We start from the raw sequence: 115,343 nt of genomic DNA, 5'->3' as shown, positions 1-115,343 counted from the left end.
GATGGCCTTGTCGACGCCCGGTTTGGTGAGTGCGGCTCCCCGGGGGCGCGGACGGGCGCGGTCCGTGAGATCCCAGAGCGTGATGCCGCCGTCGTCGGGGCCGGTGGCGGCGAGCAGGTGTCCGGCGTCGCCGGACTGGATGGTGCCTCCCACGCGCCCGGGCAGTTGGGCCGAACTGCGCACCCGGCCTCCGTCGGCGGAGTGCACCGTGAGCCGTCCGCCGTCCAGTTCGCCCATGGTCGCGGTCACGACCCCCGAGTTGGAGACGGTGAACCCCCGCGGCTTCCCGTCGCCCAGGGCGGAGGCGCCGGTCCGGACCGGCTGCGAAGGATCGGTGATGTCCCACCAGACGAGCGCGGACGACTCGATGACGACGGCCGTCCGGGCGTCGACGACGGCGGTCGTGTCGTGGGCCGGATCGGCGAGCGGGAGCGAGCCCAGTTCACGGGTCGTGGCCGCGTCCGAGACCGAGAGCACGTGGAGGCGCCCCCCGTACTGGACCCCCAGCAGCGGCCTTCGGGGATCCGTGTCCACGATGCTGACCCCGGCGGAGATGATGGAGTCGCCGATGTCCGTGTGGTAGGTGGGGAACTGGGCCCTGCCCGGCGAGGTGGCCGCCGGATGCTCCCGGTCCCGCAGGTCCCAGAGCGTGACCGTGCCGTCGTGGGCGACGGTCAGCAGGACGGTCGCGGTGACGAAGGCGACGTACTGCGGGGTGTCCGTGAGGTCGAGCGTCGCGACCGGCCCCTGGGCGTCGGGCCGGTCGAGGGCCCAGACACCGAGGACCTTGCCGATGTCCGTCGACGACCGGGGCGACGCCATCGACGCGACCAGCAGCCGGTCGTCCCGGCTCAGGGCCCAGCCCGCGGACTGGTAGGTGTCCATCGGGCCGAAGCGGCGCAGCGGCTGGCGCCAGAGCCTGACCCCGCCGTCCGAGTCGCCGCTCACGATCGCGCCGGAGGCCGTGTACGTCAGCGTGCCGGTGTCGAAGGAGGCGTGGGTGCACCTGCGGGACATCGGCTGCGTCGCGTTCCAGTCCGGCTGCGCGACGCTCGCCAGGCACAGCGCGCCCTTCGGCCTGGCGCTGTCGACCCCGCCGATCGCCAACTCCCGTCCGTCGGGGCTGAAGGAGACGGCCAGGGGGTTGGTGAGGTCGATCCACGGCTGGCCGACCTCGACGGACGCGGGGGTTCCCGGGCCGGTCAGCCGCCACAGCTTCACCGCGCCGGAACCGGCGGTGGCGAGGACGGTGCCGTCGGGGCTGAAGGCCGCCGCGTCGAAGCCGTCCGGGATCTCGAGCGTCCGCCTGGGCGGGCCGGCGGAGATGTCCCAGACGGTCGTCGAACCGCCGGAGGCCGTCTGGGCGAGCCGGCGGCCGTCCGGGGCGAGCGCCACCGAGGCCAGCGGGTCCCGCTCCTTGCTCGGGTTGGCCAGGACCGTGATCAGCTGCGGGTGCGCCTGGTCGGCCACCGACCACAGCGTGGTGTATCCGGCCCTGTCGGTGGCGGCCAGGAGGCGGCCTTGCGCGTCGGTGGTCAGTGCGGTGGTGGTCATGTCGCCGGTCGGTGCCCGGTCGGGGTTGGGCAGCGCGGCCGTGGTGACGGGCCTGCGGGGATCGGCCAGGTCCCACAGGCACAGGCCGCGCCCCTCGGCGCACCGGGCGGCCAGCAGCGGGCGGTGCGGGAGGAAGGCGATCGCGGAGGCCCGGTCCAGCTGGAGGGCCGCGTCGAGGACCGGGGCGCCGGGGTCGCCGAGGTCCCACAGGCGCAGCTCCCCGGTCGCGTCGGTGGCCGCCGCGAGCGGCCCGTCCTTCTGGGCCGCGACGCGTCTGATCGCGTGCCCGGTGTCCGCGAGGACCCGGTCCAGGGGCGTCTGGAGCGTGGCGTACAGCTGGCTCGCGGCCTCCTTCGTCGGCGACAACCGGTACGCGGCGACGGCCAGTTGGGCCGCCACTCCCGGGTCGCTGTGCACCAGTGCAGCCGCATCGTTGGCGAGGCTCGCGGAGTGCACGACGGCCGTGCGCCGGGCCGCCTCGTCCCGCAGCTGCCAGGACACGACGCTGACCGCCCCCGCCACCAGCGTCAGCACGCACAGCACCGCCGCCACCGCCGTACGGCGCCTGCGGCGCGAGCGGCGGTGGCGCAGGCCCCGTCGCAGGAAGTCCCGCTCCTCCTGCGTCAGGTACCCCTTGCGCTCCTCGTCCCAGCGCTGCGAGGCGGCCAGGGTGACGTCGGTGGGCAGGAGTTCGGCGGGCCTGCCCGCCGCCTTCCAGCGGTCGCGATCGTGCCGCAGCGACTCCCGCCAGTCCAGGAACGCGCGGTCCCGCGCCACCCAGTCGGCCAGCCGGGGCCAGTGGGTGATCAGGGCGTCGTGGGCGAGTTCGACGGTCTCCGTGCCCTCGGCGAGGCTTCCGGTGACCAACAGCCGGGTGGTGGCGAGCTGTTGGGCGATGCGCCACTCCTCCTCGCCCAGGTCCGTGCGGGGGACGGTGCGCCGGGTGGCGCCGGCCGAGCCGAGGGGCACGCGGACGAGCTGGGTGAACAGCCGGCGGGCGGCGTCCTGGTCGGCGGGGCGGACGTTCTCCTGCCACGCCTGCTCGGCGTAGGCGCTCAACGCCCCGCCGACGCCGCCGAGTTCCCCGTACGCCTCCAGGCTCATCACGCCGCCGCGCTGGCCCTGCCACAGCTGCTCCAGGGTGAAGCCGAGCAGCGGCAGCGCACCCGCCTCGGCGGTGGCGTCGTCGAGGATGCTCTCGACGAGGTGCGGCTGGTAGGCGACGGAGCCGACGGCGGCGACCGGCGCGGTGACCACCTCGCGCAGCTGCCCCCGGCTCATCGGGCCCAGGAGGAGGCTCTCGTGGTCCTCCTCGCCGCTGCCGGGGTCGGCGTGGAAGAGCTGCCCGAGGCGGCGGTGCTGGAGGAAGGACTCCAGGAAGTCGGCCCGCAGGGTGGTCAGTACCCGTACCTCGTACGGGAGTTCGGCGCCGAACAGCACCCCGGCCAGCTCGTCCACGGCCCCCTCGCCGCGCGCGAACAGCTCCTCGAACTGGTCGACGACCACGAGCAGCCTGCGCCGCCGTCCGTGCAGCTGGGCCAACTGGCCCAGCACCTCGGCGAGTCCGCCCGGCGCGGCGAGGAAGGCGGTGAACGGGCCGAGCCGTTCGAGCCGGCCGGTCGGCGAGAGGTCCGGCTCCAGCAGCGGCAGCAGCGCACCGGCGAGCGCGGACAGCGGGCTGCTGCCCCCGCCGGGGCGCAGCACCACGGCCAGGCCGTCGGCGGAGCGCCAGCGCGGCACGACCCCGGCGAGGGCCAGGGAGGACTTTCCGGAGCCGGAGGCGCCGACGACCGTCACCCACCGGGAGCGGCGCAGCGCCCGGACGAGCTTCCCGGCCTCCTCGTCGCGGCCGAAGAACAGGCCGGCGTCGTCCTCCTGGAAGGCGCGCAGGCTGCGGAAGGGGGAGGGCGGCAGGGCGAGGTCGCGCAAGTCGGGCCAGGCGCGCAGGAGTTCGGCGGTCGGGATGAGGAAGCTCGCGGCCGTGGCACCGGATTCGGCGGCCGCCATCATGCCGACCACGCCGACCAGCCGCTCGTCCCAGACCGGGCCCCCGCTGAACCCGGGGGCGACCTGGTAGCCGCCGCCGCGGTCGATGTCCAGCTGCACCAGCCCGTCCGCCTGGCGGCCCCGGAGCCTCCCGGCGTGCCACACCCCGCTGCCGTGGTGGGCGGGGAAGCCGAAGGCGCGGGCCTCGTGGTCCCAGACGTCGGAGGCTTCCACCAGCCGTACGGGCCGTGCGCCCGCCGGGGGCCGGGTCAGGCGCAGCAGGGCCGCGTCCCGCTCCGGCGCCCACCGTTCGACGGTGGCGGTGTGCGCGCCGCCGGGCAGCAGCGGCAGGTCGAGGCCGAGGCGCGCGTCCGGGCCGGGCGCCTCGTCGGGGGCGAGCGCGAGCGCGGTGGCGACCACATGGGCGCAGGTCAGCGCCAACTCCCCGGTGACCAGGAACCCGACGCCCACCGGGTGCCCGGCCCGGCCGCGGACCCGCAGGATGGCCGCGTCGAGCGCCCGGGGCCCGACCTCTCCCGACGCCGTCACGCCACCACCCCTCCGGAGCGCCTGGATCGGCCGCGGACCGGACCGTCGGTCAAGCGTCACGGGGGATTTCGGGGCATGTCAATGACAACCGGCCGACGCCCGGGTGAACTCGGGATCGTCCGTGGTCGCGAGGGGGGCGCACACGGGGCGCTCGGCGGTAGCGCGCCCGGCGCCCCCTCCTGCGTGATCCCTGCGAGCTTCCTGCGGGCGTCCTGCGGGCTTCCTACGAGGCCACGTGCAGCGGCGCGAGGTTCGCCGGGAGGCCCGCGCGGTGCGCGAGCGCGGCGGCCTCGCCCCGGGTGGAGACGCCCAACTTGCCCAGGATGTTGGCCACATGGAACTTCACAGTCGACTCGCTGATGTGCAGCGCCTCGGCGATGTCCCGGTTGCGCCGCCCCCGGGCCAGCTCCTGCAGGACCTCCCGCTCGCGCGGGTGCAGGCCCTCCAACGGGTCGGCGGCGGCCGCCGGTTCGGGCAGGGACAGGGGAAGGTCGACGGTGACGGTGCTGCCCCAGCCCGGGACGGCCTCGACGGCGCAGTGGCCGCCCAGGGCGGTGATCCGGTCGGCCGTGCGGTGGACGGCGAGGGCGTCGGCGGGCAGCAGCCCCGGCCCGTCGTCGCGGACCACCGCGCGCAGGGCGTCGCCGGCGAACCGCCAGCTCACGTGCACCCGGGTGAGCTCCTCCTGCTCGAGCATGACCAGCACCGCCGCCCGCACGGCCTCCCGGGCGGTGTGGGCGACCTCGGCGGGCACGGAACGGCCCGTCTCCGCCGCCGGAGCCACGTCGAGGCGCACCCGGGTGTGGCGCAGCAGCGGGCGCAGCTCCTCGGTGAGGCGGGCGAACGCGGCGTCGGCCGGCTCCTCGCTGAGGGAACGGTCCAGATCGGCGGTGCGGCGCAGGTCCAGCAGGGCGGTGACGGCGAGATCGGTGGCCGCGCGGCGGGCCGCCGCGTCGTCGAGGCCCGCCGAGCGCAGCGGGGCGAGGATCGCGGTGAGCGCCGCGCTGTGGGCGCCGGTGAGCTCGGCGATCGCCCGGGCCCGGGCCGTGGCCGCCGCGCGCGACTTCGCCGACTGGTCGGGCGTGGCGTCGGTGGCGCGGTGGTCGAAGTGGGCGACGAGCACCGCCCACAGGCCCTGCAGGAGCGTGAGCGCCTCGGGCGGGACGGGCCGGGCGTCGGCCAGCACCAGCACCAGCAGCGCGCCGGCGCCGCTGCCCGGGGTGGCGGCGACCACCAGCACCGGCCGCAGCCGTCCGACCAGCAGGGCCTCGCCCTGCCAGGGCCGCCCGGCGGCGGTCTCCTCGGCGGCGAGCTCGCCCAGCTGGGCCAGCTCCAGGCCGCTGACGGCGTCGGTCAGCGCGGAGGGGCCGTGGGCGGCCGTGGGGGAGTAGCTGCACACATGGCTCACCTGCGCGAGGGCCACGTGCGGGACGAGGGTGCCCAGCACGTCGGACAGCCGGGGCAGCAGGCCCGGCCGGGGCGTGTTCAGCACGTCCAGCGCACGGTCCAGCACGTCCTCGGGCCGGCCCCAGTACCGGCGCCGGGTCTCGTCGAGGTCCGCGTCGGCGGTCACGGTGGCGGTCGCGTTGGCGGTCGCGTTGGCGGTCGCGCCCTGGGGCTGCTGCCGGGTCTCGTCCATGGCGTCGAGCCTATCCCGCGGGCCCGGCCACCCGCCTGGCCGTTCGGACAGGTGGAACCGTCCGAAAGACGGGCCGGTCCGCCTGCCCCGGCGGACCAGGATGGAACTCGACGAAGACGGCAACCACCCCAACTTCCTTACACACCGAGGAGTTCCCATGACCAAGGCGATCGCCTTCCCCGAGTACGGCGGCCCGGACGTGCTGCGCCCCCTCGACCTCGACCTGCCCGCCCCCGGCCCCGGCCAGGTGCGGGTGGAGGTCCGCGCCGTGGGCGTCAACCCGCTGGACCACAAGCTGCGCAGCGGCGAGCTCGACGGCTTCTTCCCGGTCACCTTCCCCGCCGTGCCCGGCTACGAGCTGTCCGGCGTGGTCGCCGAGGTCGGCGAGGGCGTGACCGAATTCGCCCCCGGCGACGAGGTGTTCGGCGCGCTGATGGGCGGCGGCTACGCCCAGCACGCGCTGGTCGAGGCGTCCTGGCTGGCCCCCAAGCCCGCCACGCTCAGCTGGGAGGAGGCCGCGGGCATCCCGGTGGCGGGCGAGACCGCCGAGCGGGTCCTCGGCATCCTCGGCGCGAAGGCCGGCGAGACGCTGCTGGTGCACGGCGCCTCCGGCGGCGTCGGCACGCTGCTGCTGCAGTTCGCCCGGGCGCGCGGGATCACCGTCGTCGGCACGGCGAGCGAGGCCAACCACGCCTACCTGCGCGAACTGGGCGCGATCCCGGTGACGTACGGGGAGGGCCTGGCGGAGCGCGTGCGGGCGGCGGCCCCGGGCGGACGGGTCGACCGCGCGCTGGACGCGTCCGGCCGGGGCGGGGAACTGGCCCTGTCCGTCGAGCTGACGGGCGACGCCCAGCGGGTCGTCAGCATCGCCAACCCGGCGGCGCCCGCCGAGGGCGTGCGCTTCTCCGGCGCGGAGGACGAGCCGCAGCACCGTCGGGCGTACGCCGCCGCGCTGGCGCTGCACGAGGCGGGCACGCTGCGCCTGCCGCTGCACCGGGTGCTGCCGCTGGCCGAGGCGGCCGAGGCGCACCGGATCAGCGAGGAGGGGCACGTGCGCGGCAAGATCGTCCTCACCGTCTGAAATACGGTGGCCCGCGCCGCGGCACCCGTGCTGAACTGGCCGGATGGACCAAGACACCGTACTCGCCCTCTTCGACCGCCGCCTCCGCCTGGAGGCCCGGCCGGACAGCGACAGCAGCCGCATCGAGCGGGCCGGCGCCGTCATCCGGCAGGTCGGCGCCCCCCACGACTGGAACGGCGTCCTCTGGTCGGACCTCGACGAGGCGGGCGCGGACGCCGTGATCGCGGCGCAGGTCGGCCACTTCGCCTCCCTGGGGCTGGACTTCGAGTGGAAGACCTACACCCACGACCGGCCCGCCGACCTGGGCGAACGGCTGCTCGCCGCCGGGTTCACCCCCGAGGACGAGGAGGCGGTGATGGTGGCCGACGTCCACGAACTGCCCACCGACGCCGCCCTGCCCGAGGGTGTCCGGCTGCGGCCGGTGACGGACGAGGCGGGCCTGGACCTGCTGATCCAGGCCGCCGAGGAGGCGTTCGGCGTTCCCAAGCTCCAGCTGCGCCGGCGGCTGCTGGACCAACTGGAGCAGGGTTCCGAGACGGTCAGCATGGTCGTCGCCATGGCGGGCGAGCGGCCGGTGTGCTCGGCCCGGATGGAGTTCGTCCCGGGCACCGAGTTCGCCGGGCTCTGGGGCGGCGGCACGGTGCCCGAGTGGCGGGGGCGGGGCATCTACCGCGCCCTGGTCGCCCACCGGGCACGGCAGGCGGCCGAACTGGGCTACCGCTACCTCCAGGTGGACGCGAGCGACCAGAGCCGGCCGATCCTCCAGCGCCTCGGCTTCGCGCGGCTGACGTCGACGACGCCGTACCTGTGGAGCGCCGCCTCCGCCTGACGGGCTGTCGCTCCCTGTGTGCCCCCTGCCACCTGTGCCCCCTGCCGCCTGTGCCCCCTGCCGATCGGCAGGGGGCACAGGCGTTTTCGCTGCTCAGGACGGGCTGAACGGCACATGTGCGATGGGGTGTTCGGGGTTCATCGTTGGGGCAGCTCAGAAGGGAGCCCACCATGTACCCCCGCCACCTCCGAGGGCTCGCCCCGGAACACCACCTCACCCCGGTGCAGCCCGTAGACCACCGCCGCGTCCGCCAGTGTGCGCGGCACCGCCTGTGCGGCCAGCACCACCGTCCGCCCGGCCGCCGCCCACGCCAGCAGACACCCGTGCAGCCGCGCGGCCACGGCCGGTGCCAGGCCGCGCTCCGGCTCGTCCAGCAGCAGAAGCCGCGGCCGCGCCGCCAACGCCCGCCCCACCGCCACCAGTTGCTGCTGCCCGCCCGACAACTCCCCGGCCCTGCGCCCCCACAACGGCACCAGCTCCGGAAACAGCTCCAGCACCTCGCCCCGCCCGTTCCCCCGCCCGTCCCCCCGCCCGTCCCCGCCCCCGGCCAGCCCCAGGTTCTCCGCCACCGTCAGCCCCGCGAACACCCCGCCCTCCGCCGGCACCAACCCCATCCCCAACCTCACCCGCCGGTGCACCGCCACCCCACCCATCTCCCGCCCCCGCCACACCACCCGCCCCGCCGCCGGCCGCACCACCCCCGCCACGGCATGCAGCACACTCGTCCGCCCGGCCCCGTTCCGCCCCACCAGCACCGTCACCGCCCCCGCAGGAAACGCGAGGTCCACCCCGTGCAGCGCCTCCAACGCCCCGTACCGCACCCGCAGGGAGCGAACCTCCACCTCGACCGCCATCCCGGACTCCACCTCCTCCCTCCCACCCTCGGGCAGTCCCTCCGGCGGTGCCACCTCGACGGCCGCGGAAACCGCTTGGCGGACCGGGACGACCACTGCTACCTTTCCGGAGGCCGTGCAGAAGAACGAGGAGGTGGTACCCGTGAACGCAGTAACGACATGGGTGCTCCCCTCCGGGGTCACGGTCGGGCGATAGGTCGTCGTCCGGGAGCGCCGTCTCTGAGCACTCCCGAAAGGCACGACCCATGCACATCACCTCTGAGCAGCGTCTCGACGACGACATCGTCGAGCGCGCGTTCACCCTCGGCGAGATCCCCGGCATCCTGTGGACGCCCGCCTCCGCGACCCCGTCCGCACCGGCCCCGCTGATCCTGATGGGCCCCCCGCCGCTCGGACTGGGCAGGGTCTACCCCCGACTGCTGGCACGGGCCCGGCGGGCCGCGGCGGATGGCTTCGCCACGGCCACCATCGAACTCCCCGGCAGCGGCGACCGCCCCCGCTGGCCCGCCGCCGAGCAGGCCCGCGCCGAGCTGTGCCGGGCGATGCGGGCCGGCGAACCGGTCACCGACGAGATCATCGACGCCGTCATCCTCCCGCTGGTCGACAAGGCGGTCCCGGAATGGCGGGCCGCCCTGGACGCCCTCCTCGCACTGCCCGAGATCGGTGGCCCGGTCGGCTGCTCGGGAGGAGTCATCTCCATCGGGGTCCGGCTGGCGGTGGTCGAACCGCGCATCGTGGCCGCCGGCCTCTTCGCCGGGAGTGTCATACCCCGCACCATGTTCGAGGAGGCCCGCCGGGTCACCATCCCGCTCCACGTCCTCCTGCAGTGGGACGACGAGGGGAACGACCGGCAGGCGGCCCTGGACCTGTTCGACGCCTTCGGCTCCCAGGAGAAGACCCTGCACGCCAACATGGGCGGCCACACCGGCGTCCCCCAGTCCGCCGGGGACGCCGCGGCCCAGTTCTTCACCCGGCACCTGAGGTGAGCCGGGTCAGGCGGACCGGCACCGGACAGGGCCTGGCCGGCCGCCGCTGACCGGGTACGGGCCCCTGCCACCTCGGCAGGGGCCCGGCTGCCCCGAAGCGCATTCCCGCCCCGTCGGCTCAAGGCCGGACCAGGATGCGCGTGGCCCCGGCGACCAGCGTCGTGGCCAGCGTCCAGCCACTGACGATCAGCGCATAGGACATTGCCCCCTCGACACGCGCCCCGGAGGCGTCGAGCACGCCCAGCCGCGCACCGCTCAGCGTCAACGGCCCGACGACGCGGGCCGAGTCGAGCTGGACCGCGCCCGAAGCCCTGACACCCGCCAGGTCGACCCCGCCCTCGACCGAGATGTGGTCCGCGCGCAGCGCCGCTGCGCCGCGGTCGTCCACCAACCGGGCGCCGGGCAGCATGAGCCCGCCCTTGACCGTGGCGCCGCTGAGGTCCACGCTGCCGGTGCTCAGTCCTCCACAGGATCGGCCGAGGGCGTGATCACCCGCTTCGTCCCGGTCGGCTGCCCCCTCTTTCCGCCCGTGGCGTGCCGGTGCGCGCGCACGATGGTGGAGTCGACCGACACCAGCCAGTCGATGTCCCCGGCCGCGTCCTTCTCCGCCTGGATCGCCCGGAGCATCCGGGAGAACGTCCCGTCCAGCGCCCACCTGCGAAAACGCGTGTACAGGGTCTGCCAGGAGCCGTAGCGCTCCGGCACGTCCCGCCAGGACGTGCCGGTCCGCAGCTTCCACACGATCCCGTTCAGCACCAGCCGGTCGTCCGACCGCGGACGACCCGCCACCCCCGAAGCGGGCAGGAACCGCGACAACACCGCCCACGGGGCATCCGACAACTCATGACGACGCACCATGACCCACATGATCCACCATCACTTGATCAGCTTTGAAGACGACTCCTGGTGGGCGGGGTCTGCCGCCCTTGCAGGGACGGTGAGTTGGGCGCAGCCGTCCGGGGGTGGCCCGTAGGTGCCCCGGGAGCCCGCTCTGTTCGTGGGGCCCGCCCGCCGGCTCGGGGGGCGCGGGGGAGACCGGGGGCTGCTCGCCGGTCAGGGTGGGGTGCCCCAGGAGTGGGTGATGCGGGGGTCGGTGAGGACGGTGTGGGTGGGGCCGGAGGTGAGGAGGTGGCCTTGGGCCATGGCGTAGACGGTGTCGGCGAGTTCGGCGACCAGGTCGGGGTCGTGTTCGACGAGGAGGAGGGCGAGGCCGCGGGTGGCGAGGTCGTGGAGGACGGTGACGAGGCGGGTGGTCTGGGCGGTGTCGAGGCCGGCGGCGGGTTCGTCGAGGAGGAGGACGCGGGGGGCGCCGGCGAGGGCGCGGGCGAGTTCGACCAGGCGGAGGACACCGGTGGGCTGGGCGTCGGCGGGTTCGGCGGCGAGGTCGGTGAGGCCGAGGAGGGCGAGGGCGCGGGCGGTCCGCTCGGTGACGGTCCGGGGGTCGGCGCGGCCGTGGCGGTGTTCGGCGGCGACGCGGACGTTGTCGGCGACGGAGAGGGTGGGGAAGACGGCGATCTGCTGGAAGGTGCGGGCCAGGCCGAGCCGGACGCGGCGGTGGGTGGGGAGGCGGGTGATGTCGCGGCCGCCGAGGAGCACCCGGCCGGCGTCGGGTCGGGCGGTGCCGGCGAGGCAGTCGAAGAGGGTGCTCTTCCCGGCCCCGTTCGGCCCGATGAGCGCGGTGATCCGCCCGGGCGGTGCGACGAGGTCGACCCCGCCGACCGCCTCGATGCCGCCGTAGCGCCGGACGATGCCCCGCGCGGTCAGGCGCGCGGTGCTCACGGTCGTCGCTCCTGGGCGAGGCGCCCCGCCACGACGCCCCGCAGCCGCCGCCCCACCGGGGTGAGCCGGGTCGCCGGCGAGGGCAGGGACGCGGGCGGGGCGCGGCGGAGGGCGGCCAGGCCGCCGGGGAGGCGGCCGATGGCGGCGGCCAGCACGCCCACCGCGACGGCGGAGACGCCCGGGACGGTCCCGGCGTCGAGGCCGATGAGGAGCGCGGCGGCGAGGACGGCGCCGAGCGCGCTGTCGGCGCCGACGACGACCACCGCCGCGAACCAGAGCAGGCCGCGGACGGGGTCGAAGGAGGCGGAGTCGAAGGCGCGTCCGGCGAGCCCCATCAGCCCGCCGCCGAGCGCGGCGAGGGCCGCGCCGACGACGAAGGCGAACAGCTTCAGCCCCGGCACGTCCACGCCCGCCGCGAGCGCCCCGGCCTCGTGGTCGCGCATGGCGGTCAGCGCGCGGCCGAGCCGCCCGCGGTGCAGGCCGCGTACGGCGAGGAGGCCGAGACCGAGGAGCAGCAGCTCGGCGAAGTAGAAGGCGCGGTCGCCGTCGAGGAAGGAGGGGCGTTCGAGGGTGAGCCCGGTGGTGGCGTACGGCTGCTGGAAGACGAAGCGGCTCATGGCCGTGCCGACGGCGAAGGTGACCAGGGCCAGGGCGAGTCCGCGCCGGCGGATGGCGGGCCGTCCGGTGAGGAGCCCGAGCGGGGCGGTGGCGAGGACGGAGAGGAGCAGCGCGGGCGCGGCGGGCAGCGCGGGGACGCCGGGGATGCGGCCGGACATCAGCAGCGCGGTGCCGAGCGCGCCGAGGCCCGCGTACCCGGCCTGCCCGAGGGAGATCTGCCCGCCGTAGCCGGTGACGACGACGATGGAGAGCAGCACGAGTGCCAGCGCGGGCACCAGCAGCGCGCTGCGCAGATCGTTGCCCCGGAACCCGAAGGGGAGGAGGAGCAGCACCAGGCAGACCACGCCGCCGATCTTCCCGGTGCCCCGGTCCCGGCCGCCGCCCTCACCCCGGTTCCCGCCCTGGCCCCGGCCCCCGCCCCGCCGCACGGCGAGCGGCGCGCCCCGCTCCGCCCCGGTGATGCGCGGCCCGGCCAGCAGCGCGGTGGCGAGCAGCGCGACCACGAACAGGTTGGACTGCACCGCCTCCACCAGCGGCAGCAGCTGCCCGGACGGGCGCAGCCGGGTGAGTTCGGCCTGGGCGACGCCGAGCCCGAGGCCGGTCGCGACGGCGACCGGGATGCTGCGCAGCCGGGCCGCGACGGCGACGGCGATGGTCTCCATCACCAGCAGCGGCAGCCCGTACGGGTCGAGCAGCAGGTACGGGGCGAGGGCGACGCCGACGAGCCCGGCCGTGAAGGTGCCGAAGGCCCAGCCGGCGGCGGAGACGCGGTCGGCGTCGACCCCGGAGAGGGCGGCGAGGCGGCGGTCGTCGACGACGGCGCGCAGCCGAAGTCCGAAGGTGGTCCAGCGGGTGACGGCGGCGACGGTCAGGCCGAGGACGAGGACGACGGCGAGCTGGGCGACGGTGTCGGGCCGCAGGGTGTGCCCGCCGGGCAGCCGGATCGGGGCGCCGCCCAGCGGCGAGGGGGCGCCCGCCAGCGGCGCCGCGCCCCACAGCAGCACGGCCACGCCGATCAGCAGCACGAACACCCCGAGCCCGGCGACCATCGTCTCGGCCGGTCCGGCGCCGCGCCGTTGCAGCGGCCGGTACACCAGCACGTCCAGCAGCACGCCCAGCGCCGGGGCGACGAGGAGCAGGCACACCGCCACCGCCGGCCAGACCGGCCAGTGCCGCACCACCACGAGGTCGCGCAGCAGGTAGGCGACGGCCATCGCCTGGGCGCCCTGGGCGATGTTGAGCACGCCGGTGGCGCGGTGGCACACCACCAGGCCGATGCCGCTGAGGGCCGCGGCGCTGCCGACGGTGAGCCCGGCGAGCGCGAGGTCGACGGTGAGGGGGAGGCTGCTCATCGGACACCCACCGGCTCAGCCGTCCGCCGGATCGGCTTCGCCCGGACGGACGCCGGGCCCTTCGCCGGGCTCGACCCCGGGCCCCGCCCCGGAACCGTCGCCGGGCCCCGGGTCGCAGAGCGGGCAGGGCGTCAGCCCCCGCTCCCGTACGGCCTCGTCGTCCACGGGGACGGCCCGGGCCTTGCCGGCGATCAGCGGGCAGTCCGGCCGGTGGTAGCGGGTGCCCTCCGGTAGGGCGAGCGGGCCCGTCGTCACTGCGGGCGTGGCGCTGCCCGGCGCGTCAGGGGAGTCAGGGGCGTCCACCGGTTCGACGAGCAGCTCGTACAGCCGCTCCACCCGCCGGTCGGTCGCCTCGCGGCACCCGTCCCCGCCCGCGCCCCCGTTCCCGTCCCCGAAACCCCCGGACGGCCGCAGGGCGAGCAGCAGCGCCCCGGAGACGATCAGCGCCGCCCCCGGCACGGTGGAGGAGGCCAGGTAGGGCACCTGCTGTTCGACGAACCGCTCGCCGGAGACCCCGTACCAGCCGAGGACGCACAGCACCGCGCCGACGGCGAGCAGCACCCACCCCGCCCACTCCCGTCCGCCCCGGACCGCGCCCCGGATCCCGCCCCGAACCCCGCCCCGCATTCCACTTCCGCCCCTGGCGGGGGAGGTCTCCGCCGCATTCGGCGGAATTCCTCCGCCGGATTGCGATTCGTCCATGTATCCGCCTTCATGGTGTCACCTGAGACGTTTCCAGGATCGGCCCGGAACAGCATCCGGGGCGCGCAGCCGAGAGGGCACAGACACCATGCACGTGACGCGAAGCGGCACCCCGAGAGGCGCCCGGGCCCTGCGGACGGCGAGCGCGCTGCTCGCCCTGATGCTGGCGGGCACGGCGGCCGCGTGCAGCAGCAGCAAGTCCACCTCCTCGGCGTCCTCCTCCCCGGCGGCCCCGAGCACGGCCGCCACCGCGACGGCGACCGCCACCGCGAGCGGCACCGCCCCCGCCGACCCGGCCGCCGCGAAGGCCGAGATCACCGCCAACTGGGAGAAGTTCTTCGACCCCGCCACCCCCATCCCCGACAAGGCCAAGCTGCTCCAGGGCGGCGACATGCTGCTCCCCGTCCTCCAGGGCTTCTCGCAGGACCCGAGGGTGGGTCAGGTGCAGGCGAAGGTCTCGGATGTGGCGTTCACCGACGCCTCCGACGCCACGGTCACCTACGCGCTCTCCCTCCAGGGCCAGGTCGTCCAGCCGAGCGCGACCGGCCAGTCCGTCCTCGAGAACGGCACTTGGAAGGTCTCCCGCTCCACCCTGTGCGGCCTGCTCACCCAGGCCGGCGGCGCCGGCGCCACCCCGATCCCCGGATGCAGCTGACCGGTTCCCGGCACCCCCGGGCCGCCGACGCCCGCGCGCGTCGGCGGCCCGCCCGCGTCCGCGCCCCGGCGCCCACGATCGCGCTCACGATCGTGCTCGCGACGGCACTCGCCCTCACCGGCTGCGGCACCCGGTTGCCGGACACCGCCTTCAGCGCCCGCCCCCGCCCCACCGCGTCGCAGACGGCGGGCGGGGGCAACCCCGCCTCGGACACCGGCGTCGCCCCAGGCGAGATCCGCATCGGCATCGTCACCTCCCTCACCAGCCCGGTCGGCAGCGAGGTGTTCAGCGGCCCGCGCTACGGCGCGCAGGCGTTCTTCCAGGCCCTCAACGACCGCGGCGGCCTGCACGGACGCACCGTCAGGCTCGTCACCTGCGACGACGGCGGCAGCGGCATCGGCAACCAGGACTGCGTGCACCGCCTGATCGACCAGGCGCACGTCTTCGCCTTCGTCAGCGGCAGCGTCCTCGACTACGCGGGAGCGGCGTACGTGAGCGCGAAGGCGGTGCCGGACGTCGGCGGCCAGCCGATCGGCACGGCGTACGACCGCTGGCCGCACCTCTACGGGATCTACGGCAGCGCCGCCCCGCGCGACGGACGGGCGGTCGGCTGGAACGGCACGCTCTACCAGAGCACCGAGGTGTTCCGTTTCTTCAAGCAGCGCCTGGGCGCGACCAGCGCCGCCGTGGTCGCCTACAACCAGGCCGACTCGGCCCGTTACGCCGGTCAGGTGAAGGCCGGCCTGGAGGCGGAGGGCTACCGGGTGCTGCTCCAGACGGTGGACTTCGCGCTGCCGAACTTCCAGGCGGTGGCCGCCGCCGTCCGGGCGGACGGCTCGCAGCTGCTGTTCGACGCGATGGACACCCGGGGCAACGCCGCGCTGTGCCGGGCGCTGGACGAGTCGGGGGTGCGGGTGGCGGCGAAGGTGACCAACGTGCAGAACTGGTCGGAGTCGGTGCGCACCGACTACGCGGCCTCTCCGGACTGCCGCAACGCGCTCTGGGCGACCTCCGCCAGCCTGAACTACGAGGACGAGCGCTACCCGGCCGTGCACGAGTTCCGCGCCGCGATGTCCCGCTACTTCCCGGACCGCACGGACCGTACGGACCGCACGGACCGGCTGTCCGCCTGGGAGCTGGAGGGCTGGGCGGGCGCGCAGTGGCTCACCGACGCCATGGACTCCTGCGGCACCGCGCTGACCCGCGCCTGCGTGGAGGGCTTCATGAACCGCGCCGAGCCCTACGACGCGCACGGCCTGATCCTGCCCGCCTCCTTCACCCCGCAGCCCCCGCCCACCGGCCCGACCCGCGCCTGCCTCGACGCGGCCCGCTGGCAGGACTCGGCCCAGGACGGCAGGGGCGGCTGGGTCACCCAGGTGCCGTCCATGACGACCACCTGCTTCGACGTCCCCCAGCTGCCGTACCGTCCCTGAACCCTACGGACGGCGGTCCACCACGACCATCGCCGCGTCGTCGTCCAGGTGCCCGCCGACGTGGTCGAGCAGGTCGCCGCGCAGGTGGCGCAGGAGGGCGGCGGGCGGTTCGCCGCACCAGGCGGCGATGCGCTCGGTCAGGGGGTAGAAGCGGCGCTGGGCGTCGCGGGCCTCGATGACGCCGTCCGTGTAGATCAGCAGCCGGTCGCCGGGGCCGAACGGGTAGGCCTCCACCTCGTAGCGCGCCGGGGCGAGTTCGCCCAGGCCCAGGGGCGGGGCCGGGCGGCGGGCGGTCAGTGCCACGGGCCCGCCGGGGCGCAGCAGCAGCGGGGGAGGGTGGCCGCAGTCGATCAGGCGGACCTCGGTGCCGTCGTCGGGGATGTCGAGCAGGACGGCGGTGATGAACGACTCGCCCGCCTCCTCGCCGCCCCCCGAGGAGATACGTTTCTGCTCCGCGAGCTGGGCGAGGTCCCAGCTGACGCTGCCGTCCAGGTAGGCGGCCAAGTCGGGCAGCTCGGCGTGCAGGTGCGCGGCGGCGCGGAAGGCGCCGAGCAGCAGCGCCGCGTCGCCGAGGGAGGACAGGCCCTTGCCGCGCACGTCGCCGACCAGCAGCCGGGTGCCGGTGGCCGTCCGGGCGGCCGCGTACAGGTCCCCGCCGACCTGCGCCTCCGCCTCGGCGGCCAGGTACACCGCGGCCAGGTGCAGCGGCCCGATCCGCTCCGGCAGCGGGCGCAGCAGGACGCGCTGTGCGGCCTCGGAGACCGTACGGACCCGGGCCAGCTCGCGCTCGTGGCGGTCGCGCAGCACCCGCAGGCCCACGATCAGCGCCGAGACGACGGCCTGCGCGCCCAGCTGGGTCTGGTGGTTGGCGGTGGTGAGCCCGTCGCGGGCCAGGCCGATCACGGTCAGCGCGGCGATGGCCAGCAGGGCGACGGCGGCGGTGGCGCGAGCCCCGGCGAAGGAGGCGGTGAGCGCGGGGGCGACGATCAGCAGCGGGCCGAGGTGGATGTGCGGCGGGGCGAGGATGTCCACGGCGGTGATCAGCACGATCAGCAGCAGGACGAGCGCCGTCAGCACGTGGCGGTCGGGGAGCCAGGTGCGGCGGGGGAGGTGGGCGCCGGGGCGCTGCCGGTGGGGCACCTCTCCTCTGTACACCGTGTCCGTACGCCGTGCGAGTGGTGCCGGACCTCGGGGGAGGCCCGGCCCGGTGGCTCGGCTCCGCAGCTCAGTCCGCCGGCCCGGCTCGGCGGCTCCGTCCGGTCCGGCCCGGCAGCTCGGCCCGGTGGCTCGGCTCGGCCCGCCGGCTCAGCCCTCGGCCCTTCGGCTCAGCCCTCGGCGCCGTACCGGGCCAGGTAGCCGGCGAAGCGGGCCACGTCCTCGTCGGACCAGTCGTTGAAGCGGGTGGTGAAGGCTTGGCGGCGCTGCTCGTTGGCGTCGCGCAGCAGGGTCAGCCCGGCCTCGGTGGCGCGCAGGATCTGGCCGCGCTGGTCGTCCGGGTCGGCCTCGCGGGCCAGCAGCCCGAGCTTCTCCAGGGCGCCGACCTGCCGGCTGACCGTCGACTTGTCGAGCATGAAGTGCGCGGCGACGTCGGCGGCCCGGCAGCCGCCGCGCTCGGTGATCAGGTCGAGGACGCTGTACGTGACCAGGGAGAGGTCGGGGTGCAGCTGGGAGGCCTTGTGCCGGGCGCGACGGGCGAAGGCGGTCAGCTCGCGCTGGATGGTGTCGATGGACGACTGACGGCCGGGCACGGTGCTCCTACGTCCTCGGGATTTGTTGCACTATACAACGGAATCCCGCGCGATCCGCCACGCGCGGGCGGCGGCGATCCGGCGGGTGGCACTCGGATGAGTGGCGAACAGTAGCTCAAGCACCCTGGGCGGGTCGACATCGGCCACGTTCGCCACCGCCAGTCTGCGCTGCATCGCCACGAACTGCTCGGCGTCTCCCGTCAGTTCGAGCGCGTGCCGGTCCGCTCGCGCCTCGATCCGTCGGCTCACGGCGCACTGCGCCGGGCCCGAGAGCGCCCCCAGCACGCTCGCGAGCGCCGCCAGCAGCGGCAGCGCGCGGGGGTCCGCCGCGTCCGCCGCCCCGGCGGCCTCCAGCAGGGGGTGCCAGGTGCCGAGCAGGCCGAGGAGCGCGACCGCCACGGCCGCGCCCAGCGCCCCGAGGGCGGTGCCCACCGGCACGTCCCGGTGCTTGACGTGCCCCAGCTCGTGCGCGACCACCAGCTCCACCTCGCGCGGAGTGGCCGTCGACAGCAGCGTGTCGTAGGCGACGATCCGGCGGGTCGCGCCGAAACCGGAGACGTACGCGTTCAGTGCCGTCGTACGGCGGGAGGCGTCGGCCACCAGGACGTCCCGGACACGGACGCCGTCGCGCTCGGCCAGCGCCAGGAGCGCGCTGCGCAGCTCGCCCCCGGGCATGGGGGAGAAGCGGTTGAACACCGGCTCGATCAGCAGCGGGTGGAGGAAGGAGAGGGCGACGGTCAGCAGCGCGGCCGCGCCCGCCGCCGGGAGCCACCACCGCTGCGGGGAGCGCCCGGTGAGCGCGAACAGGGCCAGGGCGAGCGGCAGGGCAAGCGCGAGGGTGAGCCCCAGGCTCCGCAGGGCGTCCACGGCCCAGCCGCCCCAGCCCTGCGTCACCAGGCCGAACCGGGCCCGGACCGTCCGCGTCCCCGCCGCGAACGGCAGCCGCACCGCCTGGCCGAGCAGGACGAGCGCGGCGGCCCCGCCCAATACCTCGGCGGCCCAGGAACCCCCGAACCAGCCGCCGACGGCGCTCACCAGCCCCGCCCCGGCGGGGGTGAGGCCGAGCAGCAGCGTCAGGGCCAGCCCCACCACCCGGGCGGCGAGCGCCCAGGGCACCTGCGCCCGGCGCAGCGCCCGGCCCCGGGCGCGCTCGTCGGGGGTGAAGTCGTCGGGGGTGAAGTCGTCGGCGGGCACGTCCAAGGTCTCGTCCATCGGTCCCCCGTCGTGGTCGGGTGCGTCGCTCGTGGCGCGTGGTGCGGTGTGCGTGCTGCGTCGCGTGTCGCGCGTGGGACCCCAGCATGGCGTACCGGCCCCTCGCGGGCCGCCACCGTTACCGCTTGACGGAGTGCGTAATACTGTAACGCGCTCAGGAGGCCCGCCCTCGGCCCCTCTTCCCGCAGCTCGGAGCCCGCATGCACCCCTTCCTCGACCACCCCGGGCCGCTCGCCTTCGCACACCGGGGTGGTGATCTCGGTCACCCCGAGAACTCGCTCGCCGCCTTCGAGGCCGCCGTCGCGCTCGGGTACCGCTACCTGGAGACCGACGTCCACGCCACCGCCGACGGCGTGCTCGTCGCCTTCCACGACACCCGGCTCGACCGGGTCACCGACCGCTCCGGCGCGGTGGCCGAACTGCCCTGGGAGACGGTGCGCGCGGCCCGGATCGGCGGCACCGAGCCGGTGCCGCTGCTGGAGGACCTCCTCGGGGCTTTCCCCGACGCCCGGTTCAACATCGACGTCAAGGCGGAACCCGCGATCGGGCCCCTGGTGGAGGCGATCCGCCGCACCGACGCCTGGGACCGGGTCTGCGTCGGCGGCTTCTCCGACTCCCGCCTCGCCGCCGTCCGCGCCGCCGCCGGACCCCGCCTGGCGACCTCGCTGGGCCCGCGTGAGGTGGCCCGCCTGCGACTGGGTTCACTGGCGGGTGGCCTGCTCGGCGGACTGCTGGGCGGCCGCGCCCCGTACACCGGGATCTGCGCCCAGGTGCCCGAGCGGCACAAGGGCGTGCGGGTGGTCGACCGGGCCTTCGTGCGGGCCGCCCACCGGCTGGGCCTGCAGGTTCACGTGTGGACTGTGGACGATCCCACACGCATCCGGGCTCTCCTCGACCTCGGTGTGGATGGCATCATGGCGGATCGCATCGACGTCCTGCGCGACGTCCTCGGCGAGCGCGGCTGCTGGGCAGCCGGCAGCGCATAGGAGCCCCATGAGCACCACGGACCACGTGCCCGACCACCTGCCGGAGGCGAGTCAGGCGACCGCCCCCGACGACGGCCGCGCCCTGCGCCGGATGCAGTTCGGGTGGTACATCAACGACTGGGCCAACGCCGCCTTCTCGGCGACGGTCCTCACCGTCTTCCTCGGGCCGTACCTGACGGAGGTCGCCAAGCGGGCGGCCGACGCCAACGGGGACGTCCACCCGCTGGGCCTGGCGATCCGCGCAGGATCGTTCTTTCCGTACACGGTCTCCTTCTCCGTCCTGATCTCGGTCGCGGCCATGCTGTTCACCGGCACGGTCGCCGACCGCACCGGGCGGCACAAGGAACTGATGTGCGGCTTCGCGTACGTCGGCGCCCTCGCCACCATGGGGATGTTCTTCCTCGACGGCGACCGCTACCTCCTCGGCGGCGGCCTGCTGGTCGTCGCCAACATCTCGTACGCCGTCTCGGTGGCCCTGTCCTACGCCTACCTGCCGGGCCTGGCCTCCCCCGACCAGCGCGACGCCGTCTCCTCCAAGGGCTGGGCGTACGGCTACGCCGGCGGCGGGCTGCTGCTGATCGCCAACCTGGCGCTGTTCCAGGGCCACGAGGCCCTCGGCCTCTCCTCCGGCACCGCCGTGCGGATCTGCCTCGCCTCGGCGGGCCTGTGGTGGGCGCTGTTCACCCTCGTCCCGCTGATGCGGCTGCCCTCGCGCGCCGGTGTCGCCCGCACCCCGGACGAGACCGGCGAGCGGCCCGCCGCCGGCAGCAGCCTGCGCGAGCTCGGCCGCACCCTGCGCAGCATGCGCAAGCACCCGCTGACGCTGCTCTACCTGGGCGCCTTCCTCTGCTACAACGACGGCATCCAGACCGTGGTCTCCCAGGCGTCGCTGTACGGCAGCGAGGAACTGGGCATGGACCAGACCTCGCTGGTCACCGCCGTGCTGCTGGTGCAGGTCGTGGCGATCGGCGGCGCACTGCTGCTCGGCCGGATCGCCCACCGCTACGGCGCCAAGCGGACCATCCTCGGCTCGCTGGTCGGCTGGGTGGTCACCCTGGCCCTCGGGTACTTCATGCCCGCCCACCAGCCGGCCTGGTTCTACGCCCTCGCCTGCATGATCGGCCTGGTGCTCGGCGGCAGCCAGGCGCTGTCCCGCTCGCTGTTCTCGCACCTCATCCCGGCGGGCCGCGAGGCCGAGTACTTCAGCCTCTACAAGATCAGCGACCGGGGCACCAGCTGGATGGGGCCGCTGGTCTTCGGCCTGGCCTACCAGCTCACCGGCAGCTACCGCTCGGCGATCATCTCGCTGCTGGTGTTCTTCGTGATCGGCTTCGCTGTCCTGGCCCGGGTGCCGGTGCGGCGCGCCATCGAGGCCGTGGGTAACCCGGTGCCCGAGCGGCTGTAGCGGCACTACTTCCGTAGTCCCACTACTTCCGTAGTGCCGCTACTCGCGTAGTGACCCACTGCTCGCGCCGGGGAACTACGGCAGTAGTGGCACTACTTCCGTAGTTCCCCGGCGCCCGCGGTCACTCCCCGGAGGGGCCGGTGGCCTCGTGCACACCGGCCCTCAGGAGCTGGTGGCCGAGGTCGACCAGCGCGCGGCCGACCGCGAACTCGTCCCCGACCCGCGGGGCGGGGGCGTCACGGGGGTTGCGGCGGGCGAGGGCGTCGCTGTGCAGCACGTCGCCGTCCGCGTCGAGGACGGCGTGCACCCGGGTGGTGTCCTGCTCCTCGACGACGTGCAGGGTAAGCCGCCAGTCCTTCGTCCGGACGGCGGCTTCCTCGCGTTCGGGGGCCGGGGGAGGGGCGGCGGCCACGGCCGTCCCGTCCGCGCGGACGATCACCACCGGGCAGACCCCGTGCACCGCGCAGCGGGTGCTGACCGAGCCCAGCAGGGTGCGGGCGAAGGTGCCCCGGCCCCGGCTGCCGAGCACCAGCAGGTCCGCGCCCTCCGACGCCTCCAGCAGCACCTCGGCGGCGTGCCCGAGCACCAGGTCCGTCCGTACGGGCACCGGGCTCTCCCGGCCGACGACGGTCTCGACCTCGGTGGTCAGGGTGCGGCGGGCGGTGTCCTCGAAGCCGTCGTCGACCATCGGCGCGAACCAGCCGTACAGCGACGGGTACTCCCAGGCCGCCACCGCGTGGACGGTGGCCCCGGTGAGCACGGCCTGGCCGACCGCCCAGCGCAGCGCCGCCTTCGAGGGGGCGGAGCCGTCGATGCCGACCACGATCCGGCGCGGCAGGCCGGGGGAGGGTCGTCCGGTGTCCATCGCGCCGGTGTCCATCGCGCACCACCTCCGGGTGGCCGTCTTCTGGGGCTCCCCCTCCACGCTGCGCGCCCCCGCGGCTCCCGCGCCAGGGACCCCGTGGCCAGGAGGCGGGGCGAACCGGGACGCCCGGTCCGGTTTCGCTCCGCCTCCCTCCGCCTCCCTCCGCCTCCCTCCGCCTCCCTCTGCTTCCCTCTGCTTTCCTCCGCTTCCTCCGTGCACGATTCCGGCACCTTGTGTCCGGACCGTTGCGGGGCCAGGCCCGGGAAGTGTCGAAACGGTGGCGTAGGCTGACCGCCTTGCATCGAATTCGGGGGGAAGCACTCATGCGCCGTGCCGCGGCCGCCGTCGCGCTGTTCGTCGGGCTGACGACCGTCGCCGCCTGCGGGCCGGACGACCCCTCCCCGGCGCCCACCTCCCAGCAGGCCGCGCCCGAGGCGGCCGGCTCCACCGCCCCCGGTTCGGCGGACCCCTCCGGTGCGGCCCCGGCCCCGATGCCCACCAAGGGCGGCGCGCCCCGGCCCGACGGCAGCATCACCGTCGCCTTCGCCGGGGACGTGCACTTCGAGGGCCGCACCGAGCCGCGCCTGTCCGTCAAGGCCCCCGACACGGCGCTCGGCCCGATCGCCCGCACCCTCGGCGAGGCCGACCTGTCCGTGCTCAACCTGGAGACCGCGATCACCGGGCGCGGCGCGCCGGAGGCGAAGACGTACACCTTCCGCACCTCGCCCAAGGCGCTGTCGGTGCTCAAGGACTCGGGCGTGGACGTGGTCTCGATGGCCAACAACCACGCCGTGGACTTCGGTCCGGACGGCCTGACGGACACCCTCGCCGCCAAGGACTCCTCGCCGATCCCGGTGGTCGGCGTCGGCCACAACGCCAAGGAGGCTTACGCCCCGTACGTGACGACGGTGCGCGGGGTGAAGGTGGCGGTCGTCGCGGCCAGCCAGGTCGAGGACATCACCAACCAGAAGTGGCGGGCCGGTGCCGACAAGCCCGGCATCGCCTCGGCCCTGGACGTGCCCGCGCTGACCAAGGCGGTGGAGACCGCCAAGCAGCAGGCGCCGGTGGTGATCGTGTACATGCACTGGGGCGAGGAGGGCAAGGCCTGCCCGACGGCCGCTCAGCAGGCGATCGCCAAGAAGCTCGCGGGTGTCGGCGCCACCGCCGTGGTCGGCACCCACGCGCACACCATGGTCGGCTCCGGGATGCTCGGCAACACCTACGTCGGGTACGGCTTCGGCAACTTCCTCTGGTACGGCACCTCCAACTACGCCAACTCCAACGAGACCGGTGTCACCACGCTGACCCTCACCAAGGACGGCAAGGTCGCCGGCGAGACGTTCACCCCCGCGACGATCGACGACAAGGGGATACCCCAGCCGGTCAGCGGCGCCATGGCCGCCAACGCCCTCAAGCGGCGCGACGGGCTGCGCGGCTGTACGGGGCTCTCGCCGGCTCCGGCTGCCCCTGCTGCGAGGTGAGTCGGTAGCCGACGGTCGGTCGGTGGGCGAGGCGGATGCGCCTCGCCCTTTTTGCTGTCCTCTTCCGGTGTTCCGGCTCTCGCGGAGGAGTTGACGCCCGCACAGGCTTCACACAGGTCCCGCGCGGGGGTCGCACGCGGGTCACACGTGGGCCGCACGGAAGATCGGCGTAGGCGAACAGATGTGTTAGGTTAGCCTTACCTAATCGTGCTGGTCGGAGGGGATGTCCCGTGCACAGATCCGAATTCGCCGGTGCCGTCGCGATGGTCACCGGCGCCGGACAGGGCATCGGAGCGGCCGTCGCCCGGGCGCTGGCCGCCGAGGGCGCCGTGGTCGCCGCCGTCGACCGCAACGACGGCCCGCTCGGCGCCGTCGCCGACGAGCACGAGAACGTGCACCCGTACGTCCTGGACGTCTCCGACTCCCAGGCGGTCGACAGCACGGTCGAGTTGATCGAACGTCAACTCGGGCCCATCGCCGTGCTGGTGAACGTCGCCGGTATTCTTCGCACCGCCCCGGTCATCGAACTCACCGACGAGGACTGGGCGCAGACCTTCGCCGTCAACGCCACCGGCGTCTTCCACACCGGCCGCGCGGTCGGCCGGAGGATGGCCGCCCGAGGGCGGGGCAGCATCGTCACCGTCGGCTCCAACGCCGCCGGGGTGCCGCGCGCCGGAATGGCCGCCTACGCCGCCTCCAAGGCCGCCGCCACCATGCTCACCCGCTGCCTCGGGCTGGAGCTGGCCCGCTCGGGCGTGCGCTGCAACATCGTCTCGCCCGGCTCCACCGACACCGAGATGCAGCGCGCCCTCTGGGGCGTCGACGCCGAGGCTTCCGAACGGCGGGTCATCGACGGCGACTTGGCCGCCTGGCGGGTCGGCATCCCGCTGGGGCGCATCGCCGCGCCCGCCGACATCGCCGAGGCCGTCGTCTTCCTCGCCTCCGACCGGGCCCGGCACATCACCATGCACGACCTGTACGTCGACGGCGGCGCCACCCTGCGCGCCTGACCGGGCGACACCCCCGTACCGCTTCGTATCGCCCGGTACTGCCGCACGACCCCGGATCCGCCCAGACCCGTCCCAGACAGTCCCAGACTGGAGAGACCACCGTGACCACGGTGCACCACGCCCCGGCGGGGACGCCCGCCCATGCCGGCCCCGGCTATCCCGGCTCCGGCCATCCCGACCCCGGCCATCCCGACCCCACGGCGTCCGAGCACGCCGTCATCGGCGCCGCCAGCGGACTGCTCGGCCAGTACCGCGCCGCCCCCGACGAAGCCTTCCTCGCCACCCCGACCCGCACCCTCCTCGCCTCCGGCGTGCGCGCCCGGGTGCCGCAGGACGGGCGTCCGCTGCCCCGGCGGGTCGCCGAGACCCTCGCCGAGGCCTCCCGCGCCGGTGCCGAACTCCCGCTGGTCGTCGGCGCGGTGGCCTTCGACCACGACAGCCGGGCCGAACTCGCCGTCCCCGCCCGGGTCCGTACCGCCGGCGCGCTGCGCGACGACCCGCTGATCGCCCTGCCCGCCCCCGCCGCCGACCAGGTGGACTGGCAGGTGCGCCCCGTCCCCGCGCCCGAGGCGTACGGCGCCGGTGTCGCCCGGGCCGTCGAGCGGCTGCGCGCAGGGGAGTTGAGCAAGGTCGTGCTCGCCCGCACCCTCGAGCTCACCGCCGACCGCCCGCTCGACCTGCCCGCCGTCCTCCAGCGGTTGGCCCGCCGCGACCCCGGCGGCTACACCTTCGCCCTCCCCGCCGGCGAGGGCCGGACCCTGATCGGCGCCAGCCCCGAACTGTTGCTCTCCCGGCGCGGCACCGCCGTGCTCGCCAACCCGCTCGCCGGCTCGGTGCCGCGCAGCGCCGACCTCGGCGAGGACGTCCGCCGCGCCGCCGCGCTGCTCGAGTCGCCCAAGGACCTGCACGAGCACGCCGTCGTCGTCGACGCCATCCGCACCGCGCTCGCGCCGTACTGCCGCACCCTCGACGTGCCCGCGCGGCCCACCCTGGTGCGCACCGCCGCGATGTGGCACCTGGCCACCACCATCAGTGGCGAGCTGGCCGAACCGGCCGTCGGAGCCCTCGAGTTGGCCACCGCCCTGCACCCCACCCCGGCCGTCTGCGGCACGCCCACGGGCCTCGCCCGCCGGGTCATCGGCGAGGTCGAGCCCTTCGACCGGGGCCTGTACGCCGGCATGGTCGGCTGGCAGGACGCGAGCGGCGACGGCGAGTGGGTGGTGACCATCCGTTGCGCCGAGGCCGAGGGCCGCACCCTGCGGGTCTACGCCGGCGCGGGCGTCGTCGACCGATCCCGGCCGGAGGACGAACTCGCCGAGACCAGCGCCAAGTTCCGTACCTTCCTCGACGCGGCGGGAGTGCCCCGGTGACGAACCCGACCACCTCCCCGACGGCCCCTGTGAACCCGACGGCCCCTGCGACCCCTGCGGCCCCGACGAGCGCCATGCAGACCGTTCTGGACGGATTCACCCCCTACCCCGCCGAGTTCGCCGAGCGCTACCGCGCCGCCGGGTACTGGCGCGGCGAGACCTTCGGCCGGATGCTGCGCGAGCGCGCCGCCGCCCACGGCGAGCGGATCGCCGTCGTCGACCCCGGCGGCCACTCCGCCTCCCGGCAGGAGAGCCGCTGGTCCTACGCCGAACTCGACCGCCGCGCCGACCGGATGGCCGCCGGGCTGCTCGCCCGGGGCATCGGCAGCGGCGACCGCGTGGTGGTCCAACTGCCCAACGTGGCCGAGTTCTTCGAGGTCGTCTTCGCGCTGTTCCGCATCGGCGCGCTGCCCGTCTTCGCCCTGCCCGCCCACCGTCGCACCGAGATCGGCCACTTCTGCGCCTTCACCGGCGCCGCCGGGTACATCGTTCCCGAGACGGCGGGCGGCTTCGACTACCGCGAACTCGCCTCCCAGGTACGGGAGCAGAGCCCGTCGCTGCGCCTGGTGCTGGTCGCCGGGGAGGACCCGGGCGAGCACGAGCGGCTGGCCGACGTGCCCTGCGACGGCCCGGGCCCCGAGCGCGAACCCGAGCCGCAGGACGTCGCGTTCCTCCAGCTCTCCGGCGGCAGCACGGGCGTGCCGAAGCTGATCCCGCGCACCCACGACGACTACATCTACTCGCTGCGCGGCTCCGTCGAGCTGTGCGGCCTGGACGAGCACGGCGTCTACCTGTGCGTACTGCCCGCCGCGCACAACTTCCCGCTCAGCTCGCCCGGTTCGCTGGGCACGCTGTACGCGGGCGGCCGGGTCGTGCTCTGCCCGCAGCCCGGACCGGAGACGGCCTTCCCGCTGATCGAGCGCGAGGGCGTGACGATCACCGGGCTCGTGCCGCCGCTGGCCCTGCTCTGGCTGGACGCCGCCGGGCGCGGCGCGCGCGGTTACGAGAGCCTGGACGTGCTGCTCGTCGGCGGCGCCAAGTTCAGCGAGGAGGCCGCCCGCCGGGTGGGCCCGGTGCTGGGCTGCACGCTCCAGCAGGTCTTCGGGATGGCGGAGGGACTGGTCAACTACACCCGCCTGGACGACTCCCAGGAGCTGATCACCACCACCCAGGGCCGGCCGATCTCGCCGGACGACGAGGTGCGGGTGGTCGACGACCGGGGCGCGGACCTGCCGGACGGCGTCACCGGGCATCTGCTCACCCGCGGCCCGTACACCATCCGCGGCTACTGGAACGCGCCCGAGCACAACGCGAACTCCTTCACCCCGGACGGGTTCTACCGCACCGGCGACCTCGTACGCCGACTGCCGAGCGGCCACCTGGTCGTCGAGGGCCGGGCCAAGGACCAGATCAACCGGGGCGGCGAGAAGGTCGCCGCCGAGGAGATCGAGAACCACCTGCTGGCCCACCCCGCCGTGCACGACGCGGCGGTGGTCTCGATGCCCGACCCGTACCTGGGCGAACGCACCTGCGCCTACGTCGTGCTGCGCGGTGAGCACAGCGAACGGCCGCCGAAGGCCGTCGAGTTGAAGCGCTTCGTGCGCGGGCGCGGGCTGGCGGACTACAAGGTGCCGGACCGGGTCGAGTTCGTCGAGGAGTTCCCCGCCACCGGCATCGGCAAGGTCAGCAAGAAGGACCTGCGGGCCGCCATCGCGGCCGCTGCCGCCGACACCGCTGCCGCCGACGCCGTCGACACCACCGCCACCACCACCGTCTGACGCCACACACCCTAAGGAATCACCGCCGTGGGCCTGCCCCGCATCCCCTCCTATCCCCTGCCCACCGTCGAGGAACTGCCCGAGAACCGGGTCTCCTGGACGGTGGACCCGGCGCGGGCCGTGCTGCTCGTGCACGACCTGCAGAACCACTTCCTGGACGCGTTCGCCGCCGAGGCGGCTCCCGTACCCGAACTCCTGGGCAACGTCGCCGAGTTGGCGCGGGCCGCGCGCGCCGCCGGGGTGCCCGTGGTGTACTCGGCACAGGTGGGCGGGCAGAGCCCCGCCGAGCGCGGGCTCCAACAGAACTTCTGGGGCCCGGGCCTCCCGGACGACCCGCGCGCCGTGGCCGTCGCGGCGGCCGTGGCCCCCGAGCCGGGCGACACCCTGCTCACCAAGTGGAAGTACAGCGCCTTCGTGCGCACCGAGTTGGCGCGGCTGCTGGAGGAGCAGGGCCGCGACCAGCTGGTGATCACCGGGGTGTACGCGAACATCGGCGTGCAGGCCACCGCCTGCGACGCCTGGATGCGCGACCTGCCGGCCTTCGTGGTGGCGGACGCCGTCGCCGACTTCGGGCCGCAGGAACACCGGGCGGCGCTCGCCTGGGTGGCCGGGCGCTGCGGCGTGGTCACCACGACGGCGCGGGTGCTCGGAGAACTCGCGGGGGAGGAGCGGTGAGCGGGTTCACGGTGGAGCGCATCCGGGCCGAGGTCGCCGACCTGCTCGGCGAGGACCCGGCGGACATCCCCCTGGACGAGAACCTCGTCGACTGGGGCCTGGACTCGATCCGGCTGATGACGCTCGCCGAGCGCTGGCGGGCGGAGGGCGCCGAGGTGGCGTTCGTCCAGCTCGCGGAGCGCCCGGCCGTCGAAGCCTGGGCCGAACTCCTGGGCGCGTCCTGATGACCGCCCTCGCCCCGGAGGCGGCCGTGGCGCAGGCCCCCGCGCGGCGCCGGTACCCGCCGACCACCATGATCGGCCCCGTCGAGGCGCAGGCGGCCCGCACGCCGTCGGCGTCCGCACTGGTGCTCGCGGGCGGTGGGGTCGTCACCTACGGGGAGCTGAACGCCTCGGCCAACCGGCTCGCCCGCGCCCTGACGGCGCGCGGCGCCCGGCCCGGGGCGGTGGTCGGCCTCACGGGCGGCCGGGCCCCGGCCGAGCTGGTCACGGCCCTGCTGGCGGTCGCCAAGTCGGGCGCGGCCTACCTGCCGCTGGACCCGACGGACGCGCCCGGACGCCTGGAGCGGCTGCTCGCGGAGCACGCGCCGGTGTTCGTCCTGGGGGAGGAGGGACTGGACGGCCTCCCGGCGGACAGCCCGCTCGCCACCGACCCGCCCCGGGCGCTCACCCCGCAGCACCCGTTCGGCGTGGGCCTCGGCCCGGGCGGGCGCCCGCAGGCCGTCCGGCTCACCCACGCGGAGGCGGACCGGCGGGTGCGCGACCTCCAGGCGGCCCACCCACTGGGCCCGGGGGACCGGGTGCTGCAACTGGGCCTGCCGCTGTGGGAGTTCCTGTGGCCGCTGCGGACGGGCGCCGCCGTGGCGCTGGCCGACCCGCAGCGGCCGGGGGAGGTGGGGGCGCTGGTACGGGAGCTGGGCGTGACGGCGATCCGGGTGGCGCCCGGGGTGCTGCTGGACGGCTGACGGTCGACGGAGTTCAATGGACGGATTTCAGCGAACAGATGTCAGCGGGCGTTCGCTGACATCTGTTCGCTGAAATCCGTCAGCCGACAGCCGTCACGTGCCAGCCGTCACCTGCCGGCCGTCCGCCGCCGCCGCCAGGTCCACCGCCGTCCACGCCATCCCCACCGCCCCGTCCAGCAGCGCCTGCTCCGCCCGGGGCCCCACCGCCGCCTCGGCGAAGTCGGCCTCGTGCGGCGCGCAGGCACCGCCCGTGATGTCCAGCACCGGATGGATCGACGGCACCAGGTGCGACACGTTCCCCATGTCCGTACAGGCGAAGGGCCCGCTCTCCACCGGCTCCGGCCGGCCGAGCGCGGCCGCGTTGGCCCGCCACAGGGCGAGCAGCCGGGCGTCGGAGCGCATGTCGAGGTAGTCCGGCTCGGGCCGGGCGAGCGTCACCTCGCAGCCGGTGGCCAGCGCCCCGGCGCGGAAGCAGTCCTCGACCCTGGCCCGCAGTTCGGCGAGGTCCTCGGCGGCCGAGGCACGGATCTCGTACTCCGCGCTCGCGCTGTCGGGGATCACGTTCGGCGCCGTCCCCGCCGCCGTGGTGATGCCGTGCACCCGCCACTGCGGCGGGAGTTGCTGGCGCAGCAGCCCGATCGCCACCTGGGCGACGGTGAGCGCGTCGGCCGCGTTGCGCCCTTCGTGCGGGTTGAGGCTGGGGTGGGCGGCGCGCCCGGTGTAGCGGACGGACAGCGTGCCGAGCGCGAAGGACCGGAAGTCCGCGACCTCCACCGGGCAGGGGTGGACCATCATCGCCGCGTCCACCCCGTCGAAGGACCCCGCCTCCAGCAGCAGCGCCTTGCCCGCCCCGCGCTCCTCGGCCGGCGCGCCGATCACCCGGACGGTCAGCCCGAGTCGATCGGCGTGCGGGGCCAGCCCCAGCGCGGCGCCGATCCCGGCGGCGGCGATGAGGTTGTGCCCGCAGGCGTGGCCGAGGCCGGGCAGCGCGTCGTACTCGCAGACCAGGGCGACGGTCAGCGGCCCGTCCCCGAGGCGGGCGTCGAAGGCCGTCGCCAGCCCGTAGGCGGGCGCGGTGACGGTGAATCCGTGCCCGCGCAGGGCTTCGGTGCACCAGGCGGCCGCCCGGTGCTCCTCGAAGGCCGTCTCGGGGTGGTCGTGGAGGCGGCGGCTGAGGGCGAGCAGCTCGTCCCGGTGGGCGAGGACGCGGTCGCGGACGGCCTGCTTGAGAGTGTCCGCGATCGAGGGAGCGGTCATGGGCGGCGGTCTCCGGAGTGTCAGGGCCAGGCCGTCGGCAGGCCGTTGACCAGATCAAATGAAGTTAGATTAGGCTAACCTAAGTCACCTCGGACCCCCTTGAGGAGCACCCCGAACCATGCCCGCCGTCGACACCCAGGCCGCCGACGTTCCGCTGCTGTCCGCCCAGGCCGCCATCTGGTACGCCCAGGCCCTCGACCCCGCCAGCCCGGTCTACAACACCGGCGACGCCGTCGAGATCACCGGTCCGCTCGACGAGGAGCAGTTCGAACGCGCCCTGCGCCGGGCCGTCGACGAGGCCGAGGCCCTCGGCGTCGCCGTCGTCACCGGCCCCGACGGCACCCCGCGCCAGCGCCCCCGCCCCGGCCTGCGCTGGCCCCTGCACCACCTCGACCTGCGCGCCGCCGCCGACCCCGACGCCGAGGCCGAGACCTGGATGCGCGCCGACCTCGCCCGCCCCGCCGCCCTCACCGAGGCGAACGAGGCGAACGAGGCCGACGAGGCCCCGCTGTTCACCCACGCGCTCATCCGCCTCGGCGAGGACCGCCGCCTCTGGTACCGGCGCATCCACCACCTCGCCGTCGACGCCTACGCCCTCAACCTGCTCGGCGAACGCGTCGCCGCCCTCTACACCGCCCACGCCACCGGCACCGAACCCGCGCCCACCCCCTTCGCGAGCCTCGCCGAGACCGCCGCCGAGGAAGCCGCCTACCGCGCCGGCGAGGAGTACGAGGCCGACCGCGCCCACTGGTCCCGCCACACCGACGCCGCCGAGGCCCCCGCCACCCTGCCCGGCACCCCGTCGGCCGGCAACCGCCCCGACCACCGCCCCGGCACCTGGAACCCCAGCACCCGGAGCCCCGGCACCCGGAGCCCCGGCACCCCCCTGCGCCTGAGCGCCCACCTGCCCGCCGGCACCCGCGAACGCCTCCAGGACGCCGCCACCGCCGCCCGCGCCACCTGGGCCGAGCTCCTCCTCGCCGCCACCGCCGGTTACCTCCACCGCCTCACCGGCACCGAGACCCCCGTCCTCGGCCTCCCGCTCGCCAACCGCCGCGGCCCCGCCGCCCTGCGCACCCCCGTCGCCCTCGCCAACGTCCTGCCGCTGCGCCTGAACGTGCGCCCCGCCGACACCGCCGAAGCCCTGCTGCGCCACGTCGTGCGCGAACTGCGCGCCGCCCGCCGCCACCAGCGCTACCCGCTGGAGGACCTGCGCCGCGACCTCGGCCTCACCGGCGAACGCCGCGCCCTGTTCGGCCCGATGGTCAACATCAAGGCGTTCGAGACCGACCTCGACCTGGCGGGCCTGCCCGGCGTCGTCCGCAACCTCGCCGCCGGCCCCGTCGACGACCTCGCCCTCAACGTCTCACCCGGCCCCGACGGCGCCCTGCGCCTGGCCCTCGACGCCGACCCCGCCCGCCACGGCGCCGACTCCCTGGCCGCCCACCGCGACGGCCTGCTGCGCTACCTCGACGCCCTCGCCGAACTGCTGCTCACCGCCCCCGACACCCCGATCGGCCGGATCGACCTGCTCGACGCCGACGCCCTGCACCGCGCCGTCCGGGGCCGCGAGGAGCCGCCCGTCACCCGCACCCTGCCCGAGCTGTTCGCCGACCAGGCCGCCCGCACCCCGCAGGCCGTCGCCGTCCGCAGCGGCGCCACCGCCCTCACCTTCGCCGAACTCGACGCCGCCGCCGACCGCCTGGCCGCCGTCCTCGCCGGCCACGGCGTGCGCGCCGGAGCGCCCGTCGCCGTCGCCCTGCCGCGCGGCACCGACACCCTCGTCGCCATGCTCGGCGTCCTCAAGGCCGGCGGCGCCTGCGTCAGCCTCGACCTCGCCCACCCGCCGCAGCGCCTGGCCGCCGTCCTCGCCGACGCCCGCCCGGTCTGCGTCATCGGCACCGACGAGGCCCTCGCCGCTCTCCGGCTGCCCGAGGGCGCCGCGATCGTACGGCCCGGGGACGCCGCCGACCGTACCGCCGCCGACCGTACCGCCGCCGACCGTACCGCCGTCGAGCTGCCCGCCGTCGAGCTGCCCTCCCCGCGCCCGGGCGACGCCGCGTACATCCTGCACACCTCCGGCTCCACCGGCCGTCCCAAGGGCGTCGTCGTCACCCACGCCTCCCTCGCCAACCTGCACGCCGGCCACGGCGAGGACCACATCGCCCCCGCCGTCGCCCGAGCCGGCCGCGAACGCCTGCGCGTCGCCCACAGCGCCTCCTTCGCCTTCGACGCCTCCTGGGACCCGGTGCTGTGGATGGTCCACGGCCACGAACTGCACCTCCTCGACGACGCCACCTACCGCGACCCGGCCGCCCTCGCCGAGCACCTGCGCCGCGAACGCGTCGACTACCTCGACCTCACCCCCTCCTACCTCGAAGTCCTCCTCGCCGAGGGCCTGTTGGAGGAGGGCCGCCACCACCCCCCGGTCATCGCGATCGGCGGCGAAGCCACCTCGCCCGCCCTGTGGCGCCGCCTCGCCGCCACCCCCGGCCTGCACCCGATCGACCTGTACGGCCCCACCGAGGCCACCGTCGACGCCTACGCCTGGACGAAGGGGGCCGACGGCGCGCCCGAGGGCCGCGTCGTGCGCGGCTCGCGCGCCTACGTCCTCGACACCTCCCTGCGCCCCGCGCCCGAGGGTGTCACCGGCGAACTGTACGTCGCCGGCGCCTGCCTGGCCCTCGGTTACCTGGGCCGCCCCGACCTCACCGCCGAACGCTTCCTCGCCGACCCGTACGGCCCGCCCGGAGCCCGGATGTACCGCACCGGCGACCTCGCCCGCAGGGCGGCCGACGGCACCCTCGAGTTCCTGGGCCGCGCCGACGACCAGGTCAAGATCCGCGGCTTCCGCGTCGAACCCGCCGAGGTCACCGCCGCGCTCGCCCAACTGCCCGGCGTCGCCCAGGCCGTGGTGATCGCCCGCCCCGGCCCGCACGGCAAGCGGCTGCTCGGCTACGCCGTCCCCGCCCTCGGCGCCACACTCGACGTCGATGCCCTGCGCGCCGCCCTCGCCGAGCGGCTGCCCGCCCATCTCGTGCCCGCCGCCGTCACGCTGCTCGGTGAACTCCCGCGCACGGCCCACGACAAGCTCGACCACCGCGCTCTGCCCGAGCCCGCCGCCGAACCCCGGGGCGAGGCCGCCGCCACCGAGCAGGAGCAGGCGGTCTGCGCCCTGTACGCCGAACTGCTCGTCCTGCCCGAACTCCCCGGCCGCGACGCCTCGTTCTTCGACCTCGGCGGCCACTCCCTGCTCGCCGGCCGCCTCGCCGCCCGCCTGCGCGACGCCTTCGCCACGCCCGTCGGCTTCGCCGACGTCTTCCGCCACCCCACCCCGGCCGCGCTCGCCGCCCACCTCGGCTCCGCGACCCCCACCGCCGACGAGGCCCGGCCCGCGCTGGTGCCCGTGCCCCGCACCGAACGCATGCCGCTGTCACCCGCCCAGCGGGGCCTGTGGTTCCTGCACCGCCTCGAAGGCCCCAGCCCCACCTACAACATCCCCCTCGCCCTCACCCTCACCGGCCCGCTCGACCGCTGGGCACTCACCCTCGCCCTCGGCGACCTCGCCGCACGGCACGAGATCCTGCGCACCGTCTACGGCGAGCAGCCCGACGGCACGCCGTACCAGCGGATCCTGCGCCCCGCGCCCGTCGAACTCCACCTGGGCCACGGCGAGTTGGGCGAGGCCGTCCGCCACGCCTTCGACCTGACGGCCGAACCGCCGCTGCGCGCCACCCTGTTCGCGCACGGGCCCGAGCACCACACCCTGCTCCTGCTGCTCCACCACATCGCCGGCGACGGCGCCTCCACCACACCGCTCAGCCAGGACCTCGCCGCCGCCTACGCCGCCCGCCTCGACGGACGCGCCCCCGAACTGCCGCCACTGGACGTCCAGTTCGCCGACCACGCCGCCCGCCAGCACGCCCTGCTCGGCACCACCGAACAGCCCACCCCCCTCGCCGCCCGGCAGAGCGCCCACTGGCGCGAAACCCTCGCGGGCCTGCCCGACCAGCTCGAACTGCCCACCGACCGCCCCCGGCCGGCCGTCGCCGCCCACCACGGCGCCACCGTACCCTTCACCCTCGACGCCCCCGCCCATGCGGCCCTCGCCGACCTCGCCCGCGCGACCGGCACCACCGTCTTCACAGCCGTCCAGGCGGGCCTCGCCGCCCTGCTCACCCGGCACGGCTGCGGCACCGACATCCCCGTCGGCACCCCCGTCGCCGGCCGCGAGGACGAACGAACGGCCTCCCTCGTCGGCTACTTCGTCAACTCCGTCGTCCTGCGCACCGACACCTCAGGCAACCCGGCCTTCCGCGAACTCCTGGCCCGGGCGCGCACCGCCGTCCTCGCCGCCCACGACCACGCCGACCTGCCCTTCGACCGCCTCGTCGAGGAGCTCAACCCGGCCCGCTCCCTCGCCCGCCACCCCCTCTTCCAGGTGATGCTCGCCTGGCAGAGCCGCCCCGACGAGCCCCTCGACCTCGGCGGCGGACTCACCGCCGAGATCACCGCCGTCCCCAGCGGCACCGCCAAGTTCGACCTCACCCTCAACGCCGGCGAACGGCCCGGCGGGGGCCTCGGCGGCTTCCTCGAGTACCGCACCGACCTCTTCGACGCCGAGACCGCCACCGCCCTGTCGGACCGCCTCACCCGGCTGCTCACCGCCGCCGCGGCCGCCCCCGACACCGCCATCGGCCGCCTGCCGATCATGGGGGAGGAGGAACGCCACCGCGCCCTGGTCGAGTTCAACGGCGCCCCCGTCCACTCCGAGCCCTCCGCCACCCTGCCCGAGCCCTTCGCCACCCTGCCCGAGCTCTTCGACGCCGCGGCCGCCGCCAACCCGGCCTCCGTGGCCGTCAGTTGCGGTGACGACCGGCTCACCTACGCCGAACTCTCCGCCCGCGCCGACCGGTTGGCCCGCCGGCTCGCGGGCAACGGCATCGGCCCCGGCACCATCGTCGCCCTCGCCCTGCCGCGCTCCGTCCAACTCGTCGTCGCGCTCCTCGCGGTGGCCAAGTCCGGCGCCGCCTACCTGCCCCTCGACCCCGACTACCCGGCCGACCGCCTCGCCTACATGCTGGCCGACGCCACCCCCGCCGCCCTGCTCACCGACGCCGTCACCGCACCCCGGCTGCCCACGCATGAGGGCCTCCTCACCCTCCTCGTCGACCGGCCCGACACCGGAACACGGGAGGCACCCTTCGCCGCCCACGAACGCACCCGCGAACTGCGCCCCGAGGACACCGCGTACGTCATCTACACCTCCGGCTCCACCGGCCGCCCCAAGGGCGTGCCCGTCACCCACCGCAACGTCGTCCGGCTGTTCACCGCCACCGACCACTGGTTCCACTTCGACGCCCACGACGTCTGGACGCTCTTCCACTCCTACGCCTTCGACTTCTCCGTCTGGGAACTCTGGGGCGCCCTCCTCCACGGCGGCCGCCTCGTCGTCGTCCCCCACTTGATCAGCCGCGACCCGGTCGCCTTCCTCGACCTGCTCGCCCGCGAACGCGTCACCGTCCTCAACCAGACCCCGTCCGCCTTCTACCAGCTCGCCGCCGCCGACCGCGACCGCCCCGGCACCGAACTCGCCCTGCGCTACGTCGTGTTCGGCGGCGAGGCCCTCGAACTCGCCCGCCTCGACGACTGGTACAGCCGCCACGACGAGAACGCGCCCACCCTCGTCAACATGTACGGCATCACCGAGACCACCGTGCACGTCACCCACCTCGCCCTCGACCGGGCGAGCGCCGCCGCCACCGGCACCAGCACCATCGGCGTCAACATCCCCGACCTGCGCGTCTACGTCCTCGACGAACACCTCCAGCCCCTCCCGCCCGGCGTCACCGGCGAGATGTACGTCGCCGGCGCGGGCCTGGCCCGCGGCTACCTCGGCCGCCCCGAACTCACCTCCACCCGCTTCGTCGCCGACCCCCACGCCCACCTCTTCGGCGAGAGCGGCACCCGGATGTACCGCTCCGGCGACCTCGCCCGCCGCCGCCGCGACGGCGTCCTGGAGTACTTCGGCCGCGCCGACCAGCAGGTCAAACTGCGCGGCTTCCGCATCGAACTCGGCGAGATCGAGGCCGTCCTGGCCGCCCACCCGGCCGTCGCCGACGCCGCCGTCGTCGTCCGCGAGGACACCCCGGGCGACAGGCGCCTCATCGGCTACGCCGTCACGACCGCCACCCCCGGCGAGCTGCGCGCCCACGCCGCCGCCGAACTGCCCGGCCACATGGTGCCCTCCGCCGTCGTCCCCCTGGACCGCCTGCCGCTCACCGCCAACGGCAAGCTCGACCGCCGCGCCCTGCCCGCACCCACCGCGCCGGCCTCCACCGCACCGGCCTCCACCGCACTGGCCCCCACCGGCGCGGGCCGCCTGCCCCGCAGCCCCCGCGAACAGCAGCTCTGCGAACTCTTCGCCGAAACCCTCGGCCACAGCGCCGTCGGCGTCGACGACGACTTCTTCGCCCTCGGCGGCCACTCCCTGCTCGCCGTCCGCCTCGCCGGGCGCATCCGCGAGATCCTCGGGATCGAGATCGGCATCGGCACCCTCTTCCAGGCCCCCACCCCCGCCGGACTCGAGAGCGCCCTGTCCACCGAGGCCGACGCCGTCGACGCCCTCGACGTGCTGCTGCCGCTGCGCCCCACCGCCCCCGGCCGGCAGCGCCCGCTGTTCGCCGTCCACCCGGCCGGCGGCCTGAGCTGGTGCTACACCGGTCTCATCCGCCACCTGGGCGCCGACGTGCCGATCTACGGCCTCCAGGCCCGGGGCGTCGGCGCCGCCACCGCCGAACTCCCGCTGCCCGCAACGCTGGAGGAGCTCGCCGCGCACTACGCCGACCGGCTGCGCGAGGTCCAGCCCGAGGGCCCGTACCGGCTGCTCGGCTGGTCCACCGGCGGGATCATCGCCCACGCGCTCGCCGTCCGGCTCCAGGACCTGGGCCAGCAGGTCGAGTTGCTCGCCGTCCTCGACGCCTACCCCGCCGAGGGCTTCCGCGAGCTGCCCGTCCCCGACCAGGCCGAAGCCCTGGAGGCGCTGCTCACCATGGGCGGATTCGGCCCCGAGGACCTCGACGGCCGGCCGCTCGAACTCGCCGCCGTCAGCGAGCTGTTGCGCGGCGCGGGCAGCCCGCTCGCCGGGCTCGACGAGGCCACCGTCCGCGCCCTCAACCGCATCTACCTGCACACCGACCACCTCGTGCGCGGCCACGACCACCGGCCCTTCGACGGCGACGTGCAGTTCTTCCGCGCCACCGTCGACACCATCGACGACACCCTGGTGCCCGAACTCTGGGCGCCCTACGTCACCGGGCGGATCGACAACACCGACGTCGCCTGCTCGCACAAGGACATGACCCTGCCCGAGCCGATCGCGCACATCGCGAGCGTGATCGCCGACCACCTGGAGCGCACCCGATGAGCGACGCCCCGACCAACCCCTTCGACGCGGACGGCGAGTTCCTCGCCCTCGTCAACTCCCAGGGCCAGCACTCCCTCTGGCCGGTCTTCGCCGCCGTCCCCGCCGGCTGGGGCGTCGCCCACGGCCCCTGCGGGCGCGCCGACGCCCTCGCCTGGATCACCGCCCACTGGACCGACCTGTGACCCAGCCCGTCGCGGGCACCGCGGCGCGCCCCCTGCTCGCGGGGCGCGCCGCGGTGGTCGTCGTCTACACCGCCGCGATGTGCATGAACGGCCTGGACTCGACGATCGTCAACCCCGCCCTGTTCAGCATCGCCGAGGACTTCGGCCGCCCCCTGTCCGCCGCCAACGCCGTCGAGACCGCCTTCCTGGTCGGCCTCGCCCTGGGCCTGCCGGTGGCCGGCTGGCTCGGCGACCGGTACGGCGCCAAACGCGTCTTCCTCGCCGCCCTCGCCGGGTTCACCCTCGCCTCCGCCCTCAGCGCCGCCGCCCCCGGCCTCGGCTGGCTCGCCTCGGCCCGTGCCCTCCAGGGCGTGGCCGGGGGCCTGCTCACCCCGGTCGGCATGACGCTGCTGTTCCGCGCCTTCGCCCCGCACGAACGCGCCGGGCTCGGCCGCGTCCTCATCGTGCCGACCGCCCTGATGCCCGCCCTCGGCCCGCCGCTCGGCGGCTTCCTCGCCGAACACCTCAGCTGGCACTGGCTGTTCCTCGTGAACGTGCCGATCGGCGTCGCGGCCGTCCTGCTCGGCGCGGCCGCCCTGCGCTCCGAGGAGGAGCCGCCCGCCGGGCGCTTCGACACCACCGGCTTCCTGCTCGCCACCCCCGGCCTGGGCCTGCTCACCTACGCCCTCGGCTTCGGCCCGGCCCACGGCTGGTCCTCCCCGGGCGTCGCGGCCTCCGGGCTGCTCGGCCCGGTGCTGCTCGCCCTCGCCGTACGGCACCAACTGCGCGCCCCCGAACCGCTGGTGGACCTGCGCCTGCTCGCCGACCGGACCTTCGGCGCCGCCACCTGGCTCGCCCTGCTCACCTCCGCCGGGCTGATGGGCGCGCTGTTCGTCATCCCGCTGCTGCACCAGGCCGCCTTCGGCGCCACCGCGCTCGACGCGGGGCTGAGCGTCTTCCCGGAGGCGATCGGCCTGATGGGCGCCTCCCAGGTCGTCGACCGGCTGCTGCCGCGCCTCGGCCCGCGCCGCCTCGCCCTGCCCGCGCTGCTGCTGGCCGCCGGGGTGCTCGGCGGGCTCGCCTTCGCCGAAAACCCCTGGGCCGTGCGGGGGTTGATGTTCGCGGTCGGGCTGGTGCTGGGCACCGCCGTACTGACCGTCCAGATCGCCGGCTTCGCGGACGTGCCGCCGCCCGGGATGAGCCGGGCCATGGGCCTGTTCACCATCGTGCGCACCCTCGGCGGCGCGCTCGGCATCGCCGGCGCGGCCGCGCTGATCGGGGCGGCCGGGGAGAGCGCGAGCGCCGGTCCGTACCGGGCGGCGCTCGGCCTGACGGCCGCACTCGTCGCGGCGGGCGCCCTGCTCGCGGCGCGGATGCCGGCCGCTCCTCCGAGCCCCCCGGGGGACTGAGCCCAGGACCTCAGGACGGCCTCAGGGCACCAGGACCTCAGGATCTCAGGACGACCGCAGGACCCCGGGGCGTCAGGTGGTGATCACCCGACGAACCGGGGGTGACCTGCGGCTTCGTGCAGCAACTCGGCCGCCCCGTAGTACGGCTGATACCCCAGCACGGCGCTCGCCCGCTCGGAGACGTACACCCGGTCGATCACCGGCGGAAGCTCCCACCCGCACCGCTCGAACCCGGCCGCCACCTCCGGCAGCCGCTCCGCCACCAGCGTCTCCGACTCCCGCCACAACCGCTCCCGGTCCGCCTCCCGCCACGGGTACGGACCGGCGACGTTCATCACCCCGTCGGCCTCCGTGGTCTCCACCGCCAGCTCGTGCGCCCGCGCCACGTCCGCCACGTCCACGCCCCGGTGCAGCCGGTGCCGGGCTGCGGCCTCCGGGGGCTCGTTCACGCACCGCCCGACGCGCAGACAGACCGTGCCCATCTGTCCGGCCGCGTTCAGGACATGTCTCTCGGTGGCGAGCTTCGCCTCGTCGTACACCAGCCTCGGCCGGCAGACCGTCTCCTCTGTCACCCACACCGCCGCCCCGTCCTGCGGCACCAGCGCGTGCCCGTAGACGGAGGTCGAGGAGGTGTAGACGAACCGCTGCACCCCGGCCTCCTCCGCCGCCTCCAGCAGCACCCGCGTCGCCTCCACGTTCTCCCCGACCGGCCGCACCTCCACATGCGCCGCGTGCACCACCGCCACCGCCCCCACCAGCGGCCGCCGCCACTCCCGCTCGTCCCGCAGCGTCGCCACCACCCCCACCTCCGGCCCCGGGTCCCGGTCCACCCCCACCACCCCCCACCCGGCCACCTTCAACCGCCGCACCACGGCCGCACCGACCCGCCCCGCCGCCCCGGTCACCACCACATGCCCCACCATGGGAACCCCTCCCCGTCCGCACCAGCGCCCCGCCGAGCCTACGGCGCCTCCCGCTGTACCGTGTGGCAAGCGACAGAGGAGACCCGGTGAACCCTGAGCGTTACCACCTCCTGGAGGAGGCCAGGCGCAGCCTTCCGGATGGCTACAAGGTCGAGTTGTCCGGTGATTTGATTGTCATGCAAGCGTCACCATCCTCGACGCACCAGTTGAATCTGTCCATCGTGCAACGCCAGTTCGACGCCCACTGCCCGCCCGGCTAGACCGTCACCCTCTTCTCCGAGCCCGACCGCGACCGCTACCACACCCGAACGGAACGCGAGTTCGGCGAGACGATCCACCTCCCGGCGCCGTTCGACTTCGACCTGGACCTGTCCCGGCTGGTCCCGTACCGCGACTGAGCGCCGGCTACGGGTTGGGGTGGAGGATCAGGTCGTCCAGCGGGAAGTGCCTTGGCTCGTCGCCGAGTTCGGCGACGGCGGCGCGGATGCGGTGCAGGTGGGCGACGGTGAGCTGGAGCGGGGGCTCCTCGGGCTGGTAGGTGGTGCGGATGGGATAGTCTACGCCCGGGGTGCGGGTCATCTCGATGTGGCAGCCGAGGACGTACGTGACCGGGCGGCTCCCCGCGAAGGCGATCAGCCGGTCGATCGTGCGGCCGAACGCGGGCCAGTCGTCGATGTACAGCCGCCCGGGGTAGACCGTGTCGCCCGTGAGCAGGAACCCCGTCCACGGGTCGTAGTACGTCACCGCCGCCTCATGGTGCCCCGGCGTGGCCAGGCACTCCAGCACGCGCCCGCCCCCCAGGTCCACCCGGGCCACCGCCTCCGCATCACGGTCGAACCCGAAGTACGGCCAGGCGAACGCGAGTTCCGCTCCCACCACCCTCGTCCCGGCCCGCCCGGCGAACTGCCCGTCCCCCGCGACATGGTCCCCGTGCGGATGGGTGTGCAGCACCAGTAGCCCGTAGTCCCCCTTCACCACCTGCGGATTACGCCCCAACCACCGCTTCACCAGCGCGTCCACCGTCCCGCGCAACGGAAAGTACGCGGCCTCCGCCGTCGCCCCCGTGTCGATCAGCACCGCCCGCTCCACCCCGAACAACAGGAACAGGAACGGCGCCTCGTAGTTGACCGCCTTGTTCTGCCGGAGGATGACGGTGTTCTCGTCGTACTCATGGATCTGAATGTCCGGATCGGTGTTGTGCTTCGCCGACCCCGACCCGTGAATCCACCTCACATCGAGCGGACGAGCCACCGGTGCATCAACCACGACGTCTCCCACGTGCGTCGTCTTGGCAGACCGGGTACGGCGCACATCTCGTCCGGGGCGAACACCAGTGCGCCGCCACGGCGACGCTAGCACGGGGCCCGCCCTCGCCGGCGGACTCTCGTGACCGTCGTAGATCCCGGCCGTAGGTCGGCGCGCTGCCTACCTGCGGGCGTAGCGGAGCGCGGCGATGATGACCGTGATCGCGATGGACACGAGGAAGATCGTCACGGCGGGCGCCAGTGGGTCGCCGTCGGTGATCGCCCTGAAGAGCGCGCGGACGCCGGCGCCGATGAAGCTCATGGGCGTACGGTAGCGTCCTCGCAGGTCAGGCGGCGAAACAGGGGGGGCGATGGAGCCGGACGAGCATGTGCGGTTCGCGCGCTATCGGGCGGAGTTCGCGGCGGTGGAGCCGCAGGATGCGCCCGGGCTGGTCGTGCGGGTGCTCACGGATCCGGATGGGGCGATGGCGAACTCCGCGGTGTGCGGGTACCTCGACCGGCGCGGGGCCGAGCTGCTCACCGAGCCGGGATTCCCCGACTGGCACGGGCAGATGGCGGGGCCCGTCGCGACGGACGCGTTCTCCGCGCGGCGGCTGCGTGAGTGGGCGCTGATGCGGGCGGTGGAACTGGGCGAGCCGTGGCGGTCCGAGGACCTGCTCGCCGCCTCGAACTGGTGCCAGTCGTACATCGTCGAGACATCCAGCGCCCCCGCCGCCCTGGCAGAGCTCGCCGAGGGCGGCCGGACGCGGCGGGTGCGCGACATCGCGAAGGACCGCCTCCGCTAGGCCAGCGGGCCCAGCAGGTGGGCGAGGCCGTCGGCGAGGCCGCCGCGCCAGCAGGCGTAGTCGTGGCCGCCGTTGAACTCGCGGTAGGAGACGTCGTAGCCGCGGGCGAGCAGGACGTCGCGGAGGTGGCGGTTCTGGGGGAGCAGCATCCATTCCTGGAGGCCGACTTCCAGGTGGAAGCGGGCCTGGCGGCGGTCGGTGGTCGCGAATCGGCGGGTGAGCCATTCGCTGCCGGTGTCGAACTCGGTGCCGTCCGGCCACCAGAAGGAGCCGGACTGGCTGAGCGCGTTGCCGAAGCGGTCGGGGCGGTGGAAGGCGGCGAAGGCGGCGGCGAGGCCGCCGGCGCTCTGGCCGGCGATGGCTGTGCGTGAGGGGTCGAGGGGGGCGCCGAACTCGTGGTGGGCCCAGGGGAGGAGGTGGTCGGCGAGGAGGTCGACGAAGGCGGGGTTGCAGCTGAGGTCGTCAGGGCGGGTGGGGCCCATGGTGTGGACGAGCAGGGTGGCGGTGCGGGGGATGGCGGCGTCGGCGGTCAGGTTGTCGAGGGTGTCGGCGACGGACAGCACCTGGCCCCACATCTCCCCGTCGAGCAGTACGGCCACGGCCCCCAACGGGCCTTCGCCGCCCGGGAGATGGGCGTCGACGCGCCGCCCCGCCACCTCGTGGGCGGTCAGTCGTCCGCGCGGGACGCCCTCGCGGCGCCGTACGTACGGCTGCGCGGGCGCGTCGGGCAGGCTGAGCACCGAGGAGGGGTGGCGGCCGTCGCGGGAGGGGAGTCGGTCGCCGTCGGTGTCGGGGACGGCGTGGTCGAGGACGTGCAGCCAGTCGGCGCGGGTGGTGCCGGGGACGGGGCCCCGGAAGGGGTGGAGCTGGTAGGAGGCCCGGTGGTCGGCGCGCAGCCGGTAGGTGATGAACCAGGTGCCGTCGGTCTGACGGGTCATCAGGTGGGGTGTCAGGTCGCCGGAGTGGCGGTCCTTGTCGGTGACGGTGTGCAGCAGTGCGAGCACTCCGTCGTGGGCGCCGTCGTCGCGGCCGTCGTATCCGAAGGTGACGAGCCGGTAGGCCGGGTCGTCCGGATCGGGGGCGACGATCGGGAAGGTGGTGTTCAAGGGCAGGACTCCTCAGGTCAGTTGATGCTGTTGCGCCCGCGCCCGAGCAGCACCCACAGCAGGAAGGGGCCGCCGAGCACCGTGGTGACGATGCCGACGGGGATCTCGACGCCGCCGATGAGCACCCGTCCGAGGGTGTCGGCGAGGACGACGAGCAGGGCGCCGGTGAGGGCGGAGCCGAGGATCGGCACCCGGGTGGGCCCGGCGAGGCGGCCGGCGATCACGGGTGCGGCGAGCGCGACGAAGCCGACCGGGCCGCAGACGCCGACGGCCAGTCCGGCCAGGGCCACGGACAGCAGCAGGCAGGCGAGGCGCACCCGTCCGGGGTCGACGCCGAGGGAGGAGGCCACGCTGTCGTCGAAGCGCAGCACGGCGAGGCGCCGGGCCGCGACGAGTGCGAGCGGCACCAGGACGGCGAGCCCGATGAGGACGGGCGTGGCGACCTCGTAGTTCCGGCCGTTGAGGCTGCCGGAGGTCCAGATGTACAGCGAGCCCGCCGAGTCGAGCGAGCGGCGGGCCATGGCGACCTGGATGACGGCGGAGGCGAGCGCGGACATCGCGAGTCCGACGACGAGCACCCGGTAGCCGCGCGCGCCGAGCCCGCCGGAGGCGAGGGCGACGACCGAGGCGGCGGCGAGCGCGCCCAGCGGCCCGGCCCACCAGGCGCCGAAGGTGCCGGCGGTGCCGACGGAGATGAGCACGGCGGCGGTGGCGCCGTCGTTGACGCCGAGGAGTTCGGGGGTGGCGAGGCGGTTGCGGGCGAGGGTCTGGGTGAGGCAGCCGGCCAGGCCCAGGGCCGCGCCCGCGGCGAGTCCGGCGACGATCCGGCCGAGGCGGAACTTCTGCACCAGCAGGACGTCGAGCCGGTCGCCGTAGCCGAACACGGCCTGGAAGGTGTGGCCGAGGTCGAGTTCGCTCTGCCCGGCGTGGGCGGAGACGACGACGGCGGCGAGCAGGGCGCCGGCCAGGCCGAGGGAGGCGAGCAGGGCGCGGCGGGGGAGCAGCAGCGACCAGGCGCCGCCGCGCAGCAGCAGGTCGGGCCCGGGGGCGGCGGGTTCGGAGCGCTGGGCGGGCGGCGAGGCGTCGGCCGCCGGGTCGCTGAGGGCGAGGGCGGCGGAGCGGCGGGAGCGGACGATGGCGATGAGCGCCGGGGCGCCGATCAGCGCGACGATCACGGACACCGGCGCCTCGAACGGCCGGGCCACGACCCGGGCCAGCACGTCGGAGGCGGTGAGGACGGCGGCGCCGAACAGGGCGGCGAGCAGGGTGAGCCGGCCGACCCGGTGCCCGGCGACGGTGCGGGCGAGGAAGCCGGAGAGCAGGCCGAGGAAGGCGACGGGCCCGGCGAGGGCGACGGCGGAGGCGGTCAGCAGGGTGACGGCGAACGCGACGGTGGCGCGGGTGGCGCCGGGCCGGTGGCCGAGGCCCCGGGCGAGGTCGTCGCCGAGGGCGAGGGCGGTGAGCGGCCGGACGGTCAGGGCGGCGAGCAGGAACCCGGCGCCGAGGACGGGCACGAGCTGGCGCAGCGTCGTCCAGCCCTCGACCCCGGCGAGGGAGCCGAGTACCCAGACGCGGTAGCGCTCGTACGCCTCGGGGGAGTTGACGACCAGGACGTCGGTGAGGCCGCGGAAGATCGCGGCGACGGCGGAGCCGCCGAGCACCAGGCGCATCGGCGAGCCGGCGCCGCGGCTGTTGGCGACGAGCATCACCAGGGCGCTGGCGAGGACGGCGCCGCCGAAGGCGAAGGCGAGGTAGCCGTAGGAGGTCTGCACGCCGAGGACGGCGATGCCGAGGACGACGCCGAGGGAGGCGCCGGCGTTGACGCCGAGCAGGCCCGTCTCGGCGAGCGGGTTGCGGGTGACGGTCTGCAACTGGGCGCCGGCGACGCCGAGTGCGGCGCCGACGAGCAGGGCGGTGACGGTGCGCGGCAGGCGCAGGTCGCCGACGACGAGGGCGAGGCGGCTGTCGGAGCGGGCGCCGCCGCGGTCGAGCAGGTAGTCCAGGACGCGGCCGGGGCCGATCTCGCCGGCGCCGACGGACAGGGACAGCGCGGCCAGGGCCAGCAGGAGGAGCACCGCGCCGAGGGCGAGCGGCCAGCCGGTCCACCGGCGGTGGGCGGCCGGGCGTGGCGTCGTTCCGTCAGCCGTTCCGTCAGGTGCGCCGGACGGTGCGCCGGACGGGGCGTCCGGAGGCGGCGGTGCGGACGGTGCGTGGACGCCCGGTTGCGACAATGTCATAAGGTAAGGCTAACCTAATGATCGGGGCGCCCCGGTGGGGCCTTCTCCCCGTGCCGCGGCCCGGACCTTCCCCGGCGTGCCGCTCAACACCCGTACCACCGTTGCCCGGAGGCACCCATGCCGTTCGCCCGTCGCCCGCTCAGCCCCGCCCGCCGTCGCGCGGCCCAGGCGCTGGCCGCCACCGGGGCGGTCGCCCTGCTGCTCACGGGCTGCGGCTCCTCGGGCTCCTCCTCGTCGTCCTCGGGCTCGGGCTCGGGCTCCTCCGCCTCCGGCTCCCCGGCGGCCGGCGGCGGCAAGCGGACCGTCAAGGACGCCACCGGCAAGGCCGTCGAGATCCCCGCCGAGCCCAAGCGCATCGTCACCCTCACCCAGGAGGACCTCGACGCGGTGCTCGCCCTCGGCCTCAAGCCGGTCGGCATCACCAACGGCCAGGGCCTGGCCGAGCCGCCCGCCTACCTCAAGGACAAGGTCCAGGGCGTCCCGGTGGTCGGCAACCTGCTGCAGCCGGTGATGGACAAGGTCATCGCCGCCAAGCCCGACCTGATCCTGGCCGGCGACATGCAGGACGAGCAGATGCTCAAGCAGCTGCGCGAGATCACCCCCGCCACGCTCGTCACCATGGCGCCCACCGACGACTGGAAGCTCGCCTTCCGGGGCATCGGCAACGCCGTCAACAAGCTCGACCAGGCCAACAAGGTCATCACCGAGTACGAGGGCAAGGCCACCAAGGCCGGCGGCGAGCTGGGCAAGAACAAGGGCGCCGCCGTCTCCATCGTCCGCTGGAACCCGACCGGCCCCAGCTGGATGGAGAAGAAGCAGTTCGCCGGCGGCGTCGCCCTCGACATGGGCCTGACCCGCCCGGCAGCCCAGGACAAGGACGGCAACGCGCACAGCCCGGCGCTCAGCCTGGAGAAGCTCAACGAGATCGACGGGGACTGGCTGTTCCTGTCCACCCTCACCGACGACGGCAAGTCCGCGCTGAAGGACGTCCAGTCCAAGCCCGCGTACCAGGAACTGGGCGCCGTGAAGAACAACCACGCCGTCACGGTCGACGGCTCCGTGTGGTCCACCCGCGGCGGCCCGCTCGCCGCGGAGGCCGTGATCGGCGACATCGGCAAGGCGCTCGGCTCGGCCTCCTGACGCCCCGGTACTGCTTCCGTAGTGCCACTACTTCCGTAGTCGCGCGTGGTCGCACTACGGAAGTAGTGGCACTACGGCCCCTTTTCCACCGCACGACGACGACCCCCGGGGGACGGCATGGAGTTGACGATCGAAGGGCTCACCGCCGGCTACGGCCCGGGGCGCCCGGTGCTCGCCGGGGTGGACCTCACCGTCCCCGCCGGGCAGGTGGTGGCCGTGGTCGGCCCCAACGGCTGCGGCAAGTCCACGATGCTGCGGGCCGTCGCCCGGCTGCACAGGCCCGAGGGCGGGCGGGTCCTGGTCGGGGGCGAGGACGTGTGGCGGCTGCGCCCGCGCCAGGCCGCGCACCGCATCGCGCTGCTGCCGCAGAGCCCGCAGGCGCCCGAGGCCGTCACCGTCGCCGCCCTGGTGCGCTACGGCCGCCACCCCCATCAGGGGCTGTTCCGGCAGTGGTCGCCCGAGGATGAGCGGCTCACCTCCGAGGCCCTGCGCGCCACCGGCGTCGAGGACCTGGCCGACCGGCGCCTGGACCGGCTCTCCGGCGGTCAGCGCCAGCGCTGCTGGCTGGCCATGGTGCTCGCCCAGGACACGCCCGTGGTCCTGCTCGACGAGCCGACCAGCGCGCTCGACCTCGGGCACGCCGTCGAGGTGCTGGAGCTGGTGCGGCAGGTCGCGGCGGGCGGGCGCACCGTCGTCATGGTGCTGCACGACCTCGCGGCGGCGGCCCGGTACGCGGACCTGGTGGTCGCGCTGCGCGACGGCGCGGTGGTGGCCTGCGGCCCGCCGCGCGAGGTCGTGGACGCGGCGCTGGTGCGGGCGCTGTACGACATCGACAGCCAGGTGCTGGCCGCGCCGGACGACGGGGCGCCGGTGATCGTGCCCCGGGCGCCCGTGGCCTGACACCCCCTGTCCCCACCACCTTCCACCAACCGCCGGGCCCCGTCGGATCGTTGGTCCTCGTTCACTCGTGCGAGCGGTTTGAACTCCGCAGGTCAAGGACTAGGGGGGACCCGCCCGTCCGGTTGTCAGTGGGCCTCGCTACGTTCCTCGCATCGCCGATCACCTTCGGATCAAAGGCGACCAGTATCCCGTTTTCCGGGTGGGAGGAGTACGGCCGTGGCATGGGTGGAGACGGGCGCGGGAGGGTACCGCGTCACGCTTGACGCGGAGGGAAGGGTGCTGTGCCGCAACGCGGCCGGGCGTGACCTGAAGTCCCTCCCGTCGAAGCTCAACGACGACCCGGTGGTCACTCAGCTCAAGCAGCTCGCCGAGTGGCTCTCGGGCCACGAGCGGCGCTGCCTGGAGGACGCCGAGCGCTGGATGGTCCGGTCGCTGCCGGTGCCCGCCGCCGTGCTCACCGCCGTCTGGGCCGACGAAGCCTGGCAGGCCGTCCTGCGCGACCTCGTGGTCACCGGCGCCGACGGCTCCGTCACCGGCTTCCTGCGCGGGGCCGACGCCGAGCGCGGCCTCGGCCTCGTCGACCTCGACGGGGACACCGTGCGGCTCACCGACGCCGAGGTCCTCATACCCCACCCCGTCCTGCTGCCCGACCTGGAGGAGCTGCGCGAGTTCGCCGTCGAACTCGGCGTCTCCCAGCGCGTCCAGCAGCTCTACCGCGAGGTCTGGCACAAGCCCGCCGACCTGCGGGCCGACACCTCCGCCGGCACCTCCGTCGACGATTACGCCGGCGGCCGCTACCGGGAGCTGCGCGAACTGGTCGGCCGCTGCAACCGGCTGGGCTGCCGGGTGCGCGGCGGCTACGCCGTGCAGTCCGTCACCGAGGGCGGCCGCACCGTCGAGGCCCGCGTCTGGGTCGGCGACTACTACGAGTACGACGCCTGCGAGACCGGCACACTCAGCTGGGCGGGCCCGGACGGCCGCTCCCTGCCGCTGTCCGAGGTCGGCCCCGTCGCCTGGTCCGAGGGCATGCGCATGGCCGCCGCACTGTACGCGGGCCGCACGATCACCGGGGAGGAAGCCGAATGACCGCCACCGTCCTGACCACCACCACTGTTCTGGCCGACACCAACCAGGCCGGCACCGTCCTGGCCGGCACCGACCGGAGCGCCGTCTCGGCGGCCGCCCTGCTCGACGCCGGTGCCGTGCTGCCCGCCGGCACCCTGCCCGACGCCGGCCGCCCCGACTCCGCCGCCGACGTGCTCACCGCCCGCACCTACGCCCACCCCGCGCTGGACGGCCGCCGCATCGTCCGGCTCGTCCCCGGCGCGCTCGGCCAGGCCGAGGACGCCGCCCTCGACTTCCTGGGCCTGACCCCCGACCACGCCCCCGCCGAGGTCGGCCAGGTCCGCCAGGAGGCCCTCGGCTTCCCCGCCTGGGCACTCGTCAACGACCCGGCCAACGGCCACCACGCCCTCGCCCTGGTCAAGGAGATGGAGCGCCTCGCCCGCCAGGTGAAGTCCAAGCCCGGCGCCGCCAAGGACGGCTTCAGCGCGCTCGCCACCCGCCTGGGCCGCGCCGTGCCGCACTTCCTGCCCACCTACTGCGAGGAGGTCGGCCGGATCTTCCTCGCCCAGGGCAACCAGACCTACGCCGCCGCCTGGTTCGGCAAGGCCCGCGAGGCCGAGCGCACCCACGGCCTCGCCGTCGACGAGGAGCGGCTGCGCACCGTCTTCCTCGAGTTCGCCCTCGCCGGCGCCCTCACCGTCAAGGCCCTGCGCCAGTACGTCAAGGAGCTCTCCAAGCGCCTCGACCCGCTGACCGCCTGGCACCGCTTCCGCCAGCTGTGCACCGAGCGCTCGGCCGCCGGCATGGCCCCCTACGCCGGGGTCGCCGAGGACGCCCGCTCCCTGATCCGCGCCGCCGGGATCGACCGCACCGAGAACGAACAGGCCCTGCTCGCCGAACTGCTGGACTCCCCGGCCGTCAACCGGGCGCCCGCCGCGTTCTGGAAGTCCTGGCACGACCGGCTCGTCGAACTCGGCCTGCGCGAACCGGCCGTACGCGCCCGCCTGCTGGAGCTGCTGCCCGAGTCCGACGGCGGCGACGCCGCCGAGCGCGACGCCGCCTGGCTCGCCCTGCTCGCCGAGACCGGCGCCGAGGCCCAGCTCACCGGTCCCCGTGCCGAGGGCGCCGAGCCCGCCGCCGCCTGGCTCGCCACCTGGTGCCGCCACGTGCGCCGCGGCTGGCCGACGCGCACCAACTGCCCCGCCACCCTCGCCCTCGTCGGCCGGATGACGCAGCGCCTGATCGACGACGCCACCCCCGTCGACCTGTTCCTCGGCCTGCGCGTCGACTTCCACCACCTCGACCTGCTCGACGCCCTGCTGGCCGCGGGCGTGCCCGTCGCCGACCCGCCCGCCGACCTCGGCCTGGGCGTCAAGTACTGGGCGGAGAAGGGCGACGACACCGGCGCGCCCCTCACCGCCATCGCGGCCGACCCGCGCTACCGGCCGCTGCTGCGCGCCGCCGCCCCGGCCGCCTGGGAGATCGCCGTCGTGCGCGAGTCGCCCGCCGTGCCGCTGCTGCGCGAGCTGTTCGTCGAATGGGCCGAGGAGCGCGCCGACGAACTCGACGCCACCCGGGGCCTGGCCGCAGCCGCCGACCTCGTCCGCTCCCTCGACGCCCACCGCACCACCATCCGCACCATCGCCCCGGCCGCCGGCGAGCGGATCGCCTCCCTCGACGTCGCCGGGCTGCTCGCCGGCGCCCTCACCGCCGGCATCCTCGACGAACTCGGCTGGCCCGCCCTCGAAGAGGCCCTGGCCACCCTCGCCGACCCGGCCGAACCCACCACGGAAGACACCGCGGAACCCACCACGGAACCCGCCGCGGAATCCACCGCCACCGGCGCCGCCAAGACCCCCGGCTTCGGCGGCCTCCTCCTCAACGGCCTGAACATCGAGGACGCCTGGCCCCACCTCGTCCTCAGCCGCAAGGGCCGCGCCCTGGTCGTCGGCCCCCAGGGCCTCGTCCTCGACCACACCCTGCGCGTGCCCAAGCTCGACGCGCACTGGAACCGCCCCCGGATGCGCTTCGTCGACGGCGAACTCCTCGTCGCCTGGCAGGAGGACGACAAGCAGGTCGGCTACTGGTCCAGCCGCCCCGACGAGCGGATCGAGATCGGCGGCGCCACCATCGCCGGCTACCACTACGGCGACGTGCACCCCGAGAGGACCTCCCTCCCGCTGCCCGGCGGCGGCCGCAGCTTCGGCGAACGCCCCCTGCACCCGGGCGACACCCGCCTGCCCGAGGAGCACCGCCTCCTCGGCGACGGCACCGGCCACTGGACGCTGCGCCACCACAACGGCGCCTACGGCCTGTACGAACTCGACGCCAGGACCGGCGCCGTGGGCCGCGCCAGCGAACCGCCCGCCTTCGCCGCCAACGCCCAGGACGGCCGGCTCGCCGGGGAGAGCACCCGGCTACTGCCCCTGCAGCCCGGTCTGGAAGGCACCCCGCTCGGCACCGACGGCACCGTCCTCGGCCACTGGGTCCGCATCGCCGCCGGCCGCGCCGCCACCACCGTCACCGCCGCCGGGCAGCGCATCGCCCTGCCGATCACCGGCGAACGCCCCGACAACGTCGCCGTCGGCCGACTCGCCCTGCCCGGCGAGGCCAGCCCCGTCGTCCTCGGCACCAGCGGCCTGAACACCTGCGACACGCTCGCCCTCACCCTGCCCGACCTCGCCGCGCCGGGCGACCGCACCGCCGACCTCCAGCCCTGCCGGGTCGGACACCTCTTCGCCGCCGGTACGGCCCTCGTCCCGCCGCTGGACCACTGGCACAGCCTGCGCCCCCGCGACGAGGCCGGCTCCCGCGCCCTGCGCGGCGTCGACACGGTGCTCGCCGCCGAACTGATCGACACCGCCTGGCCCGTCGACACCCGGCCCGTCCCCGAGGACGAGCAGCGCTGGCTCACCGTCCAGGGCGTGCGCCGCCGCATCGCCCACCAGGGCGAGCCCAGCCGCCACACCCTGCCCGTCACCGCCGTCGGCGCCCTGCTGCCCGCGATCGGCCACCCCCTGCTGCTCGCCGGAGTCGCGGGCCTCGCCCGCCACGCCGCGACCCTGCTCGACCGCGTCGCCCGGTACGTGGCCCAGCCCGAGGCGAGCAAGCCCACCAAGGCCCAGGCCGCCGAGTACCGGCCCGACCACGGCGACGACCAGCAGCTGAGCGAGGCCGTCACCTCCGTACTGCCGAACGTCGGAGGCTTCGGCGGCGGTCGGGACACCTCCGGCCGCTGGTGGACGCTCAACAACCTGCGCACCGTCACCGCCGTCCTCGCCGACCCGCCGCCCGCCCAGGGCGAGGGCTGGTCCACCCCCGCCACCGTCGACCTGCTCGGCGGCGTCCACCACCACGGCTGGCTGCACGTCCTCGGCCGCCTGCACGTGCTCGCCCAGGGCATCGCCAACCCGCTCACCGTGCCCGCCCGACGCTCCTCGCTCGTCCAGCTCCTCGGCCACCTCGACAAGGGCGTGCTCGCCGACCGCGGAGCCACCCTGCGTGAGATCACCCTGCGCGAGACCGGGCCGCGCTCCACCGGCGCCGACCCGGCCACCCAGCGCCAGGGCCAGGTGCTGCGCCACGGCGACCGCACCGTCGTCATCCTCGGCCTGCGCAACCACCACCAGCAGCACGGCACCGTCGAATGGCTGGCCGTCGACCACGACCCCAGCGGCGTCTTCGGCCCCGTCGCCCACTTCACCACCACCGCCGAGCGCGACACCCGCGAGCGCGTCAGCACCGCCTGGACCGAGAAGTTCTGGCGCCTCGCCGCCCTGTACCACAGCATCCCCTTCGACCGGGCCCGGGCCGAAGCCTTCGCCGAACTCACCGGCATCGGCCGCGCCCGCGCCACCCTGCTGCTCTGCCCGCCGCCCGCCCTCCTCCACTGGAGCGGCCTCAACCTGCCCGACGAGCGGATCGCCGAACTCGGCCTCAAGTCCGCCGAGGCCGTGGCCGCCAAGGAATGGCTGCGCCGCCACGACCACGAGGCGATCATGGACGTCTGGGCCGCCCTCCTGCCGGAGGACCCCAAGGTCCTGTGGACGCAGGGCCCCGACCTCGCCGCCGCGGCCGAGGCCTGGATCGGCCACTTCGGACGGCTCGTCACCCTCCCCGAGGAGGTCCACCCCACCGTCAAGGGCACCTCCATCGAGCACATCAAGGTCGTCCTCAACCCCGGCCACACCCCCTGGATCACCGGCACCACCCGCTACCGGCTCACCACCGACGGCCACTCCCGCCTCGCACCCGAGGACTCCTCCGCCGTCCCCGGCCACGGCGACCTCCACCAGGCCGTCCAGGCCCTGCGCTGGCTCGCCTACCACCTGCCCGCCGACAGCCCGCTGCGGCCCCTGCTGCCCCCGGCGGCCGAGGCGCTGCGCACCCGCCTCGCCGACCCGGAGCTGCTGCTCGACCTGCACCTCCTCTACACCGCCAAGGGCGGCCCGATGGCCCCCGTCCTGCGCGCCCACCACGGCCTGCCGGCCGAGGGCGGGGCCGACAAGGACGGTCTGGTGCGCTGCGGGCCGGCCATCGTCCTCAGCCCGTACAGCAACGAGGTCGAGTGGGTGTGGGTGCGCCCCTCCGGGCTCACCGGCGCGGACGACCCGCTGCTCGCCCTGATCGACGGCCTGCGCGGCTCCCACTGGTACGGCAGCGACCAGCTCGCCGTCGCCGCGGTGCTCGGCGGCGAGCTCGAGCGCCTGGCGGCCGCCGCTTCGGGCACCGTCTCGGCCGCCGCCTCGGGCACCTCGCCGCAGGCGGGCGCCGAGAACGCCCCCGGGGCGCTGTGGCTGCAGAACCCGCAGCACTCCGTGCCCGAGCTGGTCGCCGAGGCGGCCCGCACCCACGGCCTCGGCGAGGACGCCGCCGCCCTCTACCTCCAGCTCCTCGCCCTGCCCGACCCCACGGACCGCAACGTCGCCCGCTGGACGGGCTGGAAGCCCGCCCGGCTCAAGAAGGCCCGCGCCGAACTCGCCGCCACCAGCCTGGTGCTGGAGGCCAAGCGCTCCCGGGCCGGGCGCAGCCTCTTCCTGCCCTGCGGCTGGCAGGAGGCCAGGAGCCCCGCCCTGCCCGTCGAGACCTGGAAGTCCGCCCTGTACCCCACCAGCACCCACCAGCCGGCGCTGCCGCACCGGTCCGTCCCCGAGCTGTTCGCCCTCGCCTGGCAGCGCACCCTCGACGGCGACGTCCCCGGCTACGAAGAGCTCCAGACCGGCAAGCGCAGGAAGGCCACCCGATGACCGCCACCACCTCCACGACCCCCGTGACCACGACCCCCGTGACCACGACCGCCGTGACCACGACCGCCGCCACGCTCGGGCGGCCCGACTCGGTCGAGCGGCAGATCGTCCCGCCCGAGGAGAAGCACGCCGCCGAACTGGAGTTCCTCGCTGCCCACGACGCCGGCCCCCGCCCGCCCGGCTGGCGGCTCACCCCGCGCGCCGTCGTCACCTTCGTCATGGGCAGCGACGGCGAGAAGCTCAAGGCCGGACGCAGGAGCCTCGCCATCGAGCAGAAGTTCGTCGGCGAGCGCGCCCTCGTCGAACGCTGCGTCGTCACCCTCGCCGGGGAGCGCGGCCTGCTGCTCGTCGGCGAGCCCGGCACGGCCAAGTCCATGCTCTCCGAGCTGCTCGCCGCCGCCGTCTGCGGCACCAGCGCGCTCACCGTCCAGGGCACCGCCGGCACCACCGAGGACCAGCTCAAGTACGGCTGGAACTACGCCCTGCTGCTCGCCAAGGGCCCCAGCCGCGAGGCCCTCGTCCCCTCCCCGGTGCTCGCCGCCATGACCACCGGGGCCGTCGCCCGCGTCGAGGAGGTCACCCGCTGCCTGCCCGAGGTGCAGGACGCGCTCGTCTCCCTGCTCTCCGAACGGCGCATCGCCGTCCCCGAGTTGGCCGGCACCCCGGACGGGCAGCTGCACGCCGCCGCCGGCTTCACCCTGATCGCCACCGCCAACCTGCGCGACAAGGGCGTCAGCGAGATGTCCGCCGCCCTCAAGCGGCGCTTCAACTTCGAGACGGTCGGCCCCATCGGCAGCCTCGCCGCCGAGGTCGAGCTGGTGCGTCGCCAGTCCACCACCGCCGTCGCCCGCGCCGGCGCCGCCTACGCGGTGGACGACGCCGTCCTCGAAGCCCTCGTCACCGCCTTCCGGGACCTGCGCACCGGTCGCTCCACCGAAGGCTGGGACGTCGAACGCCCCTCCACCGTGATGAGCACCGCCGAAGCCGTCTCCGTGGCCACCGCCCTCGGCGTCACCGCCGCCTACCTGCCCGACGGCGGCGACCTCCTCGGCCGCCTGCCCGGCCAACTCCTCGGCGTCGTCCGCAAGGACGACCCGGCCGACGCCGCCCGGCTCCTCGGCTACTGGGACGGCCCGGTGCGCCGCCGCGCCGAACAGGGCGCCGCCACCTGGCGCACGCTGTGGGACCTTCGTTCGGCACTGGAGGCGTGAGCAGATGACGGTCTCGAGCAGCGCGGTGACGCCCGCACCCACGCCCCCGCCCGCTCCGACGGGCGGGGCCGCCCCGACGGGCGGGACCGAGGGAGCCGACCAGGCCGCCGTCACGGCGGCCACCGACCGGCTGGCCGCCTCCGGCTCCGGCCGGCCCGGCCCCTACCTGATCGGCGTGCGCCACCACGCGCCGTCCCTCAGCGCGGTCCTGCCCGCGCTGCTCGAGGCCGCCCGGCCCGAGACGGTGCTGATCGAGCTCCCCGCCGAGTTCCAGCCCTGGCTCGACCACCTGGCCGACGAACGCACCACCGCCCCCGTCGCCCTCGCCGCCGCCCCGGCCTCCGGGGACGAGACGGCCGGGCCCGCCTTCTACCCGTTCGCCGACTTCTCCCCGGAACTGGTCGCCCTGCGCTGGGCCCGGCGCAACGGCGTCCCCGCCGTCGCCTGCGACCTGCCCCTCGCCCACCGCGCCGCGCGCACCCCCGGGCCCGGCCCCGGCCCCCGCCCCGGCCTGGGCGACGCGCTGCGCCGCCGCCTCACCGGCCGCGCCTCCGACGAGGATCTGTGGGACCGCCTCGTCGAGACCGCCGCCCCCGGCTCCACCCCCGAGGCCGTGCGCCGCGCGGCCCTGCTCGTCGGCTGGGCCCTGCGCCACGACGCCGAGAACGGCCCCGGCGTCGACCCGTACGACGAACAGCGCGAAGCCTGGATGCGCGCCCGCATCCAGGAGGCCACCGCGGGCGGGCGCCGCGCCGCCGTCGTCATCGGCGCCTTCCACGCCCCGGCCCTCCTCGAGGGCCCCGTCGCGAAGGAACAGGCCCCCGAGACCTCCGACGTGCCCGAGACCCCCGACGCCCGCGACGCCGCCGACCAGGGCGAGCCGAGCCACGTCCTGTCCCTGATCCCGTACACCTACCCGCTCCTCGACGCCCGCTCCGGCTACCCGGCCGGCATCCGCGACCCCGAATGGCAGCACACCGTCCTGGACGCCGCCGCCGACCCCCGGCGCCTCCACGACGCCCTCACCGACACCGCCGTCCGCATCTGCGCCGCCCTGCGCGCCGACGACCACCCCAGCGGCCCCGCCGACGCCCGCGAGATCGTCCGCCTCACCGGCGACCTCGCCCGCCTGCGCGGCCACGCCGCCCCCGGGCGCGGCGAACTCATCGAAGCCGTCCAGACCGTCCTCGCCCAGGGCGAACCCCTCGGCCGGGGCCGGGCCGTCGCCCGCGCCCTCGAACGCGTCCTCATCGGCACCCGCACCGGCCGCCCCACCCCGGCCGCCCCGCGCAGCGGACTCGCCCCCGCCGTCGAAGCCCGCCTCGCCGAACTCGGCCTCCCCGGTCCCGAGGACCCCGGCCCCCGCGAACTGCGCCTGGACTCCCAGCGCAGCGCCCTCGACCGCCGCCGCGAGATCCTCTTCCACCGCCTCACCGCCTGCGCCGTCCCCTACGCGGACCCCGTCCCGAGCACCGGCGCCGGGGGCCTCGAAACCCTCGGCACCCGCTGGCGCCTCCACTGGACCCCGGCCACCGCCGCCATGCTCACCGTCGCCTCCACCCGCGGCGTCACCCCCGCCCAAGCCGCCGAAGGCGCCCTGCGCGCCCGCCTCACCGACCAGCCCACCCCGGGCGAGATCATCGAGGGCCTCACCGCCGCCGCCTCCTGCGCCCTCCCCGCCCTCGCCACCACCCGCCTCACCCAGCTCACCACCGCCCTGCCCACCACCGCGACCCTCCCCGACCTCCTCGCCGCCCTCACCCTCCTCGACCGCCTCACCGCCTCCCACCTGCCCCTGGACCCCGCCGCCTTCACCCCGCCCGACACCGCGCCCGGCACGGCGCCGGACACCTCCGCCCCCGGCGGACCGCTGGCCGCCGCCGTCGAGGTGCTGACGGTCGCCGCCGTGCGGCAGGTGGAGGGCGTGGCCGGGTCGGACGAGCCCGGGGACGCGCGGGCGCTGGTGGAGCTGGCGCGCCGGGCCGACCTGCGCGGTGGGGTGCGGCTGGCGCACCTGTTGGCCGAACTCGCCGACCGGGGCAGCCCGTTGGTGCGGGGCGCGGCCGGTGCCGTGCGGGTCCTGCTCGGGCAGGAGCGGGCGGAGGTGCTCGGCGGGCGGGCCGCGTCCTGGGTCGACGGGGCGGCGGGGCCGGAGGCCCGCCGCGTGCTCGGTCGCAGCCTGGTCGGCCTGCTCACCGCCGCCGAGGGCCTCTTCGACAGCGCGCCCGAGGCGCTGGAGCCGCTGCTGGAGCGCGTCGGCTCGCTGGCCGACGACGCCTTCCTGGCACGCCTGCCCGCCCTGCGCGGCGGCTTCGACACGCTCAGCCCCGCCGCCCGGGACCGGCTGCTGACCCTGGTGGAGGAGCGGCTGGGCACCCGGCTCACCGACCTGCCCGAGGAGGTCGGCCCGGCCGTGGTCGCCGGCTGGGTCCGCGCCGACCTGGCCGCCCGCGCCGCCCTCGCCCGCCAGGGCCTCCTCCCGCAGCGGGAAGACACCGCGCCCGAGACCCGGACCGCGCAGCCCCCGAGGCCGAACACCCCGATCCCGATCCCGACCCCGACCGCGCCCGCGGCCACGCCCCACGACGCCGCCCACGCCCTCGCCCCCGCCGAACGCTGGCGCCTGCTGCTCGGCCGCCCCGGCGGCGCCGCCCCGCAGGGCCGGGGCGCCCGACTCGCCGCCGCGCTCGACGAGTTGTACGGCTCCGGCCACGGCGAGGGCTCCGGCCCGGGCCTGGACAGCCGAGGCGGCAACCGAGGAGGCAACCGCGGGGGCCGCGAGGCGCCCTACCCCGGAGTCCGCGAGTGGGCCGAGGAGTTGGAGTCGCTGTTCGGCCCGGGCGTACGCGAGGAGGTGCTCGCCGCCGCCGTCGAGCGGGGCCGCACCGACGTCATCGAGGCCATCGACCCGGCCTCCGTACAGCCCTCCGTCGACCTGCTGCGCACGGTGCTCGACCACGCCGGGGGCATGCCGGAGGCACGCCTGGCCAATCTGCGCCCGCTGGTGCGCCGCCTGGTGGACGAGCTGAGCCGCGAACTGGCGACCAGGCTGCGCCCGGCCCTGACCGGGATCGCGGTGCCGCGCCCGTCCCGCAGGCCGGGCGGCGGGCTGGACCTCGACCGCACCATCCGCGCCAACCTCGCCACCGCCCGCCCCGGCCCGGACGGCGGCACCCTGATCGTGCCCGAGCGCCCGGTGTTCCGGACCAGGGCGCGGCAGGCCAACGACTGGCGGCTGGTCCTCGTCGTCGACGTCTCCGGCTCGATGGAGGCCTCGACGGTCTGGGCGGCGCTGACGGCCGCCATCCTGGCCGGGGTGCCCTCACTGAGCACCCACTTCGTGGCGTTCTCCACCGAGGTCGTCGACCTGACCGAGCGTGTGGCCGACCCGCTCAGCCTCCTCCTCGAGGTGCGGGTCGGCGGCGGCACCAGCATCGCGACCGGCCTGCGCTACGCCCGCGAACTGGTGACGGTGCCCTCGCGCACGCTGGTCGCCGTGATCAGCGACTTCGAGGAGGGCGGCCCGCTGGGCCCCCTGCTGACCCAGACCCGGGCGCTGGTGGACTCCGGCGTGCAGCTGCTCGGCTGCGCCTCGCTGGACGACACCGGCACGGCCCGCTATTCGAAGGCGGTCGCGGGCCAACTGGTCGCGGCCGGCATGCCCGTGGCGGCGCTGAGCCCGCTGGAACTGGCCCGCTGGGTGGGGGAGAAGGTGCGATGAGCGAGACGACGAACGCCGCCGGCTGGCCGGCGGTGCGGCCCGAGGTGGTCGCCGAGGTGGTGTCCGGGCTGAGCGCCCGGCTGCAGAAGCGGCTGGACGGCGCGGCGGCGAAGCTGGCGCAGTGCCCGGTGGCGAAGGCCGACGGGCAGTGGCGGGTCGAGGTCGACGAGGAGACGCTCCTCGTCCTGCACGCCCCCGGCGGGGTGGTCGCCACCGCGGGCGACGTGCGCTGCGGCTGCCTGCTCGCCCCGGCCTGCGTACACCGCGCCGCGGCCGTCACCCTCTGCCCGCTCGCGGACGAGGCCCCGGAGCCGCCGGAGCCGTCACCGCTCGCCGGGACCCCGGCCGAGGCCCCGGCTCAGGCCGCGGCTCAGGTCCAGGCCCAGGCCGCAGACCATCCGCTGGAGGAGCCCACCCTCACCCCGTCCGAACTCGCCGCCGCCCGCCACCTCCACCGCGCCGCCGGCGCCGTGCTGGCCGCCGGGGTCAGCGCGGCCGGGGCCGTCGCCCAGGCCGAGCTGCTGCGCGCCGCCCACGTCGCCCGGCTGGCGGGCCTGTACCGCCCGGGTGCGGCGGCGGTCGCCGTGGTCGGCCGGCTGCGCGCCGCCCGCTCCGGCGCGCCGGAGCACCGGTTGGCCGATCTCGTCGCCGCCCTACGGGAGTTGCTCGGCCTCACCAAGGCCCTGACCTCCGAGGCCCCCCACACCCCGCTCGCCGACCTGCGCGGCACCGCCCGCCAGACGTACGAGCCGGAGGGCGGGCTGCGCCTGCACGGCCTGTTCGTCGAACCGGTGCTGACCGCCACCCACGCCGGAGTCGTCAGCTGGGCCGTGGACGCGGACGGCCGGCTGAGCACCATCGCCGAGGTCATGCCGCACACCGACGCGGCCGCCGCCCCCGGCCAGGCGGTCGGCGCGGGCAACCGGCCGGTGCGCCTCGGCGACGCCTCGCTCAGCCACCGCGAGTTCAGCCGCGCGGGCCTGTCCGTGCAGGGCGCGACCAGGTCCGCCGCCGGCCGCCTCGGCGCGGGCGCCTCCGTCCGGGCGGTGCGCGCCTCGGGCGCCGCGTGGACGGCCGAACCGGCGGCCCGGCTCTGGTCCGTACCCGTCGCCGAACAGGTCGCCCGGGCCCTCGATGCGCAGGAGGCGCCGTACGAGACCCGCCCGGCCGGCTCCGACCTGCTCTTCCTGGACGTCACCCTGCTCGGCGCGGCCCCCACCGGCCCGGACGGCGCCCCGCAACTGCTCGCCCGCTGCGACGCACCGGGCGAGCACGGGCCGACCGAGTACGGACGGGCCGAGTACGGGCCGGGCGAGCACGGACGGGCCGAGCACGGGCCGGGCGAGCACGGACGGGCCGAGCACGGGCCGGGCGAGCACGGGCCGACCGAGCACGAAGCAGGCGGGGACGCCCTGGTGGTGGCGCTGACCGCCGGTCACGAACACCCGGGCCTGCCGTACCGGGAGAACCTCGCCCTGCTCGCCACCGCACCCGGCCTGCGGCTGCGGGTCATCGGCCGCCTGGAGCGCTCCGACCGCCCCGAGCTGCGCCTGCTCGCCCTCGGCGCACCCCCGGACGGGCAGGGCGAAGGCCCCACCCTGCCCGCCGACCGGGCCGGACGGATGAGCCTGGGCCTCGAACGCCTCCAGACCGCCGACCTGCCCGCCGGCCTGCCCGCCGACCTGCCCGTCCCCGCCTCCGCCGTGACACCGGCGACCGCCGCAGCGCCCGAGGAGCTCCGACCCGCCCCCGCCTCACCGCCCGTGCACGTGCTCGCCCGCCGGGTCGCGCAGACGGTCACCACCGGCCGCCACGCCCTCGCCCCGGGCGAGGCCGGAGCGGCGGCCGACCGCCGCCTGCTGGGCACCGCCGGGCTGGCCACGGCCGCCGAACTGCTCGACGGCCTGCGGGCCGAGTCGGCGAACCAGCGCCGCGACGTGTTCGGCCGGGTGATCCCCGACGACCACGACGGCTTCGCCACCGCCTGGCTGGCGGCCGCCTGCTACACCGAGGCGCTCGCCACGGCCCTGTGCACCGCCGCCTGGGCGGGGCCGGGGGAGGGCTGAGGCGGGGGCTGAGGCGCGCGGAGGGCCCGGACCCCCGGCGGCACCCGGGCGGGTGAACCACCCGCCCCACCGGACCCGCCCCGCCCCGGCCGCGCCCCCCGCACCGCCCGCCGGTGGTAGGCATGGGCCGCATGGACTGGTCCGACTGGTTCGCGTGGTTCGCCTCCCCCGACTACTGGCTGAGCCGCCTGCTCGTCCAACGCCTGCTCGCCGCCCTCTACCTGATCGGATTCCTCGCCGCCGCCACCCAGTTCCGCGCCCTCATCGGCGCGGACGGCATGCTCCCCGTGCCGCGCTTCACCGCCCGCGTCCCCTTCCGGCAGTCGCCGAGCCTCTTCCACGCCCACTACAGCGACCGCTTCTTCGCCGCCGTCTCCTGGGGAGGCGCCGCGCTCTCCGCCGCCGTCGCCGCCGGACTCGGCGACGCCGTCCCCCTCGGGGCCTCCATCGCCCTGTGGGCCGTGCTGTGGGCGCTCTACCTCTCCGTCGTCAACGTCGGACAGACCTGGTACTCCTTCGGCTGGGAGTCCCTGCTGCTCGAGGCCGGCTTCCTCGCCGCCTTCCTCGGCAACGCCGGCACCGCCCCGCCCGCCCTCGTGCTGTGGCTGATGCGCTGGCTGGTCTTCCGCGTCGAGTTCGGCGCCGGACTGATCAAACTGCGCGGCGACCGCTGCTGGCGCGACCTGACCTGCCTGCGCTACCACCACGAGACCCAGCCCATGCCCGGCCCGCTGAGCTGGTTCTTCCACCATCTGCCCGCCCCGCTGCACCGCGTCGAGGCCGCCGCCAACCACGTCGTGCAACTCCTCGTCCCGATCGGCCTGTTCCTGCCCCAGCCGGTCGCGAGCTGGGCCGCCTGCGCGATCGTCGCCACCCAGCTGTGGCTCATCGCCTCCGGCAACTTCGCCTGGCTCAACTGGCTGACCGTCGTCCTCGCCCTCGCCGCCGTCGACCCCGCCCGCCTCGGCCTGCCCGTGCACCCCCGCAGCTATCCGCCCGCCCCGCCCTGGTACGAGGTGCTGGTGCTCGCCCTCACGGCCGCCGTCGCCGTCCTCAGTTACCAGCCCGCCCGCAACCTCCTCTCCCGCCGCCAGGTCATGAACCGCTCCTTCAACCGGTTCCACCTCGTCAACACCTACGGCGCCTTCGGCAGCGTCAACCGCCTGCGCCAGGAGATCCTCGTCGAGGGCACCGACGAGGCCGTCCTCACCCCGCACACCGTCTGGCGCGCCTACGAGTTCAAGGGCAAACCCGGCGACGTGCGCCGCCTGCCCCGCCAGTACGCCCCCTACCACCTGCGGCTGGACTGGCTCATGTGGTTCGCCGGCATCTCGCCCGCCTACGCCCGCCCCTGGTTCCTGCCCTTCGTCGCCCGCCTGCTCGCCGGCGACCGGGACACCCTGCGGCTGCTGCGCCACAACCCCTTCCCCGACGCCCCGCCGACCCACGTCCGGGCGACCCTCCACCTCTACCGGTTCACCACATGGCGCGAACTGCGCGAAACCGGCGCCTGGTGGCACCGCACGGCGCTGCACGAGTACCTCGCGCCCGTCGACCTGCACGCCCTCGGCCGCGCCGGGTACCGCCCACCCCTCGGCAGGCCCGTGCGGCCCGTACGGCCTGTACGCAGAGTGCCGCTCGACGGACTGCGGCACCACCCGGACGGACCCGCCGGCCACCCGCACGGACCAGCGCCCCACCACCCGGACGGACCTCCCGGGTAGCGGCCAGGCGGGCGGTACGGCACGCCACACCGGCCCCCATGGCGGGTGGGTGCGTGCAAGGCTCGAACGGGCACCCGTATTCTGGGCGTCCACACCCGGCGGCCCGACCGCGCACCCCCCGGCCCCGCCCAGGGGCAGCCCGCGCAACCGGTCCGCCGCCCCCTCGCCGCCAGCCCCGCCGTCGTCGCCCAGAACCGGACCTCACATGACAGTGCTTCACTCGCGCAACGCCGACGCAGCCTCCCCGGCGGACGTCGCCGCCGCCGACGCCGCCGCAGACGTCAAGGACCCCCAGGACGCCGCCGAGCCCGACCTCCGCGAGGACCTCGGCCGCTACGCCGAACTCGGAGCCTTCACGCTCAGCGCCGACACCCACGCCTGGTACGCGGCCGTCGACACCGTCGCCACCCCCGAGGACGCTCGCGCCGCCTCCACCGTCCTCGCCGAACTGCGCGGCCGCGACCTCCAGCAGCTCTGGGAGACCGTCACCGCCCTCGTCGCCGAGGTCAAGATCGACGAGCCGGCCACCGTCGCCACCACCGCGGCCCTCGTCGAGACCCTCCAGCGGGTGCGCGTCACCTCCGCCACCCTCACCCCCGCCGCGTACGACACCGACCTGGGCCCCCTGGTCGCCGCCACCGCCGACAGCGCCTGGCGCAAGGAGCGGGACGTCAAGCTCTCCTGGCTGCGCGGCCGTTCGCTGCGCAAGCAGGCCGCCGCACTCGCCCACGACCGCCGCATCCGCCGCGAGGACCTGCACGAGGCCCTCGCCTCCGCCCTCGTCGAGCGCCGCGCCTGGTCCCTCCTCGCCCCCGCGGGCACCCTCCCCGCGGTGCCCGCCGACGGCGCCCTGGTCGACACCACCGCCCAGGCCTTCGAGGCCCTCGGCACGGGCATCGCCGAACTCGCCCGCCTCCTGCCCGGCCACGACCTCGACGGGATCGCCTTCGCCGAGCTCATCGAGCTCGTCGAGCGCCTCGCCGCCGACGAGGGCACCCTCTACCGCCTGCCCACCATCCGCGGCCTGCGCGCCACCCTGGAGGAGGCGGGCCTCGGCGACCTCCTCACCGAACTCACCGCCGCCCGCGCCGACCGCCGCGCCGCCGAAGCCGCGTACGCGGCGCGGCAGGCGCTCGCGGGCGGGCAGCGGGACGGGCTGGCCGAGGTTGAGGTTGAGGCTGAGCCGGCGGCCGAGGTCGAGGTTGAGGCCGAGGTCGAGGTCGAGGTTGAGGCCGAGGTTGCCGCCCACACCGACGTCGAGCTGACGGAGGAGACTCCGGCAGAGCCCGAGGCTGCGGACACTGAGGCTGAGGCCGTCGACACCGTCGACACCGTCGAGGTCGAGGAGACCCCGGCCGCTTCGGTCTCCCTCCCGGCGCCGTCCCCGGCGGCCGACGACCTGGTGGCAGCCGCCCCGGCGGAGACCGTCGTGGTGGACGAGGAGCCCACCGCTCCGGTTGAGACCGAGGCTGAGGTCGAGGTCGAGGTCGAAACCGAGCCGGAGGCCGTCGAGGCTGAGGCCGAGGCCCTTGCCGAGGTCGTGGCGGAGGAGCCGCAGGCACCTGCCGTCGTCGAGACCGAGCCGGAGACTGTCGAGGCCGAGGTGGAGCTGGAGGCCGTCGAGGAGTCGACGGCTGCGCCGGAGGCGGTTGTTGAGGCCGAGCCGGTGTCCGAGGTCGAGGCTGTTGTCGAGGAGCCCGAGGCCGAGGAGTCGACCGCTGCGCCGGAGCCGGTCGTCGAGACCGAGACCGAGACCGAGGCCGTAGTCAAGGTCGAGCCGGTGGCCGAGGTCGAGGTTGTCGTCGAGCCGGTGGCCGAGGAGCCCGAGGCTGTTGTCGAGGCCGAGGAGCCGACCGTCGAGGCCGAGTCGGTGGCCGCCGAGGTCGAGGTTCCCGTCGAGGAGGCCCCCGCCGCCGAGGCGACGCCCGCCGAGGACGCCGAGGCCCCGTCCGCGAAGCCGGACTTCACCCCCGGTCGCCCCGTGACCGCCTACTCCGCCGAGGAACTGCTCGCCATCGTCCGCTGGATCGACGGCGACGGCGTCGGGCGCACCGACGAGGAGCTGCTGCGCGCCGCCATGAAGGAGCTGGGCTTCGCCCGGCTGGGCCCGCGCATCAAGGAGGCGCTGGGCGCCGCCGTCACCGCCGCGCGCGGCTGACGGCAGTCAGGCGGCGGCGGAGACGCCGAGGGGCCCGGGACGCGAGCATCGCGTCCCGGGCCCCGTCGCATCCGCGGGCAGCCGCCTCAGCCGGCCTTGTTCCACGGCTGGCTGGACATCAGCGCCTTCACGTTGGCCACGTACGACGGGTTCGGGATGACCAGGCTGCCGACGACCTGGCCCGAGGTCGGGTCGGTCACCGTGTTGTAGTGCACGTTGCCCGCGCCCGCGTTGTACGCGGAGATGACGAGGTCGAGCAGCGGCGTCTTGCCGGACGCGTCGGCGGAGAGGTCGTACGTGCCGCCGAAGGAGGAGTCGCCGTAGTAGGCGACCAGCCAGTCCAGCAGCTGGCTGCCGAGCTGGACGTTCCCGGAGAGGGTCTTCGGGTCGGACTTCGTCGCGAACTTGGTGTTCATCCAGTCGACGGTGTTCGGCATGATCTGCATCGTGCCGATCCCGCCGTCGCAGGCGAGGATGCCGGACTGCCAGCCGCTCTCCTGCCAGGCGATGGCCTTGACGAGGTTGGCGGGCAGCGCCGGGAGCTTGTCGGTGCCGCCGTTGCTGAGGTTGAGCGTACGGGACTGTCCGGCGGCCGAGGTGAGTGCCGCCCCCACGGCCTCCTTCGGCTCGTCGGGCTGCGGGTGGCTGGGCTTGCAGCTGCTCTGCAGCGGCGGCACGTGCGGGGTGGCCGGTGCGGGCGGCGGCGGGGGTGCGACCGGGCCGGGCTTGGCGACGGGGACGGGCGCCGCGATGGCGGGCTTGGCGACGGGCGGCTGGGTGGCCGGGGCGCCGGGCTTGGCGTTGCCGGGCTGGGCGCTCGCGGTGGCCTTCGCGGCGGTGCCGGTGCTCGCGCTCGGGGTGGGTGTGGCGCTCGGCGTGGCCGAGGCGGTGGCACTCGCCGTCGCGCTCGGGCTGACGGTCGGCGAGGCCGTCCCGGCGGCGGTGGTGGCGCTCGACGCGGCGTCCTGGTACGTGTCCGCGCCCTTGCTGCCGCAGCCGGTCAGGACGGCCGTCGACACGGCCACGGCCGACACCAGGACGAGGGCGCGTCTGGCGGTGGTGCTCGTGTTCACGTTCAACTGCTCGTCCCCCCACTCGTTCACCGGCGTGCCCGGTGAATGGCGGTCATCCTACGATGTGCCCGAACCACCCTGTGCGGACGGGTGGCCGGTCGCCCCCACGATCGGCCCCACGGTCGCCCCCACGATCGGCGCCGCGATCGCCTGGGCCAGCACCTCCGGAGCGGACACCAGGGACGGCCCGTACCAGGTCAGGTGCCGTCCGCTGACCAGAGCCACCGGCGTCCCGGGGAAGGCCTCCGGCCCGTCCTCGGCGGTGAAGCGGTACGGCTCGTCCGGCAGCACCACCAACTCCGGCCCGTCCAGCTTCAGTTGCGGCAGCGGGATGGTCGGGTAGCGCTCGGCGTGGCCTGCGTGGACCAGGTGCAGGCCCAGACGGCGCAGCAGGTCCCCGGCGAAGGTGTCGCGGCCGATCACCATCCACGGGCGGCGCCAGATCGGCACGACGGTCCGCAGGGCTCGTGGCAGGGGGGCGACCGCCCGCCACGACGCCTCGGCCTCGTCGAGCCAGGACGGGCGCGGCAGGGCGCAGGCGAGGGTCAGCATCCGGTCCAGCGAGCGGAACGCGCCGTCCAGGGTGCGCACGTCGGTGACCCAGACCGGAACCCCGGCCGTGCGCAGCGCCTCCAGGTCCGGGCGGCGGTTCTCCTCGTCGTTGGCGAGGACGAGGTCGGGTTCGAGGGCGAGGATCGCGGGCACGTCCGGGTTCTTCGTGCCGCCGATCCGGGTGACGGCCAGGTCGGCGGGGTGACTGCACCAGTTCGTGGCGCCGACCAGCAGGCCGGGGGCGGTGGCGGCGAGCGCCTCGGTGAGGGAGGGGACCAGCGAGACCACCCGGCGCGGCGGGCGCGGCCCGAGCGGGACGGGCAGGTCGAGGTCGTCGCGCGGCACGGTGAGGTCGGGCATCCGGCCACCCTACGCGCACCGCCCACCGGGGCCCGGGGATTCCCGAAGGTCCCCGGGAACCCGCCCGCCACCGCGCCCGACTACCTGGTCCGGGTCCGCAGCACGGGCCCCGTACCGACACCGACCAGGAGAGCCGCCATGCGCCCCCGCGTTCGCCGTCCACTCGCCCGCCCGAGCGCCCGTCAGGCGGTCGCCTCCGGCCTGGCGGCCGCCGTCGCCCTGCTCGCCACCGCCTGCGGAAGCGGCGGCGGCACGAGCGGCGGTGGCACGAGCGGCGGCGCCGGGTCGGGCGCGAGCCTCACCGCCGTCGCCGCCGGCTTCCCCGTCAAGGTCGCCGACTGCGTGGGCAAGGAGACCACCGTCGCCAAGGCGCCGACGAGGATCGTCACCAGCAACGCCTCCAGCCTCGAGATGCTGCTGCGCCTCGGCGCCGGCGACCGGGTGATCGGCACCGGCTTCCCGCCCGGCAAGGGCACCCTGCCCTCCGAGGTCGCCGAACAGGGCGCCAAGGTGCCGGTGTTGGGCGACAAGGCCATCCCCAAGGAGAAGCTGCTCGGCTCCGGCGCCGACCTCTACGTCGACACCTTCGGCGCCATGCCGATGATGGGCGGCGCCGCCGGGCCCAGCGAGGAGGAGTACGCGGCGGCCGGCATCCAGCACGTCTACCTGCTCTCCACCGCCTGCGCCGGCACCCCGAAGGCCGCCAAGGGGCCCCGGACCGACCTCTCCGGCGTCGAGGAGGACATCCGCCGCCTCGGCGCCGTCACCGGCACCTCCGCCCGCGCCGAGGAACTCGTCACCGGCATGGAACGGCGCACCGGCGAGGTCCGCAGCGCGCTCGCCGGCGTGCCCGCCGAGCAGCGGCCCACCTACTTCCTCTTCGACTTCGACGGCGGCACCAAGCAGCCCGTCGCGGTCTGCGGGCGCCAGGTCGCCAACGCCGTCATCACCCTGGCCGGCGCGCGCAACGTGTTCGCCGACTGCGACGCCGACTTCAAGCCCGGCAGCTGGGAGGACGTCGTCGCCAAGAACCCGGAGTGGATACAGCTCGCCGTCCGCGACCGGGGCGGCGAGGAGGCCACCCGTAAGGCGTACGACGAGGCCGAGGCGTTCCTGCGCGGCTTCCCCGCCACCCAGGGCCTGAAGGCCGTCCAGCAGGGCCACTTCATCCGGCTCGGCTCCGAGGCCACCACCATCGCGGGCGTGCGCAACGCCGACGCCGTCCGGCAGATCGCCGCCGCCGTGCACCACGACCTCGTCAAGAGCGGTCAGTAGCAGGTGACTTCGACCTCCGACCCGTCCCTCGACCCGTCCCTCGACCCGTCCGCCGACCCATCCTCCGATCCGTCCTCCGATCCGTCCTCAGTCCCGCCGGCGCGGGACACCGCCCGCCCGGCCCGCACCCTGCGGGCCGGGCCGCTGGCCCTCGCGCTCGCCGCAGCCCTGCTGCTCGCCCTCACCGCCGCCGTCTGCCTCGGCGCCGTCGACATCCCGCCCGCCGAGGTGTGGTCGGTCATCGCCCGCCGCCTCACCGGACAGGCCCCCGAACCCGGCACCCGCGACCTCATCGTCTGGCAACTGCGCGTCCCCCGCGCCCTGTTGGCCGCCCTCGTCGGCGCCGGACTCGGCCTCGTCGGCACCGCCGTCCAGGCGCTCGTCCGCAACCCGCTCGCCGACCCCTACCTCCTCGGCGTCTCCTCCGGCGCCTCCCTCGGCGCCGTCGCCGCGATCGTCCTCGGCACCACCCTCGGCCTGGAGCTCTCCTTCGGCAGCGCCCTCGGCCTCACCGTCTCCCTCGCCGCCTTCGCCGGCGCCCTCGGCGCGTTCACCCTCGTCTGGCTGGTCGCCCGGCGCGGCGGCGGCTTCAGCCCGCTGCGCCTGGTCCTCGCCGGCATCGGCATCGCCCAGTTCCTCGGCGGCCTCACCAGCTACCTCGTCCTCCAGACCCGCGACGAACAGCAGACCAGGGGCGTCCTGTTCTGGCTCATGGGCAGCCTCGGCGGCGCCGTCTGGGCCCAACTCGCCGTACCCGCCGTCGCGGTGGCCCTCGGACTCGGCCTCCTCCAGGCCCGCGCCCGGGGCCTCAACGCCGCCCTCATGGGCGACGAGACCGCCGCCGGCCTCGGCGTGGACGTCACCCGGCTGCGCCGCGAGGTCTTCGTCGTCACCAGCGTCCTCACCGGCGTGCTCGTCGCCGTCTCCGGGGCGATCGGCTTCGTCGGCCTGATGGTGCCGCACGTGTGCCGGCTGCTCGTCGGCGGCGACCACCGGCGCCTGCTGCCCCTGTCCGCGCTCACCGGCGCCCTGCTGCTCGTCGTCGTCGACACGGCCGCCCGCACCGTCCTCGACGGCCAGGAACTGCCCATCGGCGTCGTCACCGCCGTCCTCGGCGCCCCCACCCTGCTCTACCTGCTCGACCGACGACTGGAGCGCACGTGAGGATCGCCGTCGAGAACCTGAGCGTCACCCTGGCCGGGCGCCGGGTCGTGGCCGGAGTGCACCTCGTCGCCGAGGAGGGCGAGATCGCCGGCCTCGTCGGACCCAACGGCAGCGGCAAGTCCAGCCTGCTGCGCACCGTCTACCGGCACCTGCGGCCCAGCGCCGGACGCGTCCTGCTCGACGGGCGCGACCTCGCCGGGCTGCGCCCCGCGCAGTCCGCCCGGCACATCGCCGCGCTGCCCCAGGAACGCGGCGGGGACTTCGAGTTGAGCGTGCGCGAGGTCGTCGCGATGGGACGCACCCCCTACAAGGGCGCCTTCGCCGCCGACGACGCCGAGGACCGCGCCGTTACCGCCGAGGCACTCGAACGCGTCGGCCTGACGGCGGCCGCCGACCGCCGCTTCGCCCGGCTCTCCGGCGGCGAACGGCAACGGGCCCTGCTGGCCCGGGCCCTCGCCCAGCAGCCGGACGTGCTCGTCCTGGACGAGCCGACCAACCACCTCGACGTCCGTCACCAGGTCGAACTCCTCGCCCTGCTGCGGCAGCAGCGCCGCACCACCCTGGTCGCCCTGCACGACCTCAACGCGGCCGCCTCCGTCTGCGACCGCCTCCACGTGCTGCACGAGGGGGCGCTGGTCGCCTCCGGGGCGCCGCGCGAGGTGCTGACGGCCGAGCTGCTCGCCGAGGTCTTCGGCGTCCGGGCGGCCGTGGTCGAACACCCGCTCACGGGTGACCCGTTGATCGCCTTCGACCACCGCACCCCGGCCACCGCCCTCGTCCGGCAGGGCGGCGGCGGGCCCTGACGCGGTGCTTCCGCTCCTGGTGGGGCGTCGGGTGAACGGGATCCCGTTCACCCGACGCCCCTTTCCGGTGCGGCCGTCCCGCGGTCAGTGGGCCTCGAAGTGGCTCGGGCGGCCCCCGCGCACCACCGGTCGGCCGAGCCGGGCCGCCGTCTCGCTGCGCAGCAACTCCCACCTGCCGTCCGGGTGATGGAGGGCGGACGCGTGCCACGGGGTGGTCCAGGCGTCGGCCGCCGCGAGCAGGCGGATGCCGAACTTCGGGGCGCCCACCGGCTGCGGGTGGATCGACAGCCGTACGGCCTCCGGGTGCTGCTCGGCGATCAACTCACCCCAGGCGCGGCTGCGTTGGATCACGCCGTAGGCGCGACGGCGGCAGTCGCGCTGGAGGGCGGAGCGGGTGCCGGTGAAGCCGGCGGTGTCCTCGACGAGGAAGCGGGTGATGCCGAGGTAGAGCCGCCTGGTCTCCTCGTCGCCCACCACCTGCTCGCGCAGCCGCTCCAGGCTCGGGGCGTAACGGGCGTGCACCCGGGCGCGCTTGTCCTCGTGGGGGAGGTCGCCGAGGACCTCGCGCAGGTCGAAGGTGGCGAGGTGGCCGAGCCCCTCGCGGCGGATCATGGCGGCCAACTCGTCGGAGTAGGCGTCGATGTGGTCGTCCGGGACGCCGATCAGGTCGCCGAAGACGTGGCCGTCTGCGCAGATCAGCAGCCGGGCGCCGGGGGAGTGGAGGCGGCCGATCGCGGCGCAGAGCCCGTCCAGGAAGGTCAGCGACAGGCGTTCGCCCTCGTCGGGCAGATGGCCGAGGACCTTGGCCGGGTTCGGGGACTTGCAGGGGAAGCCGGGCAGGGTGAGGAGAATCGGCTCGCCGGCGCGGACGAAGGCGGCGATCCGGGCGAGTTGCCGCGGGAAGTGCTCGGGGAGGGCCTGCGCGGCGGGGTCGCTGGCGCGCCGGTGGGGCAGCAGCAGGGCGAGCACGCGGGCGGCGAGGCGCATCGGCTCGTCGGGGTGGTCGGGCTCGTCGGGTTCGTCGGGGTGGTCGGGGTGCTCGGGGCGGTCGGCGTGCTCGGGTATCGCGTCGGGGCGGATCGGGGCGGTCGCGAGGGGCATGGCGTGGGTCCTTGAGGGGTGGTGGGTTTCAGCGGCGCAGGTCGTAGGCGACGGGCAGCCGGTCGACGCCGCGCGCCAGGACGGCGGGGATCCAGCTGAGCTCGTCCAGCCCGTCACCGGGCTCGGCCGAGGGGCGCAGCCCCGGCAGGCGGGTGAGCAGGGTGGCGACGGCGATCTGGAGTTCGGCCCGGGCGAGGGCCGCGCCCGGGCAGTAGTGGATGCCGTGGCCGAAGGCCAGATGGGCGTTGGGGGTGCGGTCGAGGTCCAGCCGGTCGGCGTCGGGGAACCGGGCCCCGTCGCGGTTGGCGGCGCAGAGCGAGACGATCACCGAGTCCCCGGCGGGGACGGTGGTGCCGAAGAGGTCGGAGTCCTCGGCGAAGAACCGCCAGGTGGTGAGCTCGAACGCGGCGTCGTGGCGCAGCAGTTCCTCCACCGCCCGGGCGAGCGCCTCCGGATCCTCCGCCAACCGCTCGCGCAGGCTCGCGAGTTGGGCGGGGTGGCGCAGCAGGGTGACCAGCATGGTGGTGATCTGGTTGGTGACCGGCTCCTGGCCCGCGACCAGCAGCTGGAAGACCATCGACTCGAGCTCGGCCCGGCTCAACCCGCCCTCGTCATGGGCCTCGACGAGCCGGTCGAGCAGATCCTCGGCCGCCGTCCAGCCGGGCTCGGCGCGGTCGGCGCGCTTGCGGGCGACCACGTCGGCGATGTACGTCTGCAAGCCCCGCAGCCGCGCCTCGTACGCGGGCCGGGCGGGGTCGTTCGGGCCGACCGGCTGGACGACCTTGCCCCAGTCGCGGTCGAAGCGCGCGGCCGATTCGGCGGGCAGGCCGATGACTTCGGCGAGCACCCGGAACGGATAGTGCGCGGCGAACCCGGCCACCAGGTCGGCGCCGCCGTCGGCGGGCAGGGCGTCCACCAGCTCGTCCGCGAGGTGTTGCAGGCGCGGGCGCAGGGACTCCACCCGGCGCGGGGCGAAGGCGTCCAGCACGAGTCGGCGCATCGAGGTGTGCTCGGGCGGGTCCTGGTGCAGGAGGTGGACCTGCAGTTCGGAGTGCTGCGGCTCGGGCATGATCGACGCCAGCGCGCGCCAGTTCGCGTTCCCCAGCGCGTGGTTCTTGCCCAGGCGCGGGTCGTTGAGGGCGGCGTGGGCGGCCTGGTGGCCGGTGACGAGCCAGGCGTGGATACCGCTGGGGAACTCCACCCGGTGCACGGGACCGGCCTCGCGCAGCCGCCGGTAGAGCGGGTACGGGTCGCGCTTGTACTCCGGACCGTACAGCGGCACGGGGTCGGCGCCGTCGCCGGTGTACGGGCAGCGCGGGGCCTGGGCGGGGTGGTCGTGCACGGTTGGTGCTCCTCCGGTACGCGGGGGTCGGGACGGGCGAGGGCGGTTCAGGTGGTGACGGGCGGGCGCCGGGCGAGCAGCGCGACGGCCGTGGCCGCCAGCAGGGCGGCGAGGGCCAGGCCCGTTCGGGCGGTGGCGGCGGCCGCCGTCGCCGTGGCCAGGGCGGGGCCGAGGGCGAACCCGAGGCTGCGGCTCAGCTGGACGGCGGAACCGGCGGTGGCCAGGCGCCCCGGCGGTGCGGCGGACATCGCCAGCGCCTGGGTGGGGCCGCCGTTGAGGCCCATCCCGGCGCCGGCCAGGGCGAGCCGCCAGGCGATCTGCGGGCCGTCCCAGCCGGCGTCCAGCGGCACGAGCAGGGCCAGCCCGAGGGCGGTGACGGCGGCGCCGGTGAGGGCCGTCGGGCGGGCGCCCCAGCGGTCGGCCAGCCGCCCGCCGAACCGTCCGGCCAGCACCATGCCGAGGGGGAAGGCCAGCATGGTCAGGGCGGTGGCGGTGGCGCTCTCGCCGCGGGGGCCGCGCAGCTGCTGGGCCAGGAGGTAGTGGCAGGCGGCGAATCCGGCGGCGAGGCAGAGCACGGAGGCGTCGGTCGCGGCCGTCCCGCCGGTGCGCAGCAACCGCGCGAGCGGCCGGCCGCCGGGGCGGCGCAGCCACAGGAGGACCAGCGGCGCGGCGGGCAGCGCGAGCAGCAGCCACTGCGGCGCCCTCGGGGCGAGGGTGAGGCCGAGCAGCACGGCGGCGACGGCGGCGCCGATCAGCGCCGCGTCGCCGAGCGAGTCCCGCCCCGGCGGGCGCAGCCGTCCTTTCCTGGGGGCGTGACGGCGGACGATCAGGGCGGCGGCCAGGCAGACGGGCAGCTTGACGAGGAAGACCGCCCGCCAGCCGAAGTGGTCCAGCAGCAGCCCGCCGACGACGGGCCCGGTGACGGCGCCGAGCGGCCCGAGCGTGGCGGGCACGCTCATCGCTCGGCCGCGCAGCTCGGGCCGGACGGAGGTGGCGGCGAGCACCGGCATCAGGACGAACAGCACGGCGGCGAAGGCCCCTTGGGTCAGCCGGGCGGCTATCAGCCACCAGGCCCACGGGGCGAGCGCGGCGAGTGCGCTGCACGCGGCGAATCCGGTCACGGCCAGCAGCAGCGCGGGCCTGGTGCCCACCCGGTCGAGCCACCGCCCGGCGGGCAGCAGCAGGGCGACGAGGGGGAGTTGGTAGCCGAGCGCGGCCCACTGGGCGATCCCGGCGGGGACGTGCAGGCCGGTGGCGATGTCGGTGAGCGCGAGGTTGACCACGTTCATGTCGAGCATCGCGACGAAGGAGAGCAGGCCGGCGGCGACGACCAGGATCCAGCGGTCCGGCTCGGGGGCGATCTGACGGACCATCAGATCGGTGGGTATCGGATGCTGCGGAGCCGTCATGGAGCCCTCCGTTCGGATGCCGCTTCGGACCGGGGCGCCGCCTCGGCGGCGGGGTCCGGTACAGCAGTCGGGGGAGAGGCGGCCGGGGTTCCGAACAGGTGAGGGATTTCTGTCGGGGGCCGGCGGCGGACGGATGTCGGCGAACGCCTTTCAGATGACGGCGAACAGATGACGGCTGGCATCAACTGTCATCTGTTCGCTGAAATCCGTCCGCCGCCATCCGTCTGCCGCCATCTGTTCACTGCCGCCCGGCCCGGCCCGGCCCGGCGCTCGCTCTCGGCCCGGCCGCCCGGCCCGGCCCGGCTCAGCAGGCCGCCGCGAACTCCCCGTGCTCGGCGGCGCGCAGCCGGGCGATCAGCTCCTCCCGTGCCCGCGCCACCCGGGAGCGGACGGTCCCGACCGGGCACCCGGCCACGGCGGCGGCCTCCGCGTAGCTGAGGCCGAGCACCTGGGTGAGCACGAACGCCTCCCGGCGCTGGGCTGGCACCCGGTCGAGCAGGTCGTCGAGCGCGACCCCGTCCTCGAACCCGGCGGCCGGCGCGGCCCCCGCACCCTGGCGCTCCGCCGCCTCCTGCCAGTCCGGCAGCACGGCGAGCCGCGGCCGGGCCGCGGCCATGCGGTAGCGATCGATGACCGTGCGCCGCGCGATCGACAGCAGCCAGGTGCGCGCCGAGGAGCGGCCCGCGAACGAGGGCAGGCCCCGCAGCGCGCGCAGGAAGGTCTCCTGGGCGAGGTCGTCGGCGGACTGGACGTCGGTGAGATGGGCGACGAACCGCCACACGTCCCGCTGGGTGGCGCGGACGAACGCCTCGACGTCGGCCGCCCGTCCGCCGCGGGCGCTCAGCGCGAGCGCGGTGAGCTGGTCGTCATCCACGGTCGCCTCCCACCCGGCCGGTCCGGACCCGGCCGCCGTGCGGGACGATGGTCAGATGAGATGCGCGCAGTTCCGTACCGCCCTGTCCGCCCGCCTCGACGGCGAGCCGACCGGTCTGCCGGAGCCCCGGCTGGACAAGCACCTCGCGCGCTGCCCCGGCTGCCGCGCCTGGCAGGAGGAGGCCGAGCGGCTGCGCGTCCGTACGGCCGCCGCCGGTGCGGACACGGCCGCCGGTCCGGACGAGCGGTGGACGGCCGGACTGCTGGCCCGGCTGGCCGACGAGCCGACAGAAGAGGGCAGGGAGAAGTAGGGCGCCGGCCGGAGCCGGTGCGCCGTGGTGGTCAGGCATGTGAAGGTCCCCAGGGGAGGGCTGGCTGCGGCGCCGCCATGCGGCGGCACCGTCGGTGTCCAGGGGCACGCGCCACCGCGCCGCCCGCGAAGGGACGGCCGACGGCGGAGCCCGGGCCCGGTCACCACGGCGGCGCGAGAACGGCGCGGCCGGGCGACGGGGCGACCTGCCCGCCACGGGTGAAGGCTCGAAGGCGAAGGAGCGGCGGCGGGCGCGTCAGCAGGCGAGGGCGAGCGCCGGCGGCCCGCGCCGGACCACGGCGTGCGTCAGCAGCACCGAACGCGGCGGCCGCGCCGACCGGTCGGCGGGCCGGGGCGCGGCCGGTGGCCGGTGGCCGAACGGGCGCAGGCACAGCGCCAGCAGCGGAAGCACCAGCGCCCCCGCGACCACGGCCCCGAGCGCGCCGAACAGCTCGAAGAGCCGCACCAGCGCGGCGTCCCCGCGCCACAGCAGCAGCGCACAGGCCAGCGCCGCCACCACGTGGGCGGTGAGCATCCCCGCCGACATCCCGTGCGCCGCGCCGCCTGACGCACCGCCCGACAGGCCGTGCGCCGACGGCATCCCATGCCGCATGCCCGACATTCCGGTCATGCCCGGCATCCCCGCCATATCCGCCATGCCCGTCATGCCCGCCATCGCGTGGTGCATCCCCGCAGCGCCGTGCGGGGCGACCGAGGCCGGCGGCGCGACGCCCGGGTCGAGCCCGGCCATCCGCGCCAGCTCGACGGGGGAGAGCCCGCCCGGCAGCCGGTCGGGGTTGCACAGCAGCAGCGCGGCCCAGTCGGTGCCGGTTCCCCCGCCCCCGCCCGCGCCGGAGGACCCGGCACGCTGGAACAGCAGGTGAAGGGCGCTCTGCGCCACGACCATCCAGGCGCTGATCACCGCGAGCCCCCGCCGCTTCCCGGCCAGCAGCCAGGTCGGCAGGAGGACGGCCCCGGCCGCACCGGCCAGCACCGGCGCCGTGACCCCGGCCCCGCCCATGGCGACGTGCGCGGCGGCGGCCAGCGCCACGCACAGCGCGGCGAAGACCACGGCGCGCAGCAGGCGTACTCGGTCGGTCATCACGATGGCACTCATCGTCGCACCCGCCCCGCCCGCCGCGTGGCGCACCCTCCGGTATCGGCCGGTTCCGCCCCGTGAGACCATGCCGCCCCCGGGCTGCCCGGCCGTCAGTGCGCCGGCTCCCACACCGCCTGGTCGTGCGCGAAGAGCACCCAGCGTGGCGCCGCCTCCGAGACCCGGTCCAGCCACGCCGGGTACCCGGGCAGCGGGGGCTCGACCCCGTCCAGCGCCGCCCGCCGGGCCATCACCGCATGCCCGTACTCGCTCGCGAAGTCGTACGCCTGACCCGCCAGCAGCACCGAGCGCCCGCCGGAGCGCTCGACCAGCAGCGACTGGTGCCCCTGGGAGTGCCCGGGGGTGGGCAGCACCCGCACGCCCGGCCAGATCTCCGTCTCGCCGTCGACCTCGCGGTACTCGGCGCCGGGGAAGTCGACCAGCGCCTCGATGGTGTACCCGCCGCGCCGGGCGACGGCCAGCTCCGTGCTCTGCACCACCACCGGGGTCCCGGCCAGCAGCGGGTTGGCGCCGCAGTGGTCGAAGTGCAGGTGGCAGTTGACGACCAGGTCGATGTCGGAGACCGCCACCCCGGCGGCCGCCAGCGCCTCCGGCAGCGGACGGCGGGAGGGCCGGTAGTGCGCCTCGGTCTCCGGCTCGCCCGCGCCGATGCCCGTGTCGAACAGCAGCAGGCCCTCGGGGCGCCGCACCAGGTACGCCAGCACCGGCTCCACCCGGGGCTCCGGCCCGCCCACTTCGATGGCCGGCCGGACGAAGTAGCCCAGATCGAGGCGGCGGATCGGGTGCATCGGCGTCATCCCCTGTTCGTGTCGCCCGGCACGGGCGGCACGGCACTGCGCATGCCCGCCCCCGTGCCGTCATGTCGTCACATCGTCACGTCGTCGTACGGTGTCGTACGTACGGTCCGGGGTGTTGCGGGTGACGTTCGTGCGCCCCCGCCGCGCTCCGGCCGCCCCGGGGTACCCCCGCTCCCCGTGGATGCGCCCCCACAGGGCCGCGTCCGCACCCTACCTGTCCGACCGGCGGGCCCCGGTCGGCCCGCACCCGATCGACCGTCACCCCGGGCGCCGCCGAGGCCTGTGTCGGGCGTCACGGCGACCGCCAGGACCCGAGGCGCACAATGCCGTCCATGATCGAACCCTCCGCACCCGCGACCGGTCCGTCGTCCACCGGCCAGCCCGAGCCCGCTCCCCCCGCGGCCTTCGACGGCCCGACCGCCGACGTCTGGACCGCCCTCGGGGGCCCGGCCGACCTGCTGCCGCTGGTCAGCTTCCACGGCCCGCAGGACGGCCTGCGCTCCGGCCTGCCGCTGCGCCGCCTCGCCCGGGCCACGGTGGCCGCCTGCTCCCTGGCCGCCGCCGAACTCGCCGCCCGCCGGGGCGCGGGGCGGGTCCCGGCGGTCCGGGTGGACGAGGGCGCCGTCGCCGCCTCCTTCACCAGCGAGCGCCACCTGACGATCGACGGCCGCAGCCCGGTCGGCTTCGCGCCGCTCTCCGGCTTCTGGCGCACCCGCGACGGCTGGGTCCGCACCCACGCCAACTACCCGCACCACCGCGCCCGGCTGCTCGACGTCCTCGGCCTGCCCTCCGACGCCGGGCCCGAACTCCTCGCCGAAACCCTCGCCGGGCTGCGCGCCGAGGACGTGCAGGAGCGCGCGTACGCGGCGGGGGCGCTCGCCGTGGCCGTCGCGCCGGTGAGCCCCGCCCGGCACCCCCTGGTCGACCACCTACCCGTCGCCGCCCCGGGCCTCGCTGCCTCGGGCCTCGCCGCCGCGCCCGTACGGCCGCTCGGCGCCGCGCCCGTCGACCGCCCCGCCGCCGGGGTCCGCGTCCTCGACCTCACCCGGGTCATCTCCGGACCGGTCGCCACCCGCATCCTCGCCCTCCTCGGCGCCGACGTCCTGCGGATCGACTCGCCCCGGCTGCCCGAGTCCGACGACGCCCACGCCGACACCGGCTTCGGCAAGCGCTCCGCCCGCCTCGACCTCGCCGAGCCCGCCGACCGCGCCGTCTTCGAGGACCTCCTCGCCACCGCCGACGTGGTCGTCAACGCCTACCGCCCCGGCTCCCTCGACGCCCACGGCCTCGCCCCCGAGGCGCTGTTCGCCCGCCGCCCCGACCTGATCCTCACCCAGATCGACGCCTGGGGCTGGAACGGTCCCTGGGCCGGGCGACGCGGCTTCGACAGCCTCGTCCAGGCCGGTGTCGGCATCGCCGCCCACGAGGCCGGCCCCGACGGCCGCCCCGGCGCCCTGCCCGCCCAGGCCCTCGACCACGGCACCGGCTACCTCGCCGCCGCCGGCATCCTGCGCGCCCTCGCCGACCGCGCCGCCGGACGCCCCGGCGGCCGCCACCTGCGCCACTCCTTCGCCGGCACCGCCTCCTGGCTGCTGCACGGCATCGCCCCCGAACACCCGAGCACCGGGGCTTCGGACGCGCAGCCGTACGACCCGCAGCCCTGGCTCACCGTCACCGACTCCGCGTACGGAAGGCTGCGCCACGCCCTCCCCCCGATCGCCTACGACGGCGCGCCCGCCAACTGGTCGCGCCCGCCCGGCCGTTGGGGCACGGATGAGGCCGTCTGGCTGGACTGAGAACCGGGCTGAGAACCGGGCTGAGAACCTGGGCTGAGAACCGGCGCGCGGTGTCGGCGACCTCTGGCGGCATCGCCCGTATGACCGCCCCTCGACCCGCCCACGCCACCGACTTCACCTGGTTCCGGCGGGGCCACCCCGGCCTGGCCGAGGCCGACTGCCTCACCCACGTCCAGGGCCTCACCGCCGAGGAACTGCAACGCGGCTTCGGCGCCGTGCCCGCCGGTGAGGTCACGGGCCTGCGCGAGATCGACGTGAAGGACCGGCCGTACGTCGCCGTCACCGAACTCGACGGCTGGGCCCTCGCGGTGGAGCCCAACGGCTACGACGCCCCGGGCCTCCCCGAACTGCTCACCGCCTGCGCCTTCCACCTCGCCGGCGAGGACTTCGGCCTCCACACCGAGGCCGCGTTCGCCCGCGCCGAGCGGCTCACGGGCGTCCGGCTCGCCCCGGAACGGCTGGCGGCCGCCACCTTCCGGCTCGGGTACGTGCCGGGGCCCTGGCCCCCTCTCGTCAGGGGGCCAGGGCCCGGGCACGCGCGGGTACGGCGCGGCGTCAGGCCCCGGACGGAATCCGCTTGGCCCGGCCCCGCACCTGGAGCGCCGTCACGATCTCCACCACCCCGAGGATCAGCAGCCAGCACCCGGCGAGCACGGTCAGCGCGGCGATCGAACCGACCGGCCAGACCATCAGCAGCACACCGGCCAGCGTGTTCGCCACACCCGCGAAGGCCTGCCAGCCGCGTGCCGGCATCATCGGGTCGGAGGCCGCGGCGGCGAGCTGGGTGATCCCCCGGAACAGCCACCCGATGCCGATCCACAGCGCGAGCAGCAGCAACGACTGCACGGCGCTGCGGAAGCAGAGCAGGCCCAGCATCACGCAGATCGCGCCACTGATGAAGGCCATCACCCGCAGCGCCGTACTCGCGTGAGTGCCGAACGCCGCGACCAGCTGCACGACCCCGGTCACCAGCAGGTAGAGGCCGAACAGCACACCCACCACCAGCAGGGTCTGCCGGGGCCAGGCGAAGACGACGACCCCCAGGGCGAGCGAGGCGACTCCGGCGGCCAGCAGCACCTGCCAGGCGGCCCTGGCGAGCTGCCCGAGCGGACCCTGGACCGGGGTGCCTTCGGGGGTGATGATCGGAGAGACCACGGCGGTGAACTCCTCGAGGTGGGAGCGGACAGAGGACGAAACCCAGCCTCATCGCGGCACCGCCCGGCCGCCCGCCGGACTGCTCCGTCCGGGTGACGGCATGTGTGTCGAGCGGCTCCTGAGGTGCCGCCATATCGCTCCGCATGGGCGGTAGGTCTTCTGAATGTCATGTTCCATCCACCGGCGATCGATACCATCCGGTATGACATCCGCAGGGTGGGGGACCCCGCCGGTCGAACCGATCAGCCAGCACTACATCGTGTGCGGGGGCAACGCCCTCGCCCATCGCCTCGTACTGGAACTCGTCGAGCACTACGAAGTCCCGGTCGTCGTCCTCGTCGCCGACCGCACCCGGGACCACGCGCCCCAGATCGAGCAACTGCCGGGCGTCTCGGCCGTCGTGGAGTACGCCAGCATCACCGAGGAGGCGCTGCGCGCCGTCTCCGTCACCACCGCCCGGGGCCTGGCCCTCGTCGAGGGCGGCGACCAGGAGAACATCCACGCGGCGCTCAGCGCCCAGGGCCACAACCCGGACCTGCGGATCGTCCTGCGGATGTTCAACCAGCGCCTCGGCGAGAACATCGAACGGCTCCTCAAGAACGGCGCCGCGCTCTCCGGTTCGGCCACCGCCGCCCCGGCCTTCGCGGCCGCCGCGCTCGGGCGGCCCAACTCGGTCGAGATCGAGGGGCAGTTCCTCTACGTCGCCTTCGACGAGGCCATCACCTCGGACCGGATCTGCGTGGTCGCCGACCAGATCGACCGCCAGGACCTCAGCAGGATCCGCCTCATGCCGGAGGAACAGGGCGCCTTCAAGGAGTTCCTGGAACTGGCCACCGAGTTCGGGGACGACGGGCCGGTCCGGCGCCCCGGCGGCGGCGCCGGACGGGTGCCGCCGCCACGCGCGGAGGAGGAGCCCGAGGAGGAGCCCGAGGCGGTCGCCGAGGGCGGTTCCGGCGGTGATGCGGGGCGTGCCGCCGAGACCGAGGAGAGCGCCGGCGGTGTGGCCGCGCTCCAGGCGCTGCCGATGGAACCGCACGAGGCGATCAGCTGGGTGCAGCGGGTGAGGTGGCGGGCCTTCGACACGCTGCGCTTCCTCACCAGTGCCCGGCTGCGGGTGGTGCTGCTCATCGCCCTCGCGGCCGTGATGATGTCCTTCGGCCTGCTCTGGTACCTCAACCGGGACTTCGGCTGGACGGTGTACGTCTCGCTGCTCGACCTGGCGGGCGCGGCCCAGCCCGACCAGCTCGCCGACGTCGCCAACGGGACGGGCACCGGCGGGCTCCGCCAGCGGATCGCCCAGGTGGTGATCACGCTGTGCGGGATCACCTTCGCACCGGTCGCCACCGCCATCGCGGTCGAGGTGCTCGGCTCGACGCGGCGCGGACTGCCGCGCAACCCGGGGGCCGGCACCCGCGACCACGTGATCGTCGTGGGCCTCGGCAACCTCGGCACCCGCATCGCCGAACAGCTGCACGGGCTGGGCGTTCCCGTGGTCGGCGTGGAGCGCGACCCCCAGGCACGCGGCATCGCGGCCCTGCGCTCGCTGGGCCTTCCGGTCGTGGTCGGCGACGGGCCCTTCGAGGACCAGTTGGGCCGGGCCCGGCTGCGGTACAGCCGGGCGGTGGTCGCCGTCAGCGGCGACGACGCCACCAACGTCGAGGCGGCGCTGGAGGCCCGGCACGGCAACCCGTCCGTACGGGTCGTGGTGCGGCTGTTCGACGACGACTTCGCCCGGCACTTCTACGCCACGCTGGACGACGCGGCCTCCCGCTCGGTCTCCTACCTGGCCGCGCCCGCCTTCGCCGCCGCCCTGATGGGACGTGAGGTGCGCGGGACGCTCTCGGTGTTCCGGCACGCGCTGCTGATCGCCGAACTGACGGTGGAGGACGGCAGCGGGCTGATCGGCATGAACCGCCACGACCTGGAGGACCCGGGCGGCGTCCGGGTGATCGCCGTCGGCTTCGCCCGCAACCCCAGGCTGAACTGGAAGTTCGCCGACCGCACCCGCCGCCTCGGCCCGGGCGACCGGCTCGTGGTCGCCGCCACCCGCAGCGGGCTCGCGCGGATCAACACCGCGCTGGTGGAGGAGGCCGACGGTCCGGCGCCGGTGACGAGCGACGAGTGACGGGGAACAGCTGACAACTGACAACTGACAACTGACAACTGACAAGTGACAGCTGACGGCGAACGAAAAACAGCGAACGGATCACAGAGTTCAGATGGTGAAATCTGTGATCCGTTCGCTGTGCTCTGTTCGTTGACCTCTGTTCTTTGACCTCTGTTCGCCGTCAGCGGTTCTCGAACTTCGGCGCCCGCTTCTCCGCGAACGCCGTCATGCCTTCCTTCTGGTCCGCCGTGGCGAACGCCGCGTGGAAGAGGCGGCGCTCGAAGCGCACACCCTCGGCGAGCGTGGTCTCGAAGGCGCGGTTGACGCTCTCCTTCATCATGATCGCGGCCGGGGCCGACATCGCCGCGACGGTCTCGGCGGTGGTCATCGCCTCCTCCAGCAGCTGATCGGCCGGGACGACCCGCGACACCAGGCCGGCCCGCTCGGCCTCCTCGGCGCCCATCATCCGGCCCGTCAGGCACAGCTCCATCGCCTTGGCCTTGCCGATCGCCCGGGTCAGACGCTGCGAGCCGCCGATGCCCGGGATGACACCGAGCTTGATCTCCGGCTGGCCGAACTTCGCGGTGTCCGCCGCCAGCAGGATGTCGCACAGCATGGCCAGCTCGCAGCCGCCGCCCAGGGCGAACCCGGCCACGGCCGCCACCACGGGCTTGCGCAGCGCGCCGAGCCGGTCCCAGGGGCCCAGCCAGTCGTCCAGGTAGACGTCGGGGAACGCGTTGCCCTGCATCTCCTTGATGTCGGCGCCGGCGGCGAACGCCTTCTCCGAACCGGTGATCACCAGACAGCCGATCTCCGGGTCCCGGTCGAACGCGGTCGCCGCGGCGACGACCTCGTTCATCAGCTGCGTGTTCAGCGCGTTCAGCGCCTTCGGGCGGTTGAGCGTGATCACGCCCACCCGGCCCCTGCGCTCGACCAGGATCGTCTCGTAGGTCTCGGTCTCGGTCATCGCCGTCGACTCCCATTCCGCTGCTCGGCGCCGCACGGGCGCGCCCTGACCACCCGAGGATCCACGACGTGCCCCGCCTCGCGCCAGTCTTGGCATGCGAGACGACGATCACCAGATCACCAGATCACCAGATCACCGGATCACCGGATCACCGGGGCCGGCGGGCGAGGGCCCCCACCGGACCTCAGGGCCGGGAGCCCTCCAGGCCCAGCTCGTCGTCCGGGCGGGGCGCGAAGAAGCGCTCGACGTCCGCGTCCGTCACCTCGGCGAGCGAACCGGGCGACCAGTGCGGGTCGCGGTCCTTGTCGATCACCTGGGCGCGGATGCCCTCGACCAGGTCGTGACCGTCGAGGGCGGCGCAGGAGATCCGGTACTCCTGGTCGAGCACAGCCTCCAGCGAGGGGAGCGTACGGGCCCGGCGCAGCGCGGCCAGGGCGGCCTTGACGGCGATGGGCGAGTTCCCGAGCAGCTGTCCGGCGGCCTCCTTCGCCTCCGCCACGCCGGAGTCGAGCAGTCGCTCGATGATCTCCTCGACGGTGTCGGCCGCGTAGCAGACGTCGATCCAGGCGCGCTTGGCGGCCAGCGGGGCCTCGGGCGCGGGCTCGGCGTGCGCGGCGACGGTCTCCCGGACGGCGGCGGCCGGGTCGGCGGCGCCCGCGCGGCCGGGCTCCAGGGCGCGGGCCAGGGCGTCGAGTAGCCCGGGCACCCGGGCGGAGGGCACGAAGTGGTCGGCGAAGCCGCACAGCAGCGCGTCGCCGGGGCCCATCGAGGCGGAGGCGAGTCCGAGGTGGGTGCCCAACTCGCCGGGGGCGAGGGCGAGCAGGCGGCTGCCGCCGACGTCCGGGACGAGGCCGATGCGGGTCTCGGGCATGGCGACGGTGGAGCGCTCGGTGACGATCCGCACCGCGCCGTGGGCGGACAGGCCGACGCCGCCGCCCATGGTGATGCCGTCCATGACCGCCAGGTACGGCTTCGGGTAGTGCGCGATCAGGGAGTCGAGCCGGTACTCGTCGCGGAAGAACGCCCGCATGCCGGCCCCGCCGGCCTTGGCGTCCTCGTGCATGGCGCGGATGTCGGCGCCCGCGCAGAGGCCGCGCTCGCCCGCACCGGTGAGCGCGACGGCGCGCACCCGGTCGTCCTCGGCCCAGGCGTCGAGGGCGGCGCGAACGGCCGTGATCATGCCGTGGGTCAGGGAGTTGAGCGCGCGGGGGCGGTTCAGCACGATCCGTCCGAGCCCGCCGTCCAGGTGGGTCAGGACCTCCGGCGCTTGCTCCGGCTGTGCGCTCATCCGTCCGCTCCCGTCCCTCGGTGGCGGCGGCCGGGCGGCCGCCGCGCTCCACCGTACCGGGGGCGCCGGGCGGAGGTGATCACGGGGACGGCCAGACCTGGAGGGCCAGTTCGGCGGTGCGGGCGAGCTCGTCGACGGTGGCGCCGTCGCGGGCCTGCTGGGACATGCCCTGGATCACCGTGGCGAAGTAGCGGGCGAGGGCGGACGGGTCGGCGTCCGGGGGGAGTTCGCCGTCCTGTCGGGCGGTGTGCAGCCGGGCCTCGAAGATCCGCAGGTTGGCGTTGCGCAGGTCGCGCAGCCGGGTCTGGACCTCGGCGTCCTGGACGGAGACGTTGGTCGCCGCGCTGATCACCAGGCAGCCGGCGGGGTGGGCCGGGTCCGCGTAGACGGTGGCGGTCTCGCGCAGGACGCGGGCGAAGGCGGCGCGGGCGGTGGGCTCCTCGGCCAGGGCGGTGCCGAGGAACGACCCCGCGGGGGAGTTGCCGTACTCCCGGACGACCTCCTCGAAGAGGGTGCGCTTGTCGCCGAAGGCGGCGTAGAGGCTGCCGGGGCGGATGCCCATGGCGGCGGTCAGGTCGCTGACGGAGGTGGCCTCGTAGCCGCGTTCCCAGAACAGCAGGGTCGCCGCCGCGAGCGCCTCGGCGCGGTCGAAGGCCGGTGGCCGACCGCGCCGGGCGGGCCGGGCCGCGGGGGCGGCAGCCGGTGTGGGCGGGGGCGTCGGGTGGGTCTTCTCGGCCATGCCGAAATTTTAGAGCAGTCGCTCAAGAAGTGGGTCGCAGGTGTGCTAGCTTCTTTTTTGAGCGATCACTCAATAAATGAGTGGCGACGCGAACAGGGAGGGGTGGGCCATGACCGGGCGCGCACTGGAGGGCAGGACGGCACTGGTCACCGGCGGTAGCCGGGGGATCGGACGGGCCATCGCCGAGCGGCTGGGCCGGGACGGCGCCGTCGTCGCCGTGGGCTACGCGCGGGAGAAGGAGGCGGCCGCCGAGGTGGTCGAGGGCATCCGCGCGGCGGGCGGCCGGGCGTTCGCGCTGCCCGCCGCGCTGGGGTGGCACGGCGACGCCGTCGCGCTCTGGGAGGCGTTCGACGAGCGGATCGGCGAGCACGCGCCCACCGGCGGCGTGGACATCATCGTGAACAACGCCGGGATCGGGCGCAGCGCCGACCTCGCGAGCCTGACCGAGGAGGGCTTCGACGAGGTGTTCGCGGTCAACGTCCGCGCGCCGCTCTTCATCGTCAAGCACGGGCTGGAGCGGCTGCGCGACGGCGGCCGGATCATCAACATCTCCAGCGGCCTGGCCCGCATCGCCATGCCGGAGGTCATGGCCTACGGCTCGACGAAGGGCGCGCTCGACACCTTCACGCTCAACCTGGCCAAGGAGCTCGGGCCGCGCGGCATCACCGTCAACTCGGTGGCGCCCGGCATCGTCGACACCGACAACACGAGCTGGCTGCACGGGGACCAGGAAGCCGCCGCCTGGGCGGCCTCGGTCTCCGCGTTCGGCCGCGTCGGGCAGCCGGAGGACATCGCGGGCGTGGTGGCCTTCCTCGCCTCGGACGACGCCCGCTGGGTCTCCGGCCGGGTCGTCGACGCCACCGGCGGGTCGGCGCTGTAGCGCTTGGCCGGGCCGGGCCGGGCCGGGTCGGGCCACGCCCGGGCGGAAACGGCGAACGGCTCACAGCTGACAGATGATGAAATCCGTCAGCTGTGAGCCGTTCGCTGAAACCTGTCAGCCGTCAGCCGTCAACTGCCGACCGTCAGCCGACGACCCGCCCCGCCACCTCGCCGAACCCGACGACCGCGCCGCCCGCCCCCGGGGCGGTGGCCGTGATCACGACCTCGTCCCCGTCCTCCAGGAACGTGCGCGTCGTCCCGTCCGCGAGCTTGAGCGGCTCCTCGCCGTTCCAGGTCAGCTCGATCAGCGCACCCCGGGTGTCCACCTCCGGCCCGCTGACCGTGCCCGAGGCGAACAGGTCGCCCGTGCGCAGCGAGGCGCCGTTGACGGTCATGTGGGTGAGCTGCTGCTGCGCCGTCCAGTACATGGTGGCGAATGGCGGACGCGAGACGGTGTGCCCGTTGAGCCGGACCTCCATGGCCAGGTCCAGGCCCCACGGCTCGCGGCCGCGGTCGTCCAGGTACGGCAGCGGCTCGACGTCGCGTGCCGGCGGGGTGACCCGGGCGTGGCGCAGTGCGTCCAGCGGCACGATCCACGGCGAGATCGAGGTCGCGAAGGACTTGCCGAGGAACGGGCCGAGCGGCACGTACTCCCACGCCTGGATGTCGCGCGCCGACCAGTCGTTGAGCAGGCAGACGCCGAACACGTGCTGCTCGAAGTCGTCCAGCGTCACCGGGTGCCCCAGCTGCGAGGGGGCGCCGACGACGAAGCCGACCTCGGCCTCGATGTCCAGGCGCCGGCTGGGTCCGAAGCTCGGCACGGCGTCCGAGGGCGCCTTGCGCTGGCCGTGCGGGCGGATCACCGGCGTGCCGGAGACGACCACCGTGCCGGCCCGGCCGTGGTAACCGATCGGCAGGTGCTTCCAGTTGGGCGTCAGCGGCTCCGAGCCCGGCCGGAAGATCCGTCCGAGGTTGGTGGCGTGGTGCTCGGAGGCGTAGAAGTCGACGTAGTCGGCGACCTCGAACGGCAGGTGCAGTTCCACCTCCCCGACGGGCAGCAGCGCGCCGGTGAGCGCCTCGCGGTAGGACTCGTCCGTCAGCCAGGCGGTGAGGTCGGAGCGCACCTGCGTCCACGTCGAACGCCCGGCCGCCATCAGCGGGTTGAGCGAGTCGGCGTCCAGCAGGACGGACGGCGCCCCGGCGGCGCGGGCGGCGGCCCCGGCGTCGAGGACGAAGTCGCCCACACGCACGCCGATCCGGCGCCGCCCGGGCCGGTCCGAGGCGGTGAACACGCCGTAGGGCAGGTTGTGCACGCCGAACGGCGAGTCCTGGGCGCTGACGAGCCAGCTGCGGGGGCTGCTGGGGGTGGTGCTCAACGGTCCTCCTGGGGCAGTGGACTGGCCGGCAGCAGGCCGAGCGAGGCCAGGTCGGCCAGCGGTTCGGCGATACTGCACGTGCCGAACGCGGTGAACGAGTCGCGGATCACCGTAACCTGACGATCCGTCAGTGCACGGACGGCCTTGGCCAGTACCTCGCCGTCGCGCTCCGCGAGCACCTCGGCGGCCACGGCCGGGTCGCTCTCCTGGGCGGCCAGCAGCACGTTCAGGAAGCCGTGGTGCTCGAAGCCCGTCGTCGCGTCGGTGTGCCGGACGGCGTTGTGCAGCCCGGCCGTGCACTTGTACGCCAGGCCGCGCCGCGCGCAGCCGGTGAGGAAGGCCGCCAGCTCCGTCTCGTCGGGGAACGCGTCGGCGACCAGGCCGCCGGTGCGGAACTTCGCCCGGTAGCGGCTGTCGGCGATCAGGTCGAGCGCCGCCTCCAGGCCTTGCCCGCGCAGGAGTTCGCGCGGCAGCTCGACGGCGGCGGGGATCTCCGGCGCCAGCAGGCGGTCCAGCTCGGCGAGGGCGCCGGCCGCGTCCCGGGTGGCCAGCTCCACGCCGGCCACCTCGAAGGGCGCGGCGGCGGCGAGCGCCGGGGCCAGTTCCGCACTGCCCCCCGGCAGTACGAGCCCGACCCGCAGCGGCTGCTCGCCCGCCGCCGCGGTCAACTCGTCCAGCCGGCCCGCCCCGCACAGGAGCGGTCCGACGGACTCGGCGTACCAGGCCGCCCGGTGGGCGCGGTGCGCGGGCACCGCCTCGGCGACCGGCAGGTTCCCCGGAGGGAACACCGCCGCGTCGTCGAAGAGCCCGCGGAAGAGCCCGGGAATCACGTGCCCGGGAATCACGGGACCGGGGACCACCGAGGCAGCGGGGTTCGCGGAGGCAGCGGGGTGCGCGGAGCTCATCGCCCGGGCCCCCGGCCCGCCCACGTCCAGGCGTAGCCGGAGTCCTCGGAGGCCCGCCCGCCCTCGCCGAGCTCCAGCGGCCGGAAGGTGTCCACCATGACGGCCAGCTCGTCGAAGAACTCCGCGCCGATGCTGCGCTCGTAGGCGCCGGGCTGCGGCCCGTGGGTGTGCCCGCCCGGGTGCAGCGAGATCGAGCCCTGGGCGATGCCCGAGCCCTTGCGCGCCGCGTAGTCGCCGCCGCAGTAGAACATGACCTCGTCGCTGTCCACGTTGGCGTGGTAGTACGGCACCGGGATCGACAGCGGGTGGTAGTCCACCTTGCGCGGAACGAAGTTGCAGATCACGAAGCCGTTGCCCTCGAAGACCTGGTGGGCCGGCGGCGGCTGGTGGATGCGGCCGGTGATCGGCTCGAAGTCCTTGATGTTGAAGGCGAACGGGTACAGGCAGCCGTCCCAGCCGACCACGTCGAACGGGTGGTGCGGCACGGTGTAGCGGGTGCCCGCGACCCCGTTGGGGCCGCGGTGCTTGACGAGGACGTCGACGTCGCCCGAGTCCTCGACGACCAGTGGCCCGACGGGCCCGCGGAAGTCCCGCTCGCAGTACGGCGCGTGCTCCAGCAACTGCCCGTACTTGGAGAGGTAGCGCTTGACCGGGGTGATGTGGCTGTTCGCCTCGATGCAGTACGCGCGCAGCGGCTCGTCGCCGGAGGGCACCCAGCGGTGGGTCGTGGCCCGGGGGATGACGACGTAGTCGCCCTGCCCGACCTCGATCGAGCCGAAGACCGTCTCGAGCGTGCCGGAGCCGGACTCCACGTACACGCACTCGTCGCCGAGCCCGTTGCGGTACAGCTCGCTCGGTGCCCCGGCGGCGACGTAGGAGATCCGCACGTCCCCGTTGCCGAGGACGAGCCGGCGCCCGCCCACCACGTCCGCCGACTTCCACTCCTGGCCGGCGAACAGCTCGTGCAGCTTGAGGTGGCGCGGGAGCAGGGGGTGGTTGGGCACCGTGGACTGGTCCGGAAGCTCCCACGGCACCGCGTTCACCACGGCCGAGGGGATGCCCCGGTGGTAGAGCAGCGACGAGTCGGAGGAGAACCCCTCCTCGCCCATCAACTCCTCGTAGTACAGCCCGCCTTCGGGTGTGCGGTGCTGGGTGTGCCGCTTGGGCGGGATGCTGCCCAGCTGCCGGTAGTACGCCATCTCCCTGCTCCCTGTTGCTTCTCGACCGTGCCGAACGGGTTCGCCGCGACGGTTACGGCGGGTGAGGGCCCGCCCGGCGCCGAACGCCACGATCGTGGCGTTCGGCGCCGGACCGGCCCTGAGCGGTCACAGGTTGCCGCGGCGGTCCTGCTCGCGCTCGATGGACTCGAAGAGCGCCTTGAAGTTGCCCTTGCCGAAGCCCAGCGAACCGTGGCGCTCGATGAACTCGTAGAAGACGGTCGGGCGGTCGCCGATCGGCTTGGTGAAGATCTGCAGCAGGTAGCCGTCCTCGTCGCGGTCGACCAGGATGCCGCGCTTCTTCAGCTCCTCGATCGGCACGCGCACCTTGCCGATGCGCTCGCGCAGCTCCGGGTCGTCGTAGTACGCGTCCGGGGTGTCGAGGAACTCCACGCCGCGGGCGCGCAGCACGTCCACGGTGGTGAGGATGTCGTTGGTGGCGAGCGCCATGTGCTGGCAGCCGGGGCCGGTGTAGAACTCCAGGTACTCGTCGATCTGCGACTTCTTCTTGGCGACGGCCGGCTCGTTGAGCGGGAACTTCACCCGGTGGTTGCCGCTGGCGACGACCTTGGACATCAGCGCGGAGTACTCGGTGGCGATGTCGTCGCCGACGAACTCGGCCATGTTCACGAAGCCCATGACGCGGTTGTAGAACGACACCCACTCGTTCATGCGGCCCAGCTCGACGTTGCCCACCGCGTGGTCCAGGGCCTGGAACAGGCGCTTGGGCGAGCCCTCCGGGTGCTGCACCCTGCTCTTCGCCACGACGTAGCCCGGCAGGTACGGGCCGTTGTAGCGGGAGCGGTCGACGAGGGTGTGACGGGTCTCGCCGTAGGTGGCGATGGCGGCGCGGCGCACGGTGCCGTTCTCGTCCGTGACGTCGTTGGGCTCCTCCAGCACGGTGGCGCCGGTGGCGCGGGCGTGCTCGATGCACTTGTCGACGTCCGGGACCTCCAGGGCCAGGTCGACGACGCCGTCGCCGTGGCGGCGGTGGTGGTCCAGCAGCGGGCTGTCCGGCAGGACGCCGCCCTTGATCACGAAGCGGCAGGAGCCGGAGCGCAGCACGAACGCCTTGCGGTCACGGCGGCCGGTCTCCGGGCCGGAGTACGCCACCAGCTCCATGCCGAACACGGCCTGGTAGAACTGGGCCGTCTGGGTGGCGTTGCCGACCACGAAGACGACCGCGTCCTGGGCGGTGACGGGGAACGGGTCGGAGGCCGCGTCGTGCTCGACGAGGCCGACGAGGCGGCGCAGCTGGTCGGCGTCGAGACCGGCCTCGCGCTCCTCGGGGGTCAGCTCAAGGGCGTGGGACTGCGGAGTCATCGGTCGTTCCTCCAGTTAGGGCCTCGGCTCTGAGGCGTCCGCTTGGATCGCGCACTCGGATCGCGGCCGCGCCGGGTAAGGGTGGTCGGTGCGGTTGGCCGAGAGCTTGCTCCTGTCCGATGGGTTGGGCAACAGGTCGGGTTTTCACTGCTCAATGTGTACAAGCTGATCAGGAAATCCCTGGTTCGACTGTGCAAAGTGCGCTGCCTGGCGCAGGGGATTCACCGGGTCTGCGCAACCGCCCCTCCAGCCCCGGGGGCGCGCGGCAGATGACGCAGGAACCACGCCCCGGCCAGCTCGGCGGCCCGCTCCAGTGTGCCCGGTTCCTCGAACAGGTGGCTCGCGCCCGGCACCACCGCCAGCTCGCTGACGCACCGCAGCCGCTCCCGGGCCCGCCGGTTGAGGTCCAGCACGGCGGTGTCCCGTGCGCCGACCACCAGCAGCGTCGGGGCGCGCACCCGGGCGAGGTCGCCCGGCCCGGCCAGGTCCGGGCGCCCGCCGCGCGAGACCACCGCCCGTACGGCCGAGCCCGGTTCGGCGGCGGCGTGCAGGGCGGCGGCCGCGCCCGTACTGGCGCCGAACAGGCCCAGGGGGAGGCCGCGTGCCTCGGGCAGGCCTTCCTTGGCGTCCTGGCCGTTCTGGCTGTTCTGGCCGTCCTGGCCGTCCTGGTCGCCCAGGGACCGGGCCACCGCCGCCAGCCGGGCGCCCAGCAGCTCCACGTCGAACACCTTGCGCCGGTCCGGCTCCTCGGCCTCCGTGAGCAGGTCGAACAGCAGCGTGGCCAGGCCCCGGCCGTTCAGGTACCGGGCGACGTCGCGGTTGCGCGGGCTGAGGCGCCCGCTGCCGCTGCCGTGTGCGAACACCACCACCCCGAGCGGGGCCTCCGGAACGGTCAGCAGGCCCGCCAGGTGCACGCCGGCGGCGGTCAGCCACACCTCCCGCTCCCGCGTCGCCCCGCCCGCGTCTCCGGCGTCCCCGGCGTCCCCGGCCTCCCCTGCTTTTCCGGAGCCCAGCAGCCGCAGGACCTCCTCGTCCTGGGTCTGCGAGAAGTCGCCGTAGAACTCGCCGATCGCGAAGAACGGCGACGGCGTGGCCACGCACACCAGCTCGTCCGCCGCCCCGGCCAGGCGCTCCGTCCAGTCCCAGGGCGCCACCGGCACCGCCAGCACCACCCGCGCCGCGCCCCGGGCCCGCACGATCCGGCAGGCCGCCAGCGCCGTCGAACCCGTCGCCACGCCGTCGTCCACCACGACCACGGTGCGCCCGCGCACGGCGGCCGGCGCGCGCCCGCCCCGGTAGCGGCGGGCCCGGCGCTCCAGCTCCGCCCGCTCCCGCCGCTCCACCTCGGCCAGCTGCTCCCCGCCCACCCCGGCGGCCCGCATCACCTGCTCGTTCAGCACCCGCACGCCGTCCTCGCCGATCGCGCCCATGCCCAGCTCGGGCTGGTGCGGCACGCCCAGCTTGCGGATCACGCAGATGTCCAGCGGCGCACCGAGCGCCGCCGCCACCTCGGCCGCCACCGGAACCCCGCCCCGGGGCAGCGCGACGACCACCGTGCCGGGGCCGCGCAGATGGCCGAGCAGGGCGGCCAACCGCCGTCCGGCGTCGGTGCGGTCGGTGAAGTGGACTCCGGTGACGCGCATTTCCACGGCCTCCGGTCTCCACCGTACGTCGCCCGGGAGTTGGGCGGGAGCCGGGCGGGAGCGGGGCACGAGTCGGTCGGGAGTGGGGTGGGAGTGGGGCGGGAGCGGGGTGGGACCGCAGCGGGACCGGGCCGGGACAGCCCGGGAAACGGCCGGGACGGCCCGGGCGGGGGACCGGGAGCGGGACGGGACGCCACCCCCGCGCGGACGGGACGGCGGGCGGCGGAGCGTGGTGCGCAGAGATGGACCGCAGGGCCCGTCCGGGAACCGAGGAGCGTGCGAGATGCCCGGCACAGTCATCACCGACCTGCGCCGACGCGGAGCCGTCGACCCGGGTCGCCTGCTCGCCGGCCCGCTGCGCGCGGTCGGACTGCAGCGGCTCGAACCGGGGCGCAGCACCGAGGTGGGCGGCGACGGCGCCGAACATGCGCTGTACGTCACCGCCGGCTCCGGCGTCGCCGCCCTGCCCGAGGACGTCGTACGCCCCGACCAGTCCGAGCGCGCCGACATCGGCGTGGCGCTGGTCGAGGGCACCGCGGTCGTGCTGCCGCTCGGCTCCGGGACGGTCCTCACCGCCGGCACAGCCGGGATGGAGTACTTCCACGCCATCCTCGCCGCCGCCACCGTGCCGCCCCAGGCCACTCCCGACCGCACCGATCCCGACCGCACCGACCCCGACCGCACCGACCCCGACCGCACCGATCCCGAAGAAGGTGATTCCCGGTGATCGTCACCACCGACACCGGATCCGCGATGGTCCTGCTCGGCCCGAACGGCGAAAGGGTGCGGGTCCGCTCACTGGCCCGCCGCACCATGCTCGCCAGCGCCTGCGAGACCTTCGACCACCTGCGGCTCAGCCCGGGCGCCCACCACGTCCTGGAGGCCCGGCCCGACACCGAGACCGTCGTGCACGTGCTGCGCGGCAGTGCCCTCGTCGGCCAAGTCGCCGACGAGGTCGACCACCTGGCCTCGGACGGCGACCTGCTGCTGGCCCGCCGCGGACGCACCCTGCACCTCGAGGCCGGACCGCTCGGTGCGGAACTGCTCTGCCTCACCCTCATGGCGCCCCGGCGCTCCGCCGGTACGCGCGAGTCCCTCGCGGGGCGCCGCGCCGAACGCCACAGCCGTCCCTGACCGCCACCTCGACCGCCACCCCTGACCTCGCCCCGATCCCGGGAGACCGATCATGATCCTCGTCCCCGTCGCGGTGCCGCGCACCGCGCCCGTTTTCCAGCGGGTGATCGACCCCGACCAGCGCCCGTCCGTCCGGGCGGCGCTGGCGGTCGAGACCCTGCCGCCGGGGGCGCGTGCCGAGCAACTGCCCTGCCAGTCCGTGGAGTCGGCCACCGTCGTGCTCGCCGGACGGCTGCGCGCCGCCGGCCGGACCCTGCTGCCCGGCGAGGTGCTCCACCACGCGCCCGGCAGCAGCCACCGGTTCGCCGCCCCACGCGGCGGCGCACCGGCGGCCCTGCTCACCGTCCGCCTCGTGAAGGCCGAGAAGGCCGGACCCCAAGGCCCCAACATCCCCGCCCAGCGCGGAGGTTCGCGGAGCTCCGGCAGCACCGCCCGGCGGATCGCCGTCGAGACGGTGGAGCTGGCGGCGGGCGAGGAGTGCGGGCCGTACACCGAGGCCGAGGCGGACACCTTCCTGGTGCTGCTCTCGGGATCCGGTGTCCACCTCGGTTCGGACGGCCGCGAAGTCCCCCTGTTCACCGGCGACTTGGTGTACGTCCGGGCGGGCGAGCGGTACGGCCTGCGGGCCGGGGCGGGCTCCCCGGCGGCCGTCGTGCGTGGCCGGGTCGGCGCGTTTGTGGGACCTGAACGGGACCTCGGGCCCATGCAAACGGGGCTTGCCCGTCACCACAGTTGAGTACGGAGCGATCGGCCGGAAGCGGATCGGTCGCCCGGAGGAATCAGGAGAACCATCTCATGCATACGAAACGTTCGATCACGGCCTCCGAGGCGATGTGCGGACTCGGGGCGATCATGGGACTGCTCGTGGCGGTGGCCGCGCTGCGGGACGCCTGCTCCCGATCCGTTCCGTCGCCGGGAAGCGCATCGCCGGAAACTGCGTCGCCGGGAAGCGCGTCGACGGGAGGTGCGTCGACGGGGCTGTCCGCCGGCGAACCGACCACGGACGAATGCCGCTTCGACTGCGGGCCCGGCAAGTGACACACAACGAATAACAGGTAACGGCTGACGGCTGACAGAATTCGAAATCTGTCAGCCGTCAGCCGTTACCTGTCAGCTGCCATCCGTCACCTGTCCGCCGAGCGCGGCAGCACCGCCAGCACCCGGGTGCCCGCTTCCTGCGGCAGTGGCTCGACGGTGCAGCGGCCGCCGATCTCCGCCGCCCGGTCCGCCATCGACCGCAGCCCCACCCCGTCCCCCGGCGGCACCTCGGCGGGCTCGTGGAACCCCACCCCGTCGTCCTGCACGGTCAGCGTCAGCGCCTCGTCGTCCACCCGCAGCGTCACCAGCACCGTCCGGGCCCGGGCGTGGCGCAGCACGTTGTTCAGCGCCTCCGCCGTGATCCGGTACGCCGCGACCTCCACCGCCGCCGGCAGCTGGGGCAGCGGCTCCGGTGACACCTGCGCCGCCACGGTCAGCCCCGCCCCGCTGAAGGTGTCCGCCAGCTGCCCGACCGCCCGCGCCAGCCCCAGCTCGCCCAGCGGCGCCGGCCCGAGCCGGTCGGTGATCCGGCGGACCTCCCGGATCGCCATCCCCAGCCCCTCGGAGACCGTGCGCAGCGGGCCCGCGAGATCCTCCTCCGCCCCCGAGGCCGCGTTGTCCACCCGCAGCCGCAGCCCGGCCAGCGCGGGCCCCAGCCCGTCGTGGATGTCCCGCCGCAGCCACCGCCGCTCCTCCTCCCGGGCGGCGACGATCTGCTCCCGGCTGGCCAGCAGGTCCTCCTGGAGCTGCAACGAGGCGACGGCGGGGGACGCCTGGTCGGCCAGCGAGCGCAGGATGTCGATGTCGCTCGCCGACAGCCGCTCCTCCCCGGCCCGCAGCCCGATGGTCAGCTCCCCGATCGCCAGCCCGTTGTGGACGAGCGCGAACCCCTCGCTGCGCCCGTCCAGCCGCCCGGCGGTGGCCAGGATGCGCCGCCCGGCCCGGGTGGTGACGGCCAGGGTGACGCCGGGCAGCTTCAGCTCCTCGGCGACCGTCGCGCACAGCGCCTGCGGCAACCGCTCCGGGTCGACGACCTGGCGCACCCGCTCCGCGAGCGTGCGCAGCACCTGGTAGGGCTGCGCACGCTCGCCGTAGTACAGGCGGTCCACCAGGGCGACGGCCCGCCGCGCCGCCCTGGGCAGGGCCGCGCCCAGCACGTACACCAGCGCGATCAGCAGCAGCGCCGCCCCGCCCCGCCCGGGCAGCAGCCAGTCGGACAGCACCGCCGCCGCCACCACGAACAGCGCGGTGACGCCGGTGCCCAGCTGCAGCCCGATCAGGACGTTGCGCGCCGCCCGGTCCAGCTGCCAGCCGCGGTCGCGTACGACCAGGAAGCCGACCGCGACCGCCCAGACGAGGCCCGCCGCGGCGAACAGCGAGTAGCTCAGCCAGTAGTGCTCGGAGCGGGTGCGCTCGTACATGTCCTGCAGCCCGACCCAGAGCAGGTACGCCCCGAGCATCCCCGCGACCCGCAGCCGGTGGCGGCGCAGCCCCGCCCCGCCGCGGTCGCGCTCGCGCGGGGCGGGCCGCAGCAGGCGCGAGAGCAGGACCAGTGCGACGAACCCGGTCACGCACTCGCCGATCAGCATGTCGTGGCCGCCCAGGCGGTCGACGAGGTCGAGGGCGAGGTGCCCGAGCGGATCGGACGAGAGCGGGTTGGGCCGCCCGTACGCCGTCCGGTCGGGGAGCTGCGCCGCCACCTCGGGCGTCACCCACAGGGCGACGGCCGCGATGAACCACCACCAGCGCCGGCTGGTGAGCCGTCCGCTCGGCAGCCACAGCGGAAGGGAGTACAGGAGGGTGGCGTTGACGCAGGTGCACACCACGTCGAGGACCAGGGTGGCGCCGACGAGGCCCGGGTCGGTGATCTCGACCCAGACCGGGGCCGCCGCCGCGCTGGGCAGGATGGCGGTGAGCGCGTAGAGGAGCATCACCCAGCCGAGTGGGCTGCCCGGCCGGTGGGCGTGCAGCAGCATGCCGGCCGCGGCGGTCGGCAGGGTGTAGACGAGGATGGCGAGTTGGTCGCGGGGGTGCGAGACGCCCGGTTCTCCCAGGTGGACGAGCACGTAACAGATCCACAGCGTCGCGGCGGCGAAGCAGACCGCCGTCACGGCGGCGGCGGCGAACAGCTGCCGCTCGTCGCGGGTGCGGCGCGGGGGAGGGGTCACCGTGGTCATCGCACCACCTCGTTCCGGACGCGGCGTGGTCCACCGGCCGCGACCTGACGGGCCGGCGTCTCGTCCCCGGCATTACGTTCCAGTCTCGTCGGCCCGGTGTCCCGGGCGCGTGAGGCAGCGGTCACGCATGTCGCCCGGGACCTCGACCCGGGGAAGCCGAACCCCCCGGGACCCCGCCGTGCGGACGACCTCCGGGCATGTCACGGAAAGTCACATCATGTGCGCTGTTAGTGTCGGCCGGGTGGATGAACAGCGAACGTCAGCCCCCTCGGACCAGCCGGAAGCGACCCCGCCCGTCCGGGTACTGATCGTCGACGACCACCCCCTGTTCCGCGAGGGCCTCAAGGCGGCCCTGGAGAGCGCCGAGGGCGTGCGGGTGGTCGCCGAGGCCGAGCGGGTCGCGGACGTGCCCGGGGCCGTGGCCCGCAGCCGCCCCAACGTGGTGATCATGGACCTCTCGCTCCCGGACGGCTCCGGGCTGGAGGCCGTGCGCCGCCTCTGCCTGCAGGAGCAGGCGCCGCCGGTGCTGATGCTCACCATGTCGGACGACGACGGCAACCTGCTCGCCGCACTCCAGGCCGGGGCGCGTGGCTACCTGGTCAAGGGCGCCGGCCGGGAGGAGGTGCTGCACGCCGTCCGGACGGTCGCGGCGGGCGGCGCCGTCTTCGGCGGCGAGGTCGCGGGCCGGATCACCGCGCTGCTCGCCGGGGCGAAGATGCGCGAGGCCGGGCAGCTGTTCCCCGAGCTGACCGCCCGCGAGGCCGAGGTGCTGGACCTGGTCGCCCGCGGCCACGACAACCGGCGCATCGCCCGGGAGCTGGTGGTCGCCGAGAAGACGGTGCGCAACCACGTCACCCACATCTTCGAGAAGCTGCACGTCGCCACCCGCGCCGAGGCCGTCGCCCGGGCCCGTGACATGGGCCTCGGGGACTCCCCGGCCCCTGACAGATGACAGAACACGTCGGATGAAATCCGTCCGCTGAAGCCTGTCCGCTGAAATCCGTCAGCTGAAAGCCGTCAGGTGAAACCCGACGGCTGAAACCGGGGGTGCCGGTCCGCCGACCGGCACCCCCGGGGTGCGCCCAGCCCTACGGCCGCATCTCGTACGCGCCCGACAGCGCCTCGACCTTCGCCCACACCTTCGCGGCCCGGTCGGCGTCCGCGACCGGGCGGCGCACGTGCGCCAGCGCCCAGGCGGCCTGCTCCTCGGTGGTGGACGCCTTGCCGTGCAGCTCGGTGGCGTGCGCGGAGAAGTCACGCACCAGCGCGTCGAAGATCTGGTCCAGCACGTCCGCGTCCAGGCCCGTCGACTCGGCCTGCTCCAGCACCAGCTGGCCGTAGACGATCAGCGCGAACAGCTGGCCGATCTCCAGCAGGAAGTCCAGGTCGGCCTGCTGCTCCTCGCTCGGCGCGTGCTTGAGCAGCAGCGTGCAGAAGCCGTCCGCCTGCTCGCGGAAGCGGGCGACGTTGGGCAGGTGCGCGTGCCGGTAGTAGGCGATGCGCCAGTCGTGGAAGCGGATCGCGCCGAGGCCGCGCGCGGGGCCCTGCCGGAACAGGAACTCGTCGTCGGCGGCGTCCAGGCGCGTCGGCACCTCGGCGTAGTCGGCGGGCGCGAACAGGTAGTTGCCCATGAACTTGAGGATCAGCGCCAGGTTGACGTGGACGGTGCCCTCGAGCTTGGGCAGGCCCCGGATGTCCTTGGCGGCCTTGTCGAAGTAGGTGTCCGCCTCGAAGCCCTTGGCCGCGATGACGTCCCACATCAGGTCGATGACCTTCTCACCCTCGGTGGTGACCTTCATCTTGGTCATCGGGTTGAAGAGCAGGTAGCGGCGGTCCTCGGGGGAGGCGCTGCGGAAGTAGTCCACGGCCCGCGCGCTGAACAGCTTCATCGCGACCAGGCGGGCGTAGGCGTCCGTCAACTCCCGTCGCACGTGCGGGAACTCGGTGACGGCCTTGCCGTAGAGCACCCGGTTGCGGGCGTGGGTGACGGCCTCGTACATCGCGTGCTCGCAGATGCCGATGGAGGCGGTGCACAGGTTGAACTTGCCGACGTTGACGGTGTTCAGCGCGGCGTCGAAGGCGGCCTTGCCGGTGTGCAGCACGTCCTCGGCGCGCACCGGGTAGTCCTCCAGCCGGAACTCGCTGACGTACATCTGGGCGTTGACCACGTTCTTGACCAGGTGGTACGCCTCGTGGCGGCTGTCGGCGGCGAAGAAGACGTAGCCCTCGGGACCCTCGACGTCGGAGCGGCGGCCGAACACCGAGACCAGGCCGGCCACGTTGCCGTTGCCGATGTAGTACTTGGAGCCGGTGGCGGTGAAGCCGCCCTCGCCGTCCGGGGTGAGGATCATGTCGGTGGAGTAGATGTCCGCGCCGTGGGTGCGCTCGGACAGGCCGAAGGCCATCACGTGGCCCTCGCGCAGGAGTTCGGCGGCGCGGGCGCGCATCGCCTCGTTCTCGCTCTGCCACACCGGGCCCAGGCCCAGGATGGTGACCTGCCAGGTGTACCAGTAGCCGAGCCCGTAGAAGCCGAGGATCTCGTTGAGCTCGGCGATGCGGGCGGTGTCCCAGCGCTTGTCGGCGTCCACCGAGGAGGGGGTCAGGAACTCGGCGAACAGGCCCTCCCGCGCGGCGAACTCGAGGAAGTCGGCGTACCAGGCGCGGTCGATGTAGGTGTCGAGGAGCGCCTTCTTGCCGCGGGTCTCGAACCAGTCGACGGTCGCGCGCAGCAGCCGACGGGTCGGCTCGTCGAACTGCGCGGGGTCGTAGGTGCGCGGGTTGAAGAGCATCGAGTGGCTCCCGTCAGGCGTGGGTGAGAGTGGGGGTGGGCGAAGAGGCAGGGGTCGGCTCAGCGCTGGGCGAGGCGGTTCAGTGTGGCGAGGACGTCGTCGAGCCAGGCGATGGTCATCCGCTCGTACTCGATGCCGCCGCGCAGCACCACGTGCTGCAGTTCCCGGCGGGCGTCCGTGTCGGCGGCGGGGGTCTCGGGGAAGTCGCGCTGCTCGCCGTGCAGGTAGCGGGCGAGCAGGGCGGCGTGGGCCTCCCGGTGCCGCTCGACCTCGGAGATCAGCGCGGCCGGGTCGTCGAAGGCGGCGGCGCGGATCTTGACCGCGAGCTCGTGCCGGACGGTCTCCGGTTCGACGGGCTCGCGCAGCCAGTCGGCCAGGGTGGCCCGCCCGTCCGAGGACGCCGCGTACACCTTCTTGTCCGGCCGTCCGTCCTGGGCGACCTCCTCGGAGACGACCAGTCCGTCGGCCTCCATCCGCCGCAGCACCCGGTAGATCTGCTGGTGGGTGGCGGTCCAGAAGCGTCCGATGGAGCGGTCGAAGCGCCGGGCCAGCTCGTAGCCGGAGCCGGGTTGCTCCAGCAGCGAGACGAGGATCGCGTGCTCCAGTGCCATGACCCGCATCCTCCTATGCAACGAGTTGCATAGGCAATGGCGGCGCGCGGCGGTGAGACGCAGGTCACCGGCGTGACCGGATGGTTATCGGTCATTCGGGACGATCGGGTGCAAAACCATCGAGAAGCGCCAGAATGGGGTAGGGCGCATGCGCCTTCACCCATCCGGACCACAGGAGGTGGTATCGGTGGCAACCCATATCCCGACGGGCATGGAGCACCATCCGGACATCGTCGAACTCCGCGAACACTACGAGCGGGTCACCTCGACCCCCCGCGCCCAGGGCGTCGAAGCCCTGGCCGTACTGGCCGGCCTCTTCCTCGCGGCATCGCCGTGGATCGTCGGCTTCACCGCCTTCAGCACCCTGACCGTGACCTGCCTGATCGTGGGTCTGGCTTACACGGCGCTGATGGCCGGCTACGGATCGGCCTACGAACGCACCCACGCGAGGGCCTGGGCGGCCGCCGCGCTCGGCGTCTGGACGATCATCTCCCCCTGGGCCGTCTCCGGCTCCGTCGCGCACGGCAAGAACATCGTCACCTGCCTCATCACCGGTGCCGTCATGTTCCTGCTCGGCCTCGCGGCGCTGTCCATGGCGACCATGACGTCGAACGGAGCGTCGATGCGGCGCGGCCGCGCCGGCCGAGCCAAGGGCTGACACACCCCGCAATCCGCGCCGGGGCGCGGAGGGCCACACCGCCCACCGCGCCCCGGCGCACGCCCTGCGTCCGTTCCGCGCCCGGGCTCCCGCCGCGCCCGGGCTCCCGCCGCTACGGGCGGGTCATCCGCAGGACGTCCAGGGCCTCGTCCAGCTGCTCCTCGGTGAGCAGGCCCCGTTCGACGTACCCGCGGTCCAGCACCACCTGACGGATGGTCCTGCGCTCGGCCAGCGACTGCTTGGCGACCTTCGCGGCCTCCTCGTAGCCGATGTAGCGGTTCAGCGGGGTCACCACCGAGGGGGAGGACTCCGCGTACTCCCGGGCCCGCTCGACGTTGGCGGTCACACCGTCGATCGTCCGGTCCGCCAGCAGGCGGGCGGAGTTGGCGAGCAGGCGCACCGACTCCAGCACGTTGCGCGCCAGCACCGGCAGCATCACGTTCAGCTCGAAGTTGCCGCTGGCGCCCGCCAGCGTCACCGTCGCGTCGTTGCCCACCACCTGGGCCGCCACCATCAGCACCACCTCGGGCAGTACCGGGTTCACCTTGCCCGGCATGATCGAGGAACCGGGCTGCAGATCCGGCAGGTTGATCTCGCCCAGGCCCGTGCGCGGGCCCGAGCCCATCCACCGCAGGTCGTTGGCGATCTTCGTGAACCCGACCGCCACCGTGCGCAGCTGGCCGCTCAGCTCCACCAGCGCGTCCCGCGCGCCCTGCGCCTCGAAGTGGTCGCGCGCCTCGGTGAGCGGCAGGTCGGTGGTGCGGGCCACCTCGGCGATCACGGCCTCCGGGAAGCCGGGCGGGGTGTTGATGCCCGTGCCCACCGCCGTTCCGCCCAGCGGCAGTTCGGCCACCCGGGGCAGCGTCGCCAGCAGCCGCTCGCGCCCGTGCCGCACCTGCGCCGCGTACCCGCCGAACTCCTGGCCCAGGGTGACGGGCGTGGCGTCCATCAGGTGCGTGCGGCCGGACTTGACCACCGTCGCGAACTCGACCGCCTTGCGCTCCAGCGCCTCCGCGAGGTGCTCCAGCGCGGGGATCAGGTCGTGGGTGACGGCGGCGGTCGCCGCGATGTGGATCGAGGACGGGAAGACGTCGTTGGAGGACTGGCTGGCGTTCACGTGGTCGTTCGGGTGGACGGGCCGGCCGAGGCGCTCGGAGGCGAGCGTGGCGATCACCTCGTTGGCGTTCATGTTGGAGGAGGTGCCCGAACCGGTCTGGAAGACGTCCACCGGGAACTGGTCGTCCCAGCGCCCCTCGGCCACCTCCTCGGCCGCCGCCGCGATCGCCTCCGCGGTGCTCTCCTCCAGCACCCCCAGCCGCGCGTTCACCCGGGCGGCCGCCGCCTTGATCCGCGCCAGCGCCGCGATGTGCGCCCGCTCCAGCCTCTGCCCCGACACCGGGAAGTTCTCCACCGCCCGCTGCGTCTGCGCCTGCCACTTCGCGTCGGCAGGCACCCGGACCTCGCCCATCGAATCGTGCTCGACCCGGTACTCCCGCTCGCCACCCATCACGCCCTGCACCTCCTGTACGGGCCTCCCCGTGCGCGGGGACGGCTCCTGATCACCACAGCTCCACCCGGGCCCCGGGTATTTCCACGAGTGGTCCGCTGCGTGGCGCGTGTGCGGTCTTTCGCTCCATGATCACTCGAACGGGTGAGAAAGCGGAGGCATGGCTTCAAACGGCCGTACGGCGCTTCGTACGCTCCTGAACGGGCCCGGCCAGAATCGGACCGGGCGATCGGGACCGAGGGACCAGGGGCGGACGCATGACCACCGAGCATGGACAGCACGGCGAGCACGGCCGGCACAGTCGAACGACCGAACAGGCCGCAGCCCCGGGCCCGGGCCCGGCCGGGGGCCTCAGCCGCCGCCGGCTGCTGGGCGCCTCCGCGCTCGGCGGCGCGGCCTGGCTGCTGCGCGCCACCATCGGCCCGGACGACGCCCGCGCCGCCGCGCCCGTACCGCCGGGCCTGCCGGCCGGCACCGAGCTGTACCAGCGCGTCTTCCAGAACTGGTCCGGCGAGATCCGCACCGACCAGCTGTGGACCTGCGCGCCCCGCACCCCCGAGGAGGTCCCCGCCCTCGCCGACTGGGCGCACGCCAACGGCTGGCGCCTGCGCGCCACCGGCTACCGGCACACCTGGGCGCCGCTCACCGTCGCGAACGGCACCCCGGAGGCCGCCCGCGTCCTGCTCGTGGACACCGGCCGCCACCTCACCGCCCTCACCGCCGACTCGCCCACCACCGTGCGCGCCCAGACCGGCGCCACCATGGAGGCCCTCCTCGCCCACCTCGCCGACCGGGGCCTCGGCCTCACCGCCTGCCCGGCGCCCGGCGAGCTGACCGTCGGCGGCGTCCTCGCCATCGGGGGCCACGGCACCGCCGTCCCCGCCACCGGCGAACTGTGCCCCGACGGGCACGGCTACGGCTCGGTCAGCAACCAGGTCGTCCGGCTCACCGCCGTCGTCCTCGACCCGGCCACCGGCCGCTACACCCTGCGCACCTTCGACCGTACGGAGGCCGACAGCGCCGCCTTCCTGGTGCACCTGGGCCGCGCCTTCCTCACCGAGGTCGTGCTGCGCGCCGGAGCCGACCGGCCGCTGCGCTGCGTCAGCCGCCTGGACATCCCCGCCACCGAGCTCTTCGCCCGCCCCGGCTCCACCGGCTCCGGCGGCACCACCGGCTCCACCGGTTCCGGCGGTACCACCGGCTCCGGCGCGGGCGGCGGCGGACTGCTCGGGGGAGTGCTCGGGGGCCTGCTCGGAGGAGGCGACGGGCCGCGTACCTTCGCCGAGTTCGTCGAGCGCGACGGCCGCGCCGAGGCCATCTGGTTCGCCTACACCGACTACCCCTGGCTCAAGACCTGGAGCGTCACCCCGGCCAAGCCCCTCGCCTCCCGGGCCGTCGACCAGCCCTACAACTACCCGTTCTCCGACAGCATTCCGGAACCGGTCGCCCGCCTCGCCGGCCAGATCGTCTCCGGCACCTGGGGATCGGCCCCGCTGTTCGGCCAACTCCAGTACCTGATCGCCAAGGTGGCGCTCACCGGCGACCTCACCGACGTCCTGCTCTCCGGGGGCCTGCTGCGCGAACTGCTCGCCGGCGACCTGATCACCCACCTGCTCGCCGGGGGACTGCGCTCCGACCTCTGGGGCCCCTCGCGCACCCTGCTGCAGTACGTGCGCCCCACCACCCTGCGCGTCACCGCCAACGGCTACGCGATCCTCGCCAGGCGCGCCGACCTCCAGTGGGTCGTCAGCGAATTCGCCGCGTACTACCGGCAGTTGCTCGCCGAGTACCAGGCGCGCGGTGAGTACCCGGTCAACGGCGCCGTGGAGATCCGGGTCACGGGCCTGGACGACCCGACGTCCAGCGGCGTGCCCGGCGCCCGGCCGCCGCTGCTGTCCGCGCTGCGCCCGCGCGCCGACCGGCCGGAGTGGGACACCGCCGTCTGGCTGGACGTCCTCTCCCTGCCCGGTACGCCCGGCCTGGAGCGCTTCGCCCGGGACCTCGAACAGTGGCTGCTGCGCACCTTCGACGGCACCCGGGCGGGCCTTCGCGTCGAGTGGTCCAAGGGCTGGGCCTACACCGCCGACGCCGCCTGGTCCGACCCGGACCTGCTCGGCCGGGTCATCCCCGAGAGCCTGCGCGCCGGCGGCGGGCCCGGCTGGGACGAGGCGGTCGCCGTCCTCGACCGGCACGACCCGCACCGGGTCTTCGGAAACCCTTTCCTGGACGGCCTGTTGAGGTAGACCGGGACTTCACCTGACGCCCCGTCAGATGTGCTCCATCACGATCACCGCCAGCGTGTCGCGGGTGAGGGCGCGGAACACGTGCGGGGCGTCGCCGGGGTAGCTGATGTAGTCGCCCGGGCCCAGTTCGACGGGCATCTCGCTCGGCCCGACCAGGGCCCGGCCCGCGCCGATCATCACGTGCTCGACGGACCCGGGCATGTGGGGGTCGGAGGCCCTGGTCTCGCCGGGCTGCGCCTCGATCCGGTAGATGTCGCGCCGGGCGTTGGGCGGGCAGGAGGAGAGCACGGTCGCCGCGTAGGTGGCCTGTTCGGAGTGGGTGACCGGGCCCTCCCCGGCCCGGATCACCTTCACCGCCGGGCGCGGCGGGTCGACGAGCCGGCTGAACGGCACGTTGAGCGCCACCCCGAGCGCCCAGAGCGTCTCCACGCTGGGGTTGCCCGCGCCCGACTCCAGCTGGGAGAGCGTCGACTTGGCGATGCCCGCGCGCCGGGCGAGCTCGGCCATCGAGAGCCCGCTGCGCTCACGTTCGCGGCGGATGGAGGCGGCGATCTGGCCGATCAGCTCGGTGCCGGTGCCGGTGGCGATTCCGGTCCCGGTGGCGCCCGGGGGCCCCGAGGGGCCCGTGGGCTGGGCGGTCTGGTCGGTCATGGTCGGCACACACGCTTTCTCCCGGCTCCTTCGGCCCGGTGCCGTTCATGCTGTCACGGCCGCCGCCGGTCGCGCTTCGGGCGATCGGCGTTCGTTCTGTCGGTCCTCTCGTTCGGCTTGACGAACCCGGCTGGGCGGGTTCACTCTAATGAACATGCGTTCGTTCTTCCGAACCCCTCTCGGGGCCCTGGAGTCGGCGACTCTGCGCGACATCGCCCTCGTCTGCCTCGCCGACGCCCTCGTCGGCGCCTCCTTCGGCGCGATCAGCGTCTCCGGGGGCCTGCCGCTGTGGGTGCCGATGGCCATGTCCGTCCTCGTCTTCGCCGGCGGCTCGCAGTTCGCGGCGGTCGGCGTGGTGCTCTCCGGCGGCGGCGCGCTCGCGGCCGTCGCCACCGGGCTGGTCCTCAACGCCCGGATGCTCCCCTTCGGGTTCACCGTTGCCGACGTGCTCCAAGGCCCCTGGTGGAAGCGCCTGTTGGGCGCCCACCTGCTCACCGACGAATCGGCCGCGTTCGTCCTCCAGGAGAAGGACCCGCGCCGGCGCCGGGCCGTCTACTGGGTCTGCGGCATCGCCCTGTTCCTCGTCTGGAACCTCGCCGTGCTGCTCGGTGCGGGCGCCGGCGGACTGATCGGCGACACCGACGCACTCGGCCTCGACGCCGCCTTCCCCGCCGTCCTGCTCGCCCTCGTCCTGCCCTCGCTGACCGACCGCCGCACCCGCACGGCGGCCCTGGCGGGCGCCGCCGTCGCCGTGGCGGCCACGCCGTACGTCCCGGCCGGACTGCCCGTGCTGCTCGCCCTCGTCGGCCTGCTGCTCGCCGGACGGCCGACGCCCGCGCAGCCCGTACCGCCCGTCGAGCCCGTAGAGCCCGTCCAGCCCGAGCCGAAGGCGAAGGAGACCGCCCGATGATGCCGCTCTACGCCGTCCTGCTGCTCGCCGCCGGGACGTACGCCTTCCGCATCGCCGGACCACTGCTCGGCCACCGGCTCCGACTCTCCGACGGACTGCGGCACCTGCTCACCGTTGCGGCGGCCGTCCTGCTCGTCGCCCTGGTCGCCACCGGCGCCCTGACCCAGGGCCACGGCTTCGCCGGCTGGGCACGCCCGGCGGGCGTCCTCGTCGCCGGAGCCCTCGCGCTGCGCCGCGCGCCGTTCCCGGCCGTGGTCGTCGCGGGCGCGGCGACCACGGCGCTGCTGCGGCTGTGCGGGGTGGGCTGACGGCGGACAGCCGACGGCTGACAGGTGACAGGTGACAGAGAACAGCTGACATAGAACAGCGAACGGATGACAGCTGACGGTATCCGTCAGCTGAACCCCGTCAGCCCTCCTCCGCCAACCGTTCGGCCTGCACCTCCGGGCGCTTGCTGTCCCACAGCATCTCCCACACCTTGAACACGCAGTGGTAGTCGCGCATGCTCCCCCGGCAGATCAGCAGGTAGGTGTCCCCGTCCCGGAGCAGCGTCCGGTGCCGGCTGTTGAACGGATGCTGCGGCGTGAACGTCGGTACGACGCGCCGCAACTCCTCCACGGCCTCCTCGCGGGAGCCCTCGACCTCGCCGAGCACCTGGCTGCCCCAGATGCGGTTCTCGCCGATGCCCACGGTCTCCTCGACGACCAGCGCCCAGCGCGCCATGCCAGCCTCCCCGTGTCGCTTTCCTCACGTCTTCACGTCCGTCCACCGCCACGCCGAGTGCGCGATACTCGCCGCAACCCGCCCACGGCCGGTGCCCCTCGAACACTACGCAGACAGTACGCCGAGACGACAAGGAGCTTCGATGACGAAGCCGCCCCGGATCGACCCCGCCGACCTCCTCGCCGTCGGCGACCTCCTCACCCACGAGGAGCGGCTGATCCGTGACACCGTCCGCCGGTTCACCGAGGAGCACATCCGCCCCCACCTCGGCGACTGGTTCGAGCGCGGTGTCTTCCCCGCCCGCGAACTCGCCCCCGAGCTCGGCGCCCTGGGCGTCCTCGGCATGCACCTCGACGGCTACGGCTGCGCGGGAGCGGGCGCCGTCGCGTACGGGGTGGCCTGCATGGAACTCGAGGCCGCCGACTCCGGGCTGCGCAGCTTCGTCTCCGTCCAGGGCTCCCTGGCCATGCGCTCCATCCACGCCTACGGCTCCGAGGAGCAGAAGCGGCGCTGGCTGCCCGGCATGGCCGCCGGCGAGCTGATCGGCTGCTTCGGCCTCACCGAGCCCGACTTCGGTTCCGACCCCGCCAACATGCGCACCCGGGCCGTCCAGAAGGGCGGCGAGGGCGGCGACTGGGTGCTCACCGGCAGCAAGATGTGGATCACCAACGGCAGCATCGCCGACGTCGCCGTCGTCTGGGCCCAGACCGAGGCGGGCGTGCGCGGCTTCCTGGTCGAGCGCGGCGCCCGTGGCCTCACCGCCACCGACGTGCACGGCAAGCTCTCCCTGCGCGCCTCCGTCACCAGCGAACTCGCCTTCGACGAGGTCGTCCTGCCCGCAGACGCCGTCCTGCCCGGGGTGACGGGCCTGCGCGGCCCCCTGTCCTCCCTCAACGAGGCCCGCTACGGCATCCTCTGGGGCACCGTCGGCGCCGCCCGCGACTGCTACACCGCCGCCCTCGACTACGCCAAGAGCCGCATCCAGTTCGACCGCCCCATCGCCGGCTTCCAGCTGACCCAGCAGAAGCTGGTCGAGATGATGCTGGAGGTCGAGAAGGCGTACCTGGTGGCGCTGCGCATCGGACGGCTCAAGGAGCAGGGCGCCGCCCGCCCGCCGCACATCAGCTTCGGCAAGCTCAACAACGTCCGCACCGCCCTGGAGATCGCCCGCAGCGCCCGTACGATCCTCGGCGCCAACGGCATCACCACCGAGTACCCGGTGCTGCGCCACGCCAACAACCTGGAGTCGGTGCTCACCTACGAGGGCACCAGCGAGATCCACACCCTCGTCCTCGGCGAGGCCATCACCGGCGAGTCCGCCTACCGCTGACACCCCGTCCGTACGGTCCCACCAGGGAAAACGGGTGGCCGGGCCCGCCGTGGCCCGGCTACCGTTCCCGGCATGACCGGTCAGCCCGTCCAGCCGCCCCCGACCACCACCCTCTGGCGCCCCACCGGCCCCGAGGAGCTGGCCCTGGTCGAGGCGTCCGGCTGGCGCGCCTGGCCGCCCCGGTTGCCCGAGCAGCCGATCTTCTACCCCGTCCTCAACGAGGACTACGCGATCCGCATCGCCCGCGACTGGAACGTGCCCGCCTCCGGCGTCGGCTACGTCACCCGCTTCGAGGTCGACACGGAGTTCCTCGCCCGCTACCCCGTCCAGCAGGCCGGCGGTCGCACCATCCTCGAACTCTGGGTTCCGGCCGAGGAGTTGGACGAGTTCAACGCGCACATCGTCGGTCGCATCGACGTCGTCCACGAGTTCCGGCCCCAGCCGGGAGCGGGGTCGTGACCGGGCCGGCGCCCGTCCTGCTCACCTCCGCCCAGGCGACCAGCACCACCGTCCTGCTCACCGGGGCCGCCGCCCGCCGGGGCCTGGCCACCGCCGTCCTGGCCGGCCCCGGCAGCGTCGAGGAGCTCGCCGGGCGGTCCGTCCACTGGTACGGCGGCCCGCTCGCCGCCGCCCGGATCGCCGGGCCGCTCGGCCTCGCCCTGCTCGAACCCGAGGACGACTGGCTGCCGCGCCTGCCATGGGAGTTCACCCGCCGCCGGATCGAACTGACCACCCTCGCCGAGGCGTGGAGGCTGCGCCACCCGGCGTTCGTCAAACCGCCCGCCGACAAGTCGATCCCGCCCGCGGTCTACCCGGACGGCACCCGGCTGCCCCGCACCGGCGAGCGGATCGGCCCGGACACCCCCGTCCTGGTCAGCGAACCGGTGACCTTCGCCGCCGAGTACCGGCTCTTCCTCCTCGGCGGGCGGGTGCTCACCGGCAGCCGCTACGCCCGCTTCGGCCGACTCGACCCGGCGCCGCTCACCGAGGCGGCCACCGCCTTCGCCGCCCGTCTGATCGACGCGGTCGGCGACACCCTGCCCAGCGCCGTCGCCCTGGACGTCGGCCCGGTCGCCGACCCGTACGACCCGGCCGAGCACTGGGCCGTGGTCGAGGCCAACCTGCCCTGGTTCGCCCACAGCTACGCCGCCGACCCGGACCGCGTCCTGGACGTCGTGCTGCGCGCGGCCGGCCCGGCCGCCGCACTCTCCCCGGCGGACCGGCGCTTCGCCCGTGCCGCCGGTGCCACCCGTACGGCGACGGACTGACCGGCGGCTGCTCGACACCTTCCGGACACCTCGTGTTCGATGGGGCGACGCCGCACGGTACGGCGGGCGGTGAACCATGGCGCGGTCGGCGGCGCCCCTCTGCGCGCGCGGCCGGGTGTGCACGACCGAAAGGAACCCCTCTGCCATGACCGCTGCCCAGTGGCCCCGTCCCCGGGTGCTCGTCGTCGGGATCGACGGCGTCCGCCACGACTACCTGGCGAAGGTGCCGATGCCGCGCCTCCAGGAGGTCGCCGAGGCCGGATTCCTGGTGCCGGTCACCGTCGCGGACAGCGTGCCCACCATGTCCGGGCCGTGCTGGGCCACCATCGTCACCGGGGTCGAGCCCGCCAAGCACGGCGTCTGGGGCAACCACCTGGGCGGCAACCGCCTCGACGTCTTCCCCGACTTCGCCACCCGCCTCAACCGGGGCGACCGCCGCCGCACCTTCGTCGCGGCCGGCTGGGACCCGCTGATGATCAACGAGTCCGGCGGCCCGCTCTTCCGCGCCCCCGGCCGCCTCTCGTACATAGCCCCCGCGGAGGACACCCCCGAGGCGTGGGAGACCGTCGACGAGGAGGTCACCCGCGAGGCCGTCCACGTCCTGGCCACCGCCGATCCCGAAGCCTCCTTCGTCTACCTCGGCGCCGTCGACGAGACCGCCCACTTCCTCGGCTGCGGCGAGGAGTATCGCGCCTCCATGCGCACCGCCGACGAGCGCCTCGGCCGCCTGTTCGACGCCGTCCGCGGCCGCGCCACGTACGCCGAGGAGCAGTGGACCGTCATCGTCGTCACCGACCACGGGCACGTCGACGAGGGCGGCCACGGCGGCCGCACCGAGGAGGAGCGCACCGCTTGGGTCGCCTGCGCCGGGCACGACATCCCGGCCGGCCCGCCCACCGGCGAGATCCGCCACCCGGACGTCGCCGCCCAGGTGTACGCCTCGCTGCTGCGCCCGATCGACCCGCACTGGACGCTGGACGGGCGGCCCTTCCCCGTCGCCCGGCCGGTGGCCACGGGCGTCTGACGGGGAGCGCGGGGCCGTCCGGGGCCTGCACCCGGGGGACTCCGGTGCCCCGGGTGCAGCAGGCCCGGCTGCGCCGCGGGCCGTCCGGGGCGAGGCTCGATCGGGGTCCGGCGCAGGGCCGCCACACGGACTCCGCCGAAGGGCATACGCCGGAAGGTGGAGACCGTACCCCGTAGGTCGGAAACAGGATCGGGACTTGGTGGTGACGATCCGACGGCCGGGCTGGGCCACGATGGGTACACCCGGACGGCGTAGGCCGCCGGCCGAGGCGGGACACGCAGCGCCGGACACGCGGGACACGCAGGGCACAGGACACGGGAGAGGGCAGGCGGGCATGAAGGGCATCGTGAGCAAGGTCGCGCTGGGAGTCGCGGGCACCGGCATGGCCGTCGCCGTGGCGGCCGTGGCCATAGGCCCGCGGGTGTCCTCCTGGTACGACGAGCGCCACCAGGAGCAGTCGGCGTACGAGACCGGCGAGCAGGCGAAGAACGACCGCCGCTCCATGCCCGGCTGGCTGCCCGACAACGCCTCCTCGGTCAAGTACGTGATGTCCACCACCGGCGACGACCGGCTGCTGGTCGCCACCCTCCCCGAGGGCCGGCTGCCCACCGGCTGCGCCATCGGCGTCCCGGGCCGCGCCTCGCACCCGGTGCCGGCCTCGCTCAAGGCCGGCTGGTTCCCGCAGGACGTCGCGGCCAAGGCCACCGGCACCTGCGGCCACTACAGCGTCGCGCTGCACGGCAACCGGCTCTACGCCTGGCAGGACGGCGCGGCGGTGCAGGCGGCGCACCGCGCCGAGCACTCCGCCCGGCGCTGACGGGCGCCTCCGGGGGGACCCCTCCTGTCGGAAGGGGATCGGGCTGCGATAGGACGGGGCGTGATCGAACATCCGTCCCCCTCCGATAGGAGCCCCATGCCCGGCCCGACCGCCGGCGCCGCCGGACCCGCCGGCACCGCCCCCACCACCGGCCCCGAGGCCACCGCTGATGCCGCCGATGCCGCTGATATCGCTGATGCCGTCGATACCGCAGAAGCCGCGGGATCCGCCGGCGCCGCCTCCATCACCGGCCCGGCCACGATCGTCGTCCTCGGCGGGCTCGCCGCCCTCGGCCCGCTGACCATCGACCTCTACCTGCCCGGCCTGCCCGCCATCGCCGACGACCTGGCCGCCGACCCGGCGGCCGTGCAGCTCACCCTCACCTTCTCGATGTTCGGCGTCGCCGCCGGGCAGCTGCTCTTCGGGCCCCTCAGCGACCGCTTCGGGCGCCGGCCTCCGCTGCTCGTGGGGATGGTCCTCTACACCCTGGCCAGCGCCGTGTGCGCGCTCGCCCCCAACCTGCCGGTGCTGATGGCCGGACGCTTCGTGCAGGGCGCGGCCGGATCGGCGGGCCTGGTCATCGGACGGGCCATCGCCCGGGACCGCTTCCAGGGCGTGGCGATGCTGCGCTTCCTCGCCTCGATCACGATGATCTCCGGGCTGGCGCCGATCCTCGCACCGATCGTCGGGGCCCAGATGCTGCGGTTCACCTCCTGGCGGGGCACCTTCGGCGCGCTCACCGCGCTCGGGCTGCTGCTCGCCCTGGCCTCGTTCGGCGCGCTGCGCGAGACCCTGCCCGCGCAGTCCCGGAACGGCGGCGGGATCGGCACGACGCTGCGCACGATGGGCCGGCTGCTGCGCGACCTGCCGTTCCTCGGACTGGTGCTGACCAACGGCTTCGCGTACGGCGCGCTGTTCGGGTACATCAGCGGCTCCTCGACGGTGCTGCAGCACGTGTTCGAGGTCTCGCCGCAGACGTACAGCCTGCTGTTCGGGCTGAACTCGGTGGCCATCGTGCTGATGACGCAGGTGAACGGGCGGCTGCTGGCGCCGCGCTTCACGCCGCGGGCGCTGGTGCTGGGCGGGCTCGGGACGGCGGTGGCCGCCGGGGTGGCGCTGGTACTGGGGACGGCGGTGTGGGACGCGGGTCTGGTCGGGTTCTGTGCGCCGCTGTTCGTGCTGATGGGCAGCCTGGGCGTGCTGCTGCCGAACGCCTCCGCCCTGGCGCTCGGCCTCGTCGAACCGAAGGCGGCGGGTACGGCGGCGGCGCTGCTCGGCACGGGCAGCTTCCTGGCGGGCGCGGTGGTCGCGCCGCTGAGCAGCCTCGGCGGACGGCCGTCCGCGGTGCTGCTGGCGCTCGTGGTGCTGGCGTCGGGGCTGCTGTCGACGCTGACGTACCTGGTGCTCTGCCGGCCGGGGCGGATGCCGGAGGCGGCGGACGTCTGACGGCGGACAGCTGACGGCCGACGCCTGACAGCGGACAGCTGACGGATGACAGCGAACGGATAACAGCTGACGGATTTCATCATCCGTCAGCTGTTATCCGTTCTTCGTTACCCGTTACTTGTTACGCGTCAGCCGTTCGCGCGGATCAGGCGATGGAGAAGTCGTCCCCGTAGACGTTCCCCTGCCCGTACCAGCCGTGCAGGTACACGGTGACGGTGCCGGAGGCGCCGGTGGTGAAGGGGACGGTCAGCTGGGTCCAGCCGGAGGCGACGGTCCAGGTGCTGGCCGTGGCGCCGCCGGAGACGCCTAGGTAGGCGTAGTTGCCCTGCACCCAGCCGCTCAGCGTGTAGCTGGTGTTGGGCTTGAGGGTGACGGTCTGGGTGCACTCGCCGGTCTGGCTCGCACCGGCCGCGGCCTGGAGCGCGTAGGAACCGGAGTGGACGGGCGTGGAGACGACCGCGCCGCCGCTCTGGCAGTTCCACGGGGCCAGGTTGCCGGTCTCGAAGTCGCCGTTGACCAGGCCGGTGGGCGGCGGGGTCGTGCCGGTGACGGTCAGCGAGTAGGTCGCGGTGTGGGTGCCGGAGGCGCCGGTGGCGGTCACGGTCAGCGGGTAGGTGCCCGCCTTGGCGGCCGCGGTGGTGGCGATGTTCAGCGTCGCGCCGCTGCCCGCCGTGACGGTGCCCGGGGTGACGGTGGCCGTGACGCCCGCCGGGGCACCGCTGACCGACAGGTTCAGGCTCTGCGCCGAACCGCTGGTGACGGCCGTGGCGACCGCCGCCGAGGTGGAGGAACCGGCGGCCACGCTACCGGAGTTGGGGTTCACCGCGACGGAGAAGTCGTTGCCCGGCTGGGTGCCGGTGACGTTCAGCGTGAAGGTGGTGGTGTGGCTGCCGGAGGCCGCGCTGCCGGTGACGGTCAGCGGGTAGCTGCCGGGCGTCACCGAGGAGGTGGTGGAGACGTTGAGCGTCGCGCTGCCGCCCGCGGTGACGGTGCCGGGGGTGACGGTGGCCGTCACGCCCGCCGGGGCGCCGCTGACCGACAGGTTCAGGCTCTGCGCCGAGCCGTTGGTGACGGCGGTGGAGATGGCGGCCGAGGTGGACGAACCCGCCTTGACCGTCGCCGAGTTGGGGTTCACCGCAACGGAGAAGTCGTTGTTCACCGTCGTGCCGCCGGTGAACTGCTCGAAGATGTGCGAGAACTCCCAGGTCTCCTGGGTGATCCCGGAGCAGGTGTCGTCCCCGCCCTTGCCCGGGCAGCCGCCGTTGTCCCGCTGGAGGGCCCAGAAGGACAGCGTGCTGATGCCCTTGGAGACGGCCCAGTTGTAGACGGTCTTGGCGTTGGCCACGGTGAAGGTCTCGGCGGCACCGAAGTCGTCGATGCCGACCATCTCGATGATGCCGATCGAACTCCACAGCTGCGCCGGGGTCTTGCCCGGGTAGAGCTGGGCGAGCTGGTTGTACAGGCCCTGCGCCGAGGTCTGGGTGTCGGCCGCCATGTCATGGGTGGCGTTGTCGTAGTAGTCGAAGGTCATCATGTTGACGACGTCGATCCGCGCCTTGTTGCTGACGGCGTTCTGCAGCACCGCGAGGCCGCTGTCCGCCAGCCCGTGCGTGGTGGTCGGCAGGGTGTAGGAGAACTGGACGTTGCGCCCGTTGGAGGCGGCCCAGTCCTGCACCTGCTTGATCGCCTTGTTGCGGCGGTCGATGCCGGCGGAGTTGTTCAGCGAGTTGTCCTCGATGTCGAGGTCGATCCGGCTGATGTCGTAGGTGGTGATGACGTTCTCGAACGCGGCCGCGATCTGGCCGACGTCGGTGCAGCTGTCGGCGATCTCGGTGCCGGTGTTGTCGGCCGTGTAGCCACCGAAGGAGGGGATCACGTCCCCGCCGTTGGCCCGGATGGTGGCGATGTCGGCGCCGAAGGTGGAGGAGGAGACCGGCTTGGACGTGTCGCCGTTCCAGTACGGCGTGCAGGAGCCCTTGGTGGCGGCCTGGAGGAAGGCCATCGTCAGGTACTTGTTGCCGGACTGCGCGGCCACGGTGGCGGGGCTCTGGCCGGTCCAGGACTCGAAGTAGGGGGCGAAGACCCGGCTCGGCAGCGGGGTCGCGGCCTGGGCGGTGCCCGTCCCGGCGGCGACG

90 protein-coding genes, 2 pseudogenes and 1 riboswitch (2 of these 93 cut by a window edge) are annotated in these 115,343 nt (G+C 74.8%); of the genes and pseudogenes, 50 read left to right on the top strand and 42 right to left on the bottom strand.

What is annotated here, in order from left to right:
• Both ACIBCA_RS09045 and ACIBCA_RS09040 read right to left on the bottom strand, forming a co-directional pair.
• Positions 1-4,089 carry the 5' portion of a trypsin-like peptidase domain-containing protein gene (locus ACIBCA_RS09045; RefSeq protein WP_396282179.1) on the bottom strand. It extends 327 nt beyond the left edge of the window, so only the first 4,089 of its 4,416 coding nucleotides appear in the window; it begins with the start codon at positions 4,087-4,089; the stop codon falls past the left edge of the window.
• Positions 4,090-4,312: 223 nt separating this feature from the next.
• Positions 4,313-5,728: a LuxR C-terminal-related transcriptional regulator gene (locus tag ACIBCA_RS09040; protein WP_396282178.1), complete on the bottom strand. Its 1,416-nt coding sequence runs from the start codon at positions 5,726-5,728 to the stop codon at positions 4,313-4,315.
• Positions 5,729-5,885: 157 nt separating this feature from the next.
• On the opposite strand from ACIBCA_RS09040, the gene ACIBCA_RS09035 reads away from it, so the two are divergent.
• Both ACIBCA_RS09035 and ACIBCA_RS09030 read left to right on the top strand, forming a co-directional pair.
• On the top strand, positions 5,886-6,809 hold the full coding sequence (locus ACIBCA_RS09035; RefSeq protein ID WP_396282177.1) for an NADP-dependent oxidoreductase: 924 nt from the start codon (positions 5,886-5,888) through the stop codon (positions 6,807-6,809).
• Positions 6,810-6,852: 43 nt separating this feature from the next.
• Entirely contained in the window at positions 6,853-7,638 is a 786-nt protein-coding gene (locus tag ACIBCA_RS09030; RefSeq protein ID WP_396282176.1) for a GNAT family N-acetyltransferase, read from the top strand.
• Positions 7,639-7,775: 137 nt separating this feature from the next.
• On the opposite strand, the gene ACIBCA_RS09025 is transcribed toward ACIBCA_RS09030, so the two are convergent.
• On the bottom strand, positions 7,776-8,492 hold the full coding sequence (locus ACIBCA_RS09025) for an ATP-binding cassette domain-containing protein (protein ID WP_396282175.1): 717 nt from the start codon (positions 8,490-8,492) through the stop codon (positions 7,776-7,778).
• A gap of 245 nt (positions 8,493-8,737) precedes the next feature.
• On the opposite strand from ACIBCA_RS09025, the gene ACIBCA_RS09020 reads away from it, so the two are divergent.
• On the top strand, positions 8,738-9,478 hold the full coding sequence (locus ACIBCA_RS09020; RefSeq protein ID WP_396282174.1) for an alpha/beta hydrolase: 741 nt from the start codon (positions 8,738-8,740) through the stop codon (positions 9,476-9,478).
• A gap of 118 nt (positions 9,479-9,596) precedes the next feature.
• Here ACIBCA_RS09020 and ACIBCA_RS09015 read toward each other — a convergent pair whose 3' ends face one another.
• The 5 genes and pseudogenes from ACIBCA_RS09015 to ACIBCA_RS08995 form a co-directional block, all read right to left on the bottom strand.
• Entirely contained in the window at positions 9,597-9,923 is a 327-nt protein-coding gene (locus ACIBCA_RS09015) for a hypothetical protein (RefSeq protein ID WP_396282412.1), read from the bottom strand.
• 6 nt (positions 9,924-9,929) lie between these two features.
• Positions 9,930-10,345: pseudogene (locus ACIBCA_RS09010) on the bottom strand (IS5 family transposase); the annotation flags it as partial.
• A 186-nt stretch (positions 10,346-10,531) separates the two neighbouring features.
• Positions 10,532-11,257: an ABC transporter ATP-binding protein gene (locus tag ACIBCA_RS09005; RefSeq protein WP_396282173.1), complete on the bottom strand. Its 726-nt coding sequence runs from the start codon at positions 11,255-11,257 to the stop codon at positions 10,532-10,534.
• Positions 11,254-13,227 carry an ABC transporter permease gene (locus tag ACIBCA_RS09000; protein WP_396282172.1) on the bottom strand — a complete coding sequence of 658 codons (1,974 nt, stop codon included), beginning with the start codon at positions 13,225-13,227 and terminating at the stop codon, positions 11,254-11,256. The genes ACIBCA_RS09005 and ACIBCA_RS09000 overlap by 4 nt, the downstream gene beginning before the upstream one ends.
• A gap of 15 nt (positions 13,228-13,242) precedes the next feature.
• Positions 13,243-13,854 carry a hypothetical protein gene (locus tag ACIBCA_RS08995; RefSeq protein WP_396282171.1) on the bottom strand — a complete coding sequence of 204 codons (612 nt, stop codon included), beginning with the start codon at positions 13,852-13,854 and terminating at the stop codon, positions 13,243-13,245.
• Positions 13,855-14,017: 163 nt separating this feature from the next.
• On the opposite strand from ACIBCA_RS08995, the gene ACIBCA_RS08990 reads away from it, so the two are divergent.
• Both ACIBCA_RS08990 and ACIBCA_RS08985 read left to right on the top strand, forming a co-directional pair.
• On the top strand, positions 14,018-14,584 hold the full coding sequence (locus ACIBCA_RS08990; protein WP_396282170.1) for a hypothetical protein: 567 nt from the start codon (positions 14,018-14,020) through the stop codon (positions 14,582-14,584).
• Positions 14,575-16,017 (top strand): ABC transporter substrate-binding protein, encoded by a 1,443-nt coding sequence (locus ACIBCA_RS08985; RefSeq protein ID WP_396282169.1) that lies wholly within the window; start codon positions 14,575-14,577, stop codon positions 16,015-16,017. The genes ACIBCA_RS08990 and ACIBCA_RS08985 overlap by 10 nt, the downstream gene beginning before the upstream one ends.
• A gap of 3 nt (positions 16,018-16,020) precedes the next feature.
• On the opposite strand, the gene ACIBCA_RS08980 is transcribed toward ACIBCA_RS08985, so the two are convergent.
• The 3 genes from ACIBCA_RS08980 to ACIBCA_RS08970 form a co-directional block, all read right to left on the bottom strand.
• On the bottom strand, positions 16,021-17,157 hold the full coding sequence (locus ACIBCA_RS08980; protein WP_396282168.1) for a PP2C family protein-serine/threonine phosphatase: 1,137 nt from the start codon (positions 17,155-17,157) through the stop codon (positions 16,021-16,023).
• A 185-nt stretch (positions 17,158-17,342) separates the two neighbouring features.
• The gene (locus tag ACIBCA_RS08975; protein ID WP_396282167.1) at positions 17,343-17,765 is read right to left on the bottom strand and encodes a MarR family winged helix-turn-helix transcriptional regulator; all 423 of its coding nucleotides are present in this window, start codon (positions 17,763-17,765) and stop codon (positions 17,343-17,345) included.
• Positions 17,766-17,795: 30 nt separating this feature from the next.
• Entirely contained in the window at positions 17,796-18,977 is a 1,182-nt protein-coding gene (locus tag ACIBCA_RS08970) for a M48 family metalloprotease (protein ID WP_396282166.1), read from the bottom strand.
• A 200-nt stretch (positions 18,978-19,177) separates the two neighbouring features.
• Here ACIBCA_RS08970 and ACIBCA_RS08965 point away from each other — a divergent pair, with 200 nt between their 5' ends.
• A complete protein-coding gene (locus tag ACIBCA_RS08965; RefSeq protein ID WP_396282165.1) occupies positions 19,178-19,963 on the top strand; it encodes a glycerophosphodiester phosphodiesterase in 786 nt (261 codons plus the stop codon).
• 7 nt (positions 19,964-19,970) lie between these two features.
• Complete coding sequence (locus tag ACIBCA_RS08960; protein ID WP_396282164.1) at positions 19,971-21,368, top strand: MFS transporter; 1,398 nt, start codon at positions 19,971-19,973, stop codon at positions 21,366-21,368.
• Positions 21,369-21,489: 121 nt separating this feature from the next.
• Here ACIBCA_RS08960 and ACIBCA_RS08955 read toward each other — a convergent pair whose 3' ends face one another.
• Positions 21,490-22,248: a universal stress protein gene (locus ACIBCA_RS08955; protein ID WP_396282163.1), complete on the bottom strand. Its 759-nt coding sequence runs from the start codon at positions 22,246-22,248 to the stop codon at positions 21,490-21,492.
• 308 nt (positions 22,249-22,556) lie between these two features.
• Between ACIBCA_RS08955 and ACIBCA_RS08950 the strand changes: the two genes are divergently transcribed.
• The 7 genes from ACIBCA_RS08950 to ACIBCA_RS08920 all read left to right on the top strand — a co-directional run bounded on the left by ACIBCA_RS08950 (position 22,557) and on the right by ACIBCA_RS08920 (position 29,511).
• A complete protein-coding gene (locus tag ACIBCA_RS08950; RefSeq protein WP_396282162.1) occupies positions 22,557-23,714 on the top strand; it encodes a CapA family protein in 1,158 nt (385 codons plus the stop codon).
• Between the two features lie 230 nt (positions 23,715-23,944).
• Entirely contained in the window at positions 23,945-24,724 is a 780-nt protein-coding gene (locus tag ACIBCA_RS08945; RefSeq protein ID WP_396282161.1) for a 2,3-dihydro-2,3-dihydroxybenzoate dehydrogenase, read from the top strand.
• 218 nt (positions 24,725-24,942) lie between these two features.
• A complete protein-coding gene (gene dhbC, locus ACIBCA_RS08940; RefSeq protein ID WP_396282403.1) occupies positions 24,943-26,094 on the top strand; it encodes an isochorismate synthase DhbC in 1,152 nt (383 codons plus the stop codon).
• 74 nt (positions 26,095-26,168) lie between these two features.
• A complete protein-coding gene (locus tag ACIBCA_RS08935) occupies positions 26,169-27,872 on the top strand; it encodes a (2,3-dihydroxybenzoyl)adenylate synthase (RefSeq protein WP_396282160.1) in 1,704 nt (567 codons plus the stop codon).
• 27 nt (positions 27,873-27,899) lie between these two features.
• Positions 27,900-28,547 carry an isochorismatase family protein gene (locus ACIBCA_RS08930; RefSeq protein ID WP_396282159.1) on the top strand — a complete coding sequence of 216 codons (648 nt, stop codon included), beginning with the start codon at positions 27,900-27,902 and terminating at the stop codon, positions 28,545-28,547.
• Entirely contained in the window at positions 28,544-28,771 is a 228-nt protein-coding gene (locus tag ACIBCA_RS08925; RefSeq protein ID WP_396282158.1) for a phosphopantetheine-binding protein, read from the top strand. The genes ACIBCA_RS08930 and ACIBCA_RS08925 overlap by 4 nt, the downstream gene beginning before the upstream one ends.
• The gene (locus ACIBCA_RS08920) at positions 28,771-29,511 is read left to right on the top strand and encodes an AMP-binding protein (protein WP_396282157.1); all 741 of its coding nucleotides are present in this window, start codon (positions 28,771-28,773) and stop codon (positions 29,509-29,511) included. The genes ACIBCA_RS08925 and ACIBCA_RS08920 overlap by 1 nt, the downstream gene beginning before the upstream one ends.
• A 93-nt stretch (positions 29,512-29,604) precedes the next feature.
• On the opposite strand, the gene ACIBCA_RS08915 is transcribed toward ACIBCA_RS08920, so the two are convergent.
• Entirely contained in the window at positions 29,605-30,768 is a 1,164-nt protein-coding gene (locus tag ACIBCA_RS08915) for a M20 family metallopeptidase (protein WP_396282156.1), read from the bottom strand.
• A gap of 118 nt (positions 30,769-30,886) precedes the next feature.
• Between ACIBCA_RS08915 and ACIBCA_RS08910 the strand changes: the two genes are divergently transcribed.
• The 3 genes from ACIBCA_RS08910 to ACIBCA_RS08900 are packed head-to-tail and all read left to right on the top strand — an operon-like array spanning position 30,887 to position 39,764.
• Entirely contained in the window at positions 30,887-38,194 is a 7,308-nt protein-coding gene (locus ACIBCA_RS08910; RefSeq protein WP_396282155.1) for an amino acid adenylation domain-containing protein, read from the top strand.
• Positions 38,191-38,376, top strand: a complete 186-nt coding sequence (locus ACIBCA_RS08905; protein ID WP_396282154.1) for an MbtH family protein — start codon at positions 38,191-38,193, stop codon at positions 38,374-38,376. The genes ACIBCA_RS08910 and ACIBCA_RS08905 overlap by 4 nt, the downstream gene beginning before the upstream one ends.
• The gene (locus tag ACIBCA_RS08900) at positions 38,373-39,764 is read left to right on the top strand and encodes a DHA2 family efflux MFS transporter permease subunit (protein WP_396282153.1); all 1,392 of its coding nucleotides are present in this window, start codon (positions 38,373-38,375) and stop codon (positions 39,762-39,764) included. The genes ACIBCA_RS08905 and ACIBCA_RS08900 overlap by 4 nt, the downstream gene beginning before the upstream one ends.
• 83 nt (positions 39,765-39,847) lie before the next feature.
• Here the strand turns inward: ACIBCA_RS08900 and ACIBCA_RS08895 are convergent, their stop codons facing one another.
• Positions 39,848-40,687 carry an NAD-dependent epimerase/dehydratase family protein gene (locus ACIBCA_RS08895; RefSeq protein WP_396282152.1) on the bottom strand — a complete coding sequence of 280 codons (840 nt, stop codon included), beginning with the start codon at positions 40,685-40,687 and terminating at the stop codon, positions 39,848-39,850.
• An 86-nt stretch (positions 40,688-40,773) separates the two neighbouring features.
• On the opposite strand from ACIBCA_RS08895, the gene ACIBCA_RS08890 reads away from it, so the two are divergent.
• Complete coding sequence (locus ACIBCA_RS08890) at positions 40,774-40,947, top strand: hypothetical protein (RefSeq protein WP_396282151.1); 174 nt, start codon at positions 40,774-40,776, stop codon at positions 40,945-40,947.
• A gap of 145 nt (positions 40,948-41,092) precedes the next feature.
• Here the strand turns inward: ACIBCA_RS08890 and ACIBCA_RS08885 are convergent, their stop codons facing one another.
• Complete coding sequence (locus ACIBCA_RS08885) at positions 41,093-41,920, bottom strand: MBL fold metallo-hydrolase (RefSeq protein ID WP_396282150.1); 828 nt, start codon at positions 41,918-41,920, stop codon at positions 41,093-41,095.
• A 44-nt stretch (positions 41,921-41,964) separates the two neighbouring features.
• Positions 41,965-42,030: riboswitch (guanidine-III (ykkC-III) riboswitch) on the bottom strand.
• 82 nt (positions 42,031-42,112) lie between these two features.
• Complete coding sequence (locus ACIBCA_RS08880; RefSeq protein ID WP_396282149.1) at positions 42,113-42,253, bottom strand: hypothetical protein; 141 nt, start codon at positions 42,251-42,253, stop codon at positions 42,113-42,115.
• A 49-nt stretch (positions 42,254-42,302) separates the two neighbouring features.
• Here ACIBCA_RS08880 and ACIBCA_RS08875 point away from each other — a divergent pair, with 49 nt between their 5' ends.
• Positions 42,303-42,737, top strand: a complete 435-nt coding sequence (locus tag ACIBCA_RS08875) for a hypothetical protein (RefSeq protein WP_396282148.1) — start codon at positions 42,303-42,305, stop codon at positions 42,735-42,737.
• On the opposite strand, the gene ACIBCA_RS08870 is transcribed toward ACIBCA_RS08875, so the two are convergent.
• Positions 42,734-43,843: an alpha/beta hydrolase-fold protein gene (locus tag ACIBCA_RS08870; protein WP_396282147.1), complete on the bottom strand. Its 1,110-nt coding sequence runs from the start codon at positions 43,841-43,843 to the stop codon at positions 42,734-42,736. The two genes, ACIBCA_RS08875 and ACIBCA_RS08870, sit on opposite strands and share 4 nt — an antisense overlap.
• Before the next feature lie 17 nt (positions 43,844-43,860).
• Positions 43,861-46,080: a Fe(3+)-hydroxamate ABC transporter permease FhuB gene (gene fhuB / locus ACIBCA_RS08865; RefSeq protein WP_396282146.1), complete on the bottom strand. Its 2,220-nt coding sequence runs from the start codon at positions 46,078-46,080 to the stop codon at positions 43,861-43,863.
• Between the two features lie 117 nt (positions 46,081-46,197).
• Here fhuB and ACIBCA_RS08860 point away from each other — a divergent pair, with 117 nt between their 5' ends.
• From ACIBCA_RS08860 to ACIBCA_RS08820, 9 genes are all read left to right on the top strand, one after another.
• A complete protein-coding gene (locus tag ACIBCA_RS08860; RefSeq protein ID WP_396282145.1) occupies positions 46,198-47,220 on the top strand; it encodes an ABC transporter substrate-binding protein in 1,023 nt (340 codons plus the stop codon).
• A 117-nt stretch (positions 47,221-47,337) separates the two neighbouring features.
• Positions 47,338-48,120 (top strand): ABC transporter ATP-binding protein, encoded by a 783-nt coding sequence (locus ACIBCA_RS08855; RefSeq protein ID WP_396282144.1) that lies wholly within the window; start codon positions 47,338-47,340, stop codon positions 48,118-48,120.
• A gap of 216 nt (positions 48,121-48,336) precedes the next feature.
• Positions 48,337-49,206, top strand: a complete 870-nt coding sequence (locus ACIBCA_RS08850) for a DUF4132 domain-containing protein (protein WP_396282143.1) — start codon at positions 48,337-48,339, stop codon at positions 49,204-49,206.
• On the top strand, positions 49,203-54,431 hold the full coding sequence (locus ACIBCA_RS08845; RefSeq protein WP_396282142.1) for a hypothetical protein: 5,229 nt from the start codon (positions 49,203-49,205) through the stop codon (positions 54,429-54,431). The genes ACIBCA_RS08850 and ACIBCA_RS08845 overlap by 4 nt, the downstream gene beginning before the upstream one ends.
• Positions 54,428-55,642 carry an AAA family ATPase gene (locus ACIBCA_RS08840; RefSeq protein ID WP_396282141.1) on the top strand — a complete coding sequence of 405 codons (1,215 nt, stop codon included), beginning with the start codon at positions 54,428-54,430 and terminating at the stop codon, positions 55,640-55,642. The genes ACIBCA_RS08845 and ACIBCA_RS08840 overlap by 4 nt, the downstream gene beginning before the upstream one ends.
• Positions 55,643-55,646: 4 nt before the next feature.
• Positions 55,647-59,363: a DUF5682 family protein gene (locus ACIBCA_RS08835; protein ID WP_396282140.1), complete on the top strand. Its 3,717-nt coding sequence runs from the start codon at positions 55,647-55,649 to the stop codon at positions 59,361-59,363.
• Positions 59,360-61,429: a hypothetical protein gene (locus ACIBCA_RS08830; RefSeq protein ID WP_396282139.1), complete on the top strand. Its 2,070-nt coding sequence runs from the start codon at positions 59,360-59,362 to the stop codon at positions 61,427-61,429. The genes ACIBCA_RS08835 and ACIBCA_RS08830 overlap by 4 nt, the downstream gene beginning before the upstream one ends.
• Before the next feature lie 131 nt (positions 61,430-61,560).
• A complete protein-coding gene (locus tag ACIBCA_RS08825; RefSeq protein ID WP_396282138.1) occupies positions 61,561-63,153 on the top strand; it encodes a lipase maturation factor family protein in 1,593 nt (530 codons plus the stop codon).
• Between the two features lie 205 nt (positions 63,154-63,358).
• On the top strand, positions 63,359-65,311 hold the full coding sequence (locus ACIBCA_RS08820) for a hypothetical protein (RefSeq protein WP_396282137.1): 1,953 nt from the start codon (positions 63,359-63,361) through the stop codon (positions 65,309-65,311).
• Positions 65,312-65,397: 86 nt separating this feature from the next.
• On the opposite strand, the gene ACIBCA_RS08815 is transcribed toward ACIBCA_RS08820, so the two are convergent.
• Together ACIBCA_RS08815 and ACIBCA_RS08810 are read right to left on the bottom strand one after the other, a co-directional pair.
• Positions 65,398-66,384, bottom strand: coding sequence for a transglycosylase SLT domain-containing protein (locus ACIBCA_RS08815; protein WP_396282136.1), 987 nt, complete (start codon positions 66,382-66,384; stop codon positions 65,398-65,400).
• Between the two features lie 57 nt (positions 66,385-66,441).
• Entirely contained in the window at positions 66,442-67,296 is an 855-nt protein-coding gene (locus ACIBCA_RS08810) for a helical backbone metal receptor (RefSeq protein WP_396282135.1), read from the bottom strand.
• A 138-nt stretch (positions 67,297-67,434) separates the two neighbouring features.
• On the opposite strand from ACIBCA_RS08810, the gene ACIBCA_RS08805 reads away from it, so the two are divergent.
• The 3 genes from ACIBCA_RS08805 (at position 67,435) to ACIBCA_RS08795 (ending at position 70,538) form a co-directional block, all read left to right on the top strand.
• The gene (locus ACIBCA_RS08805) at positions 67,435-68,571 is read left to right on the top strand and encodes an ABC transporter substrate-binding protein (protein WP_396282134.1); all 1,137 of its coding nucleotides are present in this window, start codon (positions 67,435-67,437) and stop codon (positions 68,569-68,571) included.
• Positions 68,572-68,700: 129 nt separating this feature from the next.
• On the top strand, positions 68,701-69,735 hold the full coding sequence (locus tag ACIBCA_RS08800; protein WP_396282402.1) for a FecCD family ABC transporter permease: 1,035 nt from the start codon (positions 68,701-68,703) through the stop codon (positions 69,733-69,735).
• Complete coding sequence (locus tag ACIBCA_RS08795) at positions 69,732-70,538, top strand: ABC transporter ATP-binding protein (protein WP_396282133.1); 807 nt, start codon at positions 69,732-69,734, stop codon at positions 70,536-70,538. Before ACIBCA_RS08800 ends, ACIBCA_RS08795 begins: the two co-directional genes overlap by 4 nt.
• 84 nt (positions 70,539-70,622) lie before the next feature.
• Here the strand turns inward: ACIBCA_RS08795 and ACIBCA_RS08790 are convergent, their stop codons facing one another.
• The 4 genes from ACIBCA_RS08790 to ACIBCA_RS08775 form a co-directional block, all read right to left on the bottom strand.
• The gene (locus ACIBCA_RS08790) at positions 70,623-71,525 is read right to left on the bottom strand and encodes an L-tyrosine/L-tryptophan isonitrile synthase family protein (RefSeq protein WP_396282401.1); all 903 of its coding nucleotides are present in this window, start codon (positions 71,523-71,525) and stop codon (positions 70,623-70,625) included.
• 142 nt (positions 71,526-71,667) lie between these two features.
• A complete protein-coding gene (locus ACIBCA_RS08785; RefSeq protein WP_396282132.1) occupies positions 71,668-72,981 on the bottom strand; it encodes a cytochrome P450 in 1,314 nt (437 codons plus the stop codon).
• Positions 72,982-73,028: 47 nt separating this feature from the next.
• Entirely contained in the window at positions 73,029-74,390 is a 1,362-nt protein-coding gene (locus ACIBCA_RS08780; RefSeq protein ID WP_396282131.1) for an MFS transporter, read from the bottom strand.
• 304 nt (positions 74,391-74,694) lie between these two features.
• The gene (locus ACIBCA_RS08775) at positions 74,695-75,264 is read right to left on the bottom strand and encodes a sigma-70 family RNA polymerase sigma factor (protein WP_396282130.1); all 570 of its coding nucleotides are present in this window, start codon (positions 75,262-75,264) and stop codon (positions 74,695-74,697) included.
• Positions 75,265-75,319: 55 nt separating this feature from the next.
• On the opposite strand from ACIBCA_RS08775, the gene ACIBCA_RS08770 reads away from it, so the two are divergent.
• Positions 75,320-75,574 carry a zf-HC2 domain-containing protein gene (locus tag ACIBCA_RS08770; RefSeq protein WP_396282129.1) on the top strand — a complete coding sequence of 85 codons (255 nt, stop codon included), beginning with the start codon at positions 75,320-75,322 and terminating at the stop codon, positions 75,572-75,574.
• A gap of 255 nt (positions 75,575-75,829) precedes the next feature.
• Here the strand turns inward: ACIBCA_RS08770 and ACIBCA_RS08765 are convergent, their stop codons facing one another.
• Positions 75,830-76,675, bottom strand: a complete 846-nt coding sequence (locus ACIBCA_RS08765; protein ID WP_396282128.1) for a hypothetical protein — start codon at positions 76,673-76,675, stop codon at positions 75,830-75,832.
• Positions 76,676-76,782: 107 nt separating this feature from the next.
• Positions 76,783-77,487, bottom strand: a complete 705-nt coding sequence (locus ACIBCA_RS08760) for an N-acyl homoserine lactonase family protein (RefSeq protein WP_396282127.1) — start codon at positions 77,485-77,487, stop codon at positions 76,783-76,785.
• Between the two features lie 332 nt (positions 77,488-77,819).
• On the opposite strand from ACIBCA_RS08760, the gene ACIBCA_RS08755 reads away from it, so the two are divergent.
• Both ACIBCA_RS08755 and ACIBCA_RS08750 read left to right on the top strand, forming a co-directional pair.
• Entirely contained in the window at positions 77,820-79,283 is a 1,464-nt protein-coding gene (locus ACIBCA_RS08755; protein WP_396282126.1) for a CoA transferase, read from the top strand.
• 80 nt (positions 79,284-79,363) lie between these two features.
• Positions 79,364-79,765: pseudogene (locus ACIBCA_RS08750) on the top strand (DUF6461 domain-containing protein); the annotation flags it as partial.
• A gap of 73 nt (positions 79,766-79,838) precedes the next feature.
• On the opposite strand, the gene ACIBCA_RS08745 reads toward ACIBCA_RS08750, so the two are convergent.
• Positions 79,839-80,438, bottom strand: coding sequence for an HdeD family acid-resistance protein (locus ACIBCA_RS08745; protein WP_396282125.1), 600 nt, complete (start codon positions 80,436-80,438; stop codon positions 79,839-79,841).
• A gap of 202 nt (positions 80,439-80,640) precedes the next feature.
• Between ACIBCA_RS08745 and ACIBCA_RS08740 the strand changes: the two genes are divergently transcribed.
• Positions 80,641-82,563, top strand: a complete 1,923-nt coding sequence (locus ACIBCA_RS08740; RefSeq protein ID WP_396282124.1) for an NAD-binding protein — start codon at positions 80,641-80,643, stop codon at positions 82,561-82,563.
• A gap of 163 nt (positions 82,564-82,726) precedes the next feature.
• Here ACIBCA_RS08740 and ACIBCA_RS08735 read toward each other — a convergent pair whose 3' ends face one another.
• From ACIBCA_RS08735 to ACIBCA_RS08725, 3 genes are all read right to left on the bottom strand, one after another.
• The gene (locus tag ACIBCA_RS08735) at positions 82,727-83,512 is read right to left on the bottom strand and encodes an enoyl-CoA hydratase (RefSeq protein ID WP_396282123.1); all 786 of its coding nucleotides are present in this window, start codon (positions 83,510-83,512) and stop codon (positions 82,727-82,729) included.
• A 184-nt stretch (positions 83,513-83,696) separates the two neighbouring features.
• Positions 83,697-84,800 (bottom strand): enoyl-CoA hydratase/isomerase family protein, encoded by a 1,104-nt coding sequence (locus tag ACIBCA_RS08730; protein WP_396282122.1) that lies wholly within the window; start codon positions 84,798-84,800, stop codon positions 83,697-83,699.
• A gap of 79 nt (positions 84,801-84,879) precedes the next feature.
• Positions 84,880-85,539 carry a TetR/AcrR family transcriptional regulator gene (locus ACIBCA_RS08725; protein ID WP_396282121.1) on the bottom strand — a complete coding sequence of 220 codons (660 nt, stop codon included), beginning with the start codon at positions 85,537-85,539 and terminating at the stop codon, positions 84,880-84,882.
• Positions 85,540-85,648: 109 nt separating this feature from the next.
• On the opposite strand from ACIBCA_RS08725, the gene ACIBCA_RS08720 reads away from it, so the two are divergent.
• Entirely contained in the window at positions 85,649-86,419 is a 771-nt protein-coding gene (locus tag ACIBCA_RS08720; protein ID WP_396282120.1) for an SDR family oxidoreductase, read from the top strand.
• 142 nt (positions 86,420-86,561) lie between these two features.
• Here the strand turns inward: ACIBCA_RS08720 and fahA are convergent, their stop codons facing one another.
• The 5 genes from fahA to ACIBCA_RS08695 all read right to left on the bottom strand — a co-directional run bounded on the left by fahA (position 86,562) and on the right by ACIBCA_RS08695 (position 92,882).
• Complete coding sequence (gene fahA / locus ACIBCA_RS08715) at positions 86,562-87,794, bottom strand: fumarylacetoacetase (protein ID WP_396282119.1); 1,233 nt, start codon at positions 87,792-87,794, stop codon at positions 86,562-86,564.
• Positions 87,791-88,624, bottom strand: coding sequence for a hypothetical protein (locus ACIBCA_RS08710; protein ID WP_396282118.1), 834 nt, complete (start codon positions 88,622-88,624; stop codon positions 87,791-87,793). The genes fahA and ACIBCA_RS08710 overlap by 4 nt, the downstream gene beginning before the upstream one ends.
• Positions 88,625-88,695: 71 nt before the next feature.
• Positions 88,696-89,898: a homogentisate 1,2-dioxygenase gene (locus ACIBCA_RS08705; RefSeq protein ID WP_396282117.1), complete on the bottom strand. Its 1,203-nt coding sequence runs from the start codon at positions 89,896-89,898 to the stop codon at positions 88,696-88,698.
• A 126-nt stretch (positions 89,899-90,024) separates the two neighbouring features.
• A complete protein-coding gene (hppD, locus tag ACIBCA_RS08700) occupies positions 90,025-91,239 on the bottom strand; it encodes a 4-hydroxyphenylpyruvate dioxygenase (protein ID WP_396282116.1) in 1,215 nt (404 codons plus the stop codon).
• A 221-nt stretch (positions 91,240-91,460) separates the two neighbouring features.
• On the bottom strand, positions 91,461-92,882 hold the full coding sequence (locus ACIBCA_RS08695) for a phosphoribosyltransferase family protein (protein WP_396282115.1): 1,422 nt from the start codon (positions 92,880-92,882) through the stop codon (positions 91,461-91,463).
• Positions 92,883-93,165: 283 nt separating this feature from the next.
• On the opposite strand from ACIBCA_RS08695, the gene ACIBCA_RS08690 reads away from it, so the two are divergent.
• The 3 genes from ACIBCA_RS08690 to ACIBCA_RS08680 are packed head-to-tail and all read left to right on the top strand — an operon-like array spanning position 93,166 to position 94,752.
• Positions 93,166-93,609, top strand: a complete 444-nt coding sequence (locus ACIBCA_RS08690) for a hypothetical protein (RefSeq protein ID WP_396282114.1) — start codon at positions 93,166-93,168, stop codon at positions 93,607-93,609.
• A complete protein-coding gene (locus ACIBCA_RS08685; protein WP_396282113.1) occupies positions 93,606-94,016 on the top strand; it encodes a hypothetical protein in 411 nt (136 codons plus the stop codon). The genes ACIBCA_RS08690 and ACIBCA_RS08685 overlap by 4 nt, the downstream gene beginning before the upstream one ends.
• 52 nt (positions 94,017-94,068) lie before the next feature.
• Positions 94,069-94,752, top strand: a complete 684-nt coding sequence (locus ACIBCA_RS08680) for a cupin domain-containing protein (protein WP_396282112.1) — start codon at positions 94,069-94,071, stop codon at positions 94,750-94,752.
• Positions 94,753-95,140: 388 nt separating this feature from the next.
• Here ACIBCA_RS08680 and ACIBCA_RS08675 read toward each other — a convergent pair whose 3' ends face one another.
• Complete coding sequence (locus ACIBCA_RS08675) at positions 95,141-97,231, bottom strand: sensor histidine kinase (protein ID WP_396282111.1); 2,091 nt, start codon at positions 97,229-97,231, stop codon at positions 95,141-95,143.
• Positions 97,232-97,472: 241 nt separating this feature from the next.
• Between ACIBCA_RS08675 and ACIBCA_RS08670 the strand changes: the two genes are divergently transcribed.
• Positions 97,473-98,183: a response regulator gene (locus ACIBCA_RS08670; protein ID WP_396282110.1), complete on the top strand. Its 711-nt coding sequence runs from the start codon at positions 97,473-97,475 to the stop codon at positions 98,181-98,183.
• A gap of 136 nt (positions 98,184-98,319) precedes the next feature.
• On the opposite strand, the gene ACIBCA_RS08665 is transcribed toward ACIBCA_RS08670, so the two are convergent.
• On the bottom strand, positions 98,320-100,020 hold the full coding sequence (locus tag ACIBCA_RS08665) for an acyl-CoA dehydrogenase family protein (protein ID WP_396282109.1): 1,701 nt from the start codon (positions 100,018-100,020) through the stop codon (positions 98,320-98,322).
• A 59-nt stretch (positions 100,021-100,079) separates the two neighbouring features.
• A complete protein-coding gene (locus tag ACIBCA_RS08660) occupies positions 100,080-100,631 on the bottom strand; it encodes a PadR family transcriptional regulator (RefSeq protein WP_396282108.1) in 552 nt (183 codons plus the stop codon).
• Between the two features lie 211 nt (positions 100,632-100,842).
• Here ACIBCA_RS08660 and ACIBCA_RS08655 point away from each other — a divergent pair, with 211 nt between their 5' ends.
• Positions 100,843-101,289 carry an SPW repeat protein gene (locus ACIBCA_RS08655; protein WP_396282107.1) on the top strand — a complete coding sequence of 149 codons (447 nt, stop codon included), beginning with the start codon at positions 100,843-100,845 and terminating at the stop codon, positions 101,287-101,289.
• A gap of 112 nt (positions 101,290-101,401) precedes the next feature.
• On the opposite strand, the gene ACIBCA_RS08650 is transcribed toward ACIBCA_RS08655, so the two are convergent.
• Positions 101,402-102,796, bottom strand: coding sequence for a class II fumarate hydratase (locus ACIBCA_RS08650; RefSeq protein ID WP_396282400.1), 1,395 nt, complete (start codon positions 102,794-102,796; stop codon positions 101,402-101,404).
• A gap of 257 nt (positions 102,797-103,053) precedes the next feature.
• Between ACIBCA_RS08650 and ACIBCA_RS08645 the strand changes: the two genes are divergently transcribed.
• Positions 103,054-105,039, top strand: a complete 1,986-nt coding sequence (locus ACIBCA_RS08645; RefSeq protein ID WP_396282106.1) for a cholesterol oxidase substrate-binding domain-containing protein — start codon at positions 103,054-103,056, stop codon at positions 105,037-105,039.
• A 24-nt stretch (positions 105,040-105,063) separates the two neighbouring features.
• Here the strand turns inward: ACIBCA_RS08645 and ACIBCA_RS08640 are convergent, their stop codons facing one another.
• Positions 105,064-105,690, bottom strand: coding sequence for a helix-turn-helix domain-containing protein (locus ACIBCA_RS08640; protein WP_396282105.1), 627 nt, complete (start codon positions 105,688-105,690; stop codon positions 105,064-105,066).
• 154 nt (positions 105,691-105,844) lie between these two features.
• Between ACIBCA_RS08640 and ACIBCA_RS08635 the strand changes: the two genes are divergently transcribed.
• Complete coding sequence (locus ACIBCA_RS08635) at positions 105,845-106,600, top strand: AzlC family ABC transporter permease (protein ID WP_396282104.1); 756 nt, start codon at positions 105,845-105,847, stop codon at positions 106,598-106,600.
• Positions 106,597-106,908 carry an AzlD domain-containing protein gene (locus ACIBCA_RS08630; protein WP_396282103.1) on the top strand — a complete coding sequence of 104 codons (312 nt, stop codon included), beginning with the start codon at positions 106,597-106,599 and terminating at the stop codon, positions 106,906-106,908. The genes ACIBCA_RS08635 and ACIBCA_RS08630 overlap by 4 nt, the downstream gene beginning before the upstream one ends.
• 100 nt (positions 106,909-107,008) lie before the next feature.
• On the opposite strand, the gene ACIBCA_RS08625 is transcribed toward ACIBCA_RS08630, so the two are convergent.
• Entirely contained in the window at positions 107,009-107,323 is a 315-nt protein-coding gene (locus ACIBCA_RS08625; RefSeq protein WP_396282102.1) for a hypothetical protein, read from the bottom strand.
• A 142-nt stretch (positions 107,324-107,465) separates the two neighbouring features.
• Between ACIBCA_RS08625 and ACIBCA_RS08620 the strand changes: the two genes are divergently transcribed.
• The 6 genes from ACIBCA_RS08620 to ACIBCA_RS08595 all read left to right on the top strand — a co-directional run bounded on the left by ACIBCA_RS08620 (position 107,466) and on the right by ACIBCA_RS08595 (position 113,208).
• On the top strand, positions 107,466-108,653 hold the full coding sequence (locus ACIBCA_RS08620; protein ID WP_396282101.1) for an acyl-CoA dehydrogenase family protein: 1,188 nt from the start codon (positions 107,466-107,468) through the stop codon (positions 108,651-108,653).
• A gap of 72 nt (positions 108,654-108,725) precedes the next feature.
• Complete coding sequence (locus ACIBCA_RS08615) at positions 108,726-109,112, top strand: ADP-ribosylation/crystallin J1 (protein ID WP_396282100.1); 387 nt, start codon at positions 108,726-108,728, stop codon at positions 109,110-109,112.
• Positions 109,109-109,921, top strand: a complete 813-nt coding sequence (locus tag ACIBCA_RS08610; protein ID WP_396282099.1) for an ATP-grasp domain-containing protein — start codon at positions 109,109-109,111, stop codon at positions 109,919-109,921. Before ACIBCA_RS08615 ends, ACIBCA_RS08610 begins: the two co-directional genes overlap by 4 nt.
• A 145-nt stretch (positions 109,922-110,066) precedes the next feature.
• On the top strand, positions 110,067-110,945 hold the full coding sequence (locus ACIBCA_RS08605) for an alkaline phosphatase family protein (RefSeq protein ID WP_396282098.1): 879 nt from the start codon (positions 110,067-110,069) through the stop codon (positions 110,943-110,945).
• A 334-nt stretch (positions 110,946-111,279) separates the two neighbouring features.
• A complete protein-coding gene (locus tag ACIBCA_RS08600) occupies positions 111,280-111,762 on the top strand; it encodes a hypothetical protein (protein ID WP_396282097.1) in 483 nt (160 codons plus the stop codon).
• A 96-nt stretch (positions 111,763-111,858) separates the two neighbouring features.
• Entirely contained in the window at positions 111,859-113,208 is a 1,350-nt protein-coding gene (locus tag ACIBCA_RS08595) for a multidrug effflux MFS transporter (protein ID WP_396282096.1), read from the top strand.
• Between the two features lie 145 nt (positions 113,209-113,353).
• On the opposite strand, the gene ACIBCA_RS08590 is transcribed toward ACIBCA_RS08595, so the two are convergent.
• Positions 113,354-115,343, bottom strand: partial view of a carbohydrate binding domain-containing protein gene (locus tag ACIBCA_RS08590; protein WP_396282095.1) — the 3' portion only. The gene runs 68 nt beyond the window's last position; 1,990 of the gene's 2,058 nt are visible here — the last part of the coding sequence; its start codon lies beyond the right edge, outside the window; the stop codon is at positions 113,354-113,356.

Source organism: Kitasatospora sp. NPDC051170, assembly GCF_044455705.1.
Classification (GTDB): domain Bacteria; phylum Actinomycetota; class Actinomycetes; order Streptomycetales; family Streptomycetaceae; genus Kitasatospora.
This window is presented reverse-complemented; position numbering and strand designations above follow the sequence as displayed.

Coding starts and splice junctions, on each gene's coding strand:
- ACIBCA_RS09040 (WP_396282178.1), bottom strand. CDS start 5,728: ATGGACGAGACCCGGCAGCAGCCCCAGGGCGCGACCGCCAACGCGACC.
- ACIBCA_RS09035 (WP_396282177.1), top strand. CDS start 5,886: ATGACCAAGGCGATCGCCTTCCCCGAGTACGGCGGCCCGGACGTGCTG.
- ACIBCA_RS09030 (WP_396282176.1), top strand. CDS start 6,853: ATGGACCAAGACACCGTACTCGCCCTCTTCGACCGCCGCCTCCGCCTG.
- ACIBCA_RS09025 (WP_396282175.1), bottom strand. CDS start 8,492: ATGGCGGTCGAGGTGGAGGTTCGCTCCCTGCGGGTGCGGTACGGGGCG.
- ACIBCA_RS09020 (WP_396282174.1), top strand. CDS start 8,738: ATGCACATCACCTCTGAGCAGCGTCTCGACGACGACATCGTCGAGCGC.
- ACIBCA_RS09000 (WP_396282172.1), bottom strand. CDS start 13,227: ATGAGCAGCCTCCCCCTCACCGTCGACCTCGCGCTCGCCGGGCTCACC.
- ACIBCA_RS08995 (WP_396282171.1), bottom strand. CDS start 13,854: ATGCGGGGCGGGGTTCGGGGCGGGATCCGGGGCGCGGTCCGGGGCGGA.
- ACIBCA_RS08990 (WP_396282170.1), top strand. CDS start 14,018: ATGCACGTGACGCGAAGCGGCACCCCGAGAGGCGCCCGGGCCCTGCGG.
- ACIBCA_RS08985 (WP_396282169.1), top strand. CDS start 14,575: ATGCAGCTGACCGGTTCCCGGCACCCCCGGGCCGCCGACGCCCGCGCG.
- ACIBCA_RS08970 (WP_396282166.1), bottom strand. CDS start 18,977: ATGGACGAGACCTTGGACGTGCCCGCCGACGACTTCACCCCCGACGAC.
- ACIBCA_RS08965 (WP_396282165.1), top strand. CDS start 19,178: ATGCACCCCTTCCTCGACCACCCCGGGCCGCTCGCCTTCGCACACCGG.
- ACIBCA_RS08960 (WP_396282164.1), top strand. CDS start 19,971: ATGAGCACCACGGACCACGTGCCCGACCACCTGCCGGAGGCGAGTCAG.
- ACIBCA_RS08955 (WP_396282163.1), bottom strand. CDS start 22,248: ATGGACACCGGCGCGATGGACACCGGACGACCCTCCCCCGGCCTGCCG.
- ACIBCA_RS08950 (WP_396282162.1), top strand. CDS start 22,557: ATGCGCCGTGCCGCGGCCGCCGTCGCGCTGTTCGTCGGGCTGACGACC.
- ACIBCA_RS08935 (WP_396282160.1), top strand. CDS start 26,169: ATGCAGACCGTTCTGGACGGATTCACCCCCTACCCCGCCGAGTTCGCC.
- ACIBCA_RS08920 (WP_396282157.1), top strand. CDS start 28,771: ATGACCGCCCTCGCCCCGGAGGCGGCCGTGGCGCAGGCCCCCGCGCGG.
- ACIBCA_RS08915 (WP_396282156.1), bottom strand. CDS start 30,768: ATGACCGCTCCCTCGATCGCGGACACTCTCAAGCAGGCCGTCCGCGAC.
- ACIBCA_RS08910 (WP_396282155.1), top strand. CDS start 30,887: ATGCCCGCCGTCGACACCCAGGCCGCCGACGTTCCGCTGCTGTCCGCC.
- ACIBCA_RS08905 (WP_396282154.1), top strand. CDS start 38,191: ATGAGCGACGCCCCGACCAACCCCTTCGACGCGGACGGCGAGTTCCTC.
- ACIBCA_RS08895 (WP_396282152.1), bottom strand. CDS start 40,687: ATGGTGGGGCATGTGGTGGTGACCGGGGCGGCGGGGCGGGTCGGTGCG.
- ACIBCA_RS08880 (WP_396282149.1), bottom strand. CDS start 42,253: ATGAGCTTCATCGGCGCCGGCGTCCGCGCGCTCTTCAGGGCGATCACC.
- ACIBCA_RS08875 (WP_396282148.1), top strand. CDS start 42,303: ATGGAGCCGGACGAGCATGTGCGGTTCGCGCGCTATCGGGCGGAGTTC.
- fhuB (WP_396282146.1), bottom strand. CDS start 46,080: ATGACATTGTCGCAACCGGGCGTCCACGCACCGTCCGCACCGCCGCCT.
- ACIBCA_RS08860 (WP_396282145.1), top strand. CDS start 46,198: ATGCCGTTCGCCCGTCGCCCGCTCAGCCCCGCCCGCCGTCGCGCGGCC.
- ACIBCA_RS08855 (WP_396282144.1), top strand. CDS start 47,338: ATGGAGTTGACGATCGAAGGGCTCACCGCCGGCTACGGCCCGGGGCGC.
- ACIBCA_RS08845 (WP_396282142.1), top strand. CDS start 49,203: ATGACCGCCACCGTCCTGACCACCACCACTGTTCTGGCCGACACCAAC.
- ACIBCA_RS08840 (WP_396282141.1), top strand. CDS start 54,428: ATGACCGCCACCACCTCCACGACCCCCGTGACCACGACCCCCGTGACC.
- ACIBCA_RS08835 (WP_396282140.1), top strand. CDS start 55,647: ATGACGGTCTCGAGCAGCGCGGTGACGCCCGCACCCACGCCCCCGCCC.
- ACIBCA_RS08830 (WP_396282139.1), top strand. CDS start 59,360: ATGAGCGAGACGACGAACGCCGCCGGCTGGCCGGCGGTGCGGCCCGAG.
- ACIBCA_RS08825 (WP_396282138.1), top strand. CDS start 61,561: ATGGACTGGTCCGACTGGTTCGCGTGGTTCGCCTCCCCCGACTACTGG.
- ACIBCA_RS08820 (WP_396282137.1), top strand. CDS start 63,359: ATGACAGTGCTTCACTCGCGCAACGCCGACGCAGCCTCCCCGGCGGAC.
- ACIBCA_RS08810 (WP_396282135.1), bottom strand. CDS start 67,296: ATGCCCGACCTCACCGTGCCGCGCGACGACCTCGACCTGCCCGTCCCG.
- ACIBCA_RS08805 (WP_396282134.1), top strand. CDS start 67,435: ATGCGCCCCCGCGTTCGCCGTCCACTCGCCCGCCCGAGCGCCCGTCAG.
- ACIBCA_RS08790 (WP_396282401.1), bottom strand. CDS start 71,525: ATGCGCCTCGCCGCCCGCGTGCTCGCCCTGCTGCTGCCCCACCGGCGC.
- ACIBCA_RS08780 (WP_396282131.1), bottom strand. CDS start 74,390: ATGACGGCTCCGCAGCATCCGATACCCACCGATCTGATGGTCCGTCAG.
- ACIBCA_RS08770 (WP_396282129.1), top strand. CDS start 75,320: ATGAGATGCGCGCAGTTCCGTACCGCCCTGTCCGCCCGCCTCGACGGC.
- ACIBCA_RS08765 (WP_396282128.1), bottom strand. CDS start 76,675: ATGACCGACCGAGTACGCCTGCTGCGCGCCGTGGTCTTCGCCGCGCTG.
- ACIBCA_RS08760 (WP_396282127.1), bottom strand. CDS start 77,487: ATGACGCCGATGCACCCGATCCGCCGCCTCGATCTGGGCTACTTCGTC.
- ACIBCA_RS08755 (WP_396282126.1), top strand. CDS start 77,820: ATGATCGAACCCTCCGCACCCGCGACCGGTCCGTCGTCCACCGGCCAG.
- ACIBCA_RS08740 (WP_396282124.1), top strand. CDS start 80,641: ATGACATCCGCAGGGTGGGGGACCCCGCCGGTCGAACCGATCAGCCAG.
- ACIBCA_RS08735 (WP_396282123.1), bottom strand. CDS start 83,512: ATGACCGAGACCGAGACCTACGAGACGATCCTGGTCGAGCGCAGGGGC.
- ACIBCA_RS08730 (WP_396282122.1), bottom strand. CDS start 84,800: ATGAGCGCACAGCCGGAGCAAGCGCCGGAGGTCCTGACCCACCTGGAC.
- ACIBCA_RS08725 (WP_396282121.1), bottom strand. CDS start 85,539: ATGGCCGAGAAGACCCACCCGACGCCCCCGCCCACACCGGCTGCCGCC.
- ACIBCA_RS08720 (WP_396282120.1), top strand. CDS start 85,649: ATGACCGGGCGCGCACTGGAGGGCAGGACGGCACTGGTCACCGGCGGT.
- ACIBCA_RS08705 (WP_396282117.1), bottom strand. CDS start 89,898: ATGGCGTACTACCGGCAGCTGGGCAGCATCCCGCCCAAGCGGCACACC.
- hppD (WP_396282116.1), bottom strand. CDS start 91,239: ATGACTCCGCAGTCCCACGCCCTTGAGCTGACCCCCGAGGAGCGCGAG.
- ACIBCA_RS08695 (WP_396282115.1), bottom strand. CDS start 92,882: ATGCGCGTCACCGGAGTCCACTTCACCGACCGCACCGACGCCGGACGG.
- ACIBCA_RS08690 (WP_396282114.1), top strand. CDS start 93,166: ATGCCCGGCACAGTCATCACCGACCTGCGCCGACGCGGAGCCGTCGAC.
- ACIBCA_RS08680 (WP_396282112.1), top strand. CDS start 94,069: ATGATCCTCGTCCCCGTCGCGGTGCCGCGCACCGCGCCCGTTTTCCAG.
- ACIBCA_RS08675 (WP_396282111.1), bottom strand. CDS start 97,231: ATGACCACGGTGACCCCTCCCCCGCGCCGCACCCGCGACGAGCGGCAG.
- ACIBCA_RS08665 (WP_396282109.1), bottom strand. CDS start 100,020: ATGCTCTTCAACCCGCGCACCTACGACCCCGCGCAGTTCGACGAGCCG.
- ACIBCA_RS08660 (WP_396282108.1), bottom strand. CDS start 100,631: ATGGCACTGGAGCACGCGATCCTCGTCTCGCTGCTGGAGCAACCCGGC.
- ACIBCA_RS08655 (WP_396282107.1), top strand. CDS start 100,843: ATGGAGCACCATCCGGACATCGTCGAACTCCGCGAACACTACGAGCGG.
- ACIBCA_RS08650 (WP_396282400.1), bottom strand. CDS start 102,796: ATGGGTGGCGAGCGGGAGTACCGGGTCGAGCACGATTCGATGGGCGAG.
- ACIBCA_RS08645 (WP_396282106.1), top strand. CDS start 103,054: ATGACCACCGAGCATGGACAGCACGGCGAGCACGGCCGGCACAGTCGA.
- ACIBCA_RS08640 (WP_396282105.1), bottom strand. CDS start 105,690: ATGACCGACCAGACCGCCCAGCCCACGGGCCCCTCGGGGCCCCCGGGC.
- ACIBCA_RS08635 (WP_396282104.1), top strand. CDS start 105,845: ATGCGTTCGTTCTTCCGAACCCCTCTCGGGGCCCTGGAGTCGGCGACT.
- ACIBCA_RS08630 (WP_396282103.1), top strand. CDS start 106,597: ATGATGCCGCTCTACGCCGTCCTGCTGCTCGCCGCCGGGACGTACGCC.
- ACIBCA_RS08625 (WP_396282102.1), bottom strand. CDS start 107,323: ATGGCGCGCTGGGCGCTGGTCGTCGAGGAGACCGTGGGCATCGGCGAG.
- ACIBCA_RS08620 (WP_396282101.1), top strand. CDS start 107,466: ATGACGAAGCCGCCCCGGATCGACCCCGCCGACCTCCTCGCCGTCGGC.
- ACIBCA_RS08615 (WP_396282100.1), top strand. CDS start 108,726: ATGACCGGTCAGCCCGTCCAGCCGCCCCCGACCACCACCCTCTGGCGC.
- ACIBCA_RS08605 (WP_396282098.1), top strand. CDS start 110,067: ATGACCGCTGCCCAGTGGCCCCGTCCCCGGGTGCTCGTCGTCGGGATC.
- ACIBCA_RS08600 (WP_396282097.1), top strand. CDS start 111,280: ATGAAGGGCATCGTGAGCAAGGTCGCGCTGGGAGTCGCGGGCACCGGC.
- ACIBCA_RS08595 (WP_396282096.1), top strand. CDS start 111,859: ATGCCCGGCCCGACCGCCGGCGCCGCCGGACCCGCCGGCACCGCCCCC.